Genomic DNA, 113383 nt, shown 5'->3' on the forward strand with positions numbered 1-113383 from the left:
CGGGCCTTCTCTCGTGAAGCAGTGGAGTGGTTCGACAGCGCTCGACGGCGATTTGAACCGATCTGTCCAATAGATTAGACCGGTCTGTTCAAGATGGCAACCGCCCCAATGCGAACACGCCCGCGACGCTTTCCTGCGTCGCGGGCGTGTTCTCGTGTGGAGCCGGTTACTTCTTGCTCTGGTGCAGAGCCTTCTCATCCACCGGCGCGGCCCCGGATGCCCGCAGCGCCTTGTAGTACTCCCTCGCCTCGTTCTGCCGCTCGGCCTCGGCGCCGCTGGCGATCTTCGCGCGAAGGTGCTCCTGCTCGTACCCGAAGGCATCCACCAGCGACTGTGCCTGCGGACGCAACCGCGCGACGAGGCGGTCGATGTAGGCCGTGACAGCCTGAGCGCGCTGCGGCGAGAGCCGGCCGTGGATGATGTACCAGGCGACGTGCTTCTCGATCAGACCCAGGCCGAAGAGATCGCGCAGCCAGGTGAGCACCCGGCGGGTGCCGGCATCCTGAATCGTCGCGAGCGCCTCGGTGAATGCCTCCCACTGCAGCAGCTCGCCGTGCGCCCGTGCGGCCTCGATGAGTTCGTTCTGCTGCGAATTGAACAGCTCTGCGGCCTTGTCCTTCGGCAGCTTGTTGGCGTTGCGCAGCCGGGTGGCCACCTCCGAGATCATGGTCTCGACACGGTCCGTGAGCAGCTCGCGCTGCGTTTCCGGGTCGCGCAGCTGGCCCACCGAGCGGGCGGTCGAGCCGAAGTCCGCGACGGTCTGCGCCAGGCGGCGCAGACCCGAACCGTGGTATGCACGGTCGGCGGCCTGGGCGACGACGTAGCGAGCGAGCGCTCCGGCGTCCGCCTTCGCGAACTTCCTCGAGTAATCGGTGAGCAGGCGTTTGGCCACGAGTTGAAGGAGCACGTTGTTGTCTCCCTCGAACGTGACGTACACGTCGAGGTCGGCGCGCAGGCTGACCAGCCGGTTCTCGGTGAGGAAGCCGGCGCCTCCGCAGGCCTCGCGCGCCTCCTGCAGCGTGTCGAGCGCGTGCCAGGTGGAGAGCGGCTTGAGGGCGGCGGCGAGCGTCTCGAGGTCTTGACGGTCGTCATCCGTGTCTGCCTTGCCGCTGAAGACCTCGTCGAACTTCACGAGCAGCTTGTCGTGCGCGAACACCTGCGCGTAGGTGGTGGCGAGCCTCGGGATCAGGCGGCGCTGGTGGCGTTGGTAGTCGAGCAGCACTTCTTCGTCCGTGTCGCTCGCCGCCGTGAACTGACGACGCTGATTGCCGTAGGTGATGGCGATGGCGAGGCCGATGGCGGCACCGATCGTGGAGGCGCCGTCGAGCGAGACGCGACCCTGCACGAGGGTGCCGAGCATGGTGAAGAACCTGCGGCCCGGGCTCGCGATGGGGCTCGTGTAGGTGCCGTCTTCCGCCACGTCGCCGTAGCGGTTGAGCAGGTTCTCGCGCGGGATGCGCACGTTCGTGAAGTGCAGGCGTCCGTTGTCGATGCCGTTGAGGCCACCCTTGAGGCCGTCGTCTTCGCCACCGATGCCAGGCAGGAACTCGCCCGTCGCGGCATCCCTGATCGGCACATAGAAGCAGTGCACGCCATGGTTCACGCCGTTCGTGATGAGCTGCGCGAACAGAGTGCAGGCGATGCCGTCTTTGGCCGCATTTCCGAGGTAGTCCTTCCACGCGCCCCGGAACGGCGTGTCGATGACGAACTCCTGGGTCTCCGGGTCGTAGGTGGCCGTGGTGGCGATGGAGGCGACATCCGATCCGTGACCGGTCTCGGTCATCGCGAACGCGCCAGGCACCTCCAGGCTCATGATGCCTGGCAGGTACTTCTCGTGGTGCTTCGCCGTGCCCAGGTGCATCACTGCCGCGCCGAACAGTCCCCATTGCACGCCGCTCTTGATCTGCAGGGACGGATCGGCGGTGACGAGCTCCTCGAAGCCAGCGATGTTGCCGCCGTGGTCGTTGCCGCCGCCGACCGACGTCGGGAACGCCCTGTGCACCTGTCCGTTCTCCACCAGCAGCTTCAATTGCTCGAAGACGCGACGGCGATGCTCGTCGAGCGTCAGACCCTCCACGCGCTGCAGGGCGGGGTTCTTGGCGAATTCGCGCGAGGCGACCCGGATGTGGGCCCATGTGCCGAGCAGCTTGCGGCCGAGCTCGGCCACGTCTACCTCGGCGGGTGGGGCATCCACGTCGATCGGTCCGGTCTGCGCGGTGTAGACGCTGCGGTTGGGATGCTGTGGGCGGTCCGGGCGGGTCTGGTGCTCGGTCGTGGGCTTCGAAGCGGTGTCCACCATCGTCGGCCTTCTTCCGTGGGGTCAGCGAGAGACTGCCGCGGCCTCCAGCATCTTCGCGGAGTTGCGGCGTGCGACGCCCTGGTACGAGCGTCGGCTCAACGGTAGGTCGGCATCCTGAAAGCGCCCAGTCGCCGGTGCGGATGCGACAAACTGCGTTCGATGCGAGACCGCGGTGCCTGTGGGTTTGTGCAATCGCCGCGCTGCGGCCGTCAGGGCGCGGGCGAAGCCGCCGGCTCCGGTCGGGCCCAGCGCGCCCACGCGGCCACGTAGACGGCGAGCCCGGCCACGAGCCCGACGACGACCCAGAGCACGACGGTGAAGTCGATCCAGGAGCCGATCGGCGGCGACCCTGGCAGGAAGGTGCGCAGCGGAATGGTGGCGAACAGCATGGCACCCATCCATCCCATGAACGAAGGCTCGAGCCTGCGTCTGCCGCGGAAGGCCGTTATCGCCACGAACAGCACGAGGCACGGCATCATCACGAGGAGCGCCAAGAGCACGAACGCGAAGGCCACCGTGCTCGCCGACCGGCCGACGCTGAAGTCGAGTCTGGGCGCAGTGATGACCGCCTCGGCCAGCGTCGCCGGCTGTTGCGCCGGAGCCTTGGTCCTTTGCGCGACGGAACCCGACCACCCGGGCACGTCGCCCGTCATCCACACCTTGGTCGGGATGGGGCGCGAGACGCCCTCGCTCGTGACGTAGGCGAGCACGACCAGCTTGTCCGTGCCGTACCTGTCGAACGGCCACGTTCCGATCTCGCCCTCCGCGAGCAGCCGCACCGGCTTCGTCGCCACCGCCGAGTCCGCCTTGAATGCGAGCGTCTGGCTCCCGTCGATCGGCGAGACGATCACGTCGATGTCTTCGGCGAGCGCGAGCCCGTCTCCGCTGAGCAGGGTCTGCGACGGATCGATGCGCGCGGTCATGTCGATGCGCTGGTGGGCGGCATCCACGCCCTCGACGTTCAGCACGACGGTGACGCCGCCGCTGTCCGGCTCGGGCCCGTTGGCGCTCGGGGACGTGACGTTGCCGCTGAACGCATACAGCGTGACGACGGCGACGTAGACGAGCACGAAGGCCAGCGCGACGGCAGCGATGCGAAGCATCCCTCGCCGGCGACGACCCCGGCTCTCGGCACGTTGCGGGTCGGCACCGTCCTCGTGCCGGTGGCCCGCGCGCGCATCTGCCTGCGCGCTCTCGCCCGAAGCTTCCTGCCCCACGCCGCCGAGCCTACGGCGCCGACGGATGCCGTCCGCCGCGCCGCGCTCAGGCATCCGCTGCTGGTGCCCGCGGTGAGCGCCTCTGCCGGGCGGGCAGAGTGTCGCGGGTGACTGAGATGCTGGATGCCATGACCCGTTTCATAGCGCTGCTGCGCGGAGTCAACGTGGGCGGACGAACCATCAAGTCCGCAGAACTCGCCGAGGTGTTCCGCGGACTCGGATACGACGCGGTGAAGCCCGTGCTCGCCAGCGGCAACGTGGTGTTCGAGGCGCAGGGAGAGGCATCCGCTCTGCGTTCCGACATCGAGCACGCCCTCACCGAGACGTTCGGCTACGACGCGAAGGTGCACGTGCTCGACACGGATGCCCTTGCCGCGATCGTCGATGCGTACCCGTTCGCGGAGCGCGACGGTTGGCATCGCTACGTCGTGTTCTTCATCGGGGCGACGAGCGGTCAACGGCCGAACGAACGCCCGGCCGAGCTGGATGCCGTCGCACACGACCTGCTGCATCGCGAGCTCGACCCGAAGCTGGAGCAGCTGGCCGACGGAGGTTCGGTCGTGTATTGGACCGTCGAGCGCGGCCACACGCTGGACAGCATTGTCGGCAAGCGCGTCGGCAGCGGACGCGACAAGGCGTTCACCACGAATCGCAATCTGAACTCGCTGAGGAAGCTGCTCTGATGGCGGTGCGTCGTCCCGTTCTGCGGCTTCCAGACCAGAGCGCGTGGCGTTCGTGGCTCGAGCAGAACCACGAGGGCAACGACGGCGTGCAGCTTGCGCTGGCGAAGGGCGGCACCGCCGGCATCACGTATGCGGAGGCTCTCGACGAGGCGCTCTGCTTCGGCTGGATCGACGGGCAGAAGCAGGGTCTCAGCGACACCGAGTGGCTCCAGACGTTCACGCCTCGACGGCAGCGCAGCATCTGGTCCAAGCGCAATCGGGAGCACATCGAGCGGCTGGAGCGCGAGGGCCGGATGACCCAGGCCGGCCGCGCGGAGGTGGAGCGTGCGAAGGCCGACGGACGGTGGGATGCCGCATACGCCGGCTCACGCGACATCGGAGTGCCCGACGACCTGGCGGCGGCGCTGGCGGCGAGCCCGAAGGCATCCTCGATGTTCGAGACGCTGACGAGCCAGAACCGGTTCGCGATTCTGTTCCGCATCGGCAACGTGAAGCGCGCGGAGACGCGCGAGCGCAAGATCCGCGAGTACGTCGCGATGCTCGAGCGAGGCGACACGATTTACAAGCAATTGAGGCGAGAGTCATGAGAGCTCGCTCTCACTCCCGAGCCGATTGCGCGGGTTGAGCGGCGCAGCCGCGATCACAAGCAATTGAGGCGAGAGTCATGAGAGCTCGCTCTCACTCCCGAGCCGATTGCGCTTGTTGAGCGGCGCCAGCCGCGATCACAAGCAATTGAACTCGCCGCCACAGCAGCACTAATTCAGGACATAGGCGCAGCGGCGCCGATTATGTGCTCGGCCGGCCGCAGGTCCTGATTAAGTGCGCCTCCGGTGGTGTGCCGGGGGGCTGGGGCAGTGGGTCGGCAGACTCGGCGCTGGGTCGGCGCGGCTCGGCCCTGGGTCGGCGTGCCTGGTCGGCGCATCGCCGCCACAGCAGCACAATTCAGGACACACGCGCAGCCGCGCCGATAATGTGCTCGGCCGGCCGCATGTCCTGAATAGGTGCGACTCTGGCGGCGTGCCGGCCGACTGGGCGATGGGTCGGCGCCTCCGGTGGTGTGCCGCGCCGACTGGGCGGTGGGCCGGTGCGACTGCGGCGCTGGTCGGGGCGACTGGGCGGTGTGCGGCGCGACTCGGCGGCGGCCCAGTGCAATGGGCCCTTGGCGCGCACGTCCGAATGGCCCGGCTCGGTCGCTCTAACGGCATGTAACGTCGAAACATGACCCTGTGGATCTGTGCGACCTGCGGCGTCGAGCACGCGGACACGTCCGAACCCGCCGCCGAGTGCGCCATCTGCAGCGACGATCGGCAGTGGGTGCCGCGAACCGGCCAGAAGTGGACGACGGCCGAGGAGCTGGTCGAGCGAGGCATCCGTGTCGACCTCCGCGAGCTCGAACCCGGCCTGGTCGCGGTGAGGAGCGACCCCGAGGTCGGCATCGGACAGCAGTCCATGCTGGTGGTCACACCGGCAGGGAACCTGTTCTTCGATCCGCTCGGCTACGTGGACGAGGACGCCGCTGCGCGCGTGCTCGCGTACGGGCCGGTCATCGCGATCGTCGCCAGCCACCCGCACATGTACGGGGCGCAGGTGTCGTGGTCGCGAGCACTCGGCGACGCCCCGGTCTACGTGAACGAAGCGGATGCCGAGTGGGTGCGGCGGCAGGATGCCTGCATCCGGCTCTTCCGCGGAACCGTCGAGCTTGCGCCCGGACTCGAGTTGCACACCCTCGGCGGGCACTTTCCTGGCAGCACCGCAGCGTTGTGGGAAGCCGGCGCCGACGGGAAGGGCGTGCTGCTCGCGGGCGACGCGATCTTCCCTAACCCGAACGGAACATCCGTCTCGTTCATGCGCAGCTACCCGAACCTGCTGCCGCTCTCGGCCGCGGTGGTCGAGCGGCTCGCGCCGAAGGCGCTCGGTCTGCGGTTCGACCGACTGTTCAACAACTTCGGCCGAAGCGTTCCGCAGGACGCGCATGCGGTGGTGCGGGCATCCGCTGACCGTTACATCGCCTGGGTACGCGGCGACCACGACGACCTCACGTAGCTCCGCACCTTCGCGGCCATGCTGTCGGTCGCGGTGAGGAATCAGACGACGCGGTACTCGAGGATCGTTAAGCCGGTGCCCACGGCGATGCGTCCGTGCGCTCGAGCTGCATGCGCCCGTAGTCGCCGTCGAAGAGACGGAAGCCTGCGTCAAGCAGTACGGCGTGACCATCATGCGCAGAGCGCGAGCGGACCGCGGACCGACGCGACCGGACTTCAGTAGGGTCGAACGCTATGGACCTGGTGTTCATTCACGGACCCGCCGCGTCCGGAAAACTGACAGTAGCGCGTGCGCTGGCGGCGAAGGTAGGTTACGGCGTCTTCCACAACCACCTTGTGGTGGATGCCTTGACGAGCGTGTTCCCGTTCGGCTCTGCACCGTTCGTAAGACTTCGCGAGCAATTCTGGCTCTCGACGTTCCGCGAGGCAGCGGCGGCCGGGACATCCCTGATCTTCACCTTCGCCCCCGAGCCGACCGTGCCGATCGGGTTCCCCGACCGCGTCGTGAGCGTCACCGAGGAGTCGGGCGGACACGTGCGGTTCGTCGAGCTGACGGTGGGCGAGTCGGAGCAAGAACGTCGGCTCGACAACGAGAGCAGGCATGAGTTCGCGAAGCTGACCGACATCGCAACGCTCCATCGGTTGCGCCGGGACGAAGCTCCGGGTGAGCGGCCACCGACAGACCTTCTCATCGACACAGAGAGCTCGGATCCCGCCGGGTCCGCCGAGCGCATCATCGACACGTTCGCTCTTGCGCGGGTCGAGCCGCACGAGCGGTACCCGGCCGGCTAACCAGCACGGCCGGCCCAGCTCAGCTTGCCGCGGCGTCGTGCGTGTCGACGGCCGGCTTCTGCGCAATCAGTTGGATCAGGTTGCCGCAGGTGTCATCGAACACCGCGACGACCGCGATGCCGATGTCGGCAGGTGGCTGCGTGAACGTGACGCCCGCCGCAGTGAGTCGCTCGTGTTCGGCGTAGACGTCGTCGACCGCGAACTGCGCGTAGGGGATGCCGTCCTCCATGAGCGCGTCGCGGAACGGCTGCACCGCCGGATGGCTCGACGGTTCGAGGAGCAGTTCCGGCCCGTCCGGCGTCTCAGGAGAGACGACCGTCAGCCAGTAGTCACCGCCGATCGGCTCCTTGTGTTTGAGTGTGAACCCGAGGATGTCGGTGTAGAACGCCTGCGCGGCCTCCTGGTCGTTGACGAACACACTCGTCATTGCGATTCTCATGGCTCGTTCCCTTCTGCGTGACAATCGCTGCGCGGATCAGTCCGGAGCGCCGGCGACCACCTCGAGCAGTCCCGCGCCGTACGTCTCGAGCTTCTTCGCACCGACGCCCGAGATCTGGGCGAGCTCGTCGAGCGTGCCCGGGCGGGCCGAGGCGATTCCGCGAAGCGTGGCATCACCGAAGACGATGTATGCCGGGACTCCCTGCGCCCTGGCCTGCTCAGCGCGCCAGGCCCGCAGCGCTTCGAAGAGCGGATGCGCGGCATCCGGCAGCGAGTCGACACTCGCCTTGGCAACACGCGACCGCTGCGTGCGCTCGGCCTGCTGCCGCAGCGGCACCTGCCGGGAGCCGTTCAACACCTCCGCGCTCGCCGGCGTTATCGCCAGCGTGCCGTAGCCGTCGTCGTTCACGGCGAGCAGGCCCTGCGCGAGGAGCTGCCGTACGACGCCTCGCCACTGCTGCTCGCTCAGGTCGGCGCCGATGCCCCACGTGCTGATGCCGTCGTGTCCGTACTGGTCGACCCGAGGAGTGCGCTTGCCGCGCAGGATGTCGATCAGATGCCCCGCCCCGAACCGCTGATTCCGTTCGCGCGCCAGCCGCACAACTGTGGAGAGCAGCTTCTGGGCGGCGACGGTTCCGTCCCAGGTCTGCGGCGGGTTGAGGCAGGTGTCGCAGTTGCCGCACGGCTCGGATGCTTGCCCGAAATACTGCAGCAGGTTCTGCCGCCTGCAGTGCACGGTCTCGCACAACGCGAGCATCGCGTCGAGGTGGGCGGACATCCGTCGCCTGTGCGCCAGGTCGCCGGCGGACTCCTCGATCATGCGGCGTTGCTGCACGACGTCTTGCAGGCCGTAGGCCAGCCATGCCACCGCTGGCTCGCCGTCGCGGCCGGCGCGGCCGGTCTCCTGGTAGTAGCCCTCGACCGATTTGGGCAGGTCGATGTGCGCGACGAACCTCACGTCGGGCTTGTCGATGCCCATGCCGAACGCGATCGTCGCCACGATCACGACGCCGTCCTCGCGCAGGAAGCGGGACTGTGCGCGGGTGCGTCGTGATGCGTCAAGACCAGCGTGGTACGGCATCGCGTCGATGCCGTTCTGCCGCAGGTGCTCGGCCGTCTGCTCGACGGTCTTGCGGCTCAGCGCGTACACGATGCCCGACGATGGGGTCTCGCCCTCGGCAGCATCGCCGCCGAACTCGTTCTTGATGAACGAGACGAGCTGGCGTCGCACCTCGTTCTTCTCCACGATGCGGTACTGGATGTTGGGCCGGTCGAAGCTGGCCACGAAGTGCTCGGCGCCCTGCAGCGCCAGCCGCTCGGTGATCTCGCGATGTGTCGCCTCGGTCGCGGTCGCCGTGAGCGCGATGCGCGGCACCTCGGGCCAGCGCCGCGCGAGTTCGGACAGACCCAGGTAGTCGGGGCGGAAGTCGTGACCCCACTGCGACACGCAGTGCGCCTCGTCGATCGCGAAGAGAGCGATCTTTCCCCGCGACAGCAGCTGCTTGGTCTGCTCTGATGACAGCCGCTCAGGCGCGACATACAGCAGGTCGAGCTCACCCCGCAGGTACGCGCGCTCGACGGATGCCCGCTGGCCGGCATCCTGAGTCGAATTGAGGAAGGCCGCGCGCACACCGACGGCGATCAGCGCGTCGACCTGGTCGTGCATGAGCGCGATGAGCGGCGAGACGATGATGCCTGTGCCTTCGCGCACGATCGACGGGATCTGGTAACAGAGGCTCTTGCCGCCGCCCGTGGGCATGAGCACCACGGCGTCGCCGCCGCCGATGAGCCGGTCGATGACCGCGCCCTGGTCGCCGCGGAATCCCTCATAGCCCCACACCGTGCGCAGCACCTCGAGCGGGTCGGCCCCCACCATGCGACGAACGGATGCCTTCTCGAGTTCGGCCTCGTACGTGTCGGGATCACTCGTGGCCGGGCCTGGGCCGGGACGCAGTGCTTCTGGACCGTAGTCGTCGTCGGGCGGAACGAGCTCGTCGGGGTCCCAGTCGGCCGAGTACGCCCCGGCGAGCTCCGCCGGCGCGGCGTCGAAGGAATCGGACGTACTCACCGCTCAACGATATGGGCGATTGAGCCGAGGCGTGGGAACTTGTTCACACGGCCGAGGCGATTGAGCCCGTGAGCCGCGCAGCCGCGATATGGGCGATTGAGCCGAGGCGTGGGAACTTGTTCACACGGCCGAGGCGATTGAGCCCGTGAGCCGCGGCAGCGGCGATATGGGCGATTGAGGTGAGGCGTGGGAACTTGTTCACACGGCCGAACCGATTGAGCCACGGAGCCGCGCAGCCGCGATCTGCGCACCTAGGCTGGAGGCATCCAAACGCAACGGGGAAGGTCATGACGGCACGTGGCATCCGCGCGGTCCGCGGAACTGCGGCTGCGAGCTTCGCCGTCTTCGTGGCTGCCCTGTTCCATGACGCGGCCGGTGGCGGCCTGCCGTCCACGCTGGCCGTGACGCTCTCGCTGGCCTTCTCGGTTCCGCTGTGCGTCGCTCTCGCGGGCCGGCACATGGCGCTGTGGCGACAGGCGGCATCGGTCGGCGTGAGCCAGCTCTTGCTGCACCTGCTGTTCGGGCTCGGGACGGATGCCTCAGGCACCGCCCTGACCGCTCCCGCCGGTCACGTGCACATGGGCTCCCACATCCAGCTGACGCCCGGCCACTCGATGCCGATGCACCACGACGCTCCCGTCATGTGGGCGGCACACGCTGCGGCCGCGATCGTCACGTTGATCGCGTTGCGTCACGGCGAGCGCACGCTCCATGCACTCGTGAACTTCACGGCACTGCTGGTCACCGCGATATCCAGGATCGGCGTCGTTCCTCTTCGCGCACCGGCACGGATGCCCGTGCAGACCCGCCCGCACACGCTCGCGACGCCGACCCGCGTGCTCGGGGCTCTGCGCCATCGTGGTCCCCCGCTGGTCTCTCTCGCGGCCTGACCCGCGCTGCATCTCTTCATGCATCGTGCCTGCGAGCGATTTCCGCCCCCGGCGGAACGGCATGCCACCGACGCTGAACTTGATTCCGCGCGCCTTCGACCGTTGTCAGTCACAGGCATCCGACGGCCTCGAGCAGACATATGCGCGAGGCGGCATATGAGAGAGACCATGAAGAAACGCATATTCATCGCCGCTGCAGCGGCCACCGCGGCAGTCGCCCTGGCGATCGCCGCACCCTTGAGCGCGAGCGCCCACGTTCGTGTCGACCCCGACCAGGCGTCGCCCGGCGGATACACGGTGCTCACGTTCCGCGTGCCGACCGAGTCGGCCACCGCTGGCACGGTGCGGCTGGAGGTCGACTTCCCGACGAACACTCCGTTCACGTCGGTCTCGTACCAGCCCTTGGCCGGCTGGTCTGCGACCGTCACCACGTCGAAGCTTCCCAAGCCGGTCAAGATCTCAGGCGCGACGGTCACGCAGGCACCGAGTCGGATCGTGTGGACGGCGGATCCTGGCGTGCAGATCGCTCCTGGGCAGTTCCAGCAGTTCACCATTTCGGCCGGGGCGGTTCCCGACACGGGCAAGCTGATGATGCCCGCCACGCAGACCTACTCGGACGGCAGCGTCGTGAAGTGGGACCAGCCGACGCCCGCTTCGGGTGAGGAGCCGGAGCATCCGGCTCCGACGCTGTACATCAACGATTCGCCGCCTTCTCAGGCCTCGCCGACGATCGTGACCAGCACGGCAGCACCCGCCGCCGGAACCTCCGCAACGGATGCCGTCGCCCTCGGCCTCGGCATCACCAGCCTCGTCGTGGCCGCAGTGGCGCTCGTGCTCGGGGTGCTCGGCCTCACTCGCGGGAGGCGGGTCGGCGCGGCCACCGTTGACGGGCATCCGGACGCCCGTGCAGCGGGAACTCGGGAGGACGGCGCGTGATGCGCAGCCTTCGCGCCGTGGTCGTGGTCGTCGCACTCGCGGCGGCCGCGGCCCTCGGCGCGCTCTCGGTCACGCCGGCGAGCGCCCATGACTACCTCGTCGACAGCTCCCCCAAGGCGGGTTCGACGCAGACGGCGCCGCTGAACAGCGTGCGCCTCACGTTCGACGACGTCGTGCTCGATCTGTCGAGGTCGGGTCCTGGGGCGTTGCTGCAGGTGACGGGGCCGAACGGGGCATCCACGCACTTCGAGACCGGATGCCCGACCGTCAACGACCGCAACGTCACGGTGCCCGTCTCGCTCGGGGCGCCGGGAAAGTACCAGGTCACCTGGCAGATCGTCTCGGCCGACGGACACGTGGTGTCGGACTCGATCCAGTTCGACTACGCACCGCCGGCGGGCACCCCTGCGGCGAAGGGAGCTGCCAGCAGCCCGTGCAAGGGGGCAGGCGCCTCCGCCGCCCCGACCGCGGGTGCCGGTACAGCGCAGGGCACCGTGAACTCGGGCGCGATCGTGATCGTCGTGGTGATCGCTGCGGTCATCGTGCTGCTGGCCATCGTGGCGGTCGTCGTCATCCTTCTCACCCGTCGCCGCACGTCCTGACCCGCCAGTCCGTACCGTCCGCGCTCACGCGGTGGGTCTCACCTGCAGAAGTGGTTCCATAGAGGCTGGTTTGGAACCATTTCTGCAGTCGAGTCGACGCGGCGTGGTCGACGCGATCCATAGGTGTGCTGTCGTCAGCGAGTGCGGAGGCTGACGCACCGCGTCGGATACTGGACGCATGCCCACCCACCTCATCACCGGCGCATCGTCCGGCATCGGCGCCGCGCTCGCGACCGCTCTGCACCAACGCGGCGTCGACCTCGTGCTGCTCGCGCGCAACGCCGAGCGTGCGGACCAGCTCATTGCGGCGTTCCCGGGAGCGACAGCGCTCATGGGCGACCTGGAGCATCCCGAGACGCTCGAGGCATCCATCGGCGCACGGATGCCCGCCCGCCTCGACTCGCTGTTGCACGTCGCCGGGGTGCTCGACCTCGGCTCGGTGGCGTCGTTGCCGGTCGAGGTGTGGCAGCGCACCCTCACCGTGAACGTTTCGGCACCGGCCGAGCTCACGCGACTCGCGCTGCCTGCGTTGCGCGCGGCATCCGGACGCGTGGTCTTCGTCAACTCGGGCGCCGGGCTGAACGCGTCGCCGGACTGGAGCGCGTATGCGGCGAGCAAGTTCGCGCTGCGTGCTCTCGCCGACGCCCTGCGTGCCGAGGAGCGGGCCGCCGGGGTTCGGGTGACGAGCGTCTATCCGGGACGCACGGCCACGCCCATGCAGCAGAAGGTGCACGAGCAGGAGGGCGCGGAGTACGACGAGACGCGGTGGATCCGGCCGGAATCCGTCGCGGCCGCCATTCTTGCCGCGCTCGACCTGCCGAGGGATGCCGACCTGACCGACATCCGCGTGCGCCCAGGAGAGTAGGCGAATCGCCGCCGATCCAGGCACCCGTGCGGAGCGGCAGGCCACCTGCGGACCGACCACCCGCGCGGACCGGCGGGCGACCCGCGCGGAGCATCCAGCCATCCGGCGCGGACCGGCAAGCGAGCGGGCGGCGTCAGAGCAGCGCGCGCATGACCGCGGTCTCGACAAGGTTCACGAGCAGGAACAACAGGGCCTGGCCGCCGAGCGCGACCCCGGCTCCCGCGAAGCCCTTCGGTGCTCCCCGCTTGAGGAGTGCGACGATGCCGACCGCGAGCGCGGCAACACCAAGGACGCCCACGACCGACATGCCGATTCCGCTGATCACCGAATACGCGACGTTGTAGGTGCGCACCACGATCAGAAGCGAGAACGTCTGGACCAGGCTCACCAGCACCACGGCGAGGCCGAGGATGAACGAGACGACGCCCAGCGTGTTCCGCGTTCGGCCCTCGTGCACTGGTGACGGTGTCGGTTGAGGCTGGGGCTGGTACGTCATGCACCGACACTGTCATGTCCGCGGCAGCGCGCAAAGCCTTGGGAGCGTTGACCGTCCGCTGCCCCGCGGTCCGCCGCCGCCGTGCACCGTCCGCCGCACGCGACTATAGTTGTTTCACAACAAGCAACTACTTTCGAGCGTGACGGAGAACCTCGCCGCGCTCCCTCTCGAACCGTTCCTGGAGTTCCGTGACAGCCGCCACCACACCGCCGCCATCGCCCGCACTCTTCAGCAAAGAGCATCCGCACTACAAGTGGGTCGCGCTCAGCAACACCACGCTTGGCATGCTCATGGCGACGATCAACTCGTCGATCGTGATCATCTCGCTGCCCGCGATCTTCAAGGGCATCGAGTTGAACCCGCTCGGTGCAGGCAACGTGAGCTATCTGCTCTGGATGCTCATGGGCTACATGCTCGTCACCGCCGTTCTCGTCGTGACGTTCGGGCGCCTTGGCGACATGTACGGACGCGTGCGCATCTACAACCTCGGCTTCGTGGTCTTCACCATCGGCTCGATCGCGCTGGCGTTCGACCCGTTCACGAGCGGTGCCGGTGCCATGTGGCTCATCCTGTGGCGGTTCGTGCAGGGCATCGGCGGCGCCATGCTGTTCGCGAACTCGACCGCGATTCTGACGGATGCCTTCCCCGCACATCGACGCGGCATGGCGCTCGGCATCAACCAGGTCGCGGCGATCGCAGGAAGCTTCATCGGGTTGATCGTCGGCGGCCTGCTCGCGGTCGTCGACTGGCGTGCCGTGTTCTTCGTGAGCGTTCCGATCGGCGTCATCGGCACGATCTGGTCGTACATCTCGCTCAAGGAGGTGGGCACCAAGAACCCAGGCAAGCTGGACTGGCCGGGCAACATCACGTTCGCCGTCGGTCTCGCGACGCTGCTCACGGCGATCACGTACGGCATCCAGCCCTATGGCGGCAGCTCGACGGGCTGGGGCAACCCGTGGGTCATCGGCGGCATCGTCGGGGGCATCGTGCTGCTCGGCGTGTTCACCTTCATCGAACTGCGCTCGGCGGCCCCGATGTTCAACATGCGGCTGTTCCGCATCAGAGCCTTCGCGATGGCGAACCTCGCCGGACTGCTGGCGTCAGTGGGCCGAGGCGGCCTGCAGTTCATGCTGATCATCTGGCTGCAGGGCATCTGGCTCCCGCTGCACGGCTTCAACTACGAGGACACCCCGCTGTGGGCCGGCATCTACATGCTGCCGATCACGATCGGCTTCCTCATCGCCGGGCCCCTCTCCGGTGTGCTCTCCGACCGCTTCGGAGCCCGGCTGTTCGCGACGCTCGGCCTCTTCATCGTGGCCGTCACCTTCGTGCTGCTGCTGATCATCCCCGTCGACTTCGAGTACTGGCAGTTCGCCATCATCACAGGCCTGTCCGGTATCGGCTCCGGCATGTTCGGTGCGCCGAACCGTACGGCGATCATGAACAGCGTTCCGGCCAATCAACGCGGCGCCGCCTCCGGCATGGCAGGCACCGTGCAGAACGCCGGGACCTCGCTCTCGATCGGCCTCTTCTTCTCGCTGCTCATCTCGGGTCTGGCCGCGTCCCTTCCGTCCTCGCTGTACAACGGACTCACGGCACACGGCGTTCCGGCGGCAGCGGCGCAGAAGATCGCGGAGCTCCCACCGGTGGGCAGCGTATTCGCCGCGTTCCTCGGCTACAACCCGATCCAGAGCCTGCTCGCGCCGACGGGCCTGCTCCACCAGTTGCCGGCATCCGATGTTGCGAAGCTGACCGGCAAGGAGTTCTTCCCGCAGCTCATCCAGAACCCTTTCCACGACGGGCTCGTCGTCGTGTTCGTCGCCGCCGCGATCATGTCGCTCATCGGTGCCGTGGCATCCTTCAGCCGGGGCAAGAAGTACGTGCATGTCGACACGACGCCCACTCGCCTTCCCGAGACCCGCAGCGAGGTGCGCACGTCGGCCGACCGTGCGACGGCGGGGAGCGGGGCCGCGGATGCAACGCGGAACCGCACGGGAGCGGCAGGCGCCTAGCGCCGCTTAGGATCGACGGATGCCCACCCCACCCGAGAAGGCCGGCCAGGTGGCGAGCGGCGAGCGTAACGACGCTACGCACGAGCGCGCGGAGATCGCCGCGCGCCTGGCGGTGGTGATCGGGCGCATCAACCGGCGCATCCGCCCTGTGGGCTCGCATCTGACGCAGGCGCAGCTCTCCGCCCTGTCGAGCATCGCGCGCAAAGGGCCGCTGCGCCCTGGTGATCTCGCCCGCATCGAATCGATCGGGGCCCCTGGTGTTACCCGGCTGGTGGCCGAGCTCGAGGCTCGCGGTCTCGTGGAGCGCCAACCGGATCCGGACGACGGGCGGTCCTCTCTCGTGAGCGCGACGGATGCCGGTGCCTCAGCAGTGCTGCGCGCGCGAGCGGAGCGCGCTGAGCGGATCGGCGAGCTGATGTCCGAACTCGACGACGACGAGTTCGCGGCGCTCACCGGCATTCTCGACATTCTCGAGAAGGTGGCGGCGGCACCCGCAGCGACGAACCCGACCCGCGACTGAACAGGGCCGGACGTCCGAGGGCACGGCCACCGCAGCCGCCGTCGTCTCAGGCCGCAGCCGCGCCCAGGTGAGCACCGCCGTCGGTCTCGATGATCGTGCCCGTCACGTTCCGGTTCGTCGCAGCGAAGACCACGGCCTCAGCCACCTCGTCCGCCGAAGCGACATGCCGCACAGGCAGGGTGGCAGCGGTCTGTGCGAAGAACTGCTCGCGCGCCTCGGCCGGGAAGAAGTCCCACCAGGGCGTGTCGACGCCGCCCGGACTCACTGCGTTCACCCTCACCGGCGCCAATTCGCTCGCGAGCGGACGCACGAGCCCCTCGACGGCGGCGTTCAGCGAGCCGATTCCGGCCGTTTCCTTCATGCCCATGCGCCCGGTGATGGCGCCGATCAGCGTGATCGAGGCATCCACCGCCAAGTGCGGCAGCGCCGCCTGCAGGCTGTTGACCGTGGGCCAGAACTTCGCTTCGAACGCTCCTCGAAGGTCGCCGAGCTCGAGAGCGCCGAACGCCCCGAGGCCTGCGCTGCTCGCCACGGTGACGACCAAGCGGTCGACGCTTCCGAGGTCGGCGAACAGTGCGTCGAGTGCGGTCCGGTCGCTCGCGTCGATGACATGTCCGATGAACTCCGGATGCTCCTGCGTGACCGCCTGCACCTTCTCTGCTCTGCGCCCTGCCACGTGCACGGAGTCGCCGACCGCTGCAAGACGAATGGCCGTCGCCAGGCCGATGCCCGAGGTTCCGCCGATGATCAATGACGTGTGAGTCATGCTCTTCTCCTATTTCGAACCGTTACGTCTCGTATTAGAGATTAGCATGGCAGGGTGAAGGGCGTGCAAGCATCCGATCGGCCAGCGAAAGCGGGGCGGAAGCGCAGCGAGGAGAGCCGGCAAGCGATTCTCGAGGCGGCGTTCTCACTCTTCGTCGAGTCTGGGCTGCGGGCGCTGACGATCGAGGGAATAGCGGCAGAGGCGGGAGTGGGGAAGCAGACCATCTACCGCTGGTGGCCTTCCAAGGCCGACGTGCTCATGGAGGCCCTCACGGTCAAGGCCGAGCTGCTGGTCTCCACCGACGATCACGGCAGCTACCGCGACGATCTGCGCTCGTTCCTCACCCAGTCCTTCGAGATCGGCCGAATCGATGGCGTGCGCGAGCTGCTGGCGGCCCTGATGGGACAGGCGCAGGTCGACCCCGAGTTCGGCGCCACATTCCGGGAGCGCTTCCTCAAACGGCGACGCCTTGCACTCGGCGTCATCCTCGAGCGAGCGGTGGACAGGGGCGACTTTCCTGACGGGCTGCGCCCAGAAACCGTCGCCGACGTCGTCTTCGGTGTCATCTGGTACCGCGTGCTCGCGAGCGGGGGCATGCCGGATGATCGACTCGTTGACGAATTGACGACGATGCTCTCGTAGGCGCAACCGCCGTTAAAGCGCGTTGCGAAACGGCATCGTGGTTCTGGCCGGGGATGTCCCCGCGCAAGGAGCTCAGCCGATCGCCGCGCTGATCGAGGCGACGGTCTCTTCGAGAGTTCCGTTGCCATCGATCCAGATGGCGCTTGGGCGGCTCGTGCGCAGGCCGGCCAAAGACTGGACCAGGCGCAGGGCATCCGTCGGGCCGACCAACCGGCTGTTGACGCCATGCTCAGGGCGCGAAGGCGATTGGGCACGCCGGTCCAGCCTGTGCGCTAGCCGTTCTGGGTCGACGTCGAGGACGAACTCATGGAACGACGCCGAACCGCGCTCGGCCGCGTCCTGGAGTGCCTCGATGAAGGCGGTGCGGGCGAGATACTGCCCCACGAATACGTCGTGCCCCGAACGAAGCTGCTCGTCGACCAGGGCCAGCGCCAGCCGGCGAGCATGGAGCCCTGACCCGTTCGGGTCCTCCTCCCAGCCACCGATCGAGTGTTTGAGCTGATCGACGTCGAGAGCAAGGGCCATCCGTCGGTGCGTGGCCAGGGCGTGCGCCACCGTTGACTTTCCCGACCCAGGGGCGCCATTGATCAACACGACACGAGCCACAATCGTCCACCCTATGGTTCCCGTGCCAGACATCCTCGGCGCGAAACCGTCACCCGGGCTCGCCGACGGACCCGGGTGGCGGTTCGGCGATGACGCTTAGGGCGTCTCGTCTTCGTTCAATTCCTCGTTGCGGCCGAAGTCGTCGCTGCGCGGCTCGCCGAAGGCCCGCTCGAACAAGCTCTCGTTCCCTGTGCGCGAGTCGACGCGATCGGGCTCGTCCGCGTCGCCCTCGAGATCGTCGAGGATGCCGTTCGTCTGGTCGAAGGGATGCGCGACGTCTTGCGCCAGCACGCCAAGATCGCCCTGCGAGTCCGATCCGCGCTCGAAACGTTCGTCGCCGGCCTCTTCGTCGGCCGCCTGCGTACTGCCCGCCAAGCCTTCCGACGTGCCGGTGGCGCCTGACGAGCCCCGTGCACCAGCTGCACCCGCATAGGAGGGAGGGCCAGGGGGTGTCGACGGCGGAACGGGAGTGGTCGGCTCGGATGGATCGGGGAACGTCGGCTCGGAGGGCGTCGGCACTGACGGCTCGTCGGGGCTTGGGGTTGTCGGCTCCGACGGAGTCGGGAAGGTCGGCTCAGAGGGCGTCGGCGTAGGGGACGGCTCTCCAGGGCCGCCCGGCTGGTTCGGCTGATCGGGAACGATGTCGGGCTCGGTAGGACCACCTGGGCCGGTCGGCGCCCCTGGCGGGACTGGTCCACCAGGCTGCACCGGGTCCTGAGTGTCGCCGCTCGAGCCAATGGGATTCGATGTGTCGCTCATGGTGACACGGTCCTGCCCCGACGCGCCGGCCTCTAGGGGTTGACGCCGTGCCGGTCGCCGATGGGACACGCACGCACACAATGCACACAACGCGCCGAAACGATCACAACGACGGCTAAGGAGCACAAACGAGACGCGTCCTGCTGTCGGTCGCACGATAGGGCATCGCCACAAAGACAGAGAGGTCTCGGCCGATGAGCAATACCCTTCACCCCAGCGACGCGGAGAACGCGGCGCGCATCGAGGTCGTCGGGCTGACGAAACGGTTTCTCACTCCCAAGGGAGTGCCGTTCACCGCCATCCGCGATGTGACCCTGACGGTCGAGCCCGGCCAGTTCTGCGCCATCGTCGGACCGACCGGATGCGGCAAGTCCACGACGCTCGCGCAGGTCTCCGGGCTCGAGCATCCCAGCGCCGGCTCCGTACGCGTCGGCGGCCAGACCGTCGACGGCGTCACGAGCGGCGTCAGCTACATGTTCCAGTCCGACTCGCTCTTCCCCTGGAAGACCGTGCTGAACAACGTGCTCGTCGGGCCGACGCTCACGGGCACGCCGAAGCGCGAAGCCACCGAGCTCGCCATGGACTGGCTGCGCCGGGTCGGCCTTGCCGGTTTCGAGGACCGCTACCCGCACCAGCTCTCCGGCGGCATGCGCAAGCGCGTCGCCATGGCTGCAGCGCTCATCAACAACCCGCGCATCCTGCTCATGGACGAGCCGTTCGGAGCGCTGGACGTGCAGACCAAAGCCATCATGCAGACGGAGCTGCTGCAGCTGTGGGAGCAGTTGCGGCCATCCGTGCTCTTCATCACGCACGACCTCGACGAGGCCGTCGCGCTGGCCGACAAGGTCGTCATCATGACGAGCAGCCCAGGCACCGTGAAAGACGTGTTCGACGTCGACCTGCCGCGTCCACGCGGCGACGTGCAGGAGATCAGACACGAGGAGCGCTTTCTCGAGATCCAGAGACGCATCTGGGAGTCCCTCAAAGAAGAGGTCACGAGAGCGTACGAGCAGACGACGGGAATCGCGGCATGACCATGGCAACGGCAAAGATCAGCGGCGCGTACGTCGTTCCGTCGGAAGAGACCGACGTTCAGTCCACGGCACGCCGCGCTCGCGCCAGGCACACCACCTGGGTCTGGGTCGGCAGGGCGCTCGTCGTCGTGTTCGTCATCGGCGGATGGCAGTTGTGCACGTCGCTGGGATGGGTGGACAAGTTTTTCTATGGCCAGCCCTCCGGAATCTGGAACAGCCTCGTCAAGCTCTTCACGCAGGGCACTGCCTTCGGCTCGATCTGGGAAAACCTCTGGATCACGGTGCAGGAGGCGTTCCTCGGGTTCCTGCTCGGCACGGCAGCCGGCATCCTGTTCGGCATCGTGCTCGGGTCCAACCGCTACCTCGCCTCGGTGCTCGGCCCGTACATCAAGATCGTCAACTCGATTCCACGTATCCTGCTCGGCGCGATCTTCGTCGTGGCGTTCGGCCTCGGGATGTTCCCGAAGGTGCTGCTGGCCGCGGTGCTGGTGTTCTTCGTGGTGTTCTTCAACGCGTTCCAAGGTGTTCGCGAGGTCGACCCCAACCTGGTGGCCAACGTGAGAGTGCTGGGAGCGTCGCCCCTTCAGGTGGCCAGGCACGTCACGATCCCATCGGCCATGACCTGGATCATCGCCAGCCTGCACACCGCGTTCGGCTTCGCCATCATCGGCGCCCTCGTCGCTGAGGTGCTCGGAGCACAGAAGGGCATCGGCCTGATCATCACCCAGGCCTCGGGCAACTTCGATCCGGACACCGTGTTCGCCTGCATGGTCATCATGGCCGTCGTGACTCTGGTGGCCGAGTACCTCATCACCCTTCTGGAGCGCGTGCTCCTGCGCTGGCGGCCACCCAACCGCTCAGAGGCCCAGGCGATCTAATCCACGCGACCTAGTCCCCTGCATCATCACGCCGAGTCCTCGGCGACCACGAAAGGAAAGCAGTCACATGAACAAGCGCGCAATCTGCGCAGTGGCGGCCGCCGGAGCACTGTTGCTCGGGCTCACCGCCTGCAGCAGCGGAGGCTCAGGCAGCGGCAACACAGCGGCCGCTGCGGGAAGCAGCAAGTCGGTCCCGACCGTCAAGCTCATGGTGGGCGGCATCGACAAGCAGATCTACCTCCCCTACCAGCTCGCCCAGAACCTCGGGTTCTACAAGAAGTACGGCGTGAACGTCGAGCTCTCCACCGAGCAGAACGGCGGCGTCGGCGCGGAGGATGCCATGGCATCCGGCCAGGTCGACCTTGCGGGCGCCTGGTACATCCACACGGTCGACTTCCAGTCGAAGGGCAAGGACGTCATCAACCTCGTGCAGCTCTCCGGAGCACCTGGCGAGCGCGTCATGTGCGGCACCGACAGCGGAGTGCACTCCGCCGCCGACTTCAAGGGCAAGACGATCGGCGTCACCGACCTCGGATCAGGCACCGACGAGCTCGCTCAGTTCCTGGCATCCAAAGCCGGACTCTCGAAGACCGACTACCACACGCTTGCGGTCGGTGCGGGGTCCACGGCCATCGCGGCCATCCAGCGCAAGTCGGCCGACTGCGTCGTGACGACTCAGCCGACCGTCGGTGCGCTCACCTCGAAGAAGCTCGCTTACACCGCGGTCGATCTCGCCAGCACGAGCGGCGCGAAGAAGGCCCTAGGCGGCGCATGGCCGGCAGCAGGGCTGCTCGCACGGGCCGACTGGGCGAAGTCGCACCCGGATGCCGCGCAGAAGGTGGTCGACGCACTGGTCGCCACGATGCACTGGATCAACACCCACTCCGCTGCCGACATCGCCAACAAGCTGCCCAGCCAATTCGTGCAGAACGACACGATCAGCAAGCAGCAGTACATCGCCGGCCTCACCACCGATAAGGGACAGTTCCTGCCTGACGGCATCATGCCGGCCGGAGGTCCGAAGGTGATCTTCAGCATGGAGAAGACGCTCGGCGTCGACACCTCGAAGATCTCCTACTCCGCGACCTTCACCAACAAGTACGCCGAAGCGGCGAACAAGCTGGAGGGCACCAAGATCACGACGACGCCCGCCGGCGCCGCCGGCTGACCCCGGCAACCGGACGGGCCCGCGCAGAACGCCTGCGCGGGCCCGCTCCGTCGTTGCCCGCCGGCAGCCGACCGCTTGGAGCCAGGCACCGAACGGACGACGGCCCGACCCGCCTACAATCGGGTCACGCAACCCGAAGAAGGATCGCATGTCCACGAAGCTGTGGCCCCCGCCGCCCTGGCGTTCGTGGACCCTTTCGTCTCAGATCCTCGCGTGGGTCATCTGCATCCTCGTGGTGACCAGCGCCATCGGCGCGTTCGTGTTCGCCGCGGTGAGCAGGCAGGCCGTCGACGCGCAGTACCAGCAGCGCTCGCTCGCCGTGGCATCCTCCGTCGCCCAGATGCCGCAGATCCAGCGTGACGTGACCGATGCCGACCCCCACCACGAGATCCGCATTCTCGCGGAGAACGTACTGAAGGCCACGGGAGCCAGCTATGTGGTCGTGACCGATCGCGGCGGCATCCGGTTCTCGCATCCGAACCCCGACCTGATCGGACAGCGCCTCGAAGAACCTGTCGCGGTGCTCGACGGCAAGACGCACGTCGGCATCGACCCGGGGAGTCTGGGCAGATCCGCCAACGGCAAGGCACCCATCTTCGACGCGCAGCACCGCGTGGTCGGGCAGGTGTCCGTCGGCATCTTGGAGACGCAGGAGGCGGGCGACAACGCGCGCACGGCGGCGCTCATCGCCGGATACTCGCTCCTCGTGCTGCTCGTGGGCACACTCGGCTCGCTCGTTCTGGCTCAACGCATCAAACGCGTGACGTTCGGTCTGGAGCCGGCGTCGATCGCGGCGCTGTTCCAGGAGCGGGAGGCCATGCTGCACGGCATTCGGGAGGGCATGATCGGGTTCGACAGCGACGGCCGCATCACGGTGCTCAACGACGAGGCGCGCCGCCTGCTCGGTCTGCACGCGGATGCCCTGCATCACCGCATCGAGGACGTGCTGCCCGACGGCCGCCTGCGACAGGTGCTCGCCGGCTCGCAGCCGACGGATGGCCGGCCGGCCGAGGACAGCGCGATCCTCACCGAGGATGCGCTGCTCGTCGTGAACCGTATGCCCGTCTCGGTGGGCGGCCGCAACGTGGGCGCGGTGGTGACGCTGCGCGATCGCACAGAGGCGGAGGCGCTGCTGCGCGAGATCCGCGCCATCGACGGGTTGAGCGAGGCGCTTCGCGCCCAGGAGCACGAGTACGCGAATCGCCTGCATGTCATCACCGGCCTCATCGAGCTCGGCGAGCTCGACCAGGCCTCCGGGTACCTCGAGCAGCTCACGCACGCGCCGTCCTCGGTCAACGAAGATCTCAGGGCGCGGCTCGCGCCACCCGAGCTGGCAGCGCTGCTCACGGCCAAGACCGCCGTCGCACGTGAGCGCGGAGTGCGTCTGCTGGTCACCGACGACACGGAGCTGGAGGACGCCGGCATCGACACGCAGACGCTGCTCACGGTCGTCGGCAACCTCGTGGACAACGCGATCGATGCCGTGGCTGAGCACGACGGCGAGCACGAGGTGACCGTGCGCGTCAGAGGTGATGACGGCATCCTGATCGCGGTCGACGACTCCGGGCCGGGCGTGCCCGCGGAGCACGTGCAGGACGTGCTCGTCGACGGCTACTCCACCAAATCGCAGCGCACGTCGTCGCGGCGCGGACTCGGCCTGGCGCTCGTGAGCCGCATGGTGCGCCGACTCGGCGGGGACATCCGCGTCGCACCCGGCCCGGGCGGGCATTTCCTGGTGCGCATACCGCGCGATGGGGCGAAGCCTGCCGCGCAGGTCGGTGCACACGACGCAGCGCACGACGCAGACGATCGGCGCGCTGAGCGTGAGACGCGCGAGAGGAGCGAGACCGCACCGTGACGGACACGATCAGAACGCTCGTAGTCGACGACGACTTCCGTGTGGCGCACATCCACGCCGAACGCCTCGCTCGCGTGCCCGGTTTCGAGTCCGTCGGCGAGGCGCACACGGCCGCCGAGGCTCGGGCGATGATCCGCGACAGAATCCCGGACCTCGTGCTGCTGGATGTCTACCTCCCGGACGAGAGCGGCGTCGCGCTCCTCAAATCGCTGCACGCCCTGCCGAACCCGCCGGACGCCATCCTCATCACTGCGGCCAGGGACCTGCAGACGGTGCGTGCGGCCATGCGCACCGGAGCGTTCTACTACCTGGTCAAGCCGTTCGGGTTCGACCAGTTCGTGCGCGAACTCACGGCGTACAAGGCATGGCGGGAGCAGACGGCATCCGCGTCGCCGGCGGACCAGGCCTCCATCGACGACCTCTTCGCGCTGCAGCGAACGCAGCACGCCGGGCCGCGCCGACTGCCGCCGACCATGGCCAGGGTGTTGGAGATCGTGCAGGCCGCCGGCGCACCCGTGAGTGCCGCGGAGGTGGCCGACGCCCTTGGCATCAGCCGGCCGACGGCTCAGCGCTACCTCAGCGAACTCGAGCGCCGCGGAGCGGTCGAGCTGCAGCTTGAGTACGGATCGACCGGGCGGCCGACGAACACCTACCGGCCGCCGCGGTGATGAACCCGCAGATGCCCTGCGCGACTTCCCGGGCCGGTAACCGGCTACTCCCCCGAGAGTATCCGGACGTACTCCCGGCGCGGCACGACACAAGGGGTCGGCCGAGGACAGAATGAGCGGTGAGCGGGGGAATCCGCTGTCAGTGAGGAGGCACCCATGACAACCGCACCTCGTACACCGGAGAAGCTGATGCGTCGGTCACGCGAAGCGCTCAGCGCCCTGGCCGTTCAGTTCCTGCTCGGGATGGGCGCGAACCTCATCGGGAGTCCTGAGGAGAACGGCGGCACCGCACGTGTGCTGGCCGGGATCATCCTCGGTCTGCATGCCCTCGTCGGCATCGGACTCATCGTCGTCGCCGTGCGGGTCTGGCTCGCGGCACGTGCCGAGCACACGGCCGAACGCTCGGCTCTCTGGGCCTTCATCGTGGTCATCCTGACGTTCCTCGCCGGGATCGCCACAATGTTCACGGGCAACGACTGGCTGTCGTTCCTCATGGCCGTCGGGTTCGTGGCGTCCGCCGCGCTCTACGTCATGACCGGCGCCGCCGCGCTCGCCGTACGACGGTCGCCGGCCGTGCGCTGAGCGCCGTTAACGGGCCTTGCGCCCCGGCTCCGCAATGGAGTCGAGGCGCAAGGTAGGGAGTGCGATCGAACTGATCAGGCGACCGGCTCGGCGTCGAATGCGATGACGTCGCTGATGCGCGCGTCGCCAGCAGCGACATCCTCGAACTGCGCCTCGATCTCGGCGCGACCGAGCAGCTCGGCCATGCGACGGCGACGCTGACGCGGGATGAGCGTCACGACCGTGCCCTGCTTGCCCGCGCGGCCCGTGCGGCCAGAGCGGTGCAGGTACGTCTTGTACTCATCGGGCGCGTCGGCCTGGATGACCAGGTCGATGTCGTCGACGTGGATGCCGCGCGCGGCGACGTCCGTCGCGACGAGCACCGAGACGCGGCCGCTCGAGAGGCGGTCGAGGCTGCGCTGACGACGCGACTGGGTCAGGTCGCCGTGCAGCGACACTGCCGGGATGCCCGCGTCGTCGAGCTGTTCGGCCAGCTGCTCGGCGAACGCACGGGTGCGCGCGAAGATGAGCGTCTTGCCATCGCGGTCGGCGAGTTGCTCGACGATCGCGCCCTTCTCGCGGTGCTCGATGACGAACACGCGGTGGTCGATCGTGCCGGACGCCTGGTCTTCACCGGCGACCTCGTGCACGGCCGGCTCGACGAGGAACTCGTTCACGAGTGCGGCAACACCCTTGTCGAGGGTGGCCGAGAACAGGAGCTTCTGCCCACCCTCCGACGTGTGGCGCAGGATGCGCTGCACCGGCTCGAGGAACCCGAGATCGCACATGTGGTCGGCCTCGTCCAGGACGGTCATGACGACCTCGCTGAGGTCGAGACGTCCCTGCTCGATGAGGTCCTCGATGCGACCGGGCGTGCCGATCACGATGTCGACACCGCGCTGGAGTGCGCCCACCTGGCGGGCCTGCGGCACGCCGCCGTAGATCTGCGTGGTGAACAGGCCGACACTGCGCGCAATGGGCTGCACCGTGCGGTCGATCTGAAGCGCGAGCTCGCGCGTCGGCGCCATGATGAGGGCGCGGGGCTTGCGTCCCATCGTCCTGCGGCCGTTCGCGCGGCCGGATTCCGCCCAGAGCTTCATCAGCCTCTCCACGAGAGGCGCACCGAAGGCGATGGTCTTGCCGCTTCCCGTGCGTCCGCGGCCGAGCACGTCGCGCCCGGAGAGAACGTCAGGGATGGTCGCAGCCTGGATCGGGAAGGGAGCCGCTGCACCGAGTTCGGCGAGCGCGCGCACGATGTTGCCGCCGAGGCCCAGGTCGCCGAACGTCACGCCCTCGACATCGGATGCCTGGATCGCCTCGGCCTCGAGCCGCTCGAGCACGACGTCGTCGTTCGACGCGTGGCCCGCATTGCTCCCGGTCCGCTCGTCGCGCTTCGGGTAGAACGAGGAATCGCGGCGCTCGCGGGGAGCATCCGTGCGGCGGTCGTCTGAGGAGCGGGTCGGACGGTCGTCACCGAAGCGGCGGGGGCGGTCGTTTCCGAAGTCACGGCGCGGACGGTCGTCGCCGTACTGACGGCGGGGACGGTCATCATTGAAGTCACGACGGGGACGCTCACCGTCGAACTGGCGACGGGGACGGTCATCGTTGAAGTCACGACGGGGACGGTCGGCGTCGGATCTGCGCGCCGGCCGGTCGTCGTACTGACGGCGGCGGTCGCCGTCGCCCGAGCGGGGTGCGCGGTCGTCACGGTATGCCGGGCGCTCGCTGCGGGGTGCGCGGTCGTCACGCTGGGGGCGCTCGTCACGCGAGCCGTACGGGCGCTCACCCCGGTACGAACGCGTGTCGTCGCGGTCGCTCCGGTTCGCGCGGTAACCGTCGCGGCGGTCCTGACGCGGGGCACGGTCATCCGACCTGTCGCGCGACGGGTAGCCGCCCTCTGCACGGGCTCCGCCCTCTGCACGGGCTCCTCCGCGCGGACGCTCGGCCGAGAGACCGCGTGATGCGCGCTCGTCGGATGTCCAGCGGCGCTTCTTGGGGGCATCCACTTCGTCGGCAGCGCGGAAGCCGCGGTGGCCGGCGCTGCGGCTTCCCGGCTTGGTCGACGCGGCGCCGAACTGCTTCTTGCCGCCCGACTTCTCGCTGTAGCGGGGGTCGAAATCACGAGCCGGACGTCCGCCGGCAGGCTTCTTGTTCTTGGGCATGAGGATTCTTCTGGGTTGTTCTCGGGTTGCATGGCAGAACCCGCGACACGGCGTCGCGTCCTTGCAGAAACTGCTGACGAGCGGCACCGAGCCGTCCGTATGGCCGTTCACATACAGTGGTCATCCGCCGCGGCGTGCTTCGACGCGAAAGGTGCTACATGCACCGGCGGAACCGGCCTACAGGACTGACAAACCCATCCGCGCATTTCACGCGGTGTCCAAAGCCGACCGAACGAGTCTAGCTGATGTCGCTGGCAGCTCGCTCCACGCGTGCCGCCCGGCGCTTTCGGGTCTCCACTGCCGACTCGCCGAGCAGCGTCAGAACGATCACCGCGACCAGCACCGCAAGCTGCACGAACACGGGTGCGGCTAGCCCCAGAAACACTGTTCCGAGGGCCGCCAAGCCCCCGATCACACGCCACACGACCGCGCCGAGCCGCATCGTCATGCGGTACGCCGCCTCGCCGAACAGGAACAGGGCGATGCCGACTGAGATCAACCAGACGAGTGGCGCGCGGGCGACCGCGAACGAGTCCTCGAGGGCGCCGTGCAGCCCGGATGCCAGAAGGATCAGCCCGACGATCATCACGAGGTGCTCGAAGTAGTACGCGACGACGCCGAGGGTCGCCCGACGCTGCGGCGAGGCATCCTGCATCACCCGCACGGCTCGTTCGTCGTCGCCTGCGAAGTAGCACCACCACAGTGAAGCGATCACGGCGACCGTCGCGACGGCGCCCACGATCAGGGCCGGTCCGACCTCGCGACCGACGAGACCCGCCCCCACCGACACGATCGACTCGCCGAACACGATGATCATCACGAGGCCGTGCCGCTCGACGAAGTGCTCTGGCCCGAGCGCGAACCCGACGCGCGTGGCGATCACGGCAGACGCCGCGAAGAACGCGAACGGCAGCAGGAAGAACAGCCAGTCGAGCGGTCCGGTGACGAATCCGGAGACGATGAGGCTGATCGCCGCCAGCAGGTTGAGGGGCCCGACGCGAAGCATCGTGCGCATGCCGCTCGAGCCGCCACGGCTGATGAAGATGCCGGCGTGAATCACCACGACGATGGCGTAACAGACGCCGAAGAGCATCCCGTACCGACCCCACGCATCGGCGATCGACAGCGACATCACGAGGAAGGTCGCCATCGCCAGGATGAGCAGCAGTCGACTGAGCACGGTCTGCTCGGCCGCCTGGTTCGTGAGCCAGGAGTATGCGTCGTACATCCACCACATGACGCCGACCGTCACGGCCGCCTGCAGCACGGTGACGACCGTGGGATGCCCCACGATGGACCCTGCCACCCGGCCCACCGCGAACACGAACACGAGGTCGAACAACAGCTCGAGCGTCGAGACCCGCGAGGCGACTCGACCGGCACGCGGGAGCACGCCCGCACCCCTCGTCTGCGCCATGGGTCCATTCTCGTTGCACTCGCGACGCCGCCTGCGCCGCACGGCAACGGGCGCGGCCGAGCGCAGTCGCGGCGAACCGTGCGGCTGTTCGCGGCGATCGTGGCGTGAATCGCCCCGGAGTGATCTATGGTCATCACGAACGATTCGCCACTGAAGTCGAAACGCTCAGCCATCATCCCGAATCAGCAAGCGCCCGTGACCAGATCAATCTCCTCGGGGCCGACCAGGCCCCGCCGCCCGCACGCATGGCTCATCGCCATGTGCTCCACCGTCGCCGCGTGCGCTCTCCTCGCCGTCGGGATGCTGGTCGCGGCCCCGGGCGCGCACAGCAGCGGCGTGCGAGCCACTCCTTCGGCCGCCGCGATCCCCGCCGCCGGCTCTCGAGCCGCGGACCGATCAGTGGGCAAGGCGGCGCAGCCCGCAATGGGCATCGACACGTTCGTCGCGCCGGGCGGCATCGGCAGCGTACGCGACCTCCCGTTCGCCGCGGCGCCCGACGGAAGCGCCGTCACGCTCGACGTGTGCACCCCCGTCACTCGCGGTACGCACCGGCCGGCCGTGCTCGCCATCCACGGCGGCGGCTGGATCAAAGGCGATAAGGCAACGGCGGGCAACCGGGCGGTGTGCCAGTGGCTTGCGTCCGAGGGGTTCGTCGCCTTCGAGGCGGACTACACGCTGGGCAAGCAGGGCATGTTCCCCGTGCAACCGCAAGAGCTTCGCAAGGCCATCTCATGGATCCGCCAGCCCGCCACCATTGCCCGCTACGGCCTCGACCCCAAGCGGGTCGCACTCTTCGGCGGTTCTGCAGGCGGCAACCTCGCTGCGCTCCTGGCGACCGAGGGCACCGGGCCGACGGACGGTGGGAGCCGGGTGGCGGCGCTCGTCGATCTCTCCGGACCGGTCGACCTGACGGCGCGCGGTCAGACGCTCGGGCACCCGGGTGCCGCACTTCAGGCCATGGAGCTGGCGTACCTCGGATGCGCGACGTTCACCGACTGCTCTCGCGCCACGGCGGCGTCGCCGATCGCGCACGTGGACTCAACCGACCCGCCCACGTTCATCCAGGCATCCAAGAACGACTTCGTTCCTCATGAGCAGGGCGAAGCCTTCGCCTCGGCGCTCACCAAGGCCGGAGTGCCCGCGAAGCTGCGCCTCGTGCCAGGCGACCGCCACTCGATCGCGCTGCTGGATGCCCCGAGCCGCGCGGCGATCGCGGCCTTCCTGCACCGCTACCTGGGCTGACCCGCCAGGGGGCTGTTACCTTCCCGCAGCCACGACCGTCATGCTTCATGACGATGTCAAGACGAGGAGAGTGACTGGGTGGACGCCAAGCGCGACGACCGGACGATGACAGAGGCCTTCGAGCAGCAGCGTGGCCGCCTGACTGCGTTGGCATCTCGCATGCTGCGCTCGCACACGGACGCCGAAGACGCGGTACAAGAGACCTGGCTGCGCTTCTCGAGGCAGGATGAAGCATCCCTCGACAACGCGGCCGGCTGGTTGACCACGGTGCTGGGTCGCGTGTGCATCGACATGCTCCGCTCGCGCACGGCGAAGGCGGAGACGTCGCTCGACGACCGGCTCGACTGGATCGTCACCGAAGACGACTCGCGCTCGCCGGAGAGGAACGCGGTGCTCGCGGATTCCGTCGGCGCGGCGCTGCAGATCGTGCTGGACACTCTGACCCCCGACGAACGCCTGGCGTTCGTGCTGCACGACACGTTCGCCGTGCCGTTCACCGAGATCGGCGAGATCATCGGCAAGTCGACGGATGCCGCCAAGATGCTCGCCAGTCGCGCCCGCCGCAAGGTGCGCGCGGCCCAGCATCCGACCGACCTCCGCAGGCAACGCGAGGTCGTCGATGCATTTCTTGCAGCGGCCCGGGATGGGGACTTCGAGCGGCTGCTGCAGGTGCTCGATCCCCAGCTGAAGTGGCGCATCCACACGTCGAGGGGCGTGATCGAGCGACACGGGGCCACGGAGCTCGCGCGGCAGGCGCAACGCGGCATGAATGCGCCGGTCACGGCTCGCCGGGTGCTTGTCGACGGTCGCCCTGGCGTGGTCGCCTGGCGTTCCGGTGGGGCGCCGCTCGCAGTCATGCGTTGCACCATCGTGGGCGAGCGCATCGTAGGCGTGGAGTCGCTCACCGATCCGGAGCAGCTTCGCGCCATAGACCTGCCGCCGCAGTCCGCCTGACCGGCTTCCTGCGCTGCACGTCAGTTACCTCTCCCCGCGTCAGTTACCTCTCCGCTCTGACATCCGTCATCACTACGTAACCGGATCAACGCGACTAGAGGAGAAATCGTGGCCCGCATCAATGCGCTCAGCACAACCGTCATGCCCAAGTTCGTGAAATACATCGTGTCGGCGAACCGGGTTCTGGACCAGTCGACGCTGCCGGCGTCCATCGATGAGCTGGTGAACATCCGCGCCAGCCAGATCAACGGATGCGGCGCATGCCTCGACATGCACATCAAGGATGCCGCGGCTGCGGGTGAGTCACCCCTACGGCTGAGTCTCGTAGCGGCGTGGCGGGAGACGACCGTCTTCACGGACGCCGAGCGCGCCGCGTTGGAGCTCACCGAGCAAGCCACGCGCCTCGCCGACGGCCACGGCATCGACGACGCCGTGTGGGCGGATGCCGCTGCTCACTTCGACGATGAGCAGCTGGCTGCCCTCGTGGCGCGGATCTCGCTCATCAACGCGTTCAACCGCATGAACGTGATCCTGCAAGAGAAGGGCGGGAGCTACGACCCCGCGCACAGGGCGGCGGCAATCGCGGCTGCGACCGCCGGGTCCGATCCGGCGCACGCCACGCTGGAACGCGCCGCCGTGTGACCGAAGGGACCGGCCAGCGCCGTTCCGAATCGGTGCGAGCGGCTCCGCCCGCAGGCTCGAGAGAGGGCGGCCCCCTCGATGTTCGTGGGCGATGCTCGCGGCGGAGCCGAGGCTATGCATCCACCGTCGACCGAGAGGCATCCACCGCGGGTCGAGAGCGCGCGAGCTTCGCCGCCTTGCGGGCACGCCGCCTGTCGTGGGCGCCCTCAACGAGGTTGTACAGCGTGGGCAGCACCACGAGCGTCAGCAGCGTCGACGACACCAGACCGCCGATGACCACGATGGCCAGCGGCTGAGAGATGAAGCCGCCCTGCCCGGTGAGACCTATCGCCATGGGCAACAGCGCGAAGATCGTCGCCATGGCCGTCATCAGGATCGGCCGCAGCCTTCGGGATGCGCCGTGCCGCACGGCATCCGGCACAGACAGTCCTCTCCTGCGGTATTGGTTGACCAGGTCGACGAGCACGATGGCGTTGGTCACCACGATGCCGATGAGCATGAGCACGCCGATGAGCGATGCCACGCCCAGCGGAATGCCGGAAACGATCTGCAGCGCGATGGCGCCCGTCGCGGCGAACGGCACGGACACCAGGAGCATGAGCGGCTGCCGCAGCGACCTGAACGTCGCCACCATCACGACGTAGACGATGAGGATGGCCGCCAGCAGCGCGAGGCCGAGTTGAGCGAAGGCCGTTCCCTGACTGGCCGTGACGCCGCCGATCGACGCGGATGCCCCCTGCGGCAGCTTCGCGGCGGCCAGCGCCTTCGACACTTGCGCGTTCGCCGTCGAGAGGTCGTCCGAGTTCGGGGTGGCGGTCACCGTGGCGCTGCGCAGCCCGTGCTGGGTCGTCACCGTGGCAGGCCCCTCGGTCTGCTTCACGTCGGCGAGCGCGCTGAGCGGCTGCGGACCGCGCTGGGTAACGATCTGCACGTTCCTAAGGGCCTGGACGCTAGTCGGCTGGTTCGCGTTCGCAATGTAGATGTTGAGGGTGTTGTCTTTGATCGCAACGGTTCCCACCTGCGTGGGTTGCATCGCCTGCGATACCTGGCTGCCGACCGCGACCTCGCTCAGGCCGTACTCCGCCGCGGTCGCGCGATTCACGTCGACGGCGATGTACGGAAGCGAGGCACTCAGGTTGCTCGTCACCTGGCTGAGAGCGTCGAGCTTCTTCACCTTCGAGACGATGGTGTCCGATGCCTTCTGCAGGTCGGCCTGGGTCGACGCGGTGACGTCGATCTCGATGTCGTTCGATTCGCCGAAGCCGGCGTTCGACGACACGGTGATGTCGCCATGGCCACCGACCTCGCCCAGCTGTTTCTCCACCGTCGCCTGCAGCTTCTCCTGATCCGCCTTCGGATCCGTGGTGATGGAGAACGTGGCGCCGCCCGATCCGCCCGAGAAGGCGTCCCGCAGCGAGCTCCCGCTGGATCCGATCGAGAGCTGCACGGTCTTGATGCCGTCGATCGACAGCAGCTTCTTCTCCACGACCTGGGCCGAGGCATCCTCTGCCTGCAGGCTCGTGCCCGGGGCGAAGGTCTGCGAGACGGTGAGCGTGTTCTGCCCGGTCGAGCCCAGGAAGTTCGTCTTCATGAGCGGTGTCAGCGCGAGCGTGCCGCCGAGCACGAGCACCGCGACGATGATGGTGACGAACGAGTGCTTGAGCGTCCAGTTGATGATGGGCAGGTAGCCCTTCTGGAGCCGTGAAGGATGCTCCAGCTCGTCGTGCCCGCTGGCCACGGCATCGGCTATGGAGAGGTGGCTCGCGTCGTCGTCTGCCGCCTCCGCGTCGGCCGTAGCGCTCTTCTTCGGCCTCGGCGGTCGGAGGAACCAGTACGCGAGCACCGGAACGATCGTGAGCGCGACGAGCAGCGACGACAGCAGAGCGATCGTGACTGTGAGCGCGAAGGGGCGGAACAGCTCGCCCGTCACGTCGCCGACGAACGCGATCGGCAGGAACACGGCGACCGTGGTGATCGTGGAGGCCGTGATCGCACCGGCGACCTCGCGCACGGCATCCACGATCGTCTTCGCCCTGTCGACGCCCGCGACGAGGTGCCGCTTGATGTTCTCGATGACGACGATCGAGTCGTCGACCACGCGGCCGATCGCGATGGTCAATCCGCCGAGCGTGATGATGTTGAGCGTGTAGCCGCTCGCCCACATGCCGATGAACGTGATGAGCACGGAGGTCGGGATGGAGATCGCGGTCACGATCGTCGAGCGGATCGAGAGCAGGAAGATCAGGATGACGATCACCGCGAACGCCAGCCCGAGCAGCCCCTCCTCGGTGAGGGAGTTGATCGACTGCTCGATGAACGGCGCCTGATCGAACACCACGGTGAACTTCGCGCCGTTGCCCAGCTTGTTCTGCAGGTCGGGCACGATCTTGTTGACGGCACGCGACACCTCGACCGTGTTGGCACTCGGCAGCTTCGTGACGGCGATGGTGAGGGCCGGCTTGCCGTTCACGCGCGAGATCGAGGTGCTCGGGTCATCCGTGATCTTCACGGATGCCACGTCACCGATGGTGTGCGCCGTGACCACCTGAGTCGCCGGGGCCTTTGCGGCAGCGGTTTGGCCGCTCGGCAGCTGCGCGGACCCCTGGCCGGTGCCCGCTGACGCCCCTGCGCCGGCCGTTGCACTGCTCGCGGAGGTGGTGACGAGTGGCAGCGACGCGATCTCGTCCACCGACGTGATGGTTGACCCTGCCTGCACCGACAGTGTCTTGTCGTCTTGCGTGATCGAGCCTGCGGGCAGCAGCACGCCGTTCTGACTCAGCGCGTCTTTGATGCTCTGCACCGTGGTGCTCGATGCGGCGAGCTTGGCGGCATCCGGGGTGATGGTGACCCGCTGGCCGATCTGTCCGATCAGCTGCGCATCGTTGACACCGTCGACCTTCTTGAGGTCGGGCAGCACGAGCCTGTCGATGTCGTCGCCGAGCTGCTTGCCGCTCTCATCACCCGTGACGGCCAGTTGGATCACGGGCAGGTCGTCGAGGCTTCCGCTGAGCACCTGCGGGTCCACCGTGTCGGGAAGCGTGGACTTGATGCGGTTGATCGCTTGGTCGAGCTTCTGCTCGGCGGTCGCGAGATCGGTGCCGTACGTGAACTTCGCCGTGATCACCGAACGGTTGGTGCTGCTCACCGCCGACGTGCTGTCGAGGTTCGGCACGCCCTGAATGGCGGTCTCGATGGGCGTGCTGACGTCGTTGTTGACCACCTCGGGCGAGGCACCCTGGTAGCTCGAGACGATGGCCAGCTGGGGGAACTCGATCGACGGAACGAGCTCTTGCTTCAGGTTGAACAGCGCGATGCCGCCGAAGACGGCGGCCACAATGGTGACGAGAGCGATGAGAGCACGGTTCTTCATGCTCAGAACGGCGAGGGAGTGCACGGCCGGGTCCTCAGAGTGATGGTTGCGGAAGCTGCAAGACGTCGGCTGCTTGCACCGCCCGGCCGATTATGGCACCGGCCGCTGAGTGGCCGACCGGAGCCGTCGCCCACCGCTGGTTGAGCGCTGCCGCAGCCGCCGCGGGTAACTCGCGGGGCCGCCGCTAGACGACGGCGGAGAGCATGCCAGGCTCCGGCATCGGATGCTGCGCGACAGCCGACCAGGCGCGCTCGAGCGCGGCGACAGCCCGCTCGACCTGTTCCTGGTTGCGGGTCAGCGGGATGCGCACGAACCGCTCGAACGCCCCGTCCACGCCGAAGCGGGGCCCGGCCGTGATCAGCAGGCCTTCGCTGCGTGCGGCAAGCGCGAGCTGCGAGCTCACCGGTGCTCCGATGTTGACCCAGGCCGCGAGTCCACCGTGCACGTGCGGCACGACCCAGTCCGGGAAGGCTTGGGGCACGATGTGCTCGATGGCCGCACGGCCCGTCGCCAGCGTGGCGCGTCGTTCCTCGAGCACGGTCTCGTAGCTGTCGAAGAGCGCCGTGACGACGAGCTGCTCCAGCACGGGCGTGCCGAGGTCCATGTTGGCGCGCACGGCGCGCAGCCGCCTGATCGTCGAGCGCTCGGCACGCACCCACCCGATGCGCAGGCCGCCCCACATGGTCTTGCTCGCCGACCCGATCGTGATCACCTCCGCACCGTTAGCGACGGCGGCCATGGGCCGCAGCGTGTGCGGGCGGTCGATGTCGAGTTCAGCGGGCGTCTCGTCGACGATCACGACGGTCCCCTGCGCTGCCGCGGCGTCGAGCAGGCGTCGGCGGACGGATGCCGTCATCGATCGCCCGGTGGGGTTCTGGAAGTCGGGCATCAGGTACGCGATCGACGGGCTCGTGCGCCTGAGCACGGATTCGAATGCCTCGACGTCCCAACCGTCGCGAGAGTCGGCGGCGACGGGCGCCGTCACGAGCCGCGCACCAGCCGCACCTATGGCGTCGTACGCATGGGGATAGGTGGGCACCTCGATCAGCGCGCGGTCTCCTCGGCTCACCATGGCGCGGGCGAGCAGCGCAATCGCCTGCTGCGCGCCCACCGTGACGAGGATCTCGTCAGGGTCCGTTGCGAGCCCGCGCTGTGTGTACCGTCGCGCGATCGCCTCCCTGAGCACCGGCAGGCCGACCGGGTCGTACCCCGTGTCGTGCAGGAGCGACGTGAGCTGCTCGGATGCCCGGCGCACGGCATCCGCCATCATCGACGGCGCAGGCAGCGCCGCCTTGGTGAAGTCGAGCAGACCCGGCGCGGGCACGGTCGACGAGGCGGCGCCGCCCGGGAGCGCCGTGCGGGTGCCTGAGCCCTGCCTACTGATCGCGAAGCCCTGCTCACGCAGCCGCTGGTACGCCGCCGTCACGGTCGTGCGACTCACGCCGAGCTGCGCGGCGAGGTTGCGCTCGGCGGGAAGGCGCACGCCCGAGAGCAGCCGGCCGTCGATGACGAGGAGGCGGATGCGATCCGCCAAAGCTTCGTAGGAGGGTCCGGCATCACGCCACTCGCCAAGTAGGTCCAAAAGGGAGCGTGGACTGATCGCGGTGCTGGCCATCAGTCCACTTTAGCCGAATTGGCTATACACTGAAAGGCCAGTTCCGAGATTGGATACTTGTTATGCAGCCAATCTTGATCTCCGGCACCGCAGGCCCCGGCATTGCGGCTTCCGCCGTGCGCCGCTCCGGCTGGCTCGCCGCCCGAGCTGCGAGCCCGGCGCATCGACGCATTCAGCTGCTCGCGGGTCTCTTCCTCTACGGCATCGCGATCGCCACCATGCTGCAGGCCACCATCGGCGTCGAGCCATGGGATGTTCTCGCCCAGGGCATTGCGAAGCGAACGGGAATCCCGTTCGGGCTCGTGACCAACCTGGTGGGCGCCGTCGTGCTGCTGTTCTGGATCCCGCTGCGCCAGCGGCCAGGCCTCGGAACCGTGCTGAACGTGCTGCTGGTCGGACCGTCCGCACAATTCGGGCTCTGGGCCATTCCGCAGCCGGACCAGCTGTGGGCGCGCATCCTGCTCTTCGCGGGCGGTCTCGTGCTGATCGCGGCGGCATCCGGTCTCTACATCGGGGCGCAGTACGGGCCCGGACCGCGCGACGGTCTGATGACGGGCCTCCATGCCCGCACCGGCCGGCCGGTGTGGCTCGTGCGCACGGGCATCGAAGCCGTCGTGCTGTTGATCGGCTGGCTGCTGGGCGGCAATGTCGGTTGGGGCACGCTGGCGTTCGCGCTGTGCATCGGGCCACTCGTGCACGTCGCCATCCCTTTGTTCGCGCTCCGGCTGCCCGAGGCGGCGACCCTCGAGGAGGGCGACACCCGGCTCATCGAACCGGATGCCGCCGCTCGCCGCCGCGAGCCCGCCAGGGAGCGCTGGGCGCTCGGCCCCCGTGACTGAGCAGCCACCCGCGCGCAGATGCGCGCCTAGAGCTGCCGCTCGGCGTAGGCGCGGAACGCCTCGCGTACGTACTCGGCACCCTCGGTGCCGCCGTAGTTTGCGGCGAACCGATCGTCCGCGACGTACATGTCGCCGTATCCGAGCAGTGTCTCGCGCGTGATGGTCACGCCCGTCGCAGGGGACGACGCGCTCAGCCAGTCGACGTGGCGCTGCACGAGCTGCTGCACCCTGGCATCCGCCACGTCGACACCCTCGGCGCGTGCGGACGCGTAACCGGCGGCGATGTCGAGGTGCTCCTGCTGGAACGCCCTCTTCTCCTCGTCGGTCTTCGAGCGCCACCACGCGTCGCTCTTGGCGTACGCGTCCTTTCCCCAGCGCTCCTCGACCTCCTGCTTGTACTGCGTGTGATCGAATCCATCGAATGCCTTATCGGCCATGATCGGCTCTCCTTTCTCCAGTGCCTCGATGGTGGATTCCACGGATGCCGCCTGCCGCGCCAGCCGCTCCTGCTCGCTCTTCAGCCAGCGCAGGTGGTGCCGGAGTGCGGAGGCCTCGTCGGTCTCCCGCTCCAGCACGGCGGCGATCTCGGGCAGCCCGAGCCCGAGCTCGCGGAGCAGCAGGATGCGCTGCAGACGCACGAGCGCACGCTCGTCGTAGTAGCGGTATCCGTTGCCGCCGATGCGGCTCGGCTTCAGCAGCCCGATGTCGTCGTAGTGACGCAGCGTTCGGCTGGTCGTGCCGACCAGCCGCGCAAGCTGCTGAATCGACAACTCGACCGCCTCGGCTTCGTCTGCCACTCCGATCGCTGCGGTGCGGACATCCGTGTCATCCCTCATGACAACGACGCTAGAGGTTTACGTAACGTCAAGGTCAAGCGAGTCGGCAAAAGAACGGAGCGAGGGCGTCAGGACGACTCGTCGGCCGTGCGGAACACGGGCCATGACACCTCGGTGCGGTAATCGGCTTCGCGGTCGGTGTCGAGTGCCGAGACGAGGAAATCCTCCCTGATCGGACCGGTGACGCCGATCGCGCGCTGCGCGACGTAGGAGCCGAGCTCGCCGTATGTGGTGTCCATGTCTGCGTGCGAGCCGACATGCAGCATCACGGCGCTGTCGCCGGCTGGCAACTCCACCCACTCGACACGCCCCGACCGGATGCCTTCACCGCGACCCTCCCGAACGGGCACGAACGCGGTCAATCGCCCTCGCCCCTCCTCGAAGAGCTCCGGATAGAACAGCGTGCCCGGCGCGCCGTGCAGTTCCACGTGGAGCCTGCCGGCCGCCTCGACGAGCTCTCCCAGCGCCGCGAGCAGCCAGGGGCCGACGCGCTCCATGTCGACCTGCTCGTCGATGGCGAGCACGGTCTGGGCCGCCCGGGTGCGGAACGACACCGCGCCGTCACGGTGCCCCTCCGAACCCAGCAGCGCCCGCAGCGAGGCGACGGCATCGTTCGTCTTCGCCAACTGCGCTTCCATGCGCTTCAAATGCGCCGCGATGGTGCGGTTGCGTGATTCGACATCGGGCGACGACACCACTTCGCGCACCTCGTCGATGGGCATGTCGAGAGCACGCAGGCGCTTGACGACCTGTGCGACGGGCACCTGATCGGTGGCATAGCGCCGGTATCCGCTGCTCGGGTCGACGCTGGCTGGCTCGAGCACCCCGACGTCGTGGTAGTAGCGCAGCGCCTTCACCGTGAGGTGCGTCATGCGCGAGAAGTCGCCGATGGAGACCAGGGATCCCGTCACGTCGTCGATCCTGCCAGGGCCGGCCGACATGCCGCTCGACCGGGCGTGGCCTTCCAGCGCTGCCTCTGCGACAGAGGTGCGGACCCGTGCGGAACCGAGGAAAGCCGCGGCGGTCATCGGGCACCCGTCCTCGGAAGCAGTGCGGTGAGCGCGAGCGTTGCGACAGCGATGCCCGCGAGCGGAATGAGGCTCGCGGCAAAGGCGAGCGCCGGTCCGACCGCCGCGACCACGCCGAAGAAGACCGTGCCCACGACTGCCACGCCGATCGAACCTCCGACCTGCTGCATGGTCGACAGCACGCCGGAGACGATCCCGGCCTCCTCCTGCGTCGCCGTCGCGAGCACGAGGCGAGTGGACGGGGGGATGCTCAGACCCTGCGCCGCCCCGCACAGCACGAACCCGACGAGCAGCCACGCCACATCGCCGCCGGTCATCGCCACCGAGGCGAGCGCAGCGAAGCCGGCCAGATTGCACATCGCGGCCGCCACGAGCACTCCGCGCCCGAGGCGCTGCGCGAGCCGCGGCGCGAGAGCGACGGCTGCGATGTACGGAATGGCGAGACCGAGGAAGATCCCGCCCGACTCGAGCGCGGTGAGGCCTCTTGCCACCTGCAGGTACATGGTGAGCACCAGGTAGAAGGATGCCTGCCCGCACCAGAACACGAGCTGCCACAGCATTCCGAAGCGGAAGGCCGGCGTACGCAGGAGCATTCTGGGGAACAGCGGCTCACCACCGCGCACCTCGAGACGGCGCTGCTGTGCGAGGAATGCGGCGAGAACGACGGGCACGCACGCGAAGCACACCCACACCCACGGCGCCCATCCCGCGTCGCGGCCTTCGATCAGCGGAAGGACGAGCGCGAGCACGGCGGCCGTCATGAGCACCATGCCTGCGATGTCGAGACGATGCACCACTCCCCGCGTCGCGGGCACGACGAGCGGAGCGAGCACGAGGGCGAGCAGCCCGATCGGAATGTTGATCGCGAAGATGCTGCGCCACTCCAGGGCGAACGGGTCGCCTGCGATGAGGAGTCCGCCGATGATCTGGCCGGCGGCGGCACCGACGCCCAGCACTGCCGCGTACAGCCCGATCGCCCTGGCTCTCGCCTGGCCGTGGAACAGGGATCCGATCATGGCGAGCACGCTCGTAATGACGAAGGCGGTCGCCATGCCCTGAACGAGACGACCGGCGACGAGCACTCCTGCGTCGGGGGCGGCGGAGCAGAGCACGGATGCCGCGGTGAACGCGCCGATGCCGAACAGGAATGCCCTGCGCCGGCCATATCTGTCGCCCAACCGCCCCGCAACGAGCAGGCACGATGCGACGCCGAGCGAGTAGGCGGCGACCAGCCATTCGAGGTCTCCGGCAGTCGTGTGCAGGTCCGACTTCATCGACGGCAGCGCGACATTGACGATGAAGAAGTCGATCGCAGTGATGAACGTGCCGATGAGAAGGGCGGAGAGCGCCCGCCAGGGCGGACGGGCTTCGATGGGATCGGGCAGGCCGACCGCGGCCGACGCAGAGGCCGGCACGACCGGGGCTGTGGAACCGATGACGGTGTCGTTGGTTGTCATGACACCGTTCTCGAGCCTCCCCCGAGGGGAGAGTCAAGCGTCTGCGAAAAGAAGGCGCAGACCGCCTGGTCGGCCGCCGCGTCGGGCCGTCAGGACGGCAGCGCGGCTCCCGGAAAGCCGGATGCCTCGTGCACCTCTGCCACGAGCACGCCTGCTGCGACGGCGGGGTCGGCCTCGATGATCGCGGCAGTCTCCTCGGGCGAGCGGTCGAACACACCGATGCCGGCCATGTCGCTGCCGTCGCGTACGGGAAGCACGACGGAGAGGATGCCGGCATCCCCCAGCTGCATGTTGCGTCTGCCGTGCTCCCAGATGATCGACCGCGCCTCAGGGCTCTCGTAGTTCGGTCCGTGCCGTAGCACCACCACCGAGTACCGGCGAACGAGTGCGAGGCGCCTGCGCATCTCGTCGTCGTCGACGTTCGGAAGCTCCGGCAGCGCGGGCCGTCGCTCGTGATCGCTCATCGCGCCACCTTCTCACTGCCGCCCGATGCGCCCGTCATCGCGTCGGCAACGGGCTTCGTGCCTTCCACTGCCTCGACGAAGCGCGCGAGGATCGCATCCCAGCCGCGGCTGAACGAGCCGCCCAGATAGCCGCCTGGCAGCGCGCAGTCTTCACGCAGTTGCTGCTCGCTCAGACTCTCCCAACCCCGGTGCTCGAGCTCGACCCGCGTGCGGTCGGATGCCTCGGCCACGAACCGCAGCTCCACCTCGGTCGGAACGCCCGTCACGTTCCACGTCATCGCGAAGCGTTCCGGTGGCGCCCAGTCCAGCACGACACCCCAATCCCGCTCCGTGCCGTCGTGCCACGTCTCGTACACGCGGCCTCCGAGCACGCGCTCGAAGGTGACAGATGCCACACGGTCCTCGCCCATCGAGAACGGGCGCAGCGGCCACCAGCGGTCGATCGTGCGCACGAACGTCTCGAAGACGACCTCGCGGCCTCGGCGAACCACGATGCTCTTGCGGATCGGAGGGCGCTCGAAGGCGAGCACCGCGGCGTCGCCCGGTGCGGCATCCTCCTGGCTGCTCATCGACCCGCCTCGATCCCGTGCTGCGGGATGCCGTCGGTGGCGGCGTCCGTCTCGTCGGCCTCAGACTCGACGATGCTCGCGGCATCCGCAAGGGCAGAACCCCAGAGTTCATCGAGGAACCGGCGCAGCCCTCTCAAGCCTTCGGCTCGAGTGCGGTACAACCTTCGGGTGCCGTCGCGGCGCTCGGTCAGCAGGCCGGCATCCTTCAACACCGTCAGATGCTGGCTGATCGCCGGGCGCGACACGTCGAACGACTCCGCGATCTCGCCCGCGCTCAACTCGGTGGATGCCACGAGGCGCAGAATCTCGCGCCGTCGCGGCTCTGCCACCGCGCGCAGCACCGTCGTATCCGTCGCCTCGGGCCACCCAGGATCTGCCGCGGCGCCGGTCGCCGATTGCGCGCCGGCCACTAGGCCCACAGTCCGATGGGCGTGCCCTCGGGGTCGGCGAACACCGCGAACGAACCGAAGCCGTCTGGCAGTTCGGTCGGGGGCACGAGAGCCGTGCCCCCGAGTTCGGTGGCCTTGTCGAGGCACGCCTGCAGGTCGTCCACCCGCACGTAGATGGTCGTGCGCGGGCCGCCGCCGTCTTCTGGGTGGCCGATCCCGCCGGGTATCGCTGCCTCGCCAGACTGCGTGTCGATCAGTGCATATCCGCCCCCGGCGGGCTGTGCCGTCCATCCGAGCAGTTCGCTGTAGAACCGAGTCGCCCGCTCTGTGTCGCGTGCCGTGATCTCGAACATCGCTACCGGCTGTCCCATGATTCCTCCCTGAATCGAGCCTTCTGTCGATCACTGCTTACGTTAGTGCTTGCTAACGATGAGGTCAAGCCGCTCGGTTGCGCGCCGCCGCGGAGACTCGCGCGGCGGGGCGTCCAGGCAATCTCCGCGGAACGTTTGCAATCCCAGGGAACGCGATATATCGTGTGTTGAGAAGTCGCGATATATCTCGATCCACATGGGAATCACACGGCTTCTCCACAGACATCGAAGTGCGCCACATCCGCAGCCCGGAAGGCGCCGACCGTCCCGAGGGACGGCGAGGAGAGAAGGGAACCGACATGGCACAGGAACGCTGGCTCGTGATGCCGGGCGAGACGAAGACGATCGACTTCGAGGTGGTGCGCAAGCTCAAGGTCGGGCTGATCGGCGGCCAGGTCGACGTGATCGGGCACGACGAGCCGACCGCTCGCGTCGAGGTGAGCGAGGTCACCGGCAAGGAGCTGAAGATCTCTATCGACGGCGACACGCTCGATGTCGACCACCCGCAGTGGCGCTGGGACAACTTCATCGACGTGTTCCGGTCATGGCGCGACAAGGCGAGGGCCGATGTCACCATCCTCGTGCCGAGGGACGTCGAGCTGAAGCTGGGCGTCATCTCGGCGACGGCACTCGTCAGCGGCCTGGTCACCGACGCCAAGCTCAACACGGTGAGCGGCGAGATCACGGCCGACGGCCTCGTCGGCGACCTCGACCTCAACACGGTCAGCGGGGAGCTGACCGCGCGGGACCACCGCGGCGAGGTGACCGCGCACACGGTCTCAGGCGACATCACGGTCTCAGGCAGCGTGCCGAAGTTCAGCGTCGACAGCGTGAGCGCCAACATCTACCTCGACCTCTTCGACATTCCGTACGAGGTGACGACCAACACCGTGTCGGGCGACGTGACGATGCGGCTCGACGAGAACGTGGGGGTGCGCTACCGCCTCAACACCGTGAGCGGTGTCGCCCACCTCGACGGAACCACCATCGTGCGCGGCTCCATGGGCAGGACCTACACGCACCAGACCGGCTCTCTCGAGGGACGCTGGCTCGACATGTCGGCGAGCTCCGTCTCTGGGAACATCTCGGTCGTGCGCCGGCCGGCGGGTGCGACGAGCTCGTCGACGAGCACCACGGACGCCTCGGACGGCGCCGCATGACGCCGGCCGTGTTCTCGCACGGAAGCCTCCGCCTCTACCTGCTGAGCCTCCTCGACGAGTCGCCGAGGCACGGTTACGAGCTCATCCAGGCGCTCAGCGATCGTTTCGGCGGAACGTACAGCCCGAGTGCGGGCACCATCTACCCCCGGCTGGCGAAGCTGGAGGAGGAAGGGCTCGTGACCAAGAGCACCGTCGGCCGCAAGACGGTCTACGCGATCACCGATGCGGGGCGCGACGAGTTGCGGCAACGGGCATCCGAGCTCGGCGACATCGAGAACGAGGTGACGGACTCGCTGCGCCGCATGGCCGACGAGGTTCGCGCCGGCGTCAACCAGGCGATGAAGAGCCTAAGGGCCGACCTCGCCGCCGCGGCGCGCGAGGCGAAGCAGGATGCCCGCAGCACGGCGCCAGGCCACCCGGATGCCTCGCCCGACCCGCGCGCGGAGTCACGCCTCGCCCTCCGCGAGGCCGAGAGCGTGCTCAACGAGTTCCGTCAGCTTGTGCGGGCGGACCTGCGGCAGGCATCCATGCGCGACGGCATCCCGACCGGTGCGATCGCCGCATTGCGAGAGGGGCTCGGGCGCCTGCGGGAGGACCTGCTCGGCAGGCTCAACGGTTAGCCGTCGTTGCGCCCGGGCGGTCTCGGTTCACCCACCGGTGTTCGGTTGCACGCCTGCGAACACGCTCGCGTAGTCCGATAGCCACGCCCAGTGGTCGATCGGCCAGCTCACCAGCACGGCGCGGCCGACGACGTCGCTCTGCGGCACGAATCCGTGACCGGGTAGGCCGCGATTCAGGGAGGAATCCTTCGAGTTGTAGCGATTGTCGCCCATCACCCAGAGGTCGCCTCGTGGCACGACGACGTCGAAGTGCACTGCAGCGGCGTCCGCTCCGCCTGGGAGCGGGTCGTTGAGGGCGATGTACGGCTCTTCCAGCGGTGAGCCGTTGACGACGAGCTGGCCTAGGCCGTTGCAGCACGACACCCGATCTCCCGGCAGGCCGATCACGCGTTTCACGAGGTCGTCCGAGGTCTTCGGTGCCGCAAGGCCGACATCCGTGAGCGCCTGCATGACGGGATTCGCCGCCACCCCGTCCTTCGCGGATGCCGGCAGCCATCCGCCCGGGTCCTGGAACACGACGACGTCGCCGCGATGAATCGGCACGACCGTCGGCACGAGCTCGTTGACGACGATCAGATCGTCGACCCGAAGCGTGTTCTCCATCGATCCGGACGGTATGTAGTACGACCTCACGACGAAGGTCTTGATCAGGAACGAGATCAGAACGGCGACGACGACGATGATCACCACGTCGCGTGCGAACGTGAGCGCCCGCCGCCTGATCGAGGGGCGGCTCTTGGACCGTTGGCTACGCCCTGAGCCCCTGACGCGTTCGCGCTCAGGCGACGGTAGTACTGACATCCGGCTCCTTCACTAGACCTTCGTCTAGGTCTTAGGGTAAGCCACAGCGAGACCGCTCGGGTAGTCCGGTGGGCTACCTCCGATGGCGGACGGCGACAGCGACGATGTGCCTGGAAAGCCGCGGTATGGCGGGCGATTCGTCTCCGACTCCGAACGTGCGCCGATACAACGCTGTGCGTTGCCTTTACGGGGCGACGCACCGGCTTGACAGGCATTAGCCAGGTAGTAGTGTCGACCCTCGTGACTACAGAGGGGAGGGTTCCCGGGCTAGACGGTCGCTCCGCAAAACGGTGGCTGATCGGGGAACCTCTACCCAGCGAAAAGCTCGAGGGCCAGCTCCTTCCGAAGCACCTAGCCCTCCCGATCTTCGCCAGCGACGCACTCTCGTCCGTGGCATACGCACCGCAGGAACTCATGATGGTGCTCCTGATCGGCGGCGTGGCCTTCCTCTCCTACTCCCCGTGGATCGCTCTGGCCGTCGTCGTGCTGCTGCTCACAGTGGTGGCTTCGTACCGGCAGCTGGTCAAGGCGTATCCATCGGGCGGGGGCGACTACGAAGTCGCACACAAGAACCTCGGCGAGAAGGCAGGCGTCGTCGTCGCATCCGCTCTGCTCGTCGACTACGTGATGACGGTCGCCGTCTCCGTCGCCAGCGGCGTGGACAACATCATCTCCGCACTGCCGGAACTCAGCGGATTCCGGGTCGAACTGGCCGTCGCGTTCGTGGCGCTCATCGCCGCGATGAACCTCAGAGGCGTGCGAGAGGCGAGCAAGGCGTTCGCCATTCCCACGTATGCGTTCATCGCCAGCATCGCCGTCATGATCATCGCGGCGCTCGTGCGAACCGCGGTGGGTGCGGCGCCCGTGGCGGAGTCTGCGCACTACCAGGTCAGGGCCGAAGGCGTCGCCCAGGCGGCGATGATTCTTCTGCTGCTGCGGGCGTTCTCGAGCGGATGCTCCGCCCTCACCGGCGTCGAGGCCGTCGCCAACGGAGTGCCCGCCTTCCGCACGCCGAAGATCCGCAACGCTCGCACCACGCTGCTCATGATGGGCGGCATCGCGGTGTTCCTGTTCGCGGGACTCATGCTCATCTCGCTCATCGCAGGCGTGCATTACGCAGAGAACCCGTGCGACCTCATCGGGTGGAAGCAGTGTGCGACGCAGCCGCAGCGGTCGCTTATCGCGCAGCTGGCATCCGCCACGTTCGGCAACAACTCGATCCCGTTCTTCATCGTGCAGGCGGCCACTGCGGTGGTGCTGCTGCTTGCCGCCAACACGGCGTTCAACGGATTCCCGTTGCTCGGCTCGGTTCTCGCGCGCGACTCGTACGCGCCGAAGGCTCTCTCAACGCGCGGCGACCGCCTGGTGTTCTCGAACGGTGTGATCGCGCTCGCGCTCGCTGCGATCCTGCTTCTGATCATCTATCAGGCGAACCTGACCAACCTGATCCAGCTGTACATCATCGGCGTCTTCGTCTCGTTCACGCTCGGCCAGTCCGGCATGGTGAAGCACTGGATCACGCTGCTGCGAGGCGGTGCGCGCGAGCGGGTGAGCATCATCCGTTCGCTGTGCATCAACGCGTTCGGGGCCGTGCTCACGTTCAGCGTGCTCGTTGTGGTGACCATCACCAAGTTCACGCACGGCGCGTGGCTCGTATTCATCATGATGCCCGTGCTGTTCCTGCTCATGCTCGGCGTGAACAGGTACTACCGCGACGTGGCCAAAGAGGTCGAGGTGGATCCGACCACCACCTTCGGCTCGAGCGGCGACCACGCCGTCGTGCTCGTCGGCAAGATGCAGAAGCCCGTGCTGAAAGCGCTCGACTACGCCATCGCCGCCCGGCACCAGTCGATCGAGGCCGTGCACATCTCGGTCGACGAGGAGTCCACGGAAGCGCTGCAGAAGCAGTGGCGCGACATGAACATCCACGTGCCACTGACCATCATCGAGTCGCCATACCGCGACTTCGGCATCCCGCTCATCAAGTACATCAAGCACCGGCGCGAGGAGCACGGCTCCGAAGTCACGACCGTCTATCTGCCGCAGTACATCGTCGGCCACTGGTGGGAGAGTTTCCTGCACAACCACCGGGCCCGCCGCATCTCGAAGCAGCTCATGCTCGTGCACGGCGTGACCATCGCCCTCGTGCCGTGGCTGCTGGACTCCTCCGAGCTCATCTACGGACGTCGCTCGCGGCCGCTGCCCGGACAGGACCGCCGAGGCGAGCCGATCCGCGCCGTCCCGCGCCGTCCTCTCGCTCCCGCAGCGCCCGGCGGAGCGGGACGCGGCAGGAGGGATGCCTCCACCACGGCCCCGACACCGACCGAAGCCTCCGGTCAGGCAGATGCGCAGTCCCCCGCGCAAGGCGAGCGCAAGACACCCACGCACGCCAGCCACCGCTGAAGCACACCTCGCGTTTCACCTGCAGAAATGGCGAGCACGGGCGCCCCAACGCGCCATTTCTGCAGGTGAAACGCACCGCGGGATGCGCAGCGCCCGGCCTGCTGGCCTAGCTTGGCAGCATGAGCGCGAAGTCCGAGACGTTCCTCGAGGTCGACGGGCACGAGGTGCGCATCTCGCATCCGGACAAGGTGGTGTTCCCCGAGCCTGGCCTGACAAAGCTCGACCTCGCCAGCTACTACGTCGCGGTCGCCGACGGTGCGCTCCGCGGAGCGGGCGGCCGCCCCATGGTCCTGAAGCGGTTCGTGAAGGGGCTGTCTCACGAACCGTTCTTCCAGAAGCGAGTGCCGGACGGGCATCCGTCGTACATCGACACCGCCACGCTGCACTATGCGAGCGGCACCTCGGCCGAGGAGGCCGTCGTGCGGGATGCCGCAGGCCTTGCGTGGGTGTCGAATCTCGGATGCCTCGACCTCAACCCGCATGCCGTGCGGGCCGAAGACCTTGACCACCCGGACGAGCTGAGGGTCGACCTCGACCCGATGCCGGGCGTCGACTGGTCGCAGATCGTGGACGCGGCGTTCATCGCGCGCGAGGTGCTCGAGGACCACGGGCTCGTCGGCTGGCCGAAGACGAGCGGATCGCGCGGGTTGCACATCCTCGTGCGCATCGCGCCGAAGTGGGACTTCGCTGCGGTGCGACTGGCTGCCGAGACGCTGGCTCGTGAGGTGGAGAGCCGGGCACCTGGCCTCGCGACCGCGCGGTGGTGGAAGGAAGAACGCGGCGAAAGCGTGTTCGTCGACTTCAACCAGAACGCGAAGGACCGCACCGTGGCATCCGCGTATTCCGTGCGGGCGGTGCCCGACGCCCGCGTCTCGACGCCCTTGGACTGGGACGAGGTGCGGTCGCGCAGGCCGGAGGAGTTCACGGTTCCCACCGTTCTGCAGCGGTTCTCGGAGCGCGGCGACGCGCATGCAGGCATCGACAAGGCGGCCGGCTCGCTTGACGCGCTTCTGGCGCTGGCCGAGCGCATGGGCCCGGCTGAAAAGCCGCCGCGCGCGGGCGACGGCGCGGGACGTCGCGTCTCGGCGATGCCGCTCATCGAGATCGCCCGCACGAGAACGAGGCCCGAAGCACTCGACGCGCTCGAGCGATGGAAAGCTGAGCATGCGGATGCCGCCGCCCACCTGCATCCTGCGGACGAGCTCGTCGACGGCATGCGCGGCTCGAGCTCGCTCTGGTACCGCGTGCGGGTCAACCTGCAACACGTGCCCGAGGGCGAGCGGCCCGCGCAGGGTCCGCTGCTGGCCGACTACGACCCCTGGTCCGGGCGGGAGCGGCCTGGTCGAGCGTGATCGGGTGCCGCGACGGACCTGAGTGCCAGGCCGCGCTCAGGCGGTGATCCGCGTCGGGTTCCGCGTGTCGCGCCACGTGACCGGGGTGTCGCAGGGAATCTCCGCACGAACGCCGGTCGCTGACGCGCTGGAAGGCTGGCTCAGCGCGGGTCCGGCACGACCGGAGGGTGAGACGAGCGCACGACGAGCTCCGGGGTGATCAGGCGGTGACTTGGGGAGTCCGGGTCGGCATCCACGAGCAAGGACAGCACCGCCCCGGCCACCTCCTCGAGCCGTTGATCCACGCTCGAGAACCCCATGGCCTCCGATACTGGGGTGTTGTCGAAGCCGATCACCGGTGTCGCACCGTTCGTCTGCACCACAGCGCCGAGCGCAAGGCCGTCGCTGGCGGCGACGACGGCATCCAGATCGGGCACACGATCCAGGAGGCGCGCGGATGCCTCTCGCGCGGCCGTCACCCTGTCGACCGCCGTCTCGCGCAGCGACTCCAGCCCATCCGCCAGCCCGGCAGCAGTCATGGCGTCGCGCCACCCCGCTTCCCGTTCGCCGCCCGTGTCTGAACCCGACGGCCAGCCGAGGAACCCGATGCGCGTCATGCCGCGCTCCAGCAACGACTCCGTCGCGGCGCGTACACCGGCGCGCCCGTCGACGTCGACCCAGGCATGGCGCGGATCGTTCATGTCGTCGATGCCCCACGGCCTGCCGAAAGTGACGAAGGTCTGACCGTGCTCGATGAGCCACTCCGTGCGCGGATCGTCATGGAACGTGGCGGTCAAGACGAAGGCATCGACATCGGATCCGTCGATGAGACGGCCGAACTGCCTGATCTCGTCCTCTGGCCCGGTCGCAGTGAAGAGCAGGATGCGCAGGCCGACAGCATCCGCGCCCTCCGTGAGCGCGTGCAGGAAGCGGTCGAGGATCGAGCCCGATATGCCGTCGAGCATCGGGTCGAGGCGGATGCCGATGGTCGAGCTCTTCTGCGTGCGCAGCCGGCGGGCCGAGGCGTGCGGTCGGTATCCGAGGCTGTCGATCGCCTGATGCACGCGCTCCCTGGTGTCCGGCCGCACGATGTCCGGCGAATTGAGCACGTTCGAGACCGTCTGACGCGAGACGCCGGCCACACGTGCGACGTCTTGAACGGTAGGCAGCTTGGACATCTGCTGCTCCTCTCCGTCGGTGCGTCTTCGTCGGTGCGGTCGTGGCTCTTGGTGTGTCGGTTCTGGGATCCACCCCTACCCGTCGCCCACACAGTGAACGCGGTCGGCGCTCGTCACCGAGACCGTACCCGCACGCCTGGACGATGAGCGTCACCACCGTCTCGGCGCGCCAAGCTGGTCTCGTTCGTGGGCCGGGCATCGCCTCCACTCACGTTGTCAGCGGAGGCTTGACACGGCATCCCGCGCCGAATTAGTTTGACCGTACACGCATTTGAACGATCAAACCAGCAACGTCGGAGAATTTGATCGTTCAAGAGCCGCGCTGACGCGGAGGTCCCGCAGCGGCGCGGTTCAGCACCAGACCACGCACACGAGGAGTCACACAAATGCAAAGACGCACACGATGGCTGGCGTCGGGCGCGCTCGCGGTAGCCACCGCGCTCGCCCTCACGGCCTGCGGTTCCGGATTCAGCAGCGGAAGCTCGACGAGCGGGTCGCTCACCTCGTCGAAGAAGCCGCTCACGGTCATGATCGGCTCGAGCGGCGACGCCGAGACCAAGGCTGTGACGGATGCCGTCGCATCCTGGTCCAAGTCCTCGGGCACCGGGGCGAAGGTGATCAACACCAACAACCTCGACCAGCAGCTCGCGCAAGGCTTCGCCGCGAAGAAGCCCGCGGATGTCTTCTACCTGTCGACGGGATCGCTTGCGGGCTACGCGGCGAACGGATCGCTGCTCGCGTACGGCGACCAGCTGAAGGACAAGAGCGACTTCTATCCGTCGCTCGTCAAGAACTTCACGTACAACGGCAAGCTGTACTGCGCGCCCAAGGACTTCTCGACGCTGCAACTGATCATCAACAATGACGACTGGAAGGCGGCCGGCCTCACCTCCTCCGACTACCCGAAGACCTGGGATCAGCTGGACGCCGTCGCGAAGAAGCTCAGCACCGACGGCCGCACAGGCCTCGTGGTGAGCGGCCAGTACGAGCGCCTCGGCGCCTTCATGGTGGAGGCGGGCGGCAACCTCATGAACGACGCCAGCACCAAGGTGACGGCCAACAGCGATGCCAACGTCAAGGCGCTCGACTTCGCCAAGCAGATGCTCAACGACGGCGCCATGAAGTTCGCTGCCGACGTGGGAGCCGGCTGGGGCGGCGAGGCGTTCGGCAAGAACCTCGGGGCGATGACCATCGAGGGCAACTGGATCTCCGGCGCCATGCAGACCGACTACCCGAACGTGAAGTACACGGTCGTGCCGCTTCCTTCCGGCTCAGCGGGCAAGGGCACGCTGCAGTTCACCAACTGCTGGGGCATCGCCGCAGACAGCCCCAACCAGAAGGCGGCCCTCGACCTGGTGCAGAAGCTCACGAGCAAGGATGACCAGCTCGGGTTCGCGAAGGCGTTCGGCGTGATGCCCTCCATCCAGTCCGCAGCCTCTGAGTGGAAGAAGCTCTACCCGCAGTTCACGCCGTTCCTCGATGCCGCGTCGTACGCCAAGGGCGTGCCCACGGTGAAGGGCGCATCGGATGTCATCGCCGACCTCGACTCGAAGATCGGGCAGCTGAAGGCGAACGACCCGAAGACGATCCTCGACGCCACGCAGAACAACCTCCAAGCGCTGCTGAAGTAGAGCCGAAGTGGCGACAATGACTGCGACAACGCACGCGCCTCGTCGTGCCGGGTTCGGGGGGATCCGGCGCGGCGAGGCGGCGTCCGGCTGGCTGTTCACAGCGCCGGTGCTCATCATCCTCGGCGTCTTTCTCGTGATCCCCGTGGTCATGGCGCTCTGGGTGAGCTTCTCCGACTGGGGCGGACGTGGAAGCCCGTTCTCGTCGGACGTGCACTTCGTCGGACTCGAGAACTACTCGAAGCTGCTGGCGGGCGGCGGCCTGGCCGAGAGCGACTTCGGCACCTCGCTGAAGAACAACGTCTGGTACGTGATCTTCGTGGTGCCGCTGCAGACCGCGCTCTCGCTCGTGCTCGCGCTGCTGGTGAACAGGGCGCTGCTGCGCGGGCGCGGATTCTTCCGAACGGCGTACTACTTTCCGTCGGTGACCAGCTCCGTGGCCATCACGGTGCTGTGGCTGTTCCTGTTCAGCACAACGGGCACCGTCAACCAGGTGCTCGGCTCGCTCGGCATCAAGGGGCCGAACTGGTTCAACGAGCCGAGCGGGGTCGTCCAAGACGGGCTTGCCACGCTCGGGGTGCACCAGGGGCCGGCGTTCCTCACGCAGAACTCCTTCCTCGGCGTCTCGTTCTGGGATTGGCTCGGCGGGCCGTCGGTCGCCATGTTCGCCTTCATCGTCATGGCGGTCTTTACGACGAGCGGCACCTTCATGCTGCTCTTCGTGGCCGCCCTGCAGAACCTCAGCCCCGACATCGACGAGGCGGCGATGATGGACGGCGCAGGCGGCTGGAAGCGATTCTGGCGGGTGACACTCCCCCAGTTGCGGCCGACGCTGTTCACGGTGCTCACGCTCGGGCTCATCGGATGCTGGCAGGTGTTCGACCAGATCTACACCGGTACGCAAGGCAACCCGGCAAAGACCACTCTCACGCCGGCGTACCTGTCGTACCAGAGCGCATTCCAGAACCAGGCGTGGGGACAGGGCGCAGCCATCGCGTTCATCCTGTTCGTGATCATCGTGGCGTTCACCCTGCTACAGCGCTGGATTCTGCGCGACAAGAAGGTGTCGAGGCGCAGGCAGCTGGCGTACTCGCCCGAGATGGCCGCGCGCACGGCGTCGACCGCGCGGACCACGGGAGGTGGCGCACGATGACGTCGACGCAGACGCAGGCACCGGTCGTGGCCGCTGCGATGGGCGGCAACGGGCATCCGCGTGGAGGCACGGCGCGGCGCGTGAGCGGCAAGATGATGGCCGGTCGCCTCGTGCTGTACGTGGTGCTGATCGCGATCGCGGCGATCTACATCTACCCGTTCCTGATCCAGGTGGTCACCTCGTTCAAAACGGATCCGGATGCCGCGTCGAACGCAGCTTCACTGGTTCCGCAGACCTGGACGACCGCCGCCTACCAGAAGCTGTTCGTCAACTCGGACTTTCCGCTCTGGTTCAAGAACTCGGTGATCGTCACGGTGTTCGTGACCATCGGACGCGTGTTCTTCGACTCGCTGGCCGGCTATGCGCTCGCGCGTCTGCACTTTCGCGGCCGCAACGTTGTGTTCGCGGGCCTCGTCGCCGTGATGAGCGTGCCGCTCGTGGTGCTGCTCATTCCGAAGTTCCTGGTGATCAACACCCTGGGCATCTACGACTCGTACGCGGGCATGATCCTGCCGCTGCTGGTCGACGCCGCGGGTGTCTTCATCATGAAGAACTTCTTCGAGTCCATACCGGCGAGCGTGGAGGAGCAGGCTCGCATCGACGGCGCCGGCACGTTCCGGGTGTTCTGGTCGGTCGTGCTGCCCATGGCGACCCCTGCGCTGATCACGATCGTGATCCTGTCGTTCCAGGGCTCGTGGAACGAGCTCAGCCACTTCATCATCTCCACGCAGAGCCCGCAGCTGACCACGCTGACCAAGGGAGTGGCATCGCTCGCCAGCGGCGCGCTCAGCCAAGGCACCCAATATCCGCTCAAGCTCGCGGCGGCCGCCATCATGACCATTCCGGTCGCCGTCGTGTTCTTCATCTTCCAGCGCCGCATCATGAACACCAGCGAGGGAGCGGTGAAGGAATAGTGACACCGAAGGGAAGCATGCAGCACCATCGTCAACCATTCCTCAACGACCAGATCATCGCCCTCCGGGCACCGACACAGGTGTGGTCCGACCACGGCGGGGACGCCGGATCGGCCCCCATCCACGGGCTGTATCACGGCGATGTGCGAGTTCTCGGCGGCGTGGAGCTGACGGTGGACGGGGAGCGGCCGGAGTGGATCTCGGTGGCGCAGCCTGGGGCATCCGTTGTGACGTTCACGGGCGTTCTCAGGCACCTGGACGGCGAGGGCGCGGACCCTAGGGTGCGCATCGATCGCACGCGCGAGGTGAAGGCGGATGCCGTGCTCGAGCGGGTCGAGATCCGCTCGGCGCGCGACGTGCCCGTGCGCGCCCGGGTCGCCGTGGAGCTGCGACCCGACTTCGCCCCGATGCAAGACGTGAAGGCCGGCATCCGTTCGACACAGGAGTGGACCACCGAAGCCGACACGGCCGGCATCACGTGGACGAGCGGCCCGACGACGGCCACGATCCAGGCCGCGGATGCCTCGCTACGGCCGACGGAGGCGGGCGCGGTCGCGGAGTGGAACGTCGCGCTCGAGCCGGAGGGAACGTCAGTGCTCGAGTGGCGCATCGAATTGAATGACGCCTCGGCGGTCGTCGCGGGCGCCTCGGGCGACTCGGCGTGGCACGATGTCTCGGTCGAGGCGGGCGACACGCGCCTGTCCAGGTGGGTGAACGCCGCGCTGTCCGATCTCGACGCGCTGCGCATGACGTCGTCGCTCGCCCCTGGCGAGGAGTTCCTGGCGGCGGGAGCGCCGTGGTTCTTCACGCTGTTCGGCCGAGACTCCATCTGGGCCGCGCGCTTTCTACTTCCGCTGTCCACGGCGCCCGCCCTGTCGACGTTGCGCGTGCTGGCTGCAGCCCAGGGCACGACCACCGACGCCGAGACGGCTGAGCAGCCGGGCAAGATCATGCACGAGCTGCGCGCGGCGGAGCTCGCGCTGCCTGGCGAGGGCGTGCGGCTCGCACCCCTCTACTACGGCACGATCGACGCGACTCCCCTGTGGGTATGCCTGCTGCACGATGCGTGGCGCTGGGGCGCGCCTGAGGACGGCATCCGCATCCTGCTGCCCAACCTCGAGGCCGCGCTCGAGTGGATGCGCCACCACGGCGACAGCGACGACGACGGCTTCCTCGAGTACGTCGACACGAGCGGTCACGGCCTGGCCAACCAGGGGTGGAAGGACTCGGGCGACTCGATCCAATGGCGCGACGGAACGCTCGCCGAGGGTCCGATCGCGCTATGCGAGGTGCAGGCATATGCGTACGAGGCCGCGGTGCACGGCGCAGACCTTCTCGAGCACTTCGGTCGAGAAGGTGCTGACGAATGGCGCGCGTGGGCGGCAAGGCTCAAGGAGCGGTTCGCGGCGGCGTTCTGGGTGGACGACCCGCAGGGCGGCCGCTATCCGGCCGTCGCGCTGGACGCGAGCAAGCGGCGCGTCGACACGCTCACCAGCAACATCGGTCACCTGCTCGGCACGGGCATCCTCACTGCCGACGAGGAGCGCGAGGTCGCCGATCGACTGGTCTCCGCTCGCCTGGACTCCGGTTTCGGGCTGCGCACCATGGCCACCGACTCCTCCGGGTACTGGCCGCTCAGCTACCACGGCGGCTCGGTGTGGACGCACGACACCGCCATCGCCATCACGGGCCTCGCTCGCGCCGGCATGGTGGAGCGGGCGGACGGCCTCGTCGAAGGCCTGCTTCGTGCGGCCGAGGCATTCGACTTCAGGATGCCCGAGCTGCACTCCGGCGATTCGGCTCGCCACATCAGCTCCCCACCCCCGTATCCGGCTGCCTGCCGTCCCCAGGCGTGGTCCGCGGCAGCGGCGATCGCCGTGCTCGGCACACAGCTCGGGCTGCGGCCAGACGGCGGCGACCTCGTCGCGACGCCCGGCCCTGCGACCGGCCGCATCGAGGCATCCGGGCTGCGGGTGGGCAGGCGGGAGTTCGTGGTGCGAACCGACGGCGAGGCGGCAGAGGTCTCGCCGCGCTGACGCGCGCGGCGGTACGGCTACAGCAGCGCCATGATCTGACGCGCGATGACGCGTCCGGAGCGGTTGGCGCCCAGCGTCGAGGCGTATGGCCCGTATCCGGCGAGAAACACGCGCGGGTCGGTCCACACCTGGCCGGACTCTACCGAGACGCCGCCTTGCTTCTCGCGGAGCTTGAGCGGGGCCAGGTGGCGCAGCTCCGGGCGGAAGCCGGTGGCCCAGATGATGACGTCCGCTGACGTGAACGAGCCGTCGCGCCACCTGACGCCCTCCGGCTCGACCCGCTCGAACATGGGGCGCTCCTTGAGGAGCCCGCGGGAGATGCCCGCCGCGACCCTGCGCGTGAGCGGAACGCCCGTCGAGCTCACGACGCTCGGCAGCATCCGTCCGGCTCGGGCGGCGGCATCCGCGTCGCGCACCACTGCGACGCCGCCTTCGATCGTGCGAACGTGGTCGGTGCTGAAGTCGACGGGGCGGCGGGATGCCCACGAGATCGATGCCGCGACATCCTCCAGTTCGAGGAGAAAGCCGACCGCGCTCGTGCCTCCGCCGACAACGACGACGCTCTGTTCGCGGAACTCCTCAGCCGACACGTACCCGTTCGTGTGCACATGCCGTCCGCGGAATGTACCGGCGCCCGGGTAGTACGGGACGAAGGGCGAGCCCCAGGTTCCCGTGGCGTTCACGAGCACGTGTGTGGCGATCTCGCCCTCGCTGTGCTGCACGACGAGGTCGGCGCCCCGGTTCACGACGGACGTGACACCGACGGGTCGATGCACGTTCAGGCCGAAGTGGTCCTCATACCGTCTGTAGTACCCGGCCACGATGTCTTTGGCCGGCAGCGTGCGGTCGGCGGTCTCGAAGCTGATGCCGAGTTCGGTCATGCCCGGCAGGTCGTTGACCTTGTGCGCGGTGCCGAGCCGAAGGGCATCCCAGCGGAACTGCCAAGCACCGCCCGTGCCAGGACCTCGGTCGACGACCACGAAATCCACGTCGGGCTCGAGCTGGAATCGCCGCAGATAGTAGGCGACCGCGAGGCCCGCCTGGCCGGCCCCGACCACGGTCACCTGGGTGCGAGCGGGGACTGGAGACACGGTATATACCATCATGCGGCACTGGGAACGTGGACCCCGGTTGATCAGGGGCCGCATGCTAAACTTGCCGCTAGTTTTCGTTTCCCGTCCAAAGTCCCGCGCGCGCTTGAATCGCCCCGGGCCTGTCATCGTGAGGGGGTCTCGCATGGGGCGCGGCCGTCAGAAGGCAAAGCACACCAAGATCGCTCGGGAGTTGAAGTCGTACAGCCCCACGGTCGACTACAACCAGCTCGAGCGCGAGCTCACCGGTCACTCGCACGAGGACGACCCGTACGCGGCATGGGCTGACTACGAGGCAGAAGCCCCGCGCGACGACGACTTCGAGCACCAGGAGCGCTCGGCCGGCTGAGTCGTGGGCGGCAAACGCGACGCGCATCCCGAACGGGGTGCGCGTTTTGCGTTGTCGGCGGCCCTGACGACCGCCGGCCGGGTAGCACGCGAAGCCCGCACCGCCGGTTGGGTAGCACGCGAAGCCCCGCACCGCCGGTTGAGTAGCACGCGAAGCGCACGTATCGAAACCCGCCCAGCTCCGGCTCAACCGGCCGTGACATCCCCAGCTGTCGCGAACGTCTGCAATCCCGTCACCCGCAAGAGGTCGAGCCGCGCCTCGTCCGCGCTGCCCGGCGTGACGGTGTAGACGACGATCCGCAGGTCACTTCCCGGTGCCGCCAGCACATCGCAGTCCACCGTGATCGGGCCGGCAGCGGTGGGGGTGATCGTCTTTCGGCTCGACCTGTGCTCCGCGACCCGCGCCTGACTCCACCGGCGTTCGAATTCCGCAGACTCGGCGCGCAGCCGCGAGACCAGGTGCACGAGGCTGTCGTCGTGTGGGTACCGGCCGAGCGCCGATCGAAGGTCAGCGGCGAGATCGCTCGCGAATTCCTCCTCGTGCTCGTCGTCGTACTCGATGCCCTCGTGTCCCCGGGTGAAGTACCGCCAGACGAGATTGCGGTCCATGCCCACAAAGCGGGATGGGTCGCCCGTCACGGCCGCCCAGAGCGGATTCCACAGCAGGATGTCGTGGGTCGCCGTGAAGACGGCCATCGGCACGTCGCTCAGTCGGTCCACGATGCGCTGCACGCCCGGGCCGATGTGCCGCGGAACCAGGCCGCGGTCCGGCGGCGCGGCTCCTGCGACCCGGTAAAGGTGGTCGCGCTCGCTGTCGGACAGCCTCAGCGCCACGGCAAGTGCCGCGAGCAGTTGCGGAGACGGATTCGTCGCGCGCCCCTGCTCCAGGCGAACGATGTAGTCGACGCTCACACCGGCCAGGGCTGCAAGCTCCTCACGTCTGAGCCCCTTCGCACGTCGCCGCCCGCCCACGGGCATCCCGACGTCGGCCGGGCCCAGCCGAGCGCGCCAGGATCTCAGCACGCTGGCGAATTCGCTCATGAAGACAATCCTGCTGCGTCGTCGCCACGCGATCGTGGTACTGGCGGTCCCACCGTTCGAGCATGCCTGGGTGATTGCGCGCCCCGGTCGCAACCTGAACTCATGACAACGACACTCATCACCGGGGCCAACAAGGGTCTCGGTCTCGAAACCGCCCGCCGCCTCATCGACGCGGGCCACATCGTCTTCGCCGGAATGCGCGACACGGCAAGCGGTGACGCCGCACGCGCTCTCGGAGCCCAACCCGTGCAGCTCGACGTCACCGACCAGGCGAGCATCGATGCGGCGATCGGAAGCCTGCCCGAGCTCGATGTGCTAATCAATAACGCAGGCATCCTCGGTAGCAGCCTGGGTATCGACGATCTCGATCCCGCCGCGATGCTCAGCGTGCTCGACACGAACCTGATCGGTCTCGTGCGCGTCACCCAGGCGGCTCTGCCGCTCCTGCGGCAGTCCGGCAATCCGGTCATCGTCAACGTCGCGTCCGGTGTCGGCTGGCCGCGTTTTCTCGTAGCGGAGGATCACGACGAGTTCGCCGTTCGAGGCATCCCGTACGCCGCGTCCAAGGCGGCGGTCATCGCCCTCACCGTGCAGTACGCGAAGGACCTGCCCGAATTCTGCATCAATGCCAGCGATCCCGGATACACCGCGACCGACCTGAACGGCCACAGGGGCCACCAGAGCGTCACCGAGGGAACCGACGCCACCGTGGCCCTTGCCCTGCTGTCGGCCGACGGGCCGACGGGCGAGTTCCACGACCGGCACGGACGCATCGAGTACTGAGCGGGGTGGGGCCGGCGCTACTCAACTCGCGGCAGCCAGCCTGGCGATCTCCTGCCCGGATCGCACCGCATCCGTCTCGGCGTTCTGCTTGAGTTCGGCCGCCACGTCGGTGAAAGCATCGAGGGCCGGATTCACGCCGACCAGGGTGAACGGGCGCTGCACGACACGCAGGTCAAGACCCCAGACGTCTTCGAGCACGCGGCGCAGCCACCCTGTGGAGTGGTCCCACCCCTCCTTCGGCGAGCCGGGCACGTAATTCCCACCGAGAACTGTGACCAGGGTCGCGGGCTTGCCGTTGAGCGCCGTGCCCTGAGGATCGATGCGAGGATCCGTGTACGCAAGATCGAACCAGGTCTTGAAGTGCTGGGAGACCCCGTAGTTGTACAGGGGAACTGCGAACACGAGCGCATCAGCGGTGATCACCTCGTCGGCGATCTCGGTGGCAAGGGCGCGGGCAGCGCGCTGGCGGTCCGTTCGCTCGGCCTCCTCGACGAAGCCCGAGGTCACGACGTCAGCCCACGCGGTGGCCGGAACCGGCTCGACGGCGAGGTCACGTCGTACGACGTGCGAGTCGGGGTGGGTCGAGAGCCACTCGGCCTCGACGAGGTCGGCCAATGACCGGCTCGCCGACGTCGCTGGCAGGATGCTGGCATCAAGACGGAACAGCTGCATGATTTCTCCATTTCGTGATTAACGAGTAACTCTTAAAAAGAGAGTACCTCCGGAGAACCTAGCACTTGTTACGATGGACGCATGGCATCGATCGAGGAGGAGCACGGCACCTGCGACGCGGCCGTGACCCTCGCGTTCTCGGTGCTGGGCAAGCGCTGGAACGGCATGATCGTGTCGGCCCTCGGCAACGGCGCCAGCACCTTCGGCGGCCTGCGGGTCGCGGTGCCCGGCATCAGCGACGCCGTGCTCTCCGACCGTCTCGCCGAGCTCGCCGACGCCGGGCTCGTCACTCGTGCCGTGTCACCGGGGCCGCCCGTCGCGGTGTCGTACACCCTGACCGACAGCGGCGAAAGGCTCCTGCCGATCCTCGACCAGCTCGGGCGCTGGGCGGCCGGCAACCTTTCGGCGAACGTGCAAGCCTGACCGAACCCCCTAGCGGTACGCGGTTTCGATACGCGCCTTCGGCGCTACCCAACCCGCGGTAGGGCGGTTCCTTCGGCGCTACTATCCCGCGGTGGGCGCCCTACAGCCAGCCGTTGGCGGATGCCTGCGCGGCGGCATCCGCTCGGTTACGGGCTCCGGTCTTGCCGATGGCCGCGGACAAGTGGTTGCGCACCGTGCCCTGCGAGAGGTGCAGTTCCCTTGCGATCTCGTTGACGGTGCCGCCTCGTGCTGCCACCCGCAGCACCTCGGTCTCACGCTGGGTGAGCGGCGAGACACCGGATGCCAGCGATTCGGCCGCGAGCGCGGGATCCACGACGCGCAGCCCCTGCGCGACTCGGCGAACGGCATCGGCAAGCTGCGCAGCAGGCGTGTCCTTCACCACGAAACCGCTCGCTCCGGCCTGCATGGCGCGGCGCAGGTATCCGGGCCGGCCGAACGTCGTGACGATGAGCGAGCGGCACTGCGGCAGGCTGTTGTGGAGCAGTTCGGCCGCAGCGAGACCGTCGAGACCCGGCATCTCGACGTCGAGCAGGGCTACCTGCGCGTTCGAGTCGCGTGCAGCGTCGAGCACCTCGTCGCCGCGTCCCACCTGGGCGACCACCGTGAGGTCGGGCTCGAGTTCGAGCAGTGCGGCGAGCGCACCGCGTACGAGCGCCTGGTCGTCGGCGAGCAGCAGCCGGATCGGATCGCTCACGACACTCCTCGCACTGGAACCCGAACGATCACGTGCGTGCCGCCGTCTTCGCCCGGCTCGATCCGAACGGCTCCGCCCACCTTCGCCACGCGCTCGCGCAGGCCGACAAGGCCGTGCCCGTCTGCTGATTCGCTCGCCGGTCCGGAGGAGCGAGCTGCGATGGCCGAGCCGGGCATCCCTAGGCCGTCGTCGCCGATGATGATGGCCCGCTTCTCGAGCGCCACCCAGCAGTTCTTCGCTCGCGCGTGCCGCACCACGTTCGTGACGGCTTCGCGTAGCACCCAGGCGAACGTCTCGCGCAGCTCGGGCGCGACGACGTCGGCGGATGCCGGCAGGTGCGGCACCACGTCGGCCGCGACGAGCGCGGCGTTGGCCGCCGACAGCTCGGTCTCGAGCGTCATCGCGCGGTACCCGGCGACGGATGCCCGCACATCGGCGAGCGCGGCGCGCGCCAGCCGCTCGATGTCGGCGAGCTCCGCCTCTGCGCGTTCCGGATCGCGCGCGACGAGCTTGCGGGCGAGCTCGCTCTTCACCGTGACCACCGTGAGCGAGTGCCCGAGTACGTCGTGCATATCTCGTGCGAAACGCTCGCGCTCGTCAACGACCGCGAGTCTCGCGATCTCGCCCTGGGCATCCCGCAGCCGCCTGATCGCCTTGATCTGCTCTCCGAAGGTCAGCATCATCACCGAGATGGATGCCGTGAGGGCCATCGCGTACCAGTAGTCGGCGAACGAGTCGGTCGCGCTGACCACCACGAGTTGCGCCAGCAGCACGACCGCGATGGTGACGACCGTGAAGGTCGCCGGCAGCCAGCTCATCGCCGCCATGATCGGCACGTAGAGCCACAGCCACACCGTGTTCACACCGATCAGCGGGATCGCAAGGCACGTGTAAGCGAGGAAGGCCGTGTAGGCCACGGCGGCAATCTGCCACGGCCTGCCCCACAGGAGCGGCGGTAGCACGACGTACACCACGCCGAGTACGACGACGTGGATCGTGAGGAGCGTTGCCGACACCGGATTCGCGCCGCTCACCCACGTGAGGATGATCGGGATCGCGAGGTAGGCGAGGCCCCACAGCGATCCGAAGTACCACCTGCGCGCGCCGGGTGAGCGCAAGCGCAGCGCGACGGCCTCCCGCAGCACGGCGAACGGATGCCTGCTGCCGGGCATCCGTTCGCTCTGCGTCACGTCCATCAGCGTAGGTGCGGCCGTCACTGCCGTGCCGCATCCCTCCGATAGCGCCAGACGATGACTGCTCCGAGCACGACGGTCCAGGCGAGGAGGACGAGCATGGGCTCGAGCACGTCGCCGGAGAGGTGGGCGCCCATCTGGCCGAGGCGGTTCAGCCAGTACGACGGCACGACCTGGGCGATGTTCGTCATCCAGCCGGGCAGGATCGACAGCGGAACCCAGAGTCCGCCGAGGATGGCCATGCCGAGGAAAATCACCATGAACAGCGGCTGCGCGTACTGCGGCTTCGCGAACTGGCCGATCAGGATGGCGATCAAGGCGAACGGGATGACGCCGAGCCAGAGCCCGAGCGCTGCCATGGCCCAGCCGCCGAAGCTGAGCGACGAGTGGAAGACCAGCACAGAGATGACGATGAGCGCGACGATGCTGACCAGGGCGATGAGGAGTGCGGCGGCGACCTTTGAGATGAGGTAGCCGACCCCGCTCAAGGCGGTGAGACGCAGTTGACGGTTCCAGCCGACCGAACGCTCGGTGACGATCGTGAACGACTGGCCGAGCGCCGCCATCATGCCGCCGTATCCGGCCATCTGCACGGTCGTAACGATGATCCACGGCAGCCCGGTGACCCTGTCGAACGCGCCGTTCGCGCCGTAGACGCCGCCGAACAGCAGCAGCATCGCCAGTGGCACGGCGAAGGTGAAGACGAGCGAGCGCACATTCTTCAGCTGACGCAGGGACTCGAGTCCCAGGTAGGCGATGCTCATGAGGGATCTCCGATCGTTGCGGTGCCGGCGGCCGACGCGGTCAATGCGAGGAACGCGTCATCCATGGAGTGCGCGGTCACCTCGATGTCGTGAATGTCGCGGTGGTTCGAGAGCAGGGTGCGCAGCGCGGCGTCCGAGTCGTCGCTCACGAGGGACAGCACGTCGCCTCTGCGCTCCACACTGCGCACGCCGGGCAGCTCATACAGCTCGGCCTCGACGGCCGGCGTCCATTCGAAGTCGAAGGATGCCCTGATGCGCCTGCCCGACACGACCGCCTTCACCTCGCCCGGGGTGCCGTCGGCGACCACGCGCCCGCCGGCCATCATGACGATGCGGTCGGCGTAGGCATCCGCCTCGTCGAGGTAGTGCGTGGCGAAGACGACCGTGCGGCCAGCATCCGTGAACTCGCGCATGGACTGCCAGAACGTGCGGCGCGCCTCGACGTCCATGGCGGCGGTCGGTTCGTCGAGGAACATCAGGTCGGGGTTCGAGACGATGGCCACGGCGAACCGCGCCCGCTGCGCCTGCCCGCCGGAGAGCTTGCTGACCTTCTGCTTGGCGATCTCGGTGCACTTGGCGCGAGCGAGCGCTTCGGACACCGGCATCGGATGCCTGTGCGCCGCCGCGACGAGCGCGACCGCCTGCCCGACGGTGAGGTCGGGCAGCAGCGCGCCGCCCTGGAGCATCGCGCCCACGCGTCCGGCGCTGATCGCCGCGCGCGGTGCGTCGCCGAACAGGACCGCGGTGCCCTCCGTGGGCGTTGCGAGCCCGAGGGCGAGGTCGATCGTTGTGGTCTTGCCTGCACCGTTCGGCCCGAGCAGCGCGACCACCTCGCCCGCGCGGATGGTCAGGTCGATGCCGTCGACGGCCCTGATGGCCCCGAACGTCTTACGCAATCCGGTGAGCTGGATGACGGGCGGCCGCACGCCGGTGGCGTGGCCGGCCCGCGCCTGAGTGGCTGGTGTCGTGTTCACGCTTCTATGCAAGCGGCCCGCGGATGCCAGTGCCTCGGCCGTGCATCACGTTGCGCGCGTGACATTTGTCACCCACCACTCCGCTGCCCGGACAACCACCGCCTGGGCACTCACCACCCGCGCGCCCACCACCCGCGCGCCCACCACCGGACACGCGCCCGCCGAAAATCGGAGATCTGCGGGGCAGGCCGGCGTGCCGGCGCCCCTGCTGGCGTGTCGCGGCGAATCTCCGATTTTCCGCGGGTCTGCCTGCGGCGCGCCTAACCTTCCGGCGGCCGGCGGGCCTCAAGCAGGATGCGCGAACTGTGGCAGACGAAGGCGCCGTCGCGCTCGATGATCCGGTGGATCTCCAGGAGACGGTCTCGGTACCGCTCGACCGTGAAGCCGGGGACGGTCCAGATCACCTTGCGCAGAAAGTGCACGACGGCCGCGACGTCGAAGAATTCGATGCGGGTGCGCTCCTCGCGCAGCTGCACCACCTCGAGGCCGGCCTGCACCGCCTGCTCGCGCAGCAGCTCGATGCGCGGCACGGCACCGCTCGGCTGCGGCCCGAGCAGGAACTCGTACAGCTCCGCGTTCGATCGTTCGCCGATCTGCTGCGAGAGGTACATGCCTCCGGGGCGGAGCACGCGCGCGATCTCGGCGAGGTTCTCGTTGCCTGGCACCGGATGCCTGCTCAGCGCGAGCGCGAAGGCCGCGTCGGCGAATGGCAGCGGGGCATCCTCTGGCGACTCCGCGACGATGCCGCCGAACGGGGCGAGGGCCGCACGGGCGATCGGCACGTTGGGTCCCCACCCCTCGGTGGCGGCCACGGCGGACGGCGCGGGATCGGCGCCGGAGAGGATCTCGGCGAAGACCTCGCCGCCGCCGGTCTGCACGTCGAGCGCGCTGTCAGCGCCGCTCGCGCGAACGGATGCCAGGCGCGCGTATCCCCAGCTCGGGCGCTGCTCCGTCGCACGACCGTGGAACCACGAGAAGTCCCAGCCCTCCGTGGGCACGGCCTCGCCCTCGGCGATCAGCGCGTCGAATGTCACGTCCACGAGGCACGAGTCTGCCAGGTGCATCCGGCCCCCATAAGGGGCACGAACGGGTGTAGGCTCCCATGCTGCGGATGAAACGATTCATCCATGGAATGCAAGGGAGCAGTTCGTGGAGTTGGGGAAGCAAGGGTTGTCTCGGCGTTCGGCGCTTGGGCTCTTCGGCGCGGTGACAGCTGGTGCGGTCGTCGCCAATACGGGTGCTGGCGCTGCGGCGCACGCCGCCGGTGAGGCTCCCCCAGGACCTGGCGACGTCAGTGTCGCCATCGGCGGTCGCCCCGCCTCGGTGGGAAGCTACGCGTTCCCCGGCCAGGTGCCCTCGCTCGTGCTCGACAACGGGCTGGTGACCTTCACGTTCGGCCGCGACGACGCGGCGGGTGGCGTCGTGACCGGCTGGACTGACACGTCGATCACGGCCACTTCGGTCCTCGTGGACGGCACAGAGCTCGCGCACAACCTCAACGGCGTCGACCCTCGCGATCCTGATCGCCAGCATTCCCTCTACATCGACGCGAGCGGCGGCAAGACTCGTCTCGTGTGCACCGAGGTGCGCGTGCTGCGGGCATCCCGCGACCTCGTCGAGGTGGCGTTCCTGGACACGACGAGCACGCCTCTGCAGCACGAGCACCACCTGATCATGCGACGGGGCAAGCGCGGGCTGTACGGATACGACATCGTGACGGCTGCCGCGGCCACCTCGATCAACGAGGTGCGCATGAACACGCGCTGGGACCGCGCCATGCTCGACAACGCGTACAACTGGGAACGCGGGAGCGGCAAGCAGCCCACATATGCCTATCTCGCGACCCAGCAGCAGGTGCAAGACGAGACCTGGCGGGTCGACGGCGTCAACAACCCGAGCCTGCCCTCGCCGCAGGACAACTCGGGCAACCTTCCGCCCGGCTCCGTGTACACGAAGTACAACTGGAGTCTGTATCACCACGAGAACCCGATGTTCGGCCACTTCGGTCACGGATTCGGCGCATGGCTCACGCCGCTCGGCGGCGTCACGGAAGAGACACTGTGCGCGTTCTACGGTGTCGGTCCGAACCATCAGGACCTCGCCATCCATCAGGACGCGCTCATCCTCAACTACTTCGGCGCGAATCACTACGGCCTGCCGAGCTATCAGCTCGGCCAGGGCTATCGGCGCCTCTACGGGCCCTGGTACACCCACATCTCAACGGGCGGAACGGATGCCGAGGTCATCGCCAACGCAGCCGCCGCGGCTCAGACGGAGATCGCCGAGAACCGCGCAGGCGCGTCATGGATCGTCGACGACCTCTACCCGGAGCCGAGCGATCGCTCCCGCGTCACCGGCACACTCCGTCTCGCAGACGGCCGACCGGCCGACGGCTTCTACGTACTGCTGTCGACCCAGACGGTCGCGGATGTCTACACCATCCACGAGCCCACGTACTGGGTGAAGACGGCAGCCGACGGGACGTTCTCGCTGCCAGGCATCCCGCCCGCCTGGGTTCCCGGCACCAAGACGCCCGGCACGTACACCTTGTACGCGTTCGCGTCCAAGGGTTCGGTCGTGGAGCAGTACCAGCAGACCGGTGTCACGGTCGCCGGCAGGACGACCGATCTTGGGACCATCACGTGGACTCCGACGAACAGGTCGACATTCCTCTGGCAGCTCGGTCGCGCCGACCGCAGCAGCCAGGAGTTCGCCTTGGCGACGAAGTCTCCCGTGCACTCGGAACCGCGTGCGTACGAGAAGCCGAGCGACGTGCCTGGCGCGCTGACGTTCACCATTGGCGAGAGCTGGGAACCCACGGACTGGTACTACGCCCAGACCCAGGGCGGCACGTGGACGGTGTCGTTCAGCCTCGACCGCGAACTCACGGGCACCGCGTACCTCACCGTTGCTACCGCGATGCAGCAGGGCGGTCGTCCCACCGTCGTGGTGAACGGGGACAGCTCGGTGGTCACCGGGTCACTGCCGAACAACAACGACTCGACAATCGCTCGCCAGGCTGACCGCAGCGGCTACCCACGCACCGCCGTACTGACGTTCCCGGCCGGCGCACTTGTGGTCGGGACGAACACCATCACCTTCACACGCGGGAACGGCACGGCCGCCGGCAACGGCCTCGGATGGGACACGATCCTGCTCGAAGTCGACGAGGGCCGCGACGTCGGCGACGCCGAGCTCACGGCCACGGTCGACCTCGTCGCGAAGGAGCGCAACAGCAAGGGCACGTGGCGGGTCACGGTGAAGAACACCGGAGCCGCGGCCGCAGGCGATGTGCGCTTCGACTCGGTGCAGTGGCGTGCAGACGGCAGAGGGCAGGTACGCGGCCTACCGGCGGTTGCCGGCCGGGACCCGAACAAGTTCCCGGTGCCGGTCAGCGCAAGCATCCCTCCCGGTGGTTCCGCAACAGCGGAGATCGTCGTGGACGCCAGCGGCGTGCTCGGGGGAATCGGGTCAGGTGTCGAGATCGGAGTGACTGCGAACGGCGGTCGCGCGCGTACGACCGTGACCGGCAAGAACGGGCCAGGCGCCTGATCCGCGGCGCTCACCGCTTCACTGCGGGGGCCGGCGTCGAGGTCAGCTCGCGAACCCGCCGACGAGGCGCACGGCCCCGCCGTCCACGCCCTTCGCGCCCTGCTCGTAACCGGTGAGGTCGTGCTCGACCGTCGACACGCTGCCGACCTGCCAGGCCGGAATGCCGTCGATCGCGAGAGTCGAGATCACGGTGGATGCGGCATCCGCCGACACGACGGCGAAGAAGCCGATGCCCAAGTTCCAGGTGCCCTCTGAACTCTCGAGCGTGGTGCCTGCCAGATCGCTGAGCACGCGGAAGACGGGTGAAGGCGACCAGGTGGAACGGTCGACGTCGACCCACGAGCCACGCGGAAGCACGCGCGCGAGGTTGGCTGCGATGCCGCCGCCGGTCACGTGCGAGAGGGCATGCACGGATGCCCCGCTGGGCGAGGCGAGCACGCGCAGCAGCGGCGCGGTGTACAGCCGCGTTGGCTCGAGCAGCGCCTCGCCCACCACGCCGCCGAACTCGTCGAGACGGTCGGTGAAAGCGATGCTCCGCTTGGCCAGGATGTGCCGAACGAGCGAGTACCCGTTCGAGTGCAGACCCGAGCTCCCGATCGCGAGCACGGCGTCGCCGTTCCGCACCTTCTCCGGGCCGAGCACGGCATCCGCTTCGACCACGCCGGTCGCGGCGCCCGCGACGTCGTAGTCGTCGACGCCCAGCAGCCCTGGGTGCTCCGCGGTCTCTCCGCCCACGAGGGCTGTGCGGGTCTCGGAGCAGGCCGCGGCGATGCCGCGAACGATGTCGGCGATGCGCTCGGGCACCACCTTGCCGCAGGCGATGTAGTCCGTCATGTACAGCGGTTTCGCGCCGACGACGACGATGTCGTCGACCACCATGCCCACGAGGTCTTGACCGATGGTGTCGTGCTTGTCGATCGCCTGGGCGATCGCCACCTTCGTGCCGACGCCGTCGGTCGAGGTGGCTAGGAGCGGACGCCGGTAGCCACGCAGCGCGGATGCATCGAACAGGCCGGCGAAGCCGCCGACGCCGCCCAGCACCTCGGGCCCATGGGTCTTGGCCACGGCCGACTTCATGAGCTCGACCGCCAGGTCGCCCGCTGCCGTGTCGACACCGGCCTCGCGGTAGGTACTGGTGGAGTTCTCCGTCACGGCCTCCAGCCTAAGGCGACTGGGGCGAGAGTCACGCGCGGCGGCTACTCGAGCCGGGAGTGAGCGCCGAGAGCGTGCCAGGTGCGGCTGTGGTAGACGAGCGGCGAGCCCGCATCGCCGTCGGCGTCGGGCAAATGGGCCTGCACGGCATGCGCTGCGATGACCGTCGAGCCGCCCGCACGCATGCGGTCGATGACCTTGCCACGGATCCAGGTGCCTGCGGCCGTGAAGTAGGGCTCGCCCGTGACGAGACGCTTCCAGCTGTCGGCGTCGGCGAAGCGATCCACACCCCGCGCCGCGCCGAGCTTGGCGAGGGCGAGTTGTTCTGCGGACAGCAGGTGCACGACCACCGTGGCCGCCCTGATGATGGTCTGCGAACTCGAGGACTGATCGGAGATCGAGAAGACGAACAGAGGCGGCTCGGCGCTCACCGAGAACACGGACGTCGCGGTCAGCGCAACGGGTCCGTCGCCCGCGTCGGCAGTGATGAGAGCAACCCCAGCCGGGTGATGCCGGAATGCCAGCTTGAATTCCTCTGGCGTGAGCCCCTCGAACGACGGGGAGCTAGCGACGCCACCGTCCACGATGGGAGCCGGATCGGTCGTGCTCGTCACAGCACTCAAAGTCATGGTCGCGTGCCTCACTCTCTTCGGCCGGTGATCGGCCGGCTGCGCCATGGATGCGCACGAGAGTCGAGCGTAGGAACCTCGACGGCTTCGTACAACGACGCATTCGTAATGAGAATGCATCGCCCGGCGCGATCGGTGGTCACATGATTTCGCCCCGTGACGGTATGTGACCAGCGGCGGGCCGAGATCGGAAGCAGCGTGCTTATGGTCGCTGGGTGGCGAACACGTTGGACATCATCCAGCTGCGCACATTCGCGGCCATCGCGGACTGCGGCGGCTTCGGGCGCGCAGCCACCGCCCTGCACCTGAGCCAGTCCACCGTGAGCCAGCACGTTCGTCTTCTGGAGCGCAGGCTCGGCTCACGACTGGTGCGCCTCGAGGGACGACGCACGCGTTTCACCCCGACCGGTGAAGCGCTGCTGATCGAGGCGCGGCGCATCCTCTCGGTGCACGACGAGGCGCTGGCGCGATTGGATGCCACGCACGACCGCAGCATCGTGCTCGGCTCCACTGAGACCGCAGCCGAACAGATCCTCCCCGAGATGTTGAGGGAGCTGCGGGCCGTGTACCCCGATCGTCCTGTGCAGTTCCGCATCGAGCGCTCGACGCAGATGATCGACGCGGTGGACAAGGGCACCATCGACCTCGCCATCGTTCTCGATGTGGACAGCTCGGCGGCCGGAGCGGAGGTCGGCTCCCTTCCGCTGAACTGGTACTCGGCGCCGGGAAAGCAGCTGCCTGACGACGCGCCCGTACCGCTCGTCGCCTACATCGAGCCATGCGGAATGCGACGACGCGCACTCCAGGAGCTCGGCGGTCTTGGCAAGCGAGTGGAGATCACGGCCGAATCCGGCAGTCTTGAAGGCGTGATCGCCGCGGCAAGGGCCGGCCTCGGGGTAGCGGTGCTCCCCACGGCCGGGCCGGCGCCCTCAGGGCTCGTGATTCGGCGAGACCTGCCCGACCTCGGTCGCATCTACGTGCGGCTGCTGTCCAGGCGGGGTCTCGACACGGAGCTGGAGAGCTCCGCGCTCGGGGCGCTCACGCGGTTCTTCTCCGCCAAGCGGCACCTGCAGGCGGTCTGAAGCATCCAGTCGAGAATCGGCCGGAACCCAGCGCGTGGGCCGGCCGGGAAGGAACCGATGTCACACCTGATCACGGCAAGCGAGCTGGCCGGCGAGCTGGCGAGCAGCACCCCACCGCGCGTGCTGGACGTGCGCTGGCGGCTGGACCGTCCCGACGGACGACCCGAGTACCTGGCCGGGCACGTCCCGGGTGCCGTGTACGTCGATCTCGACCATGAACTCGCCGAGCACGGAGATCCGCGCGCGGGCAGGCATCCGCTTCCTCGGGTCGAGAAGCTGCAGGCCTCCGCCCGAGCGTGGGGCATCCGCCGCGGGGATCGCGTCGTCGTCTACGACGACCTGAAGAACATGTCGTCGGCACGAGCCTGGTGGTTGCTGCGCTACGCCGGGCTGTCGGACGTGCGCTTCCTCGACGGGTCGCTCAGGGCCTGGACGTCGGCCGGGCTCCCCATCGAGTCCGGGAACGTCGTTCCCGAGCCGGGCGACGTCGTGCTCGAATACGGCGCCCTGCCCGTGCTCTCGCTCAAGGAGGCTGCCACCTTCCCCGCGACAGGAACGCTGCTGGATGCCCGGGCCCCCGAGCGCTACCGCGGCGACACCGAACCCATCGACCCTCGTGCCGGCCACATCCCTGGCGCGCTCAACGCCCCCACGACCGGCAACGTGGATGCCGAAGGACGCTTCCTTTCGCCCGAGGCTCTCCGGGCGCGTTTCGCGGAGATCGGCGTGCCTGCCGACGGTCCGGTCGCGAGCTACTGCGGCTCGGGCGTCACCGCCGCGCACACGTTTGCGGCACTGACCATCGCCGGTTATGAGCCTGCCCTGTACGCGGGGTCGTGGAGCCAGTGGTCGAACCACCCCGAGCTGCCGCTCGCCGTCGGCCCCGAACCCACATGAGCATCGCCGACCAGACGACGCTCGCTACGGACCGTTCCGGCCTTCTCCCCTCCGGCCCTCCGCTCGAAGTGGTCGTCGCGCGGGACGTCGGGCACGTGCAGGAGACGCTGAGGCGAGCCAGCCGCGACGGCATCCCAATCGTCACCCGTGGCGCGGCGTCCGGTCTGGCCGGTGCTGCCGTGGCAACTGGCGGAGAGATCGTGCTCGACCTTTCGGGCCTCGACCGCATCCTGTCGATCGATCCCGTCGACGGCGTGGCCCGGGTCGAGCCCGGAGTCATCACGGCCGAGCTCGACCGAGCAGCTAGAGAGCTGGGGCTCTTCTACGCCCCCGACCCGGGAAGCGTCGGAATCTCCACGATCGGCGGCAACATCGCCACGAATGCCGGGGGCCTGCGCGGGGCGAAGTACGGCGTCACTCGGGATGCCGTACTCGCTCTCGACGTGGTGCTGGCCGACGGCGAGCTGGTGCACGTCGGGCGCTCCACCGTGAAGGGTGTGACCGGCTACGACCTCGCCGGCCTGATCGTCGGTTCGGAGGGAACGCTCGGCGTCGTGGTCGGCGCGACCCTGCGCCTGCTGCCGATCCCGCCGCACACCGCGACGGCCATCGCCTACTTCGACTCGCTGGAGTCTGCAGCGGATGCCGTCGCGGGCATCGCGGTGAGCGGCACGCGACCCAGCGTGCTCGAGATCATCGACGGCGCGACCCTGCAGGCCATCGACGATGCGCAAGGCAGCACGCTGCACGACAGAGGCGAGGCCCTTCTCGTGGTGCAGACCGACGGCTTCGGGGCGGAAGCGGAGCTCGCCGTCGTGCTCGCCGTGCTGAACGCGAGTGCCGCTTCGGTGGAATGGACAACGGATGCGGGCGAGGCTGAGCATCTGCTCGCGGCCAGGCGACTGGCGCTTCCCGCCATAGAACGGTTGGGCCGCGTGCTCATCGAAGACATCGCGGTGCCGCGCAGCCGACTAGCCGAAGCCATCCGCGAGATCGGAGTCATCGCCGAACGGACGGGGGTGCGCATCTTCGTCTTCGGGCATGCCGGGGACGGCAACCTGCATCCGATCATCCTGATCGGAGGGGATGCCGCGCAGCAGATCCCTGAGGCGGCGCGCACTGCCGCCGATGCCATCTTCGGCCTGGCCCTTCGGTTGGGCGGCACGCTCACGGCAGAGCACGGCATCGGGCTGCTCAAGCGGGAGTGGGTGCGCGCCGAGGTCGGCGACCGCGTGCTGGCGCTGCACGGCGAGCTCAAGCGCGTGCTCGACCCGGCAGGCATCCTCAACCCAGGCAAGGCGTTCTGAGCACACCGACACCGCACCGCCGCCGACGATCCGACGCGCTCGGCTTCACCCCGGGAGATCCCATGTCACCGCACCAGTCCCCGCAGCTCGCCGACGGCTACCTGCCGGAGCGCTATGTCGTGGTCGGTGCCGGGGCCGTGGGTGTGACGTTGGCGGTGGAGCTGCACGGCGCGGGCAGGCAGGTCGTGCTGATCGCGCGCGGCAGCCAGCTGGAGCATGCGAGGGCCGGCACCCTGCGCTACATCCGCCCAGAGGGCGAAGAGACGGTGGATGCCTCGATAGCGGCTCCGATCGGGGAACTCGTGCTGCGCTCGGGTGACGTCCTGGTGCTCGCCACGAAGTCGCAGGACAGCGAGCGGACTCTCGCCGACCTCGCCGGAGTCCCCGCCCGAGCACCGCTGGGCAGCGCACGCGACGTTCCCGTTCTGACACTCCAGAACGGCCTCGACAGCGAGCGCAGCGCCCTCCGCCGCTTCGCCACCGTGCTCGCCGGTGTTCTTTGGTTGCCGTCGAGCTACACGCGGCCAGGAGAGGTCGTGTCGCCCGGCGATCCAGCCGTCGGCACCGTGTGGCTCGGCGGGTACCGCGACGGGGACGGCGCCCTGGCCAACCGCGTTGCCGCCGATCTCCGAGCGGCGAGCTTCGAGGCCCAGGCCGTCGCGGACATCGCTCGCTGGAAGGCGGCCAAGCTCGTCGTCGCCGCAGGGTTCGGTCTCGACGCACTGTATCCGCCAAGTGCGCTTCGGGATGCCGCACGTCGGCTCATCGAGGATGAGGCGCGCGCCGTTCTCGCGGCAGCGGGCTGGGGAATCGCCGACTTCCGCACGGAATCGACGATCCCGCTCGAGCGCAGCGCGGCGGCGGACATCCCGGACCATCCGCGGGGCGGCAGCTCCACGTGGCAGAGCCTGCACACCGGCCGCAGCCTGGAGACCGACTTCCTGAACGGCGAGATCGTTCTGCAGGCGCGGCTGAACGGCCTGGATGCCCCGGCGAACGAAGCACTGCAGGCGCGTCTCGCGCGCGCTCGCGCTGAAGGCACGCCCGCGGCATCCCTCGACGAGGACGACCTGCTGCAGACGGTGCAGGCACTGAGCCTCGCGTGACGTCCGGCCCGCAGGAGACGCGAACCGGTCAGGAGGCCGGAACGCTCTCCTCGACGGGAGCCGTGGGCAGGCCGGCATCCCTCCAGGCAGGGAACCCGCCGTCGACGTGAACGACGTTGCGGAACCCGAGCTCGAGCAACTCGACCGCCACCGGGAGCGAGCCGTTGATGGAGCCGCAGATGACCACGATGGCCTGGTCGTGATCCGCCACGCCCGGCAGCGCCGCGTCTGAACCGACGTCGAACTGTTCGCCGATCCTGGTGCGGTCCGCGATGACGGCCTGAGGGATGGCGCCGTTCTGTTCACGGTTGCCTGCGCTTCGCACGTCGATGAGTAGGGCTCCACCTGCCACTGCGGCTGCCGCGAGTTGGGGCGTCACGAGCTGGGGTGTGCTGGAAGCAGTGCCGGGCGCGACTCCTGCGTCGGGCAGGGAGCAGGCGGAGCTGTCGGATGAGGCGGTGGACATGGTGCTTTTCCTTTCGTGAATGACTGGTCGGCCGGTCAGGCCGGCACCGAACGGCGCCCTGGGATGGCCGCTAGTAGTTCCCTCGTCAGCTCGTGTCGGGGATCGCCGAAGACCTGCGAGGTAGGTCCGGACTCGACGACGCGCCCCTTGCCGAGGACGGCGACACGGTGCGCGAGCCCGGAGACAACGGCGAGATCGTGCGAGATGACCAGGTAGGCGAGGCCCAGCTCGCGCTGCAGCTCGCCGAGAAGGTCGAGGATCTGTGCTTGCACCGAGACGTCGAGCGCCGAGACCGGCTCGTCGAGCAGCACGAGCTCGGGCCTGAGTGCCAGCGCCCTCGCGATCGCGACACGCTGCCGCTGACCGCCTGAAAGCTCGGCCGGTCGTCGATCGAGCGCACTCTGCGGCAGCGCCACGCGTTCGAGAAGCTCGCGTACCGCCGCACCTCGCGATGCACGGTCTCCGATTCGGAATGCCTCGAGCGGTTCCGCGATGATCTGCGCGACGCTGAACTTGGGATCCAGCGATGCGAACGGGTTCTGGTGCACGAGTTGCACTCGGCGCCGCAACGGACGCAGTGCGCGCCAGCCGAGGCCGGAGACATCCGCACCGTCGAAGTGCACCGTGCCCGACGTCGGGCGCTCGAGGCCCATGGCGATGCGCAGCGTCGTGGTCTTGCCGGAGCCCGATTCCCCGACCAGCGCCAGGGTCTCGCCTGGCGAAACGCTGAGGCTCACGTCGTCGACGGCCAGGAGATGACGCGGACCGCCATCGGGCGAGCGCCCAGGCAGGCGGAACTCCTTCGAAACACCTCGGAGCTCAAGCAGTGGCACGGATGCCTTCCCCTCGGCAGGGCGGGCAAGCGGCGTCGCCGGCGGGACCGCGAACGCGGGCGCAGCATCCAGCAGGCGTTTCGTGTACGGATGCTCCGGCGCCGCCAGCACGCGCGCGGGAGTTCCACGCTCGACGACCCTTCCGTTCTGCATGACGACGACCTGATCGGCACGGTCGGCCGCGATGCCGAGGTCGTGAGTGATGATGAGCAGGCCGATGCCGGTCTGCTCCACGAGGCGGTCGAGGTGATCGAGGATCCTACGTTGCACGGTCGCGTCAAGGGCGCTCGTCGGCTCGTCCGCTATCAACAACCGAGGATGGCCGGCCAGCGCGATGGCGATGAGAGCCCGCTGCCGCAGTCCGCCGGAGAGCTCGTGCGGATACTGCCGAGCCCGGAGCACGGCGTCGTCGATGCCTGCGAGAGTGAGGGCGTCGATCACCTCGGCCGACACCGCGCGCCTGGGGACGCCGCGACGACGAATCACTTCGGCGATCTGCGGCCCGATCTTCAGCGTGGGGTTGAGCGACACCATGGGATCCTGCGGCACGAGGCCCGCGACGGTTCCTCGAACCGATCGGAAGTCACGATCGCCGAACCGAGTGACGTCTCGTCCCGCGATCGACACCGCGCCGCCGGTGATGCGGCCGCCCGAGGCGAGCAGACCGAGGGCGGCCGCCGCCATCGTGGACTTGCCTGAGCCCGATTCGCCGACGACGGCGACTCGCTCCCCTGGCGACACGCTCAGGTCGATGCCGTGCAGCACATCTCTGGCCTCCCGCCCCGCCCCGTAGGCGACGCGGAGTCCGCGGATGTCGAGCACGGGCCCGATCGCCGGCCGAGCGTCGTCGCGCGATTGATCGCTCATCTCTGCAGCTCCTCGATGGTCTTGCCGATGTGGTTGAGCGCAAGCACGACGAGCCCGACCGCCAGGCCAGGCAGAAGCGCGAGCCACGGCGAGGTGGCGAGGTAGTTGCGGCCGTCCGAGATGAGGGATCCCCACTCGGGCGAGGGGGGCGGCGCGCCGAATCCCAGGAAGCTGAGTGAGGCCACGGCCAGCAGCGCGGTGCCGAAGTCCAGCACCGCCAGCACGAGAACCGGCCCCCACGAGTTGGGCAAGACGTGGCGCCACAGCACCCGCAACAGTCCTCCTCCGCCGATCCTGGCGGCCTCGATATACGGGAGCGTGCGCACCCGAAGCACCTCCGAACGCGTCACGCGAGCGAATCCTGGCGTGATCCCGACGCCGACGGCGAGCGCGACGTTCACGGTGCCGAAGCCGAGAGCCGTGACGATGGCGAGGGAGAGGAGCAGGGCGGGGATCGCCAGCAGCACGTCGATGAACCGCATGAGCACGGCATCCACGACTCCGCCCACGAACCCGGAGACCACGCCGATGACCAGTCCGGCCAGCACCGCAACGCCCACCGCGATGATGGTCGCCTCGATCGAGAGCGAGCTGCCGTAGACGAACCGCGTGTACTGGTCGCGGCCCAGTTGGTCGGTGCCGAACCAGTGCGCGAAGCTCGGGGCCTGGAAGACGGTGTGCGGCGATGTGGCGCTGGGGTCGCCGTGCGCGAGCACGAAGGGCGCGACCGCCGCCAGCAGCAGCGCAGCCACGTAAACCACGGCGACCACCACTCCCGGACGACGCACGAGACGGCCCACCAGCCCGGCACGCCGCCGGGCCGGGCCGTCGGATGCCTCGCCGCCCGCGTCTCGCGCGGCGCCCGCGGCGCGCCACGTCGCTCGGCCGGCCGGCGAGCCGCCCAGCTCGAGGGCGGGTTCGAGCTCGGCGGCGCCTTCGATGATCGAGACTTCCACGGTCACGGCTGACCTCCTTTCATGCCACGCGCGCCGTGACGACGACGCGCGGATCGAGCAGCGGATAGACGAGGTCGACCACGACGTTCACAAGCACGAAGCCGGCAGCTGCGATCACGACGATGCCTTGAACGAGCGGGATGTCCTGGGCGAGCACGGCCTGCTGGGCCAGACGACCGATACCCAGGCGAGAGAAGACGGTCTCGGCGACCACAGCGCCGGCAACCGTGTAGCCCACGATCAGGCCGAGGATCGTGAGCGCGGGCAATGCCGCGTTGCGAAACGCGTGCACGGCATGCACCGCGAACTTCGAAAGGCCCTTCGCCCTCGCCGTGGTGATATAGCCCTCACCCAACTGATCGTTCATGCCGCGGATGAGCACCTGGGCGAGGATGCCCGAGGTCGGGATGGCCATGGTGAGCGCCGGGAGGACAAGCGTCGCGGGCGTCGCCGAGCCGACCGACGGGAACAGATGCAGGTCGAAGCTCAAGAGCTGGATGAGCAACAGGCCGATGAAGAAGGTGGGGAACGAGACCCCGAGGGCGGGCAGCCGCTCCAGCAGGCGCCGGAGCGGCCGCCATCCCACATACGTCGCGAGGAAGGCGAGCACGATGCCGCCGACGGCGGTGAACAGAATCGCCGTTCCCGCCAGTGCGAGCGTCGGTGGCAGGTTCTGCGCGATCAGCGAGGACACCGGCTGATGCATCGAGACTGATTGCCCGAAGTCGAGCCTGAGCGCCTTGCCCAGCTGCGAGAAGTACTGCACGATCACCGGCTGGTCGTAGCCGTATTCGTGCGCGATCTGCGCGATCTGCGCCTTCGAGGTCGTCGTCGCAGTCCCCGACCGGTTGATCAGGATCTGCACCGGATCGCTCGGCAGCAGGTACAAGACGATGAACGACACCGTGTATGCGGCCCACAGCACCAGTACGGCCTGGCCGAGCCGGCCCACCACATACTTCAGCATGCTCGCCCTCCTTCCTCAGGCATCCGGTTCCTCAGGCATCCGGTTCTTCAGGCGCCGGGTTGTTCAGCGCGGGCTTGTTCGGCGCCCGCTTGTTCGGGTGATCGGCTCACTTCGAGATCCACACGTCGTTGAGCCGCAGGAACGCCTCGTTCGTGAACTTCAGGCCGTGCACGGTGCTCGCGACACCCGCCACCTGAACCCTGTTCTGCAGCGGGAAGAGCGTGCCGGACGCGATGAGCTCGTCTTGGATCTGCCCGAACAGGGCGGTGCGCTTGGCGGTGTCCGGTTCGGCGATCTCCTGTGCGAACAGGCTCTGCAGCTTCTGCGCCACATCCTGCTTCTGCGTGTAGGCACCGGGCCCCTTGCCTTCAGCCACGACGGAGGTGTCGTAGTACGTGCGCAGGATGTCTGCGTCACCCCGCGTGAAGTACGTGCCGGTCAGGTCGAACTTGCCGTTGTTGGCATCCACGGAGAACTGGGCAGGGGTGTCGACCTGCTGCACGATCTTGATGCCGATGGCCTTCAGCTCGCTCTGCAGCAGATCCCAGCCGGGCCACGGCGCGTTGATCAGCAGTGAGACGGCCAGTTGCTTGCCGTCCTTGTAGCGGTACCCGTCGCTGCCGGTCTTCCAGCCCGCGGCCGAGAGTGTCTGCTGCGCGGCCTTGGCGTTGTACTTCAACGACGACGACTCGTTCTTGTACTGCGGAGTCGACGAGTCGATCACGCTGGTCGCGACAGGGTAGCCGGGATAGAAGACCGTGTCGGCCCAGGTCTTGCGGTCGATGCCCAGTTGGATCGCCTTGCGCACCGCGTCGTCGCCGAGGATGCCGTTGATGTTCGGCAGCAGGTCGAGGGCGAGCCCAGGCAGAACGGCGCTTTGGATCGATCCGCCTCCGGACTTGATGCTCTGCTGGTCGGCGGCGCTGAGCGGGTTGCGCGGCCACGCGACGTCGATCTGGCCGCTGTTCAGCGCACCCACCAGAACGCTCTCTTCCGGGATGTACTTGACATCGAGCTCGTCGATGTAGGCAGCGGCCCTGTTGGAGTTGATCGGCGAACCCCAGTCGTAGTCCTTGCGCTTGACGAGCACGACGGACTGGTTCGGCGTGTACTTCTTCAGCGTGAACGGACCCGACCCGTAGAACTGCCCGAGCGCTCGCTGCGCTGGCGTGAAGTCGGTGTACGACTTGGGCGACAGGATGCCCAGTGTCGTCGTGGCTGTCGCCTGCAGGAATGCGGCGTTCGGCGTGGCGAAGTCGACCTTCACCTCGTACGGATCGACCACGGTCGTTGACGAGTACCCGGAGATGTACGTGGCGCCGAGGGATGCCAGCGCGCCCAGCTTCTTGACGTTGTCGAGGGTGTCTTTCACCGCTGTGGCGTCGAACTTCTCTCCGTCGCTGAACGTGACATCCTTGCGCAGCCAGAACGTGTAGGTCTTGGCGTCCGACGAGACGGACCACTTCGTGGCCAGCCACGGCTTGATCGCACCCGTCTTCGGATCCTGGTCCGTCAGCGAGTCGACGAGGTTGCGGTCGAGCGAGCGCGATTCGATCCAGAAGTTCTGGTTGGGGTCGAGGTTGGCGTAGGGATCCTGGTTGAAGGCGAGCGTAAGCGTTCCACCCTTCTGCACCGCGGACTCCGACGTGGTGGCCGCAGTGCCCGCGCCCGAGGCGGAGCACGCCGTGAGCGCGAGGATCGACGCCATGCTCGCTGCGGCGACGCCGAGCAGTCGGCGACCGAGTCGTCGGTGGGGCGGGTGCGTGGTGTTCATGGTGGTGCCTCTCGTGCTGTGGTTGGTCGGGTGTCGTGATGTGATGCGATGCGGCCGGCCTGCCAGCCGACCGATGGTCAGGATCGATAGGTCGAAAGCACTCGGCTGCCGATGCCGGTCAGGGCGGTGTCGTCCTGAGGTGGATGGATGCGTGAGGCGAGCACGTCGCGCAGGTGGCGCTCGAGCGGATTGCTGCGGCTCAGGGCGGGGTTCCCGAGTGCGGCGACGGCGGTCTGCACGGCGTGGATCGCCGCGCGGGTCACGACGGTCTTCGCGGCCTGCAGCTGGCGCGAGGCATCCTCGCCGGAGTCCAGCCGCCTGGCGGTGGAGCGCAGGAACTCTTCGGCCGTGACGAGCTGCACCTCGATCTCGCCGGCAACGGACCGGATGCGGTCGGTCGTGGCAATGGGGGCGCCGAGCGCGCTCGGCACCCGCTCGTTGGCGAACCGGGTGAAGAACGCCCGGGCGGCTCGTGCGACGCCGAGGTAGAGCGCCGGAACGGCCAGGGCGACCCCGGTGAGGTTGCCGTTGTTGGGCACGGACCCCACCGGCGAGCCGCGGAAGTTCACCTCGGGCACCTCGACGTTGTCGTAGACGATGTCGTGAGTGCTGGTGCCGCGCTGGCCGAGGTGGTCCCAGGTCTTCTCGATGCGGATGCCTGGCGTTGGCGTGCCGTCCTCGCTCGCCGACGGAACGATGACGTGACCGATCAGGCGATCGGAGCCTTCGGCCGGGTGCAAGCCCGGCTCGGTGACCGCCCAGACCAGATGGTAGGCGAGCCCCTCGGACCCCGTGCCGTACGCCTTGCGGCCGTTGAGTACCCAGCCCGTTCCCGTGCGTCGCACCGTGGTCGCAGGCAACCCGCCGCGAGCCGGCGCACCGAGTTCCGGTTCGGCACGGATGGCGTTGATCAGGGTCGGGCGCTCGGCGGATTCACGCAGCAGCCGTAGGTAGAGGTCTTCCGGCCACACGTCGGCGAACGAATGCTGGAACACCGTCATGGCGGCGATCAGCGCGGTCGCGGGATCGCCCTCGCCGAGGGCGAGGAAGACGTCGACGACGACCTCGTGCGCAAGGCCGCCGTGGCCGCCCCACTTTTCCGGGACCGTCGCCGTGAGGATGCCCGCCTCGTGCACCGCACGGATGCCCGCCCACGGGAACGCGGCATCCCTGTCGACCTGCTCAGCGTGCTCGGCCAGAACCACCTTCAGCTCGGCCAGCCTCTCGGGTGAGACGTCGACGGGCCGCAGCCGCGGGACCGGCGGCCGCCCTTGTCGAACGTCGGCGAGATCCACCGTTCGGGTGTCCGCGATGCTCACGCGCCGACGCCTTCGAGTTCACGCCCGTCGTGGCGCTCCTCGCGCTCGCGCACGACCTCGTCAAGGGGACGCTGGTCGACGACCTCGCCTCTGCGGCCCGTGGCTTCGCGATGCGCGAGTTCCTGACGCACGAGCGGAATGAGGTAGCGACCGTAGTCGACGGCGTCGTTGTAGTTGTCGTAGCCGCGGATCGAGATCAGGTCGGCGCCGAGGTCGACGTAGTCCAGAATGGCAGCCGCAACGGTCTCCGGTGTTCCCACCAGTGCGGTCGAAGCACCCTGAGCGCCGGTTGCGGTCGCGGTCGGGGTCCAGAGCGCCCGGTCGTGCAGGTCGCCACGTGCGGCGATCTCGAGCAGGCGCTGCGATCCGACATTCTGCGGACCGTCGCCCGAGCGCCTGCGGCGCTGTATCCACAGCTCCTTGCCCACCGCCTGTTGCGCGGCGGCCGAACGGCTCTCCAGGATGCCGAGGATCTTGTTGGCCTTCTCCCACGCGAGCTCTTCGGTTGGAGCGATGATGGGCCGGAACGTGACCCACGTGCGAGGTCTGTCGGTGCGACCTGCCGCGCGTGCGGCCTTGGCGACCTTGTCGATCTGGAACCGGGTGTCGGCCAGCGGCTCGCCCCATAGGCCGAAGATGTCTCCCAGAACTCCACCTATGCGGTACGCCGCTTCCGACGACCCTCCGATGGAGATCGGGATGGTGCCGTTCACGGGCTTCACGACCGACACGAAGTCTTCGAAGCGATAGAACCGGCCTTCGTGGTCGAACGGGGCATCCGCCGCCCACACCTGGCGAAGGATGCGGATGTACTCCTCCGTGCGGTCGTACCGCTCGTCTTTGCTCGAGTAGTCGCCCTCCCTGGCCTGCTCGTGATCGTTGCCGCCTGAGATGAAGTGCACGACGGCGCGACCACGGCTGAGCTGGTCGAGCGTGGCCAGCGCCTTCGCCGCGACCGTCGGGTAGACCGTGTTGGGCCGCAGCGCGACGATCGGCTTGAGTCGCTCGGTGTGCTGGGTGACGACGGCGGCGAGCGTGAACGGGTCGTGCGCAGGCGAGCCGTAGGGAAGGAGCGTGTAGTCGAAGCCGCCCTCCTCGAGGGCCCTCGAGTACTTCTTGAGGTAGTCCACGTCGATGGCGGGTTGGGAGAGCCCGTTGACCTCGTTCGACGGGTTCACGTTGATCGCGCTGATGAATTCGACGGCCATGAGTGTGCCTTTCAGATGGGACGGGTGTGGACGACTAGTGGGTGTGAACGCGCTTGCCTTCTGCGGACCGAAGCGGCCTGGTCCCGAAGCGGTGTGCCCAGAGCGGATGTCGCCGAGGACGCGGGTTGCCGGCAGGCACGACGACGGATGGCGGCCGTGACCGAGCAGGGCACGGGCTGCAGCCGGTGCATGACGGCCGTGCCGTCCGGACGGGTCAGCGCGTTGCCGGTCTCAACGGCGACAGGGGCGAGAGCACGCGCACGCAGCGGCGGGGAGGCTCTCGCCCCGCAGCATTCGACGCATGGTCCCGGTCATGTCATTCACCGTATGAGCGACCCGGTCGCCGCGTCCAACGACGAATCCGGATGCTTTCCGATCACGCAGTGCGATGCGATTTCATGCAACGTCACGAAGCGTCGCGCGGCGTCACATGAGTGAAGTCCGACCTCAGCGTCCCGCCCGCTGGATCGCGGCGATGGCGGTGTCGACGGCCTCTTCGAAGCGGTGCGGCGGTGGCGCGCCGAAGCCGACCACGATGGCCTGCCGCGCCGGCACATTCGCGCGTATTCCCGGGCCGGTACTCGAGCGCGCGGCTGGCTCGTCGCCCACGCCGGGCGGCGCCACCAGGAACCACTCGAGACCGGCGATCGCGAGGCCTGCGGCATCCGCATGCCTCACGACGTCGGCTTCGCGGATGCCCTGCGGCAGCTCGAGCAAGCAGTGCAGCCCCGCCGCCATGCCCGTGAGGCGGGCGTCGGGTATCCGCTCCGCGACGACCGATTCCAGGTGTTGCCGTCGCTCCCGGTAGCGAGCACGAGAGCCGCGCACCGCCCGGTCGTAGTCGCCGTGCTGGATGAACTCGGCGAGCGCCAGTTGGGTGAGGGCTCCCGGCTTCGCACCGTCGCGGTCTCGCTCCTCGGACACCGCACCGACGAGCGAATGCGGCAGCACGCACCAGCCGAGGCCGACCGCCGGGCCGAGCGCCTTGCTGGCCGTTCCGATATAGACGACGCGAGCGGGCGAGAGCGACTGGAGTGCACCGACCGCCCTGCGATCGAACCGGAACTCGCCGTCGTAGTCGTCCTCGATCACGATGCCGCCGGTGCGCTCCGCCCACTGCACGACGGCGGTGCGGCGAGCCGGGCTGAGGGCGACACCGGTCGGGAACTGGTGCGCCGGCGTCAGTGAGACGGCGTCGGCGTCGAGCTCGTCCAGGCGCTCGATCACTGCTCCCGCGTCATCGACCGGCAGCGACACGATCTCGAGCCCGGCGGCCTCGAGGATGTCCCTGTGCGGCAGATGTCCGTACTCTTCGACGGCGACGCGGCGAGCGCCTGCCCGCACCAACGCCGCAGCCACGAGTCGCACCGCGTGCCCGGCCCCGTGCGTCACGTGCACCGTCGAGACGTCCGCGACCGCCCCCCGCGCCCGCCCCAGGTACGACGCGAGCGTGCCGCGCAGTGTCGCGACACCCGCGGCATCGCCGTAGCCGAGGTCGGCGACCGGTGCGTTCACCGCTGCCCTCCGTAGGGCCGAGGCCCACGCTGAGCGCGGGAACGCCGAGGTGTCGGGGATGCCCGCCCTGAGGTCGAGGCGGATGGCAGAGGTCGCCGTGTCGCCGAGCGAGGACGGAAGTGTCCGCCCGAAGTCGAGAGTGCCTGGCGCGCCCGCCGCATCCGGCGATCGCCCTACCCCGCCGGCGGCCCTGGCTCCATCGCCACGCCCGAGGCCGGAAGCCGTTGCGGCTACCCAGGTTCCCGCGCCGGTCCTCGCCTCGAGCCAGCCCTCGCCGATCAGGCGGCCGTACACCTCCGCAACGCTGTTTCGCGCGATCCCCAGGTCGCGTGCGAGGCTGCGGGTGGCGGGCATCCGTGTTCCGGGCGCCAACCGACCGTCGCGGATCATGTCGCGCAACGCCGACTCAAGCGAATCCGTCTTGCGGCGGGCATCGAGCGCGAGGTGCAGGTCGAGACCCGAATTGGCCCAGGCATCCGTCATGCAAATGGACTGTAGCAGGGCGCCATTCCGTCACTACGGTGAGATCATGACCGACACACAGACCACTGGCTTTCAGGCCTCAGGCGAGGCGGCCGCCGAACAGACGGCCGCCGAGCCCATCGTGCTTCCCGACGTGCGATTCGACTTCGACGAACTCGCACCCCGTTTCTCCCGCGCCATGGCCCACCTCGACCACGCTGCGGGCGTCGAGCTCGATGCGGCGCGCATCCCGGAGGGCTTGCGCAACCTGCTCAAGCTGCGTGCCTCTCAGCTCAACGGATGCTCCTATTGCGTCGACCAGCACTCACGAGACGCTCGCGACTGCGGCGAGTCGTTCCAGCGCATCGCTGCCGTCGCCGTGTGGGAGGAGGCGCACTTCTTCACCGCTCGCGAACGGGCGGCGTTCGCACTGACGGATGCCGTCACGCGGGCATCCGAGACCCGGGTACCCGACGAGGTCGTGGCTCGCGCGCTCGCCGCCTACTCGGAGCAAGAGGTCTCCGCTCTTCTCGCGCTTCTCGTGGCCATCAATGCGTGGAATACCGTCGGTGTCACGGCGCGCTGCTGGCGAGCCGAGGCAGAGGACGACGTCGCGAACTGACCGGCTGCTCGCGATCCGCCTGCTTCCCGGAGTCCCGGGCGCCTCAAGAGCGCCGGCCTCACCCGCTCAGCGGTCGACCGGCTGCTGCGACCCGCTGGGGACGGCGAGCTTGCGCTGCAGGTACTGCTCCCACGTGCCTTCGCCGCGCACCGGTCCGTTCGAGAGGATGGCGTCGTGCTGCACTGCCCTGGCTGCCTTGCCAGGCAGCCGCACCGAGATCACCCAACGCCGCAAGCCGGCCTGGCGCAGGTACGACCGCATCAACTCGTGCGTCGTGTAGACGCGGGGACCGCCGAACTCGGCGACGTAACCGGCAGGGGAACCCTCGGCAAGCGCGACCAGGCGGTCGGCAACCTCGTCGGCCGCGACGGGCTGCACGCGCATCCGTTTCGGCAGGGGAATGACCGGCAGTTTGGCCATCGACTGCATCACAGGGAACACGAGGGTGTCGAACTGCGTCGCGCGCAGTGTGGTGAAGGGGATGCCCGACCGCTCGATCACGAGTTCGCCTTCGCGCTTCTGCGCGAAGTACTCGAACATCGCGTGATCCGTCTTGGACTTCACCGGGATGCGATTCGCACCGGCAACCGAGACGTACACGATGTGCCGAACGCCCGCCGTTCGCGCGGCCTCGACCAGGCGACGCGCCTTTTCCCCGTCGCCCTTCTGCGATCCGGCGCAGTGAACGACGATGCCGGCGCCGGCCACGGCATCCGCCACCCCTTCACCCGTGTCGAGATCTCCGGAGACGTACTCGACGTCGTCGCGCTGGCCGGTGCCACGCCTGCTGACGACGCGCACTCGGTGCCCGCGCTCCCTGAGCCGGTCGACGACGAGTGAGCCGAGGGCGCCGGCGCCCCCCGTGACGAGAATGAGCGGCGAACCGGCGCCTGGTACGGACGAGGTGGTCATGGGGTGCCTTTCGTCGTGCGACTCGCGCTTCAGCGGTCGCGATCGGATGCTTACACCAACTCGATGCGCGGGCGCGCCAGAATGTGACGCGTGACCGAAACCGCGCAAACGCTCGAGGCGGGGTTCACCGCCCTGCAGCCCCGGCTGCGCTCGCTCGCGTACCGCATGCTCGGCTCGTTCAGCGATGCGGACGACGCGGTGCAAGAGACGTGGCTGCGCGCCTCCCAGGCCGAGCTCGACGACATCCGCAACCTGGATGCCTGGCTCACGACGGTGGCCGGTCGCGTCTGCCTCACGATGCTTCGGTCACGTCGAACGCGCGGCGAGTCCTCGCTCGACGCGGCGCTGGCGGGCGAGACGCGCGTTCCCGATGCCGTCATCGTCTCCGCCGACTCCGCGAACCCCGATGCAGCGGCCGCGGCATCCGAATCCATCGGGCTCGCGATGCTCATCGTGTTGCAGGCGCTTGGACCGGACGAGCGGCTGGCGTTCGTGCTTCACGACACGTTCGCGGTGCCGTTCGACGATGTGGCGAGGATTCTCGAGACCACGCCCGCGGCGGCGCGACAGCTCGCCACTCGCGCGCGTGCGAAGGTCCGCACGGCGCCGACACCGGATCCGGACCGCGGCAGGCAGCGGGTGGCAGTGGATGCCTTCTTCGCCGCGGCAAGGGAGGGCGACTTCGACGCGTTGCTGAGGGTGCTGCATCCCGAGGTCGTTCTGCGCTCGGACGGCGGTGCGCAGCGGGCATCCGCGACCGCGATCATCCGGGGACCGCAGGCCATCGCGAGCCAGGCGATGATGTTCACGTCGCTGGCGCCATACCGGCGCTCGGCCTGGATCAACGGCGCAGCCGGCGTCGCCATCGTCGGTCCGCGGGGGCCGCTCTCGGTCATGGCCTTCACGGTGGCAGACGGCGTGATCGTCGAGATCGAGGTGATCGCCGATCCCGAGCGGCTCGTCGCTCTCCTGCCGCCCGACCTGCTGTCAGCGGGTTGAGCGCAGAGCACCGGGCGGCGCGGGGCGCATCAGGTTCACCTCAGTCGGGTATGGAAGACTGATCGAGCCGGAGTCCCGGCCCCATCCCGACACACCAGGAGCACCACGCCAGCATGTGCGGCATCGTCGGCATCGTCTCTACCGAGCCGGTCAACCAACTGGTCTACGACAGCCTCCTTCTCCTCCAGCACCGCGGACAGGACTCGACAGGCATCGCCACTGCCGACGGCAGCATGTTCCACATCCACAAGGCGCGCGGGCAGGTGCGCGAGGCGTTCCGCACGCGCGACATGCGTTCCCTGCTCGGAACCATGGGTCTCGGCCACGCGCGCTACACGACCAGGGGCGACGCGGCGAACGAGCAAGAGGCCCAGCCGTTCTACGTGAATGCGCCGTACGGCATCATCCTGGTGCACAACGGAAACCTCACGAACACGCGTGAGCTGGCAGGCGACCTGTTCCACATCGACCGTCGCCACGTGAATTCGACGAGCGACACCGAGCTGCTGCTCAACGTGCTCGCCACCGAGCTGCAGGGTCAGATCACCGGCCTCGAGTTCGATCCCGACCAGGTCTTCAACGCCGTGGAGCAGGTGCACGAGCGCGTCGAGGGCGCCTACGCGGCGATCGCCATGGTGGCTGGGCAAGGCCTGCTCGCCTTCCGCGACCCGTTCGGCATCCGCCCGCTCATCCTGGGCCGCAAGCCCGCCGGGCTCGTGGGCGACGAGTGGATCGTGGCATCCGAGTCGGTCGTGCTCGAGGCGCTCGGCTACGAGGTGGTCAGGGATGTCGCGCCGGGCGAAGCCGTGTTCATCACGCTCTCCGGCGAGCTGTACTCCAGGCAGTGCGCCAAAAACCCCGTGCTCATCCCGTGCTCGTTCGAGTACGTGTACCTCGCGCGTCCCGACTCGGTGATGAACGGCATCTCGGTCTACGAGGCAAGGCTGCGTCTCGGCAACCGGCTCGCCGACACGATCGCGAGGTACGCGCCGCTCGGCGACATCGACGTCGTGATGCCCATTCCGGATTCCTCGCGACCGGCGGCATCCCAGGTGGCGCAGAAGCTCGGCATCGAGTACCGCGAGGGCTTCTACAAGAACCGCTACGTAGGACGCACGTTCATCATGCCCGGCCAGGCGCAGCGCAAGAAGAGCGTGCGGCAGAAGCTGAACGCCATGTCGAGCGAGTTCAAGGGCAAGAACGTGCTCATCGTCGACGACTCCATCGTGCGAGGCACCACGTCGAAGGAGATCGTCGACATGGCCCGCGCCGCCGGCGCCAACCAGGTCACGTTCACCTCGGCCGCACCCCCCGTGCGCTTCCCGCACGTCTACGGCATCAACATGCCGACCCGCCGCGAACTCATCGCCGCGGGCCGCAAGATCCCGGAGATCGCACGCGAGCTCGGCGCCGACAGCCTCATCTACCAAGAGGTGAGCGACATGAAGGATGCCATCCTCGAGGGTCAGAACGTCGTCACCGATCTCGAGATGAGCTGCTTCACCGGCGACTACGTCACCGGCACGGTGACGCCCGAATACCTCGAGTGGGTGGAGCGCACCCAGCTCAGCTGAGCGCGCCCGGCTTACGAACCCTGGGTGCCGTCGGCCCGCGGGAAACCATCGTTCCGAGCGGCACCGTCGTTGCGCTGTGCACCGTTACGCGCGGTGTCGTGCTGCAGCGGTTCGTCCTGCTCCGCTTCGGCGGGCAGCTCGCCTAGGTTCGGAAGAGCCTCGTCGCCGGATGCCGCGGCATCCGGCTGTCGTATATCGATGCGGTCAGCGACCACGGTGCGCTCGGTACGCTTCGTCGCCGCAGAAGCGATGATGGCGGCGAGCGCGCCCAGGCCGACCCCGACGGCCACGGCTGCCAGCAGTACGAAACCGAACACGGTGTTGCGGTCGTATCCGCTTCCCTGGGGGAACGAATACGTGGCGATGAACGCGGCGACGCCGAACACTGCGCCACCGAGCACCATGAACCGACCGAAGCGAGGTGTTCGTCGCACGCGCACCTCGTGCTCCGACTCCACGGTCGCCTCCTCGCGCTCCGGCTCGCGGGCGGGTTCTTCCGGCACTGCGGGGAGCCGGCCGTTGCCCGTGCTGACGAGCTCCTCGTGGTCCGCCTGTCTGGCGGAATCGCTCAGTTCGTCGTCGTGGGAATCGCGTGGCACCCGTCCATTGTCTCCCACGCCGCGGGGCGTGGCCTGACCGTCCCGGTGAGGCCGACTCACCGTGGCCGGTACACCGGCAGGTAGGGCTCGAGGGTGGCGCGCGTACCCGAGGCGTGCACGGTGCCGGATGCCACAGCGTCCTCCCACGAAGCACGTCCGGTTGCGAGGGCGAGCCAGGTGGCGGCATCCGTCTCCACCACATTGGGCGGCGTGCCTCGCGTGTGCCGGGGGCCCTCCACGCACTGCACGGCGCCGAACGGCGGCACCCGCACCTCCACGGAGTTGCCCGGCACCTTGTCGGCAAGCGCCTGCAGCAGAAAACGCACCGCGGCGGCCGTCGTGTCTCTCGGAGCGGATGGTTGGAGCGCGGCCGACACCGCCGACATCCCGTCAGCTTCACTGATGCGTGCCTTGGCCATGGTGTCCATTGTGCCCGCGGCGGCAGACGGTGCAGACGGGGCCGCCCGCGTCATCCGATCCGAAGGCTACTGGTGGCGGTGCTCCCGAAACCAGCCGACGAGCGCGTTCGCATGCCCGTGGCCGATACCGAACTCGTTCTTGAGGTACGCCACCTGCTCCATGTGCTTGAGCTCGGCCACCTTCTCCAGCTCGGACATCCAGTGGTCGATGGGCTGGCCGTACTTCTTCTCGATCGATGGAAAGTACGACGCCGGTCCCGTGACTTTTTCCTCGGCCATATGTCCATTCTGCCCGCGAAGCCGGGGCCGGGCGGATACCGCGGCGAGCGGGGCGCTGCCGCCCTCGGCTCCCCTGCCCGGGGGTGGGCCGCCGCTCACCACGCCATAGCATGGGCGAGTGAGGATTCTCGTTCTGGGCTCGGGCGCGCGCGAGCACGCCATCATCCGTGCACTGCTGGCCGAGGATGCCCCGCACGACATCACTGCGGCCCCAGGCAACGCCGGTATCGGCGAGGACGTGCGCACCATCGGCATCGATCCGGCCGACGGCGTCGCGGTGGCCTCGTACGCCGAACAGCACGGCGTCGATCTCGTGGTCGTCGGGCCGGAGGCGCCCCTTGTCGCCGGCGTGAGTGACGCCGTACGCGAGCGCGGCATCGCCGTGTTCGGACCGAGCAAGGCCGCCGCACGACTCGAGGGCTCCAAGGCGTTCGCCAAGCACATCATGGAAACGGCCGGCGTTCCCACCGGACGGGCCGAGGTCGCCGGCACCATCGAAGAGGCACACGAGGCGCTCGACGCCTTCGGCGCCCCATACGTGGTGAAGGCGAACGGCCTCGCCGCCGGGAAGGGCGTTCTCGTCACCGACGATCGCGACGCAGCCATCGAGCACGCCACGTACTGGCTCGAGCACGGCACGGTGCTGGTCGAGGAGTTCCTGGCCGGCCGCGAGGTGTCGCTGTTCCTGCTGAGCGACGGGGAGCACGTGCTCCCGCTGTCTCCCGCGCAGGACTACAAGCGCCTGCTCGACGGCGACGAAGGACCGAACACCGGCGGCATGGGTGCGTACTCGCCCGTGCCGTGGCTTGACGAGAACTTCGTCGACGAGGTGATCGATACCATCGCGCTTCCCACCATCCGCGCCATGGCGGCGGAGCAGACACCGTTCATCGGCCTCCTCTACTGCGGCCTGATCGTGACGGATGCCGGTCCTCGCGTCATCGAGTTCAACGCACGCTTCGGCGACCCCGAGACCCAGGTCATCCTGCCCCGCCTGCTCACACCGCTGTCCGGACTGCTCTATGCGGCGGCCACGGGCGAGCTGGCCGGTGTTCCGCGTCCCGACTTCGCCTTCGACGTTGCGGTCGGCGTGGTCGTTGCGAGTGAGGGGTACCCGACCGCCCCGGTGACGAGACGGCCCATCCTCGGCCTGGATGCGGCATCCGCCGTGCCCGAGGTGCAGATCTTCCACGCCGCAACCGACATCACAGCAATGTCGACGGATGCCACCTCCAGCTGGTCCACGGAGACCATCGTCGCGACCGGTGGCCGTGTGCTCACGGTCGTCGCGCTCGGCTCCACATTCGACGAGGCAAGGGAGCGCGCGTATCGCGCGGTTCGAACCGTCTCGTTGGAGGGCGGCCAGTACCGCACCGACATCGCGGCATCCGTCGCGCCCGCCGCACACTGAGCCGGCACCGAATCTTCGCGGCCGGTCCGGGGGCGGCCTTGTCCGGCCCAGCCGGTCTCAGGCGCCGTCGGGAGGATCGACAAGCAGCGCGACGCGTTCGGCGAGGTACGCGTCGAAGTCGGTGAGGGCATCCGGATCCGTGGGGCGCCAGCGCACGAACGCCGCGCCGCCCTGCACCGTGAGCGGTCCGGACGCTCCGACCAGGCTCGCGTCGAGCGGTATCGGCTTCGCGTCGAAGTTCACACTGGTGCCGGGCGCAAAGTGCCCGCGGAAGGCCGCGACGCCCAGTTGGCGGCGTCGTTCGGCGGACGCCGCGATGAAGGTGGTGCGTCCCGGCTCGTGGGATCGGGTCAGGATGCCGGTGGCGTAGAGGCGCAAGTCGTCGGCCGCGCCCGGCTCGCCCGCCGGAGCACTCCCGACCCCTGTGCCGCGGTGCGGTTCGGTAAGCAGGAGCAGCACGCCGAGCCGCCACACACTGCCCAGCCGATGCAGCCGCTCCGGCCGCGGGATGAAGAGCACCCGGCGAGCCGGAACGTATTCGGCGAGCGCCTCGGTGCGGGCGCCCGCAGCCCTCAGCCGCTCTGCGGCATCCGCGAGGGCGGACCGCACGTGGGCGACGGCGGCCTCGTCGGTCGCGCCACTGCTCGGATGCCCGGCCACCAGACCCTCGGAGCGTCAGCCGAGCAGGCGATCGAGGTAGGCGTTGCGGAACAGGCCATGCGGATCGTACTTCGCAACGAGCGCCCGGAAGTCGTCGAAGCGCGGGTAAAGCGACGGCACGACGCCGTCCGCATCGACGAACACCTTGCCCCAGTGCGGTCGAGCGCCGAGCGGGAAGAGCGCCGCCTCGATCGCGGGCAGCACGGCCTCGACGCCCGCCTGGTCGCGCTTCCAGGTGAAGTGGATGCCGAGCGCGTCCTGCTGGTATGCCGAGCTGAGCCAGAGGTCGTCCGCCGCGACGGTGCGCAGTTCGGTCACCTGCAGCAACGGCACAATGCGCTCGGTGAGCGGAAGCAACGCCTTGATGGCCTCCACCGCCCGATCGCGCGGCACCAGATACTCGCTCTGGATCTCCTCGCCGTTCGAGGGCGTGAACGCGAGCTTGAAGTGCGGAAGCCGGTCGTACCACGGGCCGGGCACGCCGAACTGCTCGGTACAGGCCGTCGCGTCGACACCCGGCAGCGGATGCCGCTTCTCGGTCGCCCGTGCGGCGCCGAAGAAGGTCTCGGGCGCGGGTTCGGCCGAGACGGCATCCGTCTGTGCGCGCTTCAGCCACACCTGCTGAACGCCGCCGGTCCACCCCGTGAACATGCTGACGCTGTAGGCGGACGACGTGATGGCATCGAAGTTCTCGAGCACCGTCGGCCAGTCGAGCTCGGTGTAGACGGTCTGCGCCACCTCGAACGTCGGCACGAGGTCGAGCGTGACGGCAGTCACGAGCCCGAGCGCACCGATGCCGACAACGGCGCCGGCGAAGTCGTCGTCTCCGCGGCGCAGCGTGCGCAGTTCGCCGATTCCGTCCACGAACTCGATACCCGCGACGGATGCCGCGAGGTTGCGATTGCCGTCTCCCGACCCGTGCGTCGCCGTGGCGATCGCGCCGGCCACGGAGATGTGCGGCAGCGAGGCGAGGTTGGGGAGGGCCCAGCCGTTGGCATCCAGCTGCTCGGCGAAGTCGCCGTAACGCGCGCCGCCGGAGACCGTCACCGTGCGGGCATCCGCGTCGAGTTCGAACCGCGGCGGAAGCGAGGTCATCGCGATCAGGGCGCCCTGGGTGTCTGCGATGTCGTTGAAGCAGTGCCGGGTGCCCAGCGCGCGCACGTTTCCGCCCGCCTCGCGAGCCTCGGCGACGGCGCGCTGCACCTCCTCGACGGAAGCCGGATGCACAACCTTGCCCGCGCGATACGCGTAGTTGCCTGCCCAGTTGGTGCCTGCCGATTCGGCCACGTTGCCTCTCTCCGTTGCATTTTGTAGCGAGTCACAACAATTGTGCACCATCTCGGCGCGCCCCGCCGCACGCAGCGTATCGAAACCGCCCTGCGTCGCGGGTTGACTAGCAGCCGAAGGCCGCGTATCGAAACCCCTCCTCCCGCGGCACCATACGATTGACGCGTGACCGCGCCGACCCCCCCCACCCCTGCCCAGAAGAGTCTCCCCGGCTGGACGCACGTGTACTCGGGCAAGGTGCGCGATCTCTACATTCCCGAGGCGGCGGCATCCGTCGAGGACTCCGCCGTGCTGCTCGTCGTGGCGAGCGACCGGGTGAGTGCGTTCGACTTCGTTCTCGAGCCGGGCATTCCGGGCAAGGGGGAGCTGCTCACGACGCTCTCGCTGTGGTGGTTCGACCGCCTCGACGACGTGCCCAACCACCTGGTTGCCGACCACGGTCTGGACGGCGGCGAGCGGATCCCGGCCGAAGTCGCCGGACGCGCCATGCTCGTCAAACCCCTGGCCATGTATCCCATCGAGTGCGTCGTGCGCGGCTACCTGACGGGCAGCGGGTGGGCCGAATACCAGCAGTCGCAGAGCGTGTGCGGCGTGCCGCTCCCGGCCGGGCTGCACAACGGCGACCGCCTGCCCGAGCCGATCTACACGCCGGCGTTCAAGGCGGAGCAGGGCGAGCACGACGAGAACATCAGCTTCGATCGCACCGTGGAGCTCGTGGGTGAGGATGCCGCGGCGCGGCTGCGCGAGGCATCCCTCGACGTGTACGCACGGGCATCCACCATCGCCGAGGAGCGCGGCTTGATCCTGGCGGACACCAAGTTCGAGTTCGGCACCGACCCGGAGACTCGTGAACTGACGCTCGCCGACGAGGTGCTCACTAGCGACTCCAGCCGCTACTGGGATGCCGAGGCGTGGCGCACAGGCACGACCCCGGCCGAACGCATGGCGAGTTTCGACAAGCAGATCGTGCGCGACTGGCTCGCGGCGAATTGGACGAAGGAGGGCACGCCGCCCGCCTTGCCCGACGACATCGTGCAACGCACCGCGGAGCGCTACCGCGAGCTCCTCGAGCGCCTGACCGGCGACTGAGGCGACTACCTCAGCGGCCGACGCGACGTCGCCGCCGAGCCTGGGAGACCAGTGCGCCTCCGAGAACGAGCATCGCCACGGATGCCAGCAGCCAAGGCGCCGCATTCGATCCCGACTCTGCGAGTTCGGCTGCGGGTGTCGCCGTCGCTGTGGGCGTCGGCTGAGTCGCGGCTGTCGGCGCGACCACGATCTGCGGTGCCGTCACCTCCGACGCGAGCGCGGTTACCGTGATCGGCGCTGGGGGATCGAATCCCGCCGGCGGCACGACTGCAAGCTGGTACTCCTGCCGCTGCTCGGTCACGATCTGGTAGCTACCGTCAGACTGCACAGGCACCTCGACGGGAGACCCGTCCAGGGCTGCCACCGGCGTTCCGTCTGCCGACTGCAGTTCCACGCTTGTTCCGGATGGCACCGGCTGGCCCGCATCCGAACCGCCGAGCGCGACGGTTCCGGCAATGGTCGCGGTGGGCGCAGGTTGGGCGAGCCAGAGCTGGTAGACGGGGCTGCCGTTCAGCGCGCCGTAGACGAGCCGGATGCCGTGAACCTGGGACGAGGGAAGGAACCACGCGTAGGCGCCTGAGGTGTCGTTGAAGTTCCCGTAGAGCGTGCCGGGCGAATAGGTGATGGTCGTCGAGCCGTAGGCAACAGGAACCGACCCGGGCCCCGGAACCCAGTTCGGTACGTCGTACGGAGCGGTCGCGCCCGAGCACGCCGACGGTCTGGGCGACGCGTTGTCGCAGTAGTTGCCCGTGCCCTGCTCTCCGAGCTCAGCCGTGGGCAGGTCGTTTCCCGAAGCATCGAGAGGCTGGATGAACACCCAGTCCGCATCGAGGTCGCCGACAGCGAACCCCCAACCGGAGGCAGGCTGCGAACCGAACATCACGGTCGTTGTCGAGGGAGCCGGCGTCGTTACGGAAGGCGGGTTAGGTGCGGGCGAACCGCTCTTGGGACGCAGTGTGAGGTAGGGCTGGGCGCGAGTCGAGCCGAAGTCCTGCCCGAAGCCGGTGTTACTGCCGAGGAAAGCAGAAGATCCGGATGCAACGCTCGCAGTCGCTGCATCCGTGCTAACGACGGCGTTCGCGTCCGTCGGCGACGCGAAGGTTGCGGTACCAGGCACCGACGAACTCAGCGGCGACCAGGTCGGAAAGGTGCCTATTGTTCCGGGCGGGGTGGCCGACGCCGGAAGGGCCCCGACCGCGATGGCTGCGGCCGAAACCGCAAGGATCATGAACGCTTTCACCCCGAAACGCATGGACGCGACCCTACGCGAGCCCGCAACCGCTGCCAAGGGTCCTGCCCATCCCGGCTGCCGAAGTTCGAAAACGGGATCAACCGGAGCGCAGCAGGGCATCAGGTCTCAGGCGATGGGGCGATCCAGCCCGAGCAGCGCCGGGAGGTCCGCGATGCTGTCGATGACGGCATCCGCTCCGGCGTCGGCTAGGGAACGCTCGTCGTGCGATCCGGTCAGCACGCCGATCGTGACGCCGGCCCCCGCAGCCAGCCCGCTCTCGATGTCGGAGACGGTGTCGCCGACGACGATCATGCGCTCGACGGCCGAACCGGCACAGCGCAGCAGGGCAGTCAGGGCCAGGTCAGGACGCGGTCGCCCTCGGGGAACGTCGTCCGAAGAGAGCACGACGTCTGCCAGGTCCGCCCAGCCGAGCTCGGCGAGCATCGCTCGCGTCGTCGCACTGTTGAACCCGGAGATCAGGGCAACACGCACACCGGATGCCCGCAACTCGCGGATGGCCACCGCCGCCCCCGGAACCGCTTCCACGCCTTCGCGCTCGCGGAGTTCGGCGAACGCCGCCTCGAACTCGCTCACCGCGTGGCTGGCCTGGTCGTCGGCATCCGTCGTCGCGACCTCATCGCCGCCTGCCGCCGAGTTCGTCGTGGAGGCGTGCGGGGAAGCAGACACGAGGTGACGGAAAACGTCTGCCCGGTCACACCCGATGTTGTCGCGGATGCACGCAAGCGCCGCGATCCGTTCCTCGGCGCTCGTGGCGATGCCTGCGCGGTCGAGGGCTCGCTCGTACGCACGCTCGACGAGCCCGTCGTCGACGACGGTGGTGCCGGTGAGGGCGAGCACGGCGAGCTCCACCTCGATCTCCTCGACCTCGTCCAGGTCGTCGAGCTCATCGTTGGGTAGATCGTCGATGTCGCGAAAGGTCAGCTCCTCCACCGTTCGCCTGCTGCTGATGATCGCGTCGCGCGTGCTCATCGTCCGCCCCAATCTCCTGCGGGCGCCGATCACGCCCTTCGGGCAGGGTATGCAAGCGTCGCGAACGGCCGGCGAGCCGGCGGTTGCTGGCGGATGAACGGACGCGGATGCCTTGACGTTGCGGCATCCAGTACACAGACCGAGGTCGAGCACCGCGATGGCGCGGCACTCGACCCCGGCGCGAGCTCACTGCTCAGCGCTCACTGGTGAGAATTCAGCGCTCGACGGTCGCCGCCTCCTGCGGGGCACGGCTCGCCACGGGGGTTCCCTGGGTGGCCGTCCATTGCCCGGTGTCCTTCGGGCGAATGAAGAACAGCACGGCGATGGCGCCGAGCAACGCGACCGCAGCGGGCATCAGCATGGACTGCGCCATGGCATCCGCGAAGGGTTGCTGCACTATGGCCGGCAGCTTCGACCCGCTGAACTGTGCCCCCGACGAGCTCGAGTGCAGGCCGTTGGCCGTCAACCGCGCCTGGATCAGGGCGGCGATCGCCGCGCTGCCCAGCACGCTTCCGATCTGCCGCACGGTGTTGTAGATGCCTGCGCCGGCACCCGCCTGCGCAGGCGGCAGGTTGTGCGTCGCGGTCACCGACAGCGGTGCCCAGATGAACGCGTTGGCGACACCGAGCACCAGGCTCGGCAGCAGCAGGCGCGGCCACAGGTCGACGTTCGAGTCGAACCACGACGCGTACCAGAGCAGTCCGATGGCCATCAGAAAGAGGCCGAAGAACGACAGGTAGCGCGGATGCACGCGGTCGGCCATGCGCCCCACCAGCGGCGACAGCGGAATCACCACAACCGCCATGGGCACCATGAGCAGCGCGGACTGCGTGGGAGAGAACCCGAGCACGAGCTGGGCGAAGAAGATCAACGGCAGGGTCATGCTCGTGACCGTGAAGCCGACGGCGCTGATCGCCAGGTTCGCGAGGGAGAAATTGCGGTCGCGGAACAGCTTCAAGGGCATGAGCGGCTCGCCCTTGTTGAACGCCTGCCAGGCGACGAACCCGGCGAGCACCACAATGCCGGCGATGATGAGGCCCCACACGCTGATCGGCCCTGTGATGGTCCCCCAGTCGTATTTCTCGCCCTCCTGGATGCCGAAGACGATCAAGAACAGGCCGACTGCGCTCAGCACGACGCCGAAGATGTCGAACGAGTGCTGGTGCGTTGGCAGCTTGGGCACCAACACGAGCGCTGCGATGAAGCCGATCACGCCGACCGGAACGTTGATGAAGAAGATCCACTCCCAGCCGAGCCCGTCGACGAGCACACCGCCCAGCAGCGGGCCGACCAGCATCGCGACACCGGATGTCGCGCCCCACAGCGCCATCGCGGCACCCCGCTTGTTCGGCGGGAAGGTTCGCGTGATCACGGCCATGGTCTGCGGGGTCATCATGGCCGCGCCGATGCCCTGCACGGCGCGGGCGGTGATGAGCATCCCGATGGTTCCGGCGAATCCGCACCACAGCGACGCGCCCGTGAATAGCACGAGACCGATGAGATAGATGTTCTTGGGGCCGAACCTGTCGCCGAGGCGTCCCGTGATGAGCAGCGGTACGGCGTAGGCGAGCAGGTATGCGCTTGTGACCCAGATGACCGAATTGATGTCGGTCTTCAGGCCTTCGAGGATCTTCGGGTTGGCGACCGACACGATCGTCGTGTCGACCAGGATCATGAAGAATCCGATGACCAGCGCCCAGAGGGCCGGCCACGGACTTCTCTGCTTTTCCATGGTGTCCGTTTCTGTGATGGATGATGAACGGCCGGGTTGGGCCGTGGAGTTTGCGGGACGTGCGCGAAGCGCGCGAGGTATGCGCCGATCCTGTCCGACACCTCCGTCATTTCGACGCTCCGGATGCCGCCGGATCGACAGGATGGCTACCAGTCGATGCTTCCGCTCTTCAGTTCTTCGATGAGGCCTTCGACCCAGGCGGTCTCGGCCTGCAGCATGCTTCGCAGGTACGACGCCTCGATCCAGTACTTGCGGTCGAGGCTCTTGTCTTCGACGTGATCGACCGCACGGCCGACCAGTTCGAGTTGGGCGCGCAAGGCGATGACACGCTTCTGGAGCAGTCTCGCGACGGTCTCGCGTGGCAGATTGTGCGCCTCGGCGAGAGCGAGCGGGAATTCGGGATACTCGTTCTTCCAGTCGGCGAGCAGTTCCGTGATGCGCTCGAGCATCCGGTCGTGCCCGGTGTCGGTGATCTCGTAGGTGGTGCGCTCGGGCCGGTTGCCCTCGCGCTCGGTGCCCGTGGAGCGGATGAGGCCGTCCCGTTCCAGCCGCTCCACGGTGTGATAGAGCGATCCGGGACGCAGCTTGACGAGGCGGTCCTCCGAACGGGCGATGGCGGTCTGGAACATCTCGTACGGATGCATGGGCCGCTCGAGCAGCAGACCGAGGATCGAGATCCCCAAGGGCGTGAGCGCCGACATCCGTGCTCCTCCTTCCGTTGTGTGCTGTTGCGTCTGGGTGCTGTTCCGTCTGGGTGGTGCCATCACATCCGGTGCATCCGGCACACCCCCGCACATCGGGTGCATCGGATGCGTCCGGTGCATCGGCGCCCGAGCGGATGCTCCGCGTCAACTATTCCACGTGGAATATTACGACAGGAGTAATCCAGTTGCAAGTCCCTTTAGCCCGACCAGCCGCAACTGGCCGGGTCCCGAAAAGTCGGAGATCCGCTGCGACGCGCCGCCGCCAGGCATCCGGTCTCCGCGTGCCGCGGTGAATCTCCGATTTTTCGCAGGGTGCGCGGAGGGTTGGCCCGGCACGCAGGGTGTGCGGAGGGTGCGCCCGGCACTCAGGGGGTTCGGCGCTCCACGCGCCCGGCACTCAGTGGTGGAACGCCACCCGCTTGCGACCCGGCATGGGTGAGGCGAGGCTCTCGAGGTCGCGCACGTGAGCCACGAGATCCTCGACGAAACCGGCCGCGAGGTCTCGGGACAGGCCGTTGCGCACGACGACCCTCTGCACCGTCAGCGACGAGAGGGCCTCGGGCATGGGATATGCGGGCACGAGCCATCCTCTCGTGCGCAGCGCCTCGGACAGGTCGTAGAGGGACCACTTGTCGGTGAACCCGTCCTTCAACTGCCAGGCCACCACGGGGATGTCCGATCCGTCGGTCCACACTTCGAACGGCTCGAGCTTCGACACCTCATCGGACAGGTAGAGCGCCACGTCGCGGGATGCCTGCTGCACCCGCCGGTAGCCCTCGAATCCCAGCCGGAGGAAGTTGTAGTACTGCAGCAGCACCTGAGCGCCCGGACGCGAGAAGTTGAGCGCGAAGCTGGGCATGCTGCCGCCGAGATACGAGACGTCGAAGATGAGGTCTTCAGGCAGCAGCGAGGTGTCGCGCCACACGATCCAGCCGAGCCCCGGGTAGACGAGACCGTACTTGTGGCCGGACGTGTTGATCGAGGCGACCCGCTCGATCCTGAAGTCCCACTCGAGGTCGGGCTGCAGGAACGGCGCGATCATGGCTCCGGATGCCCCGTCGACGTGGATCGGAACGTCCAGCCCGCGCGTGGCCTGCACCGCATCGAGCGCTCGCGCGATCTGCGCGACCGGCTCGTACATGCCCGTGTAGGTCACGCCCATGATCGCCACGACGCCGATCGTGTTCTCGTCGACGTGTCGCGCCAGGTCGTGGCCGTCCATGGTCTTGTGGTCGAGCGAGATGGGGATGAAGCGCGGCTCGACATCCCAGTAGTTGCAGAACTTCTCCCAGCACACCTGCACGGCCGCGCTCATCACGAGGTTCGGCTTGTCGGTGGGCTTGCCCGCCGCCTTCCTGGCGTGCTGCCACCGCCGCTTCAGCGCGAGACCCGCGAGCATGCAGGCCTCGGACGAGCCGATAGTGGAGGTGCCGATCGCCTTCGCGGGGTGCGGCGCGTTCCACAGGTCGGCGAGCATCCTCCAGCAGCGCTGTTCGATCGCCGCGGTCTGCGGATATTCGTCTTTGTCGACGATGTTCTTGTCGGCTGCCTCGATGTAGAGGCGCGATGCCTGTTCGTCCATCCAGGTGCCGACGAACGTGGCGAGGTTCAATCGGGCGTTGCCATCGAGCATCACCTCGTCGTGCACGATCTGATACGCCGTCTCGGGCAGCGACTCTCCTGCGGGAATGCGGTTCCGAGGCAGCTCGGTCGCCTCGCCGGGCCTCGTGAACAAAGGGTTCAGCTCGACGGTCTCGAGATCTTCGGACTCATGCCCCTGCTCGAACTTCTTCATGCGCGCCTCCGGATGCTCCGCCCGACCCCGTTCGACAACACCGTACGCGCCGTCGGGCTATGGCTTGCCGCACCTTCAGCGGCTGCGACGGGCCGCGGATGCCGTCAGGTGCGCGCGCATGGCAGCGGATGCCGCCAGCGGGTCGCCTGAGCGGATCGCTGCGGCCACGCCCCGATGCTCCGCGAGCACCGCGGCTGCGTCCACCTCATCGCGCGGAGCATCCGCGAGGCGGGCGGGCGGCAGCACGATGGCTCGAGCACCCAGGCGATCGAGGGCGCTGAGCAGGTACCGGTTGCCAGAAGCGCCTGCCACGGCCCGGTGGAACGCGAAGTCGGCGTCGACCGTGTGTGCCGGCAGTTCCGCCTGTTCCAGTGCGAGAAGCGCCGCGTCGATCGTCGCCAGGTCACCATCGGCCGCTTGCCGGGCGGCGAGCGCCGCCGCCTCGGACTCGACCGCGATGCGGAACGCGTGCAACTCGATGCGTTCTGACTCGTCTCGAGCCGCCAGCCAGTCGTCACCGGCGACCGGCGCAGGTGGAGTCAGCGCGTAGCTGCCAGAGCCGACCCTGGTGCGCACCAGACCGCGGGATTGGAGCCGCTGCAGCGCCTCGCGCACTACCGTGCGGCTGACGCCGAACTCCTCCACCAGACCCCCCTCGCTCGGCAGGCGCTCGCCTGGCGCGATGTCTCCGGCGATGATGCGGTCCCCGATGGTCCTGGCGAGTTGTTCTCCCCGCGAAAGCCCAGTCACGGCGGTCAACGCGTTCCCGACGCGTCGACCGTCACGGATTCGGTGGTCCACGCACGCGCCTGCCCAGTGAAGGTGATGCCGAGCCCCGGGCGCTCGGGCACGAGCATCCGTCCGTCGCGTGTTTCGAGGCGCTCCTCGAACAGCGGGTCGAGCCAGTCGAAATGCTCGACCCAGGTCTCGCGCGGGTAGCAGGCAGCGAGGTGCAGGTGGATCTCCATCGCGAAGTGCGGTGCCACATCCAGTCCCGCCTGGTCGGCGAGGGTCATGAGCCGCAGGAACTGCGTGATGCCGCCGATGCGCGGCGCATCCGGTTGCAGGATGTCGCACGCTCGCGCGGCAATCAACCGCTCGTGCTCCGCCACCGAGGCGAGCATCTCGCCGGTCGCGATCGGAGTGTCGAGCGCACGTGCCAGATCGGCGTGGCCCTCGGCGTCGTAGGCATCCAGAGGCTCCTCGATCCAGGTGAGATCGAACTCCTCGAGCCGCCGGCCCATGCGCAAAGCGGTGGTGCGGTCCCACTGCTGGTTCGCGTCGACCATGAGCGGGATGTCGTCGCCCAGGTACTCCCGCACGGCACGCACTCGGCCGAGATCCTCTTCGCCGTCGGGCAGCCCGACCTTGATCTTGACGCCCCCGATGCCCTCCTCGATCGACCGCGATGCACGTGAGAGCACATCCTGGATCGACGCGTTGAGGAATCCGCCCGACGTGTTGTAGGTGCGAACGGAGTCGCGGTGAGCGCCCAGCAGTTTGGCGAGCGGAAGCCCGGCCCGCCTGGCCTTCAGGTCGTACAGTGCGATGTCGATCGCCGCGAGTGCCTGCGTGGCAACGCCGGAGCGGCCGACGGATGCCCCGGCCCACAAGAGCTTCGTGTACAGCTTCGCGATGTCGTTGGGGTCTTCACCGATCGCCGCGCCTGCGACCTCCCGGGCATGTGCGTACTGCGCAGGACCGCCTGCGCGCTTGGAGTAGCTGAAGCCGTGCCCGGAGAAGCCCTGCTCCGTCTCGATCTCGGCGATGAGGAACACGACCTCCGTCATCGGCTTCTGCCTGCCGGTGAAGACCTTCGCATCGGAGATGGGCGCCGGCAACGGCAACCGCAGCGTAGACAACGTGATGCTGCGGATGGCGTCGGGCATGTATGACATGCGGACGAATCTACCAGACAGCATTCTTATCTGTCAGACAGCTTGCGAGCCATGAGCCCAGGAATGCCGCCAGCCCCGCGCCGGTAGAATCGAGGCATCCCCCGTACGCCGCGAACCCAGGGAGTCCCCTTTGCCCACCATCGTTGTAGAGGTCATGCCGAAGGCGGAACTGCTCGACCCGCAGGGCAAGGCCATCGCGGCGGCGCTCGCACGCACCGGCCGCGGCGCGTTCGACGTGCGACAGGGCAAGCGGTTCCAGCTCACCACGGATGCGCCGGTGACCGACGAGCTGCTGGCATCCGTTCGTGAGATCGCCGCCGAGGTGCTCTCGAACGGAGTCATCGAAGACGTCGTGGGCGTGCACGTCGCGGAGGACGCGACAGCCGGCCAGGGCGCGACCCAGGGCGCGGTGGCCTGATGCGCATCGGCGTCATCACCTTCCCCGGATCGCTCGACGACCGGGATGCCCAGCGCGCCGTGCGCGCCGCCGGCGCCGAACCCGTCGCACTGTGGCACGGCGAACACGACCTGAACGGTGTGGACGCGCTCGTGCTGCCGGGCGGTTTCAGCTATGGCGACTACCTGCGCTGCGGCGCGATCGCAAGCCTTTCGCCCATCATGAGCGAGGTCATCGACGCCGCGAACAAAGGGATGCCCGTACTCGGCATCTGCAACGGCTTCCAGATGCTCGCGGAGGCACGCCTGCTTCCTGGCGGCCTCATCCGCAACGATCACGGGGCATTCATCCGCCGCGATCAGCGGCTGCGGGTGGAGAGCACCGACAGCGCATGGACCAACGGGTTCTCCGCCGGGCAGGAGATCGTCATCCCGCTCAAGAACGGCGAGGGCGAGTACGTGGCATCCGCCGAGACGATCGAGCGCATCGAAGGCGATGGGCTGGTGGCGTTCCGCTACCTGGGCGTCAACCCCAACGGGTCGATCAACGACATCGCCGGCGTGAGGAACGAGCGCGGTAACGTCGTCGGCCTCATGCCGCACCCGGAGCACGCCACCGAGCCAGGCTTCGGGCCCGACACGGATGCCGCGATGCGCTCAGGCGTCGACGGGCTGACATTCTTCACGTCGGCCATCGCCGCACTGCAGGCCGCCTAGGCGGCCCCTGCCCCGGCTGTCCCAAAGCGCCCGTCGCCGTCCCCTACGCCCCCAGAGACGCGCAATTCAGGACATGCACCGGGACGGCGACATAGTCTGCACTCCTCGCGAAATGTCCTGAATTGTGCTGGAGGAAGAACGGTGCCCGGTGTCGTCGCGCGGCTCGAACCGCTGTTCCTCCGCCTCGATCGTCTAGCCGGCGGACGGCAGGCGCAGGTGCGCGTCGACGGCGAGCTGCTCGGGCATCCGCGAACCAGGCGCGCGTTCGCGGCCATCACGTGGCTGCTTGTGCTGGAGTTCGCGATCGGCATCGCGGCCGTCGTGATCGCGCTGATTCTCGCGGCGGGCGGCATCCCCGTCGCCTGGTCGGTGTGGATGCGCACTGTGGTCGTGTTGGGCATGACTGCGACGTTGTTCTACTTCGCGTGGCGGGCATCCCTCGGCTATTACTGGGGCTACTCGCGGCTTCGACTGTTCAGCAAGATCTTCCCCGTGATCACGCTCGTGCTCGCCGCGATTCCGGGCCTCTACCCGCTGTGGATGGTCACCGAGCAGATCGTGTTCAGCCTCGTCCTGATCGGTGTGGCCGACTACCTCGACTCGGATCACATGCGTTCCGTGTTCCCGCGGCCCAAGCGCGCCTGAGTGCTCGCCTCCTGGGTGCGCTCGTCGTCGTTGTCCGCGTCCTCCGCGCGCTGGCGTTCCGCCTTCACCGCCGCCACCTTGGGCACGACGGGGATGGAGTCCGTGAACTGCGAGGCGCGGTGTTCGGCATCCGTGCTGCCGCTGAAGAGCGTGTCGCCTGAGACTCCGCGCGAGCGCGGGGACGGCTGTGCCCCCTGCGCCTCCACCAGCTCGACGCGCCGGCGAGGCAGGGCGGCCGTTGCCTCTCGCTGGATCCACGCCACGAGGTTCTCGCGCACGTAGCAGCGCAGGTCGAAGAGGGTCGGGGCATCCTTCGCGGTCAGCAGCACACGCACGTGCACGAAACCGCCGACGGCATCCGTCACCTGAAGTACCGACGTGCGCTGGTCCCAGAGATCGGTCTTGCGCAGGATGCGATCCAGTTCCTTGCGCATGGCGTCGGGCGAGACCGCCCAGTCGAGGTCGAACTCGACGGCGCCCAGGAGCTCGCTGTGCTGCCGCGTCCAGTTCTCGAACGGCTGCGTCGTGAAGTAGGTCGAGGGAAGAACCATGCGGCGGTCGTCCCAGATGTGCACGACAACGTAGGTCAGGGTGATCTCCTCGATGCGGCCCCATTCGTTGTTCACGACCACGACGTCGTCGAGCCGGATGGCGCCGCTGAACGCGAGTTGCATACCGGCGAAGAGGTTGCCCAGCGAAGACTGCGCAGCGACACCGGCGATCACACCGATGAGGCCGGCGGACGCCAGGATGCTCGCACCCGCCGCCCGCGCACCTGGGAACGTCAGCAGTATGGCACCGACCCCGATCACCACGGCAGCCACGATCGTGAGCCTCCGGATGATCATGACCTGCGTGCGCACCCGGCGGGCGTAGCGGTTGTCTGGCACGTCGAGCCGATAGCGCGCGAGGCCGATGTCTTCGAAGAAGATCACGAGCGCGGCGCCGAACCAGGTCGCGAGTGCGATCGTGACGACGAGGAAGGCGTGGTGCACCGCCTCGACCGTAGGCAGGGGAACGTCGAGCGGTATCGTCGCAGTGACCGCGATCCAGAGCAGGATGTCGAGCAGCAGCAGGCGGAAGGGGATGCGCGCGCGTGAGGCGAGCATCCTCGCCCACTCCTTGTGCCGCGCGATCGCGCTCACGATGGCGCCGATGACGGCCGTCAGTACGACGGCCGCGACGAGGGCGATGAGACAGGCGACGGCGAACGGGAGCCACCCGTGCAGATCGGCCATGGGTTCCAGGGTCGCTAAGGCCGGGCCGGACCGCAAGGAACGGTGCGGGGCTTGACAGGCCTCAGATCAGCGCAGCCATCAGGTCAGAGCTGCCCTCAGGCCACCGGATGCTCGCGGACCTCAGGAGTTGTAGCCGCCAGACGATGCGGCCGCGCCGACCATGATGCCGGCGAACACGACCCACAGCACGACCAGCAGCGCCCAGCCGAGCAGGCAGAGGCCGCCGAGCACCAAGCCCGTGATCGACATGCCGCGGCCGGTCGGTTCGCGCTTGATTCCGATTGCACCGAAGATGACGGCGCCGATCGGTACCAGGAAGGTGAAGCCGAAGAAGATCGAGACCAGGCCGAGCACGAGCGAGGTGATGCTCAGGCCCCTCGGCTGCGGCTGATACGTCGAGTACACGACGGTCTGCTGGTAGACGGGCTGCGTGTACGGATGCTGATAGCCGGGCTGCGCCGGCGGCTGGTAGATGGGCTGATTCGGCGGCTGATTGGGCGGCTGGTAACCAGGCTCGGGCGTCTGCTGGCTACCGGGCTGGGGCGTCTGCTGGCTCACGATTCTCCGTCTGTGGTTTCTGACAGGCTATCGCTCGCATGGGCTGGCGCAGGCCTCGTCGCGCAGGTTCTCGTCGGGAACGCCGTGGAGGCCGCTGATGCGCACGGCTCAGGGTGCGACTGTCTCCCACACGTATCCGTCGGGGTCCGTGAAAGCACCTGCATCGCCGCCGATGACGATGCGATGGGAGCCCTCCCCGGCGGGTGACACGCCTGCAGTCTTTGCCAGCGTCTGCCGCGGGTTGAGGGTCAGCTTGATCGGGCCGGTGTCGAACTCGGCGTATTTGCTTCCGAAGCTCTTCGCGGCTGACAGCCCGTGATCGAGATAGAACCGCTTGCTCGCCGCCACGTCGGCGACACCGAGTTGGAGCACGATCCCGTCGATCCGCCGGGACGCGGGCCCGGTGTCCTTCTTCGACGAGGATGCGACGGTCCAGATCGTGCCGTCGGGCGCCTGGATGACGCCGCCGTATCCCCACAGCGACTTAGTTGCCGCTTTCAGCAACGTGGCGCCCGAGTCGATGGCGCTTCCGATCAGGCTGTCCACGGTCGATGGCTGCGACGTCACGAGCGAGATGGTGAATCCGCGGAAGCCCGTCGTTGCCGGTTGTGATGCACGTACTCGCACTCGATCACCGGCTTCGAACGCCGTGGCGCAGAAGCTTTCGGCCGCCCCTGCGTCGGCCACCTCTATGGTGACGAATTCGATGGTTCCCATGCCTGCAATGCTACGAATGCACGCGGTCGGCTGCGTCTCCTCGTCGCCGCCACGATCCCGTCTGGTCGCGCTTCGTGCTCAGTTGCGTCGTGCTTGGTTGACCGCGTTGATGAAGTACGAACCCTTGATGGCGAGGGCGTACTTCTTCTCTGTCGGGATGCTCCGCGGGTCATCCAGGGCGGCAGCCAGGTCGTCCATGTCGATGCCTGTCAATTGGGCGATGTTCTCGAGCGTGAGCTTGCAGTCGATCGTCAGGCCCTCGAAGATCGCCCGGAGACGTACGTCATCGTCGATCTGAAATCCCTCTGCCAACTGCGAGGCGAGAATGTTCAGCCGTCCGCTCTCATCGCTCGAGAGCGGAGAGGACCACGTCGAGATCACTGGCGAGCCAGACGGAGCCTCCCGCAAGAAGGTGGCGAGTGCGGCGGGCGAGATGCCTGTGATCGCGTGCAGCGCCTCGTTGGAGATCCGCCCCTCTGCTATCAGGCGCCTCAGTTCGTCCGCGGGGTTCGAGGTGTGCGTCATGTGGAGCGTTCTCTCTTCTTAGGTGCGCCGTGGCGGCCGACCCGCGCCTGCTGGGTGGCGGGATGCCTGCTCATCCGGCGAGAAAAGGATAGGTCGCGCCTGCCTGGAGTGGGCGCGACCGCAGCCCAAGTCCTCGGCCTTCCGAGTCCACCGACGCCGAGTCTGCCGACGTCGAGTCCACCCCACGACCGCTCGACGTCTCGTCCTCCACAGCCCACTAGCTCGCATCGTTGTCCACAGGAAAGGGGTGCTGATCTGGGGTTTGTGTACGGGATTGTCGGTGGGTGGTGGTTGGGTGGAACCATGACCGAGATCACCGAACAGCTGGAAGCAGCCACTGCTGCTGCCCGTGCTGCGGTGACCGTTCAAGAGGTTCCCGCCCTCGGTGATGATGCGTTGGTGGCGGCGATGGCGGCGATCGAGAACCTCGGCCGTACCGTGGACGCACTCCGGGTGGCGGTGGCGGCCGAAGCAGCAGAACGCTCCCGACCGGTACTCGGGTCGGACCGGTTGTCGGCCAAGCACGGCTGCCGCACCGCCTACGAACTGATCGCCCGGGTTACTCAGATCACCGAACGCACCGCCGTGCAACGGTGCCGGATCGGAGCCGGAATCCGCAGCCGGCAGACGCTGACGGGCGACGCCCTACCGGCGAAGTTCCCGGCTGTCGCCGAAGCGATGGGCGACGGCGAAATCGGTGTTGACGCCGCTGCTGTGATCATCAGCTGCCTTGGTGCGGTGGAGAACCGGGCAGAGCCAGTGCTGCTCGAGGCTGCCGAACACGCCTTGGTCGGGTGCCTGCTCGGCGTCGACACTGCCACCGGGGAAGCCATCACTCCCTTCACCGCCGACCAGACCCGCGTGCAAGCCCTGCAATGGCAGGCCGCTTTAGATCCCGACGGGGTCAAAGGCCGGGAGGAGCAGGCGATGCTCGAGCGCGGCATCCGCAAGGTCGGGAAACGCGGAGCAGCGACCCGGTACCTGGTCGACTTGATCCCGGAAACCGCAGGCAAGTTCGACCGGCTCCTGGATACCGGTGTCAGCCCGACCACCTCCGGCAGATTCCTCACCCCCGAAGAACAAGCAGAAGTGCTCGTATCCGGCGACTCCCGCACCGCCGCCCAGAAGCGCCACGACGCCTTCGCCGCCATCCTGGATGCCGCCTCCCGCAGCGCCGAGATGCCCACCATCGGCGGTGCTGCCCCCACCGTGCTGGTGTCCGTATCCGCTGACGAGCTCACCTCGGGCACCGGTGCCGGGTGGATCGACGGAATCCCAGAACCCGTCTCGATCGGCACGGTGAAGCAGTTCATCTGCACCGGCGGGGTGCAGAAGGGGTACTTCACCCCGAACGGACGCCTGATCGCGTTAGGGTCCCCGGAACGCGGGTTCACCCCACAACAACGCCGCGGCATCAGCCTCCGCGACGGCGGCTGCACCATCCCCGGCTGTGGCATCCCCGCCGGATGGTGCGAAATCCACCACGTCGAAGAATGGGCCAAAGGCGGCCCGACCCACACCGACAACGGGGTGCTGCTGTGTTGGTACCACCACCACACCATCGACACCTCCGGATGGCAGATCACCATCCGCGACGGCATCCCCTACGTACGACCACCGGTGTGGATCGACGGCACGCGACAATGGCGACGCGCCACCAAATCCCGCGCGCTCGCCCGACAAAGGAAGAAGACCACCGGAGCCGTCATGCGCACGTGAAAGCGCGGTGCCACCGGAGCCGTCATGCGCACGTGAAAGTGCGGTGCCACCTGAGCAGGCATGGTGAACGGCAACACGAGCGCGCGACGGGCGGCATGCCTTTCTCCGCTCCGCGCAGCCCAGGCACCCGTCGCCGCATCACATCATGCGGGCACAAGGAGGCGTCTGACGGCATCCTCGGTCAGCCGTTCCCCCTGTTCGGCTGTGATGCGCACGGACCCCACAAGCGACGCGATCCCCGGCGCAACAACGAGGCGATCCCCTGCGCAACAACGAAGTTGGCCCTGCCGTGTACCTCGACTTCCTCCCGCGGGCCCTGGCGAGCGGCGCCTACCGGGCCGCGCCCGACCCGATCGTCGTCGGCCAGGGGCTCGCACACATCTCGGATGCCCTCGACAGGCTGGGCAAAGGCGTGTCGGCGGGCAAGTTCGTGGTCACGATCTGAGTCGTTGGCCGGTGGGGAGTCGACGCCTACCCACACGGCCCCCTCTGGCCCACACGCCCGCCCTCAACCCGGCAAGCCTGCCACGCTTCCCGCGCCATCCAGACATCGGCGACCCCTCGAAATGCGCCGGTAGAATCGAGGTGCTCCGCGCCGCCGTCCGCGCACTCGAACTGGAGCATCCCCCATCACAAGGAGTCCGCCGCGTGACCGAGCCCGTGACCCAGCCCGCGACAGAGACCGAGTCGGAGAACGAATCGGCGAAGGGGGCGGCATCCGGCCTCGACACGGTCGACAACGCGGCGGCCACGCCCGATCGGGAGCAACCATACGGCGCTCTCGGCCTCAAGGACGACGAATACGTGCGCATCCGTGAGATCCTCGGCCGCCGCCCGACCAGCGGCGAACTGGCGATGTACTCGGTGATGTGGAGCGAGCACTGCTCGTACAAGAGCTCGAAGAAGTACCTGCGGCAGTTCGGGCAGAAGGTCACGCCCGAGATGAAGAAGAACCTCATGGTCGGCATCGGCGAGAACGCGGGGGTCGTGGATGTCGGTGAGGGCTGGGCGGTCACCTTCAAGGTCGAGTCGCACAACCACCCCAGCTATATCGAGCCCTTCCAGGGTGCTGCGACCGGCGTCGGCGGCATCGTGCGCGACATCATCTCGATGGGCGCGCGTCCGGTCGCCGTGATGGACCAGCTGCGCTTCGGCAAGATCGACGAGCCCGACACGGCCCGCGTCGTGCACGGCGTGGTCGGCGGCATCTCGTTCTACGGCAACTGCCTCGGACTGCCGAACATCGGTGGCGAGACCTACTTCGACCCGGTGTACCAGGGCAACCCGCTCGTCAACGCACTGTCTGTCGGCGTGCTGCGCCACGAGGACCTCCACCTTGCCAACGCCTCTGGAGTGGGCAACAAGGTGGTGTTGTTCGGGGCGCGCACCGGCGGTGACGGCATCGGCGGGGCATCCATTCTCGCCTCGGACACGTTCGCCTCCGGCGGTCCGACGAAGCGGCCGGCTGTGCAGGTGGGCGACCCGTTCGCCGAGAAGGTGCTCATCGAGTGCTGCCTCGAGCTGTTTCAGAAGAAGCTCGTGGAGGGCATCCAAGACCTCGGCGCCGCCGGCATTTCGTGCGCCACGAGCGAGTTGGCGTCAAACGGCGACGGCGGCATGTTCATCGAGCTCGACAACGTGTTGCTGCGCGATCCCACGCTGACCGCCGAAGAGATCCTCATGTCAGAGTCGCAGGAGCGCATGATGGCGGTCGTCACGCCCGACAAACTCGATGCGTTCCTCGCCGTGACCGCCAAGTGGGATGTCGAGACGAGCGTCCTCGGCGAGGTCACCGACACGGGGCGGCTCATCATCAACTGGCACGGCGAGAAGATCGTCGACGTCGACCCGCGCACGGTCGCCGTCGACGGGCCCGTGTATGACAGACCGGTGGCGTATCCGTCCTGGCTCGATGCCCTGCAGGCCGACTCCACCGCAGCGCTGCCGCGACCGGATGCTTCCACCGACGACGGCCGCGCCGAGTTGCGCGACCAGTTCCTCGCCCTCGTCGGGTCGCCCAACCTCGCAGACAAGAGCTGGATCACCAACCAGTACGACTACTACGTCGGCGGCAACACCGCTCTCGCGTTCCCGGACGACGGCGGCATGATCCGCGTCGACGAGACGAGCGGGCTCGGCTTCGCAATCGCCACGGACGCCAACGGACGCTATGGCCAACTCGATCCGCACCAGGCCGCACGTCTCGCTCTGGCCGAGGCATACCGCAACGTCGCCGTCACGGGCGCCGTTCCGGCCGCCGTCACCGACTGCCTCAACTTCGGGTCTCCCGAGAACCCGGAGGTCATGTGGCAGTTCTCGCAGGCCATCGAAGGGCTGTCGGATGCCTGCCTCGAGCTCGGCATCCCGGTCACCGGCGGCAACGTCTCGTTCTACAACCAGACCGGCGACACGCCCATCTTCCCGACGACCGTGGCCGGCGTGCTCGGCGTGATCGACGACGTCGCGCGTCGCATCCCATCTGGCTGGCAGGACGCGGGTGACAACATCTACCTGCTCGGCGTCACGCGTGACGAGCTCGACGGCTCGGCGTGGGCCGGAACGGTGCACGGGCACCTCGGCGGACGCCCGCCGGCGGTCGACCTGGATGCCGAGAAGCGGCTCGCCGAACTGCTGCACGCCGGAGGGATGGAGAGCCTCATCGCCTCAGCACACGACCTCTCCGACGGCGGGCTCGCCCAGGCCCTCGCGGAGTGCGTGCTGCGCTTCGGTGTCGGCGCACGCGTGTGGCTGACCGAGATCATGGAGCGCGACGGAGTGGATGCCCTCACCGCCCTGTTCTCGGAATCCACGGGCCGCGTACTGGTGTCGGTGCCGCGCGAAGACGACGTGAAGTTCCGCGGACTGTGCGACGGGCGCGACTACCCGGTTGTGCGCATCGGGGTGACCGATGCGGCCGTCGGCGAGCAGCCCGTGCTCGAGGTGCAGGACCTCTTCACCGTGGGGCTGGAGGAGTTGCGGGCATCCCACCAGGCCACGCTCGCTGAGCACTTCGGTCCCGTCGTCGGCCAGGCGCCCGCGCAGGAGTTCTACACCCCAGGCGACTAGCCCCGTACGCCCGCAAACGCTGGGGCCTGGCGAGTGCCCACAGGCGCGGACGCAAACTTATTGACCGGGCGGTCAATCAAGTCTAATCTTGGGGGTGAACCTTCGTTCCGAACATCGAGGAGGTGTTCATCCATGAAGAAGTGGACACGGTGGCAGGACTGGGTGACCGTCGCGGCAGGCGTGGTCGCCGCCCTTGCCCCCATCTGGGTAACGCCGGGCGGCCTTTCGGTCGTGTTGATGGTTGTGCTCGGCGTGCTGCTCATCATCGCGGGCCTCATCAACCTCGCGATGCCCGGGCTCGAGTGGATGGAGTGGGTGCACGGCGTCATCGGCGTGCTTCTGTTCATCTCTCCCTGGGCCGGCATGTACGCCAACCACGCGGGCGCCGCATGGTTCTCGTGGATCTGCGGAGCGGTCGTCATCATCGTGACCGCCCTGGAGCTCGTACCGAGCATGCGATCGGACCACGACGTGGCGCATTCGCACTGACGAAGTCCACACTGATGGTGGGATGGCGGCGAACCCGTCGTCCCACCATCAGTCGCATCACAGCGATCTCCGGCTACCCCATCACCGAAGCCCGCACCAGGAGAGAACAATGACACCCCGGCGCAGAACCCGAGACGCCGCCGAGACCCGCGCGGGCATCCTCGACGGTGCCGAACGCCTCTTCGCCGAAAACGGCTTCGACGCCACCCCGACCTCCGCCATCGCGGAGGCCGCAGGCGTGCCGAAGGGGCTGCTCTTCTACTACTTTCCGACCAAGGCCGAGCTGCTGCGCGCCCTCGTGGCGGAGCGGATGTCGCTCGGCCCACTGGATGTCGACGCCTTCGTCGAGCCTGGCGATCCGGCGGGCGCTCTGCTCAACCTCACCGCGAAGATCCGCGAGCTCGAGGATGCCTCGCACGTCATCGGCGTCATCGTCTCGCGCGAGCAGCACACCCATCCTGAGGTGCTCAGCGCGCTGCGAGAGCACCGCGAGCGCCTGCAAGCGCTCATCGAGAGGGTGCTGAGCGCCAGTGCACCCGCGCGCCCCACGGCATCCCGCCTGCGCAGCGCCGCCCGCGCGTGGCTCGGCATCCTCGCACTCGGATCCGATCGCGCGAGCGAGGCCGCACGCACCGAGCTGGCCTCACTCGCCGAGTTCGTGTGCGACGGCTTGCTCCCGACGGGGCTCAAGGCCGGAGCCGCAGGCGGCGCAACGCCCTGATCCCGCGCCGCCGCAAAAACGCGAAAAGCACGCTAAGCCTCGTATTGCCGCGGGAGCCGAGGCGTCAGAGTTCGAAGCGGATGCCCGTCGCCTGCTCTGCGAACTCCCACACGCGTCGCGCGATCTGCGGGTCCGCCGACGTCGCCGCCGGGTTCTGCTTCGCCGGCTCGCCCTTGACGAGCCACCGTGGACCCCAGTACGAGCCGCCAACGGCGTCCGACCTGGTGGCGGCCGCAAGCACCGGCCAGGCGCCGCGATCCTTGCCCTGGGTGAACGGCGCCTGCAGCGAGTCGGCGAAGACCGTTCCCCTCGACGGCTCGTTCACGCCCGGCACGCGGGGCGTGCGTCCGCTGATCGAGTAGCCAGGATGCGCGACGACGCTGGTCGCGTCGAGCTCGGCCCTGCGCATCCTGCGGTCCAGCTCGAAGCCGAACGACTCCACAGCGATCTTCGACTGCGCGTAGGCACGCCACGGCGTGTAGTCGTGCTCGAGCTGCAGGTCGTCGACGAGCAACGACGAGAGCCGCGCTGCCATGCTGCCCAGGCTCACCACCCGCGCACCTGGCGAACTTCTCAGCACCGGAACGAGGCCGGCCAGCAGCGCGAAGTGACCGAGCAGGTTCGTGCCGAGCACGAACTCGTTGCCGTCCACGGTCGTCTCCCGGGTGCGCGGGGGATGCACAGCGCCCGCGTTCGCGATCACGAGGTCGATGCGGTCGCGCTCGCGCAGCATCCTTGCCGCCTCGGCCACGCTCTGCAGGCTCGACGTATCGAGCCGCAACACCTCGACGGATGCCCGCACCCCTTCGAGCGCGCACCTCGCGTCGATGGCTCGCGCGGCGGCATCCGCACGCGTCTCGTCTCTGCAGGCGAGCACCACGTGCGCGCCGGCGGCGGCGAGTGCCGCGGCCGTGAA

Annotated in this window: 107 protein-coding genes (1 of these 107 only partly in view); 50 read left to right on the forward strand and 57 right to left on the reverse strand. The window is 68.1% G+C overall.

Annotated elements, in window-relative coordinates; genetic code table 11:
• Positions 1 to 166: 166 nt before the first annotated feature.
• Both ACO2Q7_RS08820 and ACO2Q7_RS08825 read right to left on the reverse strand, forming a co-directional pair.
• Positions 167 to 2299, reverse strand: a complete 2133-nt coding sequence (locus ACO2Q7_RS08820; RefSeq protein ID WP_423355234.1) for an acyl-CoA dehydrogenase — start codon at positions 2297 to 2299, stop codon at positions 167 to 169.
• Positions 2300 to 2508: 209 nt separating this feature from the next.
• Positions 2509 to 3516 (reverse strand): DUF4436 family protein, encoded by a 1008-nt coding sequence (locus ACO2Q7_RS08825; RefSeq protein WP_423355235.1) that lies wholly within the window; start codon positions 3514 to 3516, stop codon positions 2509 to 2511.
• A 116-nt stretch (positions 3517 to 3632) separates the two neighbouring features.
• On the opposite strand from ACO2Q7_RS08825, the gene ACO2Q7_RS08830 reads away from it, so the two are divergent.
• From ACO2Q7_RS08830 to ACO2Q7_RS08845, 4 genes are all read left to right on the forward strand, one after another.
• On the forward strand, positions 3633 to 4199 hold the full coding sequence (locus ACO2Q7_RS08830) for a DUF1697 domain-containing protein (RefSeq protein ID WP_423355993.1): 567 nt from the start codon (positions 3633 to 3635) through the stop codon (positions 4197 to 4199).
• Entirely contained in the window at positions 4199 to 4786 is a 588-nt protein-coding gene (locus ACO2Q7_RS08835) for a YdeI/OmpD-associated family protein (protein WP_423355236.1), read from the forward strand. The genes ACO2Q7_RS08830 and ACO2Q7_RS08835 overlap by 1 nt, the downstream gene beginning before the upstream one ends.
• Positions 4787 to 5417: 631 nt before the next feature.
• Positions 5418 to 6242: an MBL fold metallo-hydrolase gene (locus ACO2Q7_RS08840; protein ID WP_423355237.1), complete on the forward strand. Its 825-nt coding sequence runs from the start codon at positions 5418 to 5420 to the stop codon at positions 6240 to 6242.
• 233 nt (positions 6243 to 6475) lie between these two features.
• Positions 6476 to 7033, forward strand: a complete 558-nt coding sequence (locus ACO2Q7_RS08845) for an AAA family ATPase (protein WP_423355238.1) — start codon at positions 6476 to 6478, stop codon at positions 7031 to 7033.
• A gap of 19 nt (positions 7034 to 7052) precedes the next feature.
• On the opposite strand, the gene ACO2Q7_RS08850 is transcribed toward ACO2Q7_RS08845, so the two are convergent.
• Entirely contained in the window at positions 7053 to 7472 is a 420-nt protein-coding gene (locus tag ACO2Q7_RS08850; protein ID WP_423355239.1) for a VOC family protein, read from the reverse strand.
• A 36-nt stretch (positions 7473 to 7508) separates the two neighbouring features.
• The gene (gene recQ / locus ACO2Q7_RS08855; protein ID WP_423355994.1) at positions 7509 to 9347 is read right to left on the reverse strand and encodes a DNA helicase RecQ; all 1839 of its coding nucleotides are present in this window, start codon (positions 9345 to 9347) and stop codon (positions 7509 to 7511) included.
• A 479-nt stretch (positions 9348 to 9826) separates the two neighbouring features.
• Between recQ and ACO2Q7_RS08860 the strand changes: the two genes are divergently transcribed.
• The 4 genes from ACO2Q7_RS08860 to ACO2Q7_RS08875 all read left to right on the forward strand — a co-directional run bounded on the left by ACO2Q7_RS08860 (position 9827) and on the right by ACO2Q7_RS08875 (position 12832).
• Complete coding sequence (locus ACO2Q7_RS08860; RefSeq protein WP_423355240.1) at positions 9827 to 10429, forward strand: hypothetical protein; 603 nt, start codon at positions 9827 to 9829, stop codon at positions 10427 to 10429.
• A gap of 168 nt (positions 10430 to 10597) precedes the next feature.
• A complete protein-coding gene (locus tag ACO2Q7_RS08865) occupies positions 10598 to 11365 on the forward strand; it encodes a YcnI family protein (RefSeq protein WP_423355241.1) in 768 nt (255 codons plus the stop codon).
• Positions 11365 to 11967 carry a copper resistance CopC family protein gene (locus ACO2Q7_RS08870; protein WP_423355242.1) on the forward strand — a complete coding sequence of 201 codons (603 nt, stop codon included), beginning with the start codon at positions 11365 to 11367 and terminating at the stop codon, positions 11965 to 11967. Before ACO2Q7_RS08865 ends, ACO2Q7_RS08870 begins: the two co-directional genes overlap by 1 nt.
• A 178-nt stretch (positions 11968 to 12145) precedes the next feature.
• Positions 12146 to 12832: an SDR family oxidoreductase gene (locus ACO2Q7_RS08875; RefSeq protein WP_423355243.1), complete on the forward strand. Its 687-nt coding sequence runs from the start codon at positions 12146 to 12148 to the stop codon at positions 12830 to 12832.
• Between the two features lie 133 nt (positions 12833 to 12965).
• Here ACO2Q7_RS08875 and ACO2Q7_RS08880 read toward each other — a convergent pair whose 3' ends face one another.
• The gene (locus ACO2Q7_RS08880; protein WP_423355244.1) at positions 12966 to 13328 is read right to left on the reverse strand and encodes a hypothetical protein; all 363 of its coding nucleotides are present in this window, start codon (positions 13326 to 13328) and stop codon (positions 12966 to 12968) included.
• Positions 13329 to 13516: 188 nt separating this feature from the next.
• Between ACO2Q7_RS08880 and ACO2Q7_RS08885 the strand changes: the two genes are divergently transcribed.
• Positions 13517 to 15340, forward strand: coding sequence for an MFS transporter (locus ACO2Q7_RS08885; RefSeq protein ID WP_423355245.1), 1824 nt, complete (start codon positions 13517 to 13519; stop codon positions 15338 to 15340).
• A gap of 19 nt (positions 15341 to 15359) precedes the next feature.
• Entirely contained in the window at positions 15360 to 15860 is a 501-nt protein-coding gene (locus ACO2Q7_RS08890; RefSeq protein WP_423355246.1) for a MarR family winged helix-turn-helix transcriptional regulator, read from the forward strand.
• 46 nt (positions 15861 to 15906) lie between these two features.
• Here ACO2Q7_RS08890 and ACO2Q7_RS08895 read toward each other — a convergent pair whose 3' ends face one another.
• Positions 15907 to 16626 carry an SDR family oxidoreductase gene (locus ACO2Q7_RS08895; protein WP_423355247.1) on the reverse strand — a complete coding sequence of 240 codons (720 nt, stop codon included), beginning with the start codon at positions 16624 to 16626 and terminating at the stop codon, positions 15907 to 15909.
• 54 nt (positions 16627 to 16680) lie between these two features.
• On the opposite strand from ACO2Q7_RS08895, the gene ACO2Q7_RS08900 reads away from it, so the two are divergent.
• Entirely contained in the window at positions 16681 to 17268 is a 588-nt protein-coding gene (locus tag ACO2Q7_RS08900; protein WP_423355248.1) for a TetR/AcrR family transcriptional regulator, read from the forward strand.
• Between the two features lie 72 nt (positions 17269 to 17340).
• On the opposite strand, the gene ACO2Q7_RS08905 is transcribed toward ACO2Q7_RS08900, so the two are convergent.
• Positions 17341 to 17874 carry an AAA family ATPase gene (locus ACO2Q7_RS08905; RefSeq protein ID WP_423355249.1) on the reverse strand — a complete coding sequence of 178 codons (534 nt, stop codon included), beginning with the start codon at positions 17872 to 17874 and terminating at the stop codon, positions 17341 to 17343.
• Between the two features lie 96 nt (positions 17875 to 17970).
• Positions 17971 to 18633: a hypothetical protein gene (locus tag ACO2Q7_RS08910; protein ID WP_423355250.1), complete on the reverse strand. Its 663-nt coding sequence runs from the start codon at positions 18631 to 18633 to the stop codon at positions 17971 to 17973.
• A 194-nt stretch (positions 18634 to 18827) separates the two neighbouring features.
• Here ACO2Q7_RS08910 and ACO2Q7_RS08915 point away from each other — a divergent pair, with 194 nt between their 5' ends.
• From ACO2Q7_RS08915 to ACO2Q7_RS08940, 6 genes are all read left to right on the forward strand, one after another.
• On the forward strand, positions 18828 to 19667 hold the full coding sequence (locus tag ACO2Q7_RS08915; RefSeq protein ID WP_423355251.1) for an ABC transporter ATP-binding protein: 840 nt from the start codon (positions 18828 to 18830) through the stop codon (positions 19665 to 19667).
• A complete protein-coding gene (locus ACO2Q7_RS08920; protein WP_423355252.1) occupies positions 19664 to 20545 on the forward strand; it encodes an ABC transporter permease in 882 nt (293 codons plus the stop codon). Before ACO2Q7_RS08915 ends, ACO2Q7_RS08920 begins: the two co-directional genes overlap by 4 nt.
• 67 nt (positions 20546 to 20612) lie before the next feature.
• Positions 20613 to 21713, forward strand: a complete 1101-nt coding sequence (locus tag ACO2Q7_RS08925) for an ABC transporter substrate-binding protein (RefSeq protein ID WP_423355253.1) — start codon at positions 20613 to 20615, stop codon at positions 21711 to 21713.
• A 148-nt stretch (positions 21714 to 21861) separates the two neighbouring features.
• Positions 21862 to 23571, forward strand: a complete 1710-nt coding sequence (locus ACO2Q7_RS08930) for an ATP-binding protein (protein ID WP_423355254.1) — start codon at positions 21862 to 21864, stop codon at positions 23569 to 23571.
• A complete protein-coding gene (locus tag ACO2Q7_RS08935) occupies positions 23568 to 24239 on the forward strand; it encodes a response regulator (RefSeq protein ID WP_423355255.1) in 672 nt (223 codons plus the stop codon). The genes ACO2Q7_RS08930 and ACO2Q7_RS08935 overlap by 4 nt, the downstream gene beginning before the upstream one ends.
• Positions 24240 to 24395: 156 nt before the next feature.
• On the forward strand, positions 24396 to 24821 hold the full coding sequence (locus ACO2Q7_RS08940) for a hypothetical protein (protein ID WP_423355256.1): 426 nt from the start codon (positions 24396 to 24398) through the stop codon (positions 24819 to 24821).
• 74 nt (positions 24822 to 24895) lie between these two features.
• On the opposite strand, the gene ACO2Q7_RS08945 is transcribed toward ACO2Q7_RS08940, so the two are convergent.
• A complete protein-coding gene (locus ACO2Q7_RS08945) occupies positions 24896 to 26962 on the reverse strand; it encodes a DEAD/DEAH box helicase (protein ID WP_423355257.1) in 2067 nt (688 codons plus the stop codon).
• 238 nt (positions 26963 to 27200) lie between these two features.
• Positions 27201 to 28379, reverse strand: coding sequence for a low temperature requirement protein A (locus ACO2Q7_RS08950; RefSeq protein WP_423355258.1), 1179 nt, complete (start codon positions 28377 to 28379; stop codon positions 27201 to 27203).
• Between the two features lie 195 nt (positions 28380 to 28574).
• On the opposite strand from ACO2Q7_RS08950, the gene ACO2Q7_RS08955 reads away from it, so the two are divergent.
• From ACO2Q7_RS08955 to ACO2Q7_RS08965, 3 genes are all read left to right on the forward strand, one after another.
• Positions 28575 to 29621: an alpha/beta hydrolase fold domain-containing protein gene (locus ACO2Q7_RS08955; RefSeq protein WP_423355259.1), complete on the forward strand. Its 1047-nt coding sequence runs from the start codon at positions 28575 to 28577 to the stop codon at positions 29619 to 29621.
• A 105-nt stretch (positions 29622 to 29726) separates the two neighbouring features.
• Positions 29727 to 30575, forward strand: a complete 849-nt coding sequence (locus ACO2Q7_RS08960; protein WP_423355260.1) for a sigma-70 family RNA polymerase sigma factor — start codon at positions 29727 to 29729, stop codon at positions 30573 to 30575.
• Positions 30576 to 30683: 108 nt separating this feature from the next.
• Positions 30684 to 31217 carry a carboxymuconolactone decarboxylase family protein gene (locus ACO2Q7_RS08965; protein ID WP_423355261.1) on the forward strand — a complete coding sequence of 178 codons (534 nt, stop codon included), beginning with the start codon at positions 30684 to 30686 and terminating at the stop codon, positions 31215 to 31217.
• Positions 31218 to 31329: 112 nt separating this feature from the next.
• Here ACO2Q7_RS08965 and ACO2Q7_RS08970 read toward each other — a convergent pair whose 3' ends face one another.
• Positions 31330 to 34611 carry an efflux RND transporter permease subunit gene (locus tag ACO2Q7_RS08970; RefSeq protein WP_423355262.1) on the reverse strand — a complete coding sequence of 1094 codons (3282 nt, stop codon included), beginning with the start codon at positions 34609 to 34611 and terminating at the stop codon, positions 31330 to 31332.
• A gap of 160 nt (positions 34612 to 34771) precedes the next feature.
• Positions 34772 to 36202: a PLP-dependent aminotransferase family protein gene (locus tag ACO2Q7_RS08975; protein ID WP_423355263.1), complete on the reverse strand. Its 1431-nt coding sequence runs from the start codon at positions 36200 to 36202 to the stop codon at positions 34772 to 34774.
• Between the two features lie 62 nt (positions 36203 to 36264).
• On the opposite strand from ACO2Q7_RS08975, the gene ACO2Q7_RS08980 reads away from it, so the two are divergent.
• Positions 36265 to 37041, forward strand: coding sequence for a YczE/YyaS/YitT family protein (locus ACO2Q7_RS08980; protein WP_423355264.1), 777 nt, complete (start codon positions 36265 to 36267; stop codon positions 37039 to 37041).
• Between the two features lie 26 nt (positions 37042 to 37067).
• On the opposite strand, the gene ACO2Q7_RS08985 is transcribed toward ACO2Q7_RS08980, so the two are convergent.
• The 7 genes from ACO2Q7_RS08985 to ACO2Q7_RS09015 all read right to left on the reverse strand — a co-directional run bounded on the left by ACO2Q7_RS08985 (position 37068) and on the right by ACO2Q7_RS09015 (position 42155).
• The gene (locus ACO2Q7_RS08985) at positions 37068 to 37877 is read right to left on the reverse strand and encodes a MerR family transcriptional regulator (protein ID WP_423355265.1); all 810 of its coding nucleotides are present in this window, start codon (positions 37875 to 37877) and stop codon (positions 37068 to 37070) included.
• Positions 37878 to 37945: 68 nt separating this feature from the next.
• A complete protein-coding gene (locus tag ACO2Q7_RS08990) occupies positions 37946 to 38905 on the reverse strand; it encodes a MerR family transcriptional regulator (RefSeq protein ID WP_423355266.1) in 960 nt (319 codons plus the stop codon).
• Positions 38902 to 40362: an MFS transporter gene (locus ACO2Q7_RS08995; RefSeq protein WP_423355267.1), complete on the reverse strand. Its 1461-nt coding sequence runs from the start codon at positions 40360 to 40362 to the stop codon at positions 38902 to 38904. Before ACO2Q7_RS08995 ends, ACO2Q7_RS08990 begins: the two co-directional genes overlap by 4 nt.
• An 89-nt stretch (positions 40363 to 40451) precedes the next feature.
• On the reverse strand, positions 40452 to 40826 hold the full coding sequence (locus tag ACO2Q7_RS09000) for a hypothetical protein (protein WP_423355268.1): 375 nt from the start codon (positions 40824 to 40826) through the stop codon (positions 40452 to 40454).
• Positions 40823 to 41395 carry an SRPBCC domain-containing protein gene (locus ACO2Q7_RS09005; RefSeq protein WP_423355269.1) on the reverse strand — a complete coding sequence of 191 codons (573 nt, stop codon included), beginning with the start codon at positions 41393 to 41395 and terminating at the stop codon, positions 40823 to 40825. Before ACO2Q7_RS09005 ends, ACO2Q7_RS09000 begins: the two co-directional genes overlap by 4 nt.
• The gene (locus tag ACO2Q7_RS09010) at positions 41392 to 41805 is read right to left on the reverse strand and encodes an ArsR/SmtB family transcription factor (RefSeq protein WP_423355270.1); all 414 of its coding nucleotides are present in this window, start codon (positions 41803 to 41805) and stop codon (positions 41392 to 41394) included. The genes ACO2Q7_RS09005 and ACO2Q7_RS09010 overlap by 4 nt, the downstream gene beginning before the upstream one ends.
• Positions 41805 to 42155, reverse strand: a complete 351-nt coding sequence (locus ACO2Q7_RS09015) for a VOC family protein (RefSeq protein WP_423355271.1) — start codon at positions 42153 to 42155, stop codon at positions 41805 to 41807. Before ACO2Q7_RS09015 ends, ACO2Q7_RS09010 begins: the two co-directional genes overlap by 1 nt.
• Before the next feature lie 299 nt (positions 42156 to 42454).
• On the opposite strand from ACO2Q7_RS09015, the gene ACO2Q7_RS09020 reads away from it, so the two are divergent.
• Positions 42455 to 43315 carry a DUF4097 family beta strand repeat-containing protein gene (locus tag ACO2Q7_RS09020; protein WP_423355272.1) on the forward strand — a complete coding sequence of 287 codons (861 nt, stop codon included), beginning with the start codon at positions 42455 to 42457 and terminating at the stop codon, positions 43313 to 43315.
• On the forward strand, positions 43312 to 43935 hold the full coding sequence (locus ACO2Q7_RS09025; RefSeq protein WP_423355273.1) for a PadR family transcriptional regulator: 624 nt from the start codon (positions 43312 to 43314) through the stop codon (positions 43933 to 43935). The genes ACO2Q7_RS09020 and ACO2Q7_RS09025 overlap by 4 nt, the downstream gene beginning before the upstream one ends.
• A gap of 27 nt (positions 43936 to 43962) precedes the next feature.
• Here the strand turns inward: ACO2Q7_RS09025 and lepB are convergent, their stop codons facing one another.
• Positions 43963 to 44736, reverse strand: a complete 774-nt coding sequence (gene lepB, locus ACO2Q7_RS09030) for a signal peptidase I (protein WP_423355274.1) — start codon at positions 44734 to 44736, stop codon at positions 43963 to 43965.
• Between the two features lie 294 nt (positions 44737 to 45030).
• Between lepB and ACO2Q7_RS09035 the strand changes: the two genes are divergently transcribed.
• Both ACO2Q7_RS09035 and ligD read left to right on the forward strand, forming a co-directional pair.
• Positions 45031 to 47139: an APC family permease gene (locus tag ACO2Q7_RS09035; RefSeq protein ID WP_423355995.1), complete on the forward strand. Its 2109-nt coding sequence runs from the start codon at positions 45031 to 45033 to the stop codon at positions 47137 to 47139.
• A gap of 119 nt (positions 47140 to 47258) precedes the next feature.
• On the forward strand, positions 47259 to 48491 hold the full coding sequence (gene ligD / locus ACO2Q7_RS09040) for a non-homologous end-joining DNA ligase (RefSeq protein WP_423355275.1): 1233 nt from the start codon (positions 47259 to 47261) through the stop codon (positions 48489 to 48491).
• 140 nt (positions 48492 to 48631) lie between these two features.
• Here the strand turns inward: ligD and ACO2Q7_RS09045 are convergent, their stop codons facing one another.
• Complete coding sequence (locus ACO2Q7_RS09045; protein WP_423355276.1) at positions 48632 to 49648, reverse strand: LacI family DNA-binding transcriptional regulator; 1017 nt, start codon at positions 49646 to 49648, stop codon at positions 48632 to 48634.
• Between the two features lie 386 nt (positions 49649 to 50034).
• Between ACO2Q7_RS09045 and ACO2Q7_RS09050 the strand changes: the two genes are divergently transcribed.
• The 4 genes from ACO2Q7_RS09050 (at position 50035) to ACO2Q7_RS09065 (ending at position 55379) form a co-directional block, all read left to right on the forward strand.
• Positions 50035 to 51279, forward strand: coding sequence for a sugar ABC transporter substrate-binding protein (locus ACO2Q7_RS09050; protein ID WP_423355277.1), 1245 nt, complete (start codon positions 50035 to 50037; stop codon positions 51277 to 51279).
• A 16-nt stretch (positions 51280 to 51295) separates the two neighbouring features.
• Entirely contained in the window at positions 51296 to 52429 is a 1134-nt protein-coding gene (locus ACO2Q7_RS09055) for a carbohydrate ABC transporter permease (RefSeq protein WP_423355278.1), read from the forward strand.
• Between the two features lie 92 nt (positions 52430 to 52521).
• Positions 52522 to 53343: a carbohydrate ABC transporter permease gene (locus ACO2Q7_RS09060; RefSeq protein WP_423355996.1), complete on the forward strand. Its 822-nt coding sequence runs from the start codon at positions 52522 to 52524 to the stop codon at positions 53341 to 53343.
• A gap of 17 nt (positions 53344 to 53360) precedes the next feature.
• On the forward strand, positions 53361 to 55379 hold the full coding sequence (locus tag ACO2Q7_RS09065; protein WP_423355279.1) for a glycogen debranching N-terminal domain-containing protein: 2019 nt from the start codon (positions 53361 to 53363) through the stop codon (positions 55377 to 55379).
• 17 nt (positions 55380 to 55396) lie between these two features.
• On the opposite strand, the gene ACO2Q7_RS09070 is transcribed toward ACO2Q7_RS09065, so the two are convergent.
• On the reverse strand, positions 55397 to 56470 hold the full coding sequence (locus tag ACO2Q7_RS09070) for an NAD(P)-binding domain-containing protein (RefSeq protein ID WP_423355280.1): 1074 nt from the start codon (positions 56468 to 56470) through the stop codon (positions 55397 to 55399).
• A gap of 145 nt (positions 56471 to 56615) precedes the next feature.
• Between ACO2Q7_RS09070 and ACO2Q7_RS09075 the strand changes: the two genes are divergently transcribed.
• On the forward strand, positions 56616 to 56819 hold the full coding sequence (locus ACO2Q7_RS09075) for a DUF3073 domain-containing protein (protein WP_423355281.1): 204 nt from the start codon (positions 56616 to 56618) through the stop codon (positions 56817 to 56819).
• 185 nt (positions 56820 to 57004) lie between these two features.
• Here the strand turns inward: ACO2Q7_RS09075 and ACO2Q7_RS09080 are convergent, their stop codons facing one another.
• Positions 57005 to 57859 (reverse strand): helix-turn-helix domain-containing protein, encoded by an 855-nt coding sequence (locus tag ACO2Q7_RS09080; protein ID WP_423355282.1) that lies wholly within the window; start codon positions 57857 to 57859, stop codon positions 57005 to 57007.
• 102 nt (positions 57860 to 57961) lie between these two features.
• On the opposite strand from ACO2Q7_RS09080, the gene ACO2Q7_RS09085 reads away from it, so the two are divergent.
• Positions 57962 to 58642, forward strand: coding sequence for an SDR family NAD(P)-dependent oxidoreductase (locus ACO2Q7_RS09085; protein WP_423355283.1), 681 nt, complete (start codon positions 57962 to 57964; stop codon positions 58640 to 58642).
• 21 nt (positions 58643 to 58663) lie between these two features.
• Here ACO2Q7_RS09085 and ACO2Q7_RS09090 read toward each other — a convergent pair whose 3' ends face one another.
• Entirely contained in the window at positions 58664 to 59314 is a 651-nt protein-coding gene (locus ACO2Q7_RS09090) for an FMN-dependent NADH-azoreductase (protein WP_423355284.1), read from the reverse strand.
• A gap of 81 nt (positions 59315 to 59395) precedes the next feature.
• Here ACO2Q7_RS09090 and ACO2Q7_RS09095 point away from each other — a divergent pair, with 81 nt between their 5' ends.
• Entirely contained in the window at positions 59396 to 59737 is a 342-nt protein-coding gene (locus ACO2Q7_RS09095; protein ID WP_423355285.1) for a winged helix-turn-helix transcriptional regulator, read from the forward strand.
• A 100-nt stretch (positions 59738 to 59837) separates the two neighbouring features.
• On the opposite strand, the gene ACO2Q7_RS09100 is transcribed toward ACO2Q7_RS09095, so the two are convergent.
• The 5 genes from ACO2Q7_RS09100 to ACO2Q7_RS09120 all read right to left on the reverse strand — a co-directional run bounded on the left by ACO2Q7_RS09100 (position 59838) and on the right by ACO2Q7_RS09120 (position 64423).
• A complete protein-coding gene (locus ACO2Q7_RS09100; protein ID WP_423355286.1) occupies positions 59838 to 60452 on the reverse strand; it encodes a response regulator transcription factor in 615 nt (204 codons plus the stop codon).
• A complete protein-coding gene (locus tag ACO2Q7_RS09105; protein ID WP_423355287.1) occupies positions 60449 to 61642 on the reverse strand; it encodes a sensor histidine kinase in 1194 nt (397 codons plus the stop codon). The genes ACO2Q7_RS09100 and ACO2Q7_RS09105 overlap by 4 nt, the downstream gene beginning before the upstream one ends.
• A 23-nt stretch (positions 61643 to 61665) precedes the next feature.
• Entirely contained in the window at positions 61666 to 62409 is a 744-nt protein-coding gene (locus ACO2Q7_RS09110) for an ABC transporter permease (protein WP_423355288.1), read from the reverse strand.
• A complete protein-coding gene (locus ACO2Q7_RS09115) occupies positions 62406 to 63383 on the reverse strand; it encodes an ABC transporter ATP-binding protein (protein ID WP_423355289.1) in 978 nt (325 codons plus the stop codon). Before ACO2Q7_RS09115 ends, ACO2Q7_RS09110 begins: the two co-directional genes overlap by 4 nt.
• Before the next feature lie 260 nt (positions 63384 to 63643).
• On the reverse strand, positions 63644 to 64423 hold the full coding sequence (locus tag ACO2Q7_RS09120; RefSeq protein ID WP_423355290.1) for an SAM-dependent methyltransferase: 780 nt from the start codon (positions 64421 to 64423) through the stop codon (positions 63644 to 63646).
• A 130-nt stretch (positions 64424 to 64553) separates the two neighbouring features.
• Here ACO2Q7_RS09120 and ACO2Q7_RS09125 point away from each other — a divergent pair, with 130 nt between their 5' ends.
• Positions 64554 to 66935, forward strand: coding sequence for a polysaccharide lyase family protein (locus ACO2Q7_RS09125; protein WP_423355291.1), 2382 nt, complete (start codon positions 64554 to 64556; stop codon positions 66933 to 66935).
• Between the two features lie 42 nt (positions 66936 to 66977).
• Here ACO2Q7_RS09125 and purM read toward each other — a convergent pair whose 3' ends face one another.
• Positions 66978 to 68087 (reverse strand): phosphoribosylformylglycinamidine cyclo-ligase, encoded by a 1110-nt coding sequence (gene purM / locus ACO2Q7_RS09130; protein WP_423355292.1) that lies wholly within the window; start codon positions 68085 to 68087, stop codon positions 66978 to 66980.
• Positions 68088 to 68131: 44 nt separating this feature from the next.
• On the reverse strand, positions 68132 to 68716 hold the full coding sequence (locus ACO2Q7_RS09135) for a flavin reductase family protein (protein WP_423355293.1): 585 nt from the start codon (positions 68714 to 68716) through the stop codon (positions 68132 to 68134).
• Between the two features lie 215 nt (positions 68717 to 68931).
• Here ACO2Q7_RS09135 and ACO2Q7_RS09140 point away from each other — a divergent pair, with 215 nt between their 5' ends.
• The 4 genes from ACO2Q7_RS09140 (at position 68932) to ACO2Q7_RS09155 (ending at position 73108) form a co-directional block, all read left to right on the forward strand.
• On the forward strand, positions 68932 to 69798 hold the full coding sequence (locus tag ACO2Q7_RS09140; RefSeq protein WP_423355294.1) for a LysR family transcriptional regulator: 867 nt from the start codon (positions 68932 to 68934) through the stop codon (positions 69796 to 69798).
• 57 nt (positions 69799 to 69855) lie between these two features.
• Positions 69856 to 70695 (forward strand): sulfurtransferase, encoded by an 840-nt coding sequence (locus tag ACO2Q7_RS09145; protein WP_423355295.1) that lies wholly within the window; start codon positions 69856 to 69858, stop codon positions 70693 to 70695.
• The gene (locus tag ACO2Q7_RS09150; protein ID WP_423355296.1) at positions 70692 to 72002 is read left to right on the forward strand and encodes an FAD-binding oxidoreductase; all 1311 of its coding nucleotides are present in this window, start codon (positions 70692 to 70694) and stop codon (positions 72000 to 72002) included. Before ACO2Q7_RS09145 ends, ACO2Q7_RS09150 begins: the two co-directional genes overlap by 4 nt.
• A gap of 62 nt (positions 72003 to 72064) precedes the next feature.
• Positions 72065 to 73108: a ketopantoate reductase family protein gene (locus ACO2Q7_RS09155; RefSeq protein WP_423355297.1), complete on the forward strand. Its 1044-nt coding sequence runs from the start codon at positions 72065 to 72067 to the stop codon at positions 73106 to 73108.
• Between the two features lie 28 nt (positions 73109 to 73136).
• Here ACO2Q7_RS09155 and ACO2Q7_RS09160 read toward each other — a convergent pair whose 3' ends face one another.
• From ACO2Q7_RS09160 to ACO2Q7_RS09195, 8 genes are all read right to left on the reverse strand, one after another.
• A complete protein-coding gene (locus tag ACO2Q7_RS09160) occupies positions 73137 to 73574 on the reverse strand; it encodes a rhodanese-like domain-containing protein (protein WP_423355298.1) in 438 nt (145 codons plus the stop codon).
• A gap of 35 nt (positions 73575 to 73609) precedes the next feature.
• Positions 73610 to 75274: a dipeptide ABC transporter ATP-binding protein gene (locus tag ACO2Q7_RS09165; protein ID WP_423355299.1), complete on the reverse strand. Its 1665-nt coding sequence runs from the start codon at positions 75272 to 75274 to the stop codon at positions 73610 to 73612.
• Positions 75271 to 76236 (reverse strand): ABC transporter permease, encoded by a 966-nt coding sequence (locus tag ACO2Q7_RS09170; RefSeq protein WP_423355300.1) that lies wholly within the window; start codon positions 76234 to 76236, stop codon positions 75271 to 75273. Before ACO2Q7_RS09170 ends, ACO2Q7_RS09165 begins: the two co-directional genes overlap by 4 nt.
• Positions 76237 to 76249: 13 nt before the next feature.
• Positions 76250 to 77197: an ABC transporter permease gene (locus tag ACO2Q7_RS09175; RefSeq protein ID WP_423355301.1), complete on the reverse strand. Its 948-nt coding sequence runs from the start codon at positions 77195 to 77197 to the stop codon at positions 76250 to 76252.
• A gap of 106 nt (positions 77198 to 77303) precedes the next feature.
• A complete protein-coding gene (locus tag ACO2Q7_RS09180) occupies positions 77304 to 78971 on the reverse strand; it encodes an ABC transporter substrate-binding protein (RefSeq protein ID WP_423355302.1) in 1668 nt (555 codons plus the stop codon).
• A 77-nt stretch (positions 78972 to 79048) separates the two neighbouring features.
• A complete protein-coding gene (locus ACO2Q7_RS09185; RefSeq protein ID WP_423355303.1) occupies positions 79049 to 80290 on the reverse strand; it encodes an acyl-CoA dehydrogenase family protein in 1242 nt (413 codons plus the stop codon).
• A complete protein-coding gene (locus tag ACO2Q7_RS09190; RefSeq protein ID WP_423355304.1) occupies positions 80287 to 81498 on the reverse strand; it encodes an LLM class flavin-dependent oxidoreductase in 1212 nt (403 codons plus the stop codon). Before ACO2Q7_RS09190 ends, ACO2Q7_RS09185 begins: the two co-directional genes overlap by 4 nt.
• A gap of 447 nt (positions 81499 to 81945) precedes the next feature.
• Positions 81946 to 83496 (reverse strand): PLP-dependent aminotransferase family protein, encoded by a 1551-nt coding sequence (locus tag ACO2Q7_RS09195; protein WP_423355305.1) that lies wholly within the window; start codon positions 83494 to 83496, stop codon positions 81946 to 81948.
• A 46-nt stretch (positions 83497 to 83542) separates the two neighbouring features.
• Here ACO2Q7_RS09195 and ACO2Q7_RS09200 point away from each other — a divergent pair, with 46 nt between their 5' ends.
• Positions 83543 to 84097, forward strand: coding sequence for a carboxymuconolactone decarboxylase family protein (locus tag ACO2Q7_RS09200; RefSeq protein WP_423355306.1), 555 nt, complete (start codon positions 83543 to 83545; stop codon positions 84095 to 84097).
• A 66-nt stretch (positions 84098 to 84163) separates the two neighbouring features.
• Here the strand turns inward: ACO2Q7_RS09200 and ACO2Q7_RS09205 are convergent, their stop codons facing one another.
• The gene (locus ACO2Q7_RS09205) at positions 84164 to 85009 is read right to left on the reverse strand and encodes an SDR family oxidoreductase (RefSeq protein WP_423355307.1); all 846 of its coding nucleotides are present in this window, start codon (positions 85007 to 85009) and stop codon (positions 84164 to 84166) included.
• A 90-nt stretch (positions 85010 to 85099) separates the two neighbouring features.
• Between ACO2Q7_RS09205 and ACO2Q7_RS09210 the strand changes: the two genes are divergently transcribed.
• Complete coding sequence (locus ACO2Q7_RS09210) at positions 85100 to 86008, forward strand: sigma-70 family RNA polymerase sigma factor (RefSeq protein ID WP_423355308.1); 909 nt, start codon at positions 85100 to 85102, stop codon at positions 86006 to 86008.
• 113 nt (positions 86009 to 86121) lie between these two features.
• Positions 86122 to 87582: an amidophosphoribosyltransferase gene (purF, locus tag ACO2Q7_RS09215; protein ID WP_423355309.1), complete on the forward strand. Its 1461-nt coding sequence runs from the start codon at positions 86122 to 86124 to the stop codon at positions 87580 to 87582.
• An 11-nt stretch (positions 87583 to 87593) separates the two neighbouring features.
• On the opposite strand, the gene ACO2Q7_RS09220 is transcribed toward purF, so the two are convergent.
• The 3 genes from ACO2Q7_RS09220 to ACO2Q7_RS09230 all read right to left on the reverse strand — a co-directional run bounded on the left by ACO2Q7_RS09220 (position 87594) and on the right by ACO2Q7_RS09230 (position 88879).
• Positions 87594 to 88181, reverse strand: a complete 588-nt coding sequence (locus ACO2Q7_RS09220; RefSeq protein WP_423355310.1) for a hypothetical protein — start codon at positions 88179 to 88181, stop codon at positions 87594 to 87596.
• A 56-nt stretch (positions 88182 to 88237) separates the two neighbouring features.
• A complete protein-coding gene (locus ACO2Q7_RS09225) occupies positions 88238 to 88600 on the reverse strand; it encodes a sterol carrier family protein (protein ID WP_423355311.1) in 363 nt (120 codons plus the stop codon).
• A gap of 66 nt (positions 88601 to 88666) precedes the next feature.
• Positions 88667 to 88879, reverse strand: a complete 213-nt coding sequence (locus ACO2Q7_RS09230; protein WP_423355312.1) for a DUF4287 domain-containing protein — start codon at positions 88877 to 88879, stop codon at positions 88667 to 88669.
• A 118-nt stretch (positions 88880 to 88997) separates the two neighbouring features.
• Here ACO2Q7_RS09230 and purD point away from each other — a divergent pair, with 118 nt between their 5' ends.
• The gene (gene purD, locus ACO2Q7_RS09235) at positions 88998 to 90290 is read left to right on the forward strand and encodes a phosphoribosylamine--glycine ligase (protein ID WP_423355313.1); all 1293 of its coding nucleotides are present in this window, start codon (positions 88998 to 89000) and stop codon (positions 90288 to 90290) included.
• A gap of 57 nt (positions 90291 to 90347) precedes the next feature.
• Here purD and ACO2Q7_RS09240 read toward each other — a convergent pair whose 3' ends face one another.
• A complete protein-coding gene (locus ACO2Q7_RS09240; protein WP_423355314.1) occupies positions 90348 to 90950 on the reverse strand; it encodes a hypothetical protein in 603 nt (200 codons plus the stop codon).
• A 15-nt stretch (positions 90951 to 90965) separates the two neighbouring features.
• Entirely contained in the window at positions 90966 to 92237 is a 1272-nt protein-coding gene (locus ACO2Q7_RS09245; RefSeq protein WP_423355315.1) for an FAD-binding protein, read from the reverse strand.
• Between the two features lie 165 nt (positions 92238 to 92402).
• Between ACO2Q7_RS09245 and ACO2Q7_RS09250 the strand changes: the two genes are divergently transcribed.
• Positions 92403 to 93326, forward strand: coding sequence for a phosphoribosylaminoimidazolesuccinocarboxamide synthase (locus ACO2Q7_RS09250; RefSeq protein WP_423355316.1), 924 nt, complete (start codon positions 92403 to 92405; stop codon positions 93324 to 93326).
• Between the two features lie 10 nt (positions 93327 to 93336).
• On the opposite strand, the gene ACO2Q7_RS09255 is transcribed toward ACO2Q7_RS09250, so the two are convergent.
• The 7 genes from ACO2Q7_RS09255 to ACO2Q7_RS09285 form a co-directional block, all read right to left on the reverse strand.
• Positions 93337 to 94578 (reverse strand): hypothetical protein, encoded by a 1242-nt coding sequence (locus ACO2Q7_RS09255; RefSeq protein WP_423355317.1) that lies wholly within the window; start codon positions 94576 to 94578, stop codon positions 93337 to 93339.
• 105 nt (positions 94579 to 94683) lie between these two features.
• Positions 94684 to 95547: an HAD family hydrolase gene (locus tag ACO2Q7_RS09260; RefSeq protein ID WP_423355318.1), complete on the reverse strand. Its 864-nt coding sequence runs from the start codon at positions 95545 to 95547 to the stop codon at positions 94684 to 94686.
• A gap of 214 nt (positions 95548 to 95761) precedes the next feature.
• Positions 95762 to 97279 (reverse strand): DHA2 family efflux MFS transporter permease subunit, encoded by a 1518-nt coding sequence (locus ACO2Q7_RS09265; protein ID WP_423355319.1) that lies wholly within the window; start codon positions 97277 to 97279, stop codon positions 95762 to 95764.
• Between the two features lie 146 nt (positions 97280 to 97425).
• Positions 97426 to 97980, reverse strand: coding sequence for a PadR family transcriptional regulator (locus ACO2Q7_RS09270; protein ID WP_423355320.1), 555 nt, complete (start codon positions 97978 to 97980; stop codon positions 97426 to 97428).
• Positions 97981 to 98380: 400 nt separating this feature from the next.
• A complete protein-coding gene (locus tag ACO2Q7_RS09275; RefSeq protein ID WP_423355321.1) occupies positions 98381 to 99778 on the reverse strand; it encodes a glutamate decarboxylase in 1398 nt (465 codons plus the stop codon).
• A 75-nt stretch (positions 99779 to 99853) separates the two neighbouring features.
• On the reverse strand, positions 99854 to 100528 hold the full coding sequence (locus tag ACO2Q7_RS09280; RefSeq protein WP_423355322.1) for a FadR/GntR family transcriptional regulator: 675 nt from the start codon (positions 100526 to 100528) through the stop codon (positions 99854 to 99856).
• Between the two features lie 5 nt (positions 100529 to 100533).
• A complete protein-coding gene (locus ACO2Q7_RS09285) occupies positions 100534 to 101676 on the reverse strand; it encodes an L-talarate/galactarate dehydratase (RefSeq protein ID WP_423355323.1) in 1143 nt (380 codons plus the stop codon).
• 130 nt (positions 101677 to 101806) lie between these two features.
• On the opposite strand from ACO2Q7_RS09285, the gene ACO2Q7_RS09290 reads away from it, so the two are divergent.
• The 3 genes from ACO2Q7_RS09290 (at position 101807) to ACO2Q7_RS09300 (ending at position 103434) form a co-directional block, all read left to right on the forward strand.
• Positions 101807 to 102094 (forward strand): phosphoribosylformylglycinamidine synthase subunit PurS, encoded by a 288-nt coding sequence (locus ACO2Q7_RS09290; protein WP_423355324.1) that lies wholly within the window; start codon positions 101807 to 101809, stop codon positions 102092 to 102094.
• The gene (gene purQ / locus ACO2Q7_RS09295; protein ID WP_423355325.1) at positions 102094 to 102789 is read left to right on the forward strand and encodes a phosphoribosylformylglycinamidine synthase subunit PurQ; all 696 of its coding nucleotides are present in this window, start codon (positions 102094 to 102096) and stop codon (positions 102787 to 102789) included. The genes ACO2Q7_RS09290 and purQ overlap by 1 nt, the downstream gene beginning before the upstream one ends.
• 141 nt (positions 102790 to 102930) lie before the next feature.
• Positions 102931 to 103434 carry a hypothetical protein gene (locus ACO2Q7_RS09300; protein WP_423355326.1) on the forward strand — a complete coding sequence of 168 codons (504 nt, stop codon included), beginning with the start codon at positions 102931 to 102933 and terminating at the stop codon, positions 103432 to 103434.
• On the opposite strand, the gene ACO2Q7_RS09305 is transcribed toward ACO2Q7_RS09300, so the two are convergent.
• The 4 genes from ACO2Q7_RS09305 to ACO2Q7_RS09320 form a co-directional block, all read right to left on the reverse strand.
• Complete coding sequence (locus ACO2Q7_RS09305; protein WP_423355327.1) at positions 103395 to 104672, reverse strand: mechanosensitive ion channel family protein; 1278 nt, start codon at positions 104670 to 104672, stop codon at positions 103395 to 103397. The genes ACO2Q7_RS09300 and ACO2Q7_RS09305 overlap by 40 nt on opposite strands.
• Before the next feature lie 120 nt (positions 104673 to 104792).
• Positions 104793 to 105230, reverse strand: a complete 438-nt coding sequence (locus tag ACO2Q7_RS09310) for a DUF4190 domain-containing protein (RefSeq protein WP_423355328.1) — start codon at positions 105228 to 105230, stop codon at positions 104793 to 104795.
• Positions 105231 to 105338: 108 nt separating this feature from the next.
• Positions 105339 to 105947 (reverse strand): glyoxalase, encoded by a 609-nt coding sequence (locus tag ACO2Q7_RS09315; protein WP_423355329.1) that lies wholly within the window; start codon positions 105945 to 105947, stop codon positions 105339 to 105341.
• Between the two features lie 78 nt (positions 105948 to 106025).
• Positions 106026 to 106472 (reverse strand): HTH domain-containing protein, encoded by a 447-nt coding sequence (locus ACO2Q7_RS09320; protein ID WP_423355330.1) that lies wholly within the window; start codon positions 106470 to 106472, stop codon positions 106026 to 106028.
• 303 nt (positions 106473 to 106775) lie between these two features.
• On the opposite strand from ACO2Q7_RS09320, the gene ACO2Q7_RS09325 reads away from it, so the two are divergent.
• The 5 genes from ACO2Q7_RS09325 to ACO2Q7_RS09345 all read left to right on the forward strand — a co-directional run bounded on the left by ACO2Q7_RS09325 (position 106776) and on the right by ACO2Q7_RS09345 (position 112467).
• Positions 106776 to 108191 (forward strand): DUF222 domain-containing protein, encoded by a 1416-nt coding sequence (locus ACO2Q7_RS09325; protein ID WP_423355331.1) that lies wholly within the window; start codon positions 106776 to 106778, stop codon positions 108189 to 108191.
• A gap of 289 nt (positions 108192 to 108480) precedes the next feature.
• Positions 108481 to 108636 (forward strand): hypothetical protein, encoded by a 156-nt coding sequence (locus ACO2Q7_RS09330; protein WP_423355332.1) that lies wholly within the window; start codon positions 108481 to 108483, stop codon positions 108634 to 108636.
• A 203-nt stretch (positions 108637 to 108839) separates the two neighbouring features.
• On the forward strand, positions 108840 to 111257 hold the full coding sequence (purL, locus tag ACO2Q7_RS09335) for a phosphoribosylformylglycinamidine synthase subunit PurL (RefSeq protein ID WP_423355333.1): 2418 nt from the start codon (positions 108840 to 108842) through the stop codon (positions 111255 to 111257).
• 132 nt (positions 111258 to 111389) lie between these two features.
• Positions 111390 to 111746, forward strand: coding sequence for an SPW repeat protein (locus ACO2Q7_RS09340; protein ID WP_423355334.1), 357 nt, complete (start codon positions 111390 to 111392; stop codon positions 111744 to 111746).
• A gap of 109 nt (positions 111747 to 111855) precedes the next feature.
• Positions 111856 to 112467: a TetR/AcrR family transcriptional regulator gene (locus ACO2Q7_RS09345; RefSeq protein ID WP_423355335.1), complete on the forward strand. Its 612-nt coding sequence runs from the start codon at positions 111856 to 111858 to the stop codon at positions 112465 to 112467.
• Between the two features lie 64 nt (positions 112468 to 112531).
• On the opposite strand, the gene ACO2Q7_RS09350 is transcribed toward ACO2Q7_RS09345, so the two are convergent.
• Positions 112532 to 113383 carry the 3' portion of an SDR family NAD(P)-dependent oxidoreductase gene (locus ACO2Q7_RS09350; RefSeq protein ID WP_423355336.1) on the reverse strand. Its footprint extends 99 nt past the window's final position, so the window shows 852 of its 951 coding nt (coding positions 100–951); its start codon lies off the right edge, out of view — the gene reads right to left on this strand; its stop codon occupies positions 112532 to 112534.

The organism is Rathayibacter sp. KR2-224, from assembly GCF_049446075.1.
GTDB lineage: Bacteria > Actinomycetota > Actinomycetes > Actinomycetales > Microbacteriaceae > Humibacter.

Coding starts and splice junctions, on each gene's coding strand:
- ACO2Q7_RS09315 (WP_423355329.1), bottom strand. CDS start 105,947: ATGGGAACCATCGAATTCGTCACCATAGAGGTGGCCGACGCAGGGGCG.
- ACO2Q7_RS09055 (WP_423355278.1), top strand. CDS start 51,296: ATGACTGCGACAACGCACGCGCCTCGTCGTGCCGGGTTCGGGGGGATC.
- ACO2Q7_RS09110 (WP_423355288.1), bottom strand. CDS start 62,409: ATGAGCATCGCCTACCTGGGACTCGAGTCCCTGCGTCAGCTGAAGAAT.
- ACO2Q7_RS08865 (WP_423355241.1), top strand. CDS start 10,598: ATGAAGAAACGCATATTCATCGCCGCTGCAGCGGCCACCGCGGCAGTC.
- ACO2Q7_RS09050 (WP_423355277.1), top strand. CDS start 50,035: ATGCAAAGACGCACACGATGGCTGGCGTCGGGCGCGCTCGCGGTAGCC.
- ACO2Q7_RS09165 (WP_423355299.1), bottom strand. CDS start 75,274: ATGAGCGATCAATCGCGCGACGACGCTCGGCCGGCGATCGGGCCCGTG.
- ACO2Q7_RS09020 (WP_423355272.1), top strand. CDS start 42,455: ATGGCACAGGAACGCTGGCTCGTGATGCCGGGCGAGACGAAGACGATC.
- ACO2Q7_RS09230 (WP_423355312.1), bottom strand. CDS start 88,879: ATGGCCGAGGAAAAAGTCACGGGACCGGCGTCGTACTTTCCATCGATC.
- ACO2Q7_RS09095 (WP_423355285.1), top strand. CDS start 59,396: ATGGCATCGATCGAGGAGGAGCACGGCACCTGCGACGCGGCCGTGACC.
- ligD (WP_423355275.1), top strand. CDS start 47,259: ATGAGCGCGAAGTCCGAGACGTTCCTCGAGGTCGACGGGCACGAGGTG.
- ACO2Q7_RS09075 (WP_423355281.1), top strand. CDS start 56,616: ATGGGGCGCGGCCGTCAGAAGGCAAAGCACACCAAGATCGCTCGGGAG.
- ACO2Q7_RS09225 (WP_423355311.1), bottom strand. CDS start 88,600: ATGGCCAAGGCACGCATCAGTGAAGCTGACGGGATGTCGGCGGTGTCG.
- ACO2Q7_RS08945 (WP_423355257.1), bottom strand. CDS start 26,962: ATGCCCAAGAACAAGAAGCCTGCCGGCGGACGTCCGGCTCGTGATTTC.
- ACO2Q7_RS08870 (WP_423355242.1), top strand. CDS start 11,365: ATGCGCAGCCTTCGCGCCGTGGTCGTGGTCGTCGCACTCGCGGCGGCC.
- ACO2Q7_RS08835 (WP_423355236.1), top strand. CDS start 4,199: ATGGCGGTGCGTCGTCCCGTTCTGCGGCTTCCAGACCAGAGCGCGTGG.
- ACO2Q7_RS09260 (WP_423355318.1), bottom strand. CDS start 95,547: ATGAGCACGCGCGACGCGATCATCAGCAGCAGGCGAACGGTGGAGGAG.
- ACO2Q7_RS08930 (WP_423355254.1), top strand. CDS start 21,862: ATGTCCACGAAGCTGTGGCCCCCGCCGCCCTGGCGTTCGTGGACCCTT.
- ACO2Q7_RS09045 (WP_423355276.1), bottom strand. CDS start 49,648: ATGTCCAAGCTGCCTACCGTTCAAGACGTCGCACGTGTGGCCGGCGTC.
- ACO2Q7_RS09345 (WP_423355335.1), top strand. CDS start 111,856: ATGACACCCCGGCGCAGAACCCGAGACGCCGCCGAGACCCGCGCGGGC.
- ACO2Q7_RS08940 (WP_423355256.1), top strand. CDS start 24,396: ATGACAACCGCACCTCGTACACCGGAGAAGCTGATGCGTCGGTCACGC.
- ACO2Q7_RS09320 (WP_423355330.1), bottom strand. CDS start 106,472: ATGACGCACACCTCGAACCCCGCGGACGAACTGAGGCGCCTGATAGCA.
- ACO2Q7_RS09015 (WP_423355271.1), bottom strand. CDS start 42,155: ATGGGACAGCCGGTAGCGATGTTCGAGATCACGGCACGCGACACAGAG.
- ACO2Q7_RS08910 (WP_423355250.1), bottom strand. CDS start 18,633: ATGAGCGACACATCGAATCCCATTGGCTCGAGCGGCGACACTCAGGAC.
- ACO2Q7_RS09180 (WP_423355302.1), bottom strand. CDS start 78,971: ATGAACACCACGCACCCGCCCCACCGACGACTCGGTCGCCGACTGCTC.
- ACO2Q7_RS09080 (WP_423355282.1), bottom strand. CDS start 57,859: ATGAGCGAATTCGCCAGCGTGCTGAGATCCTGGCGCGCTCGGCTGGGC.
- ACO2Q7_RS09005 (WP_423355269.1), bottom strand. CDS start 41,395: ATGAGCAGCCAGGAGGATGCCGCACCGGGCGACGCCGCGGTGCTCGCC.
- ACO2Q7_RS09150 (WP_423355296.1), top strand. CDS start 70,692: ATGAGCATCGCCGACCAGACGACGCTCGCTACGGACCGTTCCGGCCTT.
- ACO2Q7_RS09175 (WP_423355301.1), bottom strand. CDS start 77,197: ATGCTGAAGTATGTGGTGGGCCGGCTCGGCCAGGCCGTACTGGTGCTG.
- ACO2Q7_RS09085 (WP_423355283.1), top strand. CDS start 57,962: ATGACAACGACACTCATCACCGGGGCCAACAAGGGTCTCGGTCTCGAA.
- ACO2Q7_RS09325 (WP_423355331.1), top strand. CDS start 106,776: ATGACCGAGATCACCGAACAGCTGGAAGCAGCCACTGCTGCTGCCCGT.
- ACO2Q7_RS08960 (WP_423355260.1), top strand. CDS start 29,727: ATGACAGAGGCCTTCGAGCAGCAGCGTGGCCGCCTGACTGCGTTGGCA.
- purF (WP_423355309.1), top strand. CDS start 86,122: ATGTGCGGCATCGTCGGCATCGTCTCTACCGAGCCGGTCAACCAACTG.
- ACO2Q7_RS09155 (WP_423355297.1), top strand. CDS start 72,065: ATGTCACCGCACCAGTCCCCGCAGCTCGCCGACGGCTACCTGCCGGAG.
- ACO2Q7_RS08840 (WP_423355237.1), top strand. CDS start 5,418: ATGACCCTGTGGATCTGTGCGACCTGCGGCGTCGAGCACGCGGACACG.
- ACO2Q7_RS09160 (WP_423355298.1), bottom strand. CDS start 73,574: ATGTCCACCGCCTCATCCGACAGCTCCGCCTGCTCCCTGCCCGACGCA.
- ACO2Q7_RS08890 (WP_423355246.1), top strand. CDS start 15,360: ATGCCCACCCCACCCGAGAAGGCCGGCCAGGTGGCGAGCGGCGAGCGT.
- ACO2Q7_RS09135 (WP_423355293.1), bottom strand. CDS start 68,716: ATGACTTTGAGTGCTGTGACGAGCACGACCGATCCGGCTCCCATCGTG.
- ACO2Q7_RS08845 (WP_423355238.1), top strand. CDS start 6,476: ATGGACCTGGTGTTCATTCACGGACCCGCCGCGTCCGGAAAACTGACA.
- ACO2Q7_RS08920 (WP_423355252.1), top strand. CDS start 19,664: ATGACCATGGCAACGGCAAAGATCAGCGGCGCGTACGTCGTTCCGTCG.
- ACO2Q7_RS09255 (WP_423355317.1), bottom strand. CDS start 94,578: ATGCGTTTCGGGGTGAAAGCGTTCATGATCCTTGCGGTTTCGGCCGCA.
- ACO2Q7_RS08990 (WP_423355266.1), bottom strand. CDS start 38,905: ATGACCGCCGCGGCTTTCCTCGGTTCCGCACGGGTCCGCACCTCTGTC.
- ACO2Q7_RS09025 (WP_423355273.1), top strand. CDS start 43,312: ATGACGCCGGCCGTGTTCTCGCACGGAAGCCTCCGCCTCTACCTGCTG.
- ACO2Q7_RS08875 (WP_423355243.1), top strand. CDS start 12,146: ATGCCCACCCACCTCATCACCGGCGCATCGTCCGGCATCGGCGCCGCG.
- ACO2Q7_RS09205 (WP_423355307.1), bottom strand. CDS start 85,009: ATGACCACCTCGTCCGTACCAGGCGCCGGTTCGCCGCTCATTCTCGTC.
- ACO2Q7_RS08975 (WP_423355263.1), bottom strand. CDS start 36,202: ATGGCCAGCACCGCGATCAGTCCACGCTCCCTTTTGGACCTACTTGGC.
- ACO2Q7_RS09090 (WP_423355284.1), bottom strand. CDS start 59,314: ATGCAGCTGTTCCGTCTTGATGCCAGCATCCTGCCAGCGACGTCGGCG.
- ACO2Q7_RS09265 (WP_423355319.1), bottom strand. CDS start 97,279: ATGGAAAAGCAGAGAAGTCCGTGGCCGGCCCTCTGGGCGCTGGTCATC.
- ACO2Q7_RS09060 (WP_423355996.1), top strand. CDS start 52,522: ATGATGGCCGGTCGCCTCGTGCTGTACGTGGTGCTGATCGCGATCGCG.
- ACO2Q7_RS08850 (WP_423355239.1), bottom strand. CDS start 7,472: ATGAGAATCGCAATGACGAGTGTGTTCGTCAACGACCAGGAGGCCGCG.
- ACO2Q7_RS08980 (WP_423355264.1), top strand. CDS start 36,265: ATGCAGCCAATCTTGATCTCCGGCACCGCAGGCCCCGGCATTGCGGCT.
- ACO2Q7_RS09065 (WP_423355279.1), top strand. CDS start 53,361: ATGCAGCACCATCGTCAACCATTCCTCAACGACCAGATCATCGCCCTC.
- lepB (WP_423355274.1), bottom strand. CDS start 44,736: ATGTCAGTACTACCGTCGCCTGAGCGCGAACGCGTCAGGGGCTCAGGG.
- ACO2Q7_RS08995 (WP_423355267.1), bottom strand. CDS start 40,362: ATGACAACCAACGACACCGTCATCGGTTCCACAGCCCCGGTCGTGCCG.
- ACO2Q7_RS09200 (WP_423355306.1), top strand. CDS start 83,543: ATGACCGACACACAGACCACTGGCTTTCAGGCCTCAGGCGAGGCGGCC.
- ACO2Q7_RS09190 (WP_423355304.1), bottom strand. CDS start 81,498: ATGGCCGTCGAATTCATCAGCGCGATCAACGTGAACCCGTCGAACGAG.
- ACO2Q7_RS08820 (WP_423355234.1), bottom strand. CDS start 2,299: ATGGTGGACACCGCTTCGAAGCCCACGACCGAGCACCAGACCCGCCCG.
- ACO2Q7_RS09275 (WP_423355321.1), bottom strand. CDS start 99,778: ATGAAGAAGTTCGAGCAGGGGCATGAGTCCGAAGATCTCGAGACCGTC.
- ACO2Q7_RS09145 (WP_423355295.1), top strand. CDS start 69,856: ATGTCACACCTGATCACGGCAAGCGAGCTGGCCGGCGAGCTGGCGAGC.
- ACO2Q7_RS09285 (WP_423355323.1), bottom strand. CDS start 101,676: ATGTCATACATGCCCGACGCCATCCGCAGCATCACGTTGTCTACGCTG.
- ACO2Q7_RS08895 (WP_423355247.1), bottom strand. CDS start 16,626: ATGACTCACACGTCATTGATCATCGGCGGAACCTCGGGCATCGGCCTG.
- ACO2Q7_RS08880 (WP_423355244.1), bottom strand. CDS start 13,328: ATGACGTACCAGCCCCAGCCTCAACCGACACCGTCACCAGTGCACGAG.
- ACO2Q7_RS08925 (WP_423355253.1), top strand. CDS start 20,613: ATGAACAAGCGCGCAATCTGCGCAGTGGCGGCCGCCGGAGCACTGTTG.
- ACO2Q7_RS08915 (WP_423355251.1), top strand. CDS start 18,828: ATGAGCAATACCCTTCACCCCAGCGACGCGGAGAACGCGGCGCGCATC.
- ACO2Q7_RS09270 (WP_423355320.1), bottom strand. CDS start 97,980: ATGTCGGCGCTCACGCCCTTGGGGATCTCGATCCTCGGTCTGCTGCTC.
- ACO2Q7_RS09305 (WP_423355327.1), bottom strand. CDS start 104,672: ATGGCCGATCTGCACGGGTGGCTCCCGTTCGCCGTCGCCTGTCTCATC.
- ACO2Q7_RS08860 (WP_423355240.1), top strand. CDS start 9,827: ATGACGGCACGTGGCATCCGCGCGGTCCGCGGAACTGCGGCTGCGAGC.
- ACO2Q7_RS09000 (WP_423355268.1), bottom strand. CDS start 40,826: ATGAGCGATCACGAGCGACGGCCCGCGCTGCCGGAGCTTCCGAACGTC.
- ACO2Q7_RS09195 (WP_423355305.1), bottom strand. CDS start 83,496: ATGACGGATGCCTGGGCCAATTCGGGTCTCGACCTGCACCTCGCGCTC.
- recQ (WP_423355994.1), bottom strand. CDS start 9,347: ATGGTGGGGGCCGACCCGCTCGAGGTGCTGCGCACGGTGTGGGGCTAT.
- ACO2Q7_RS08985 (WP_423355265.1), bottom strand. CDS start 37,877: ATGAGGGATGACACGGATGTCCGCACCGCAGCGATCGGAGTGGCAGAC.
- ACO2Q7_RS08950 (WP_423355258.1), bottom strand. CDS start 28,379: ATGGCGCAGACGAGGGGTGCGGGCGTGCTCCCGCGTGCCGGTCGAGTC.
- purQ (WP_423355325.1), top strand. CDS start 102,094: ATGCGCATCGGCGTCATCACCTTCCCCGGATCGCTCGACGACCGGGAT.
- ACO2Q7_RS09340 (WP_423355334.1), top strand. CDS start 111,390: ATGAAGAAGTGGACACGGTGGCAGGACTGGGTGACCGTCGCGGCAGGC.
- ACO2Q7_RS08830 (WP_423355993.1), top strand. CDS start 3,633: ATGCTGGATGCCATGACCCGTTTCATAGCGCTGCTGCGCGGAGTCAAC.